Origin of the sequence: Cellulomonas sp. PS-H5 (genome assembly GCF_019265565.1) — a bacterium.
Taxonomy (GTDB): domain Bacteria; phylum Actinomycetota; class Actinomycetes; order Actinomycetales; family Cellulomonadaceae; genus Cellulomonas.
On sequence record NZ_JAHVCI010000012.1, the window covers coordinates 1 to 84,278 of the forward strand.

At 75.0% G+C, this 84,278-nt stretch carries 81 protein-coding genes; 26 read left to right on the forward strand and 55 right to left on the reverse strand.

Annotation, left to right across the window (positions count from 1 at the left end; translation table 11 throughout):
• Positions 1 to 167: 167 nt before the first annotated feature.
• Positions 168 to 1,286, reverse strand: coding sequence for a zf-HC2 domain-containing protein (locus tag J5O08_RS07015; RefSeq protein ID WP_218706176.1), 1,119 nt, complete (start codon positions 1,284 to 1,286; stop codon positions 168 to 170).
• Complete coding sequence (gene sigE, locus J5O08_RS07020) at positions 1,283 to 1,891, reverse strand: RNA polymerase sigma factor SigE (RefSeq protein WP_217615015.1); 609 nt, start codon at positions 1,889 to 1,891, stop codon at positions 1,283 to 1,285. Before sigE ends, J5O08_RS07015 begins: the two co-directional genes overlap by 4 nt.
• Positions 1,892 to 2,191: 300 nt before the next feature.
• Here sigE and J5O08_RS07025 point away from each other — a divergent pair, with 300 nt between their 5' ends.
• Positions 2,192 to 2,824 (forward strand): O-methyltransferase, encoded by a 633-nt coding sequence (locus J5O08_RS07025; protein ID WP_147795860.1) that lies wholly within the window; start codon positions 2,192 to 2,194, stop codon positions 2,822 to 2,824.
• 84 nt (positions 2,825 to 2,908) lie between these two features.
• On the opposite strand, the gene J5O08_RS07030 is transcribed toward J5O08_RS07025, so the two are convergent.
• The 6 genes from J5O08_RS07030 to dapE all read right to left on the reverse strand — a co-directional run bounded on the left by J5O08_RS07030 (position 2,909) and on the right by dapE (position 9,156).
• Entirely contained in the window at positions 2,909 to 4,522 is a 1,614-nt protein-coding gene (locus tag J5O08_RS07030; protein ID WP_308281446.1) for a leucyl aminopeptidase family protein, read from the reverse strand.
• Positions 4,523 to 4,544: 22 nt separating this feature from the next.
• Positions 4,545 to 4,712, reverse strand: coding sequence for a DUF3117 domain-containing protein (locus tag J5O08_RS07035; RefSeq protein ID WP_082812748.1), 168 nt, complete (start codon positions 4,710 to 4,712; stop codon positions 4,545 to 4,547).
• Positions 4,713 to 4,929: 217 nt separating this feature from the next.
• Positions 4,930 to 6,186, reverse strand: coding sequence for a hypothetical protein (locus tag J5O08_RS07040; RefSeq protein ID WP_218706177.1), 1,257 nt, complete (start codon positions 6,184 to 6,186; stop codon positions 4,930 to 4,932).
• A complete protein-coding gene (folP, locus tag J5O08_RS07045) occupies positions 6,183 to 7,127 on the reverse strand; it encodes a dihydropteroate synthase (protein ID WP_218706178.1) in 945 nt (314 codons plus the stop codon). Before folP ends, J5O08_RS07040 begins: the two co-directional genes overlap by 4 nt.
• Entirely contained in the window at positions 7,117 to 7,968 is an 852-nt protein-coding gene (locus tag J5O08_RS07050) for a TIGR00730 family Rossman fold protein (protein WP_218706180.1), read from the reverse strand. Before J5O08_RS07050 ends, folP begins: the two co-directional genes overlap by 11 nt.
• A gap of 81 nt (positions 7,969 to 8,049) precedes the next feature.
• On the reverse strand, positions 8,050 to 9,156 hold the full coding sequence (gene dapE / locus J5O08_RS07055; RefSeq protein ID WP_218706181.1) for a succinyl-diaminopimelate desuccinylase: 1,107 nt from the start codon (positions 9,154 to 9,156) through the stop codon (positions 8,050 to 8,052).
• A 59-nt stretch (positions 9,157 to 9,215) separates the two neighbouring features.
• On the opposite strand from dapE, the gene dapD reads away from it, so the two are divergent.
• A complete protein-coding gene (gene dapD / locus J5O08_RS07060) occupies positions 9,216 to 10,166 on the forward strand; it encodes a 2,3,4,5-tetrahydropyridine-2,6-dicarboxylate N-succinyltransferase (RefSeq protein WP_218706182.1) in 951 nt (316 codons plus the stop codon).
• 4 nt (positions 10,167 to 10,170) lie between these two features.
• Positions 10,171 to 11,094 (forward strand): hypothetical protein, encoded by a 924-nt coding sequence (locus tag J5O08_RS07065; protein WP_218706183.1) that lies wholly within the window; start codon positions 10,171 to 10,173, stop codon positions 11,092 to 11,094.
• A 174-nt stretch (positions 11,095 to 11,268) separates the two neighbouring features.
• Here the strand turns inward: J5O08_RS07065 and J5O08_RS21585 are convergent, their stop codons facing one another.
• The 5 genes from J5O08_RS21585 to fdxA all read right to left on the reverse strand — a co-directional run bounded on the left by J5O08_RS21585 (position 11,269) and on the right by fdxA (position 16,027).
• Positions 11,269 to 12,300: a methyl-accepting chemotaxis protein gene (locus J5O08_RS21585; protein WP_218706184.1), complete on the reverse strand. Its 1,032-nt coding sequence runs from the start codon at positions 12,298 to 12,300 to the stop codon at positions 11,269 to 11,271.
• Positions 12,297 to 12,839 (reverse strand): PAS domain-containing protein, encoded by a 543-nt coding sequence (locus J5O08_RS07075; RefSeq protein ID WP_308281447.1) that lies wholly within the window; start codon positions 12,837 to 12,839, stop codon positions 12,297 to 12,299. The genes J5O08_RS21585 and J5O08_RS07075 overlap by 4 nt, the downstream gene beginning before the upstream one ends.
• Positions 12,840 to 13,001: 162 nt before the next feature.
• Positions 13,002 to 14,300 (reverse strand): citrate synthase, encoded by a 1,299-nt coding sequence (locus J5O08_RS07080; RefSeq protein ID WP_147795852.1) that lies wholly within the window; start codon positions 14,298 to 14,300, stop codon positions 13,002 to 13,004.
• Between the two features lie 238 nt (positions 14,301 to 14,538).
• Entirely contained in the window at positions 14,539 to 15,696 is a 1,158-nt protein-coding gene (gene dapC / locus J5O08_RS07085; RefSeq protein ID WP_218706186.1) for a succinyldiaminopimelate transaminase, read from the reverse strand.
• Between the two features lie 4 nt (positions 15,697 to 15,700).
• The gene (fdxA, locus tag J5O08_RS07090; RefSeq protein ID WP_147795850.1) at positions 15,701 to 16,027 is read right to left on the reverse strand and encodes a ferredoxin; all 327 of its coding nucleotides are present in this window, start codon (positions 16,025 to 16,027) and stop codon (positions 15,701 to 15,703) included.
• Between the two features lie 126 nt (positions 16,028 to 16,153).
• Between fdxA and J5O08_RS07095 the strand changes: the two genes are divergently transcribed.
• Positions 16,154 to 16,435, forward strand: a complete 282-nt coding sequence (locus tag J5O08_RS07095; RefSeq protein ID WP_255589437.1) for a hypothetical protein — start codon at positions 16,154 to 16,156, stop codon at positions 16,433 to 16,435.
• Positions 16,436 to 16,466: 31 nt separating this feature from the next.
• Here J5O08_RS07095 and J5O08_RS07100 read toward each other — a convergent pair whose 3' ends face one another.
• The 7 genes from J5O08_RS07100 to J5O08_RS07130 form a co-directional block, all read right to left on the reverse strand.
• A complete protein-coding gene (locus J5O08_RS07100) occupies positions 16,467 to 18,254 on the reverse strand; it encodes a VanW family protein (protein WP_218706187.1) in 1,788 nt (595 codons plus the stop codon).
• Between the two features lie 191 nt (positions 18,255 to 18,445).
• Positions 18,446 to 18,997 carry a flavin reductase family protein gene (locus tag J5O08_RS07105; protein ID WP_308281449.1) on the reverse strand — a complete coding sequence of 184 codons (552 nt, stop codon included), beginning with the start codon at positions 18,995 to 18,997 and terminating at the stop codon, positions 18,446 to 18,448.
• On the reverse strand, positions 18,994 to 19,380 hold the full coding sequence (locus J5O08_RS07110; protein WP_218706188.1) for a hypothetical protein: 387 nt from the start codon (positions 19,378 to 19,380) through the stop codon (positions 18,994 to 18,996). Before J5O08_RS07110 ends, J5O08_RS07105 begins: the two co-directional genes overlap by 4 nt.
• Before the next feature lie 24 nt (positions 19,381 to 19,404).
• A complete protein-coding gene (locus J5O08_RS07115) occupies positions 19,405 to 20,079 on the reverse strand; it encodes a PIG-L family deacetylase (RefSeq protein ID WP_218706189.1) in 675 nt (224 codons plus the stop codon).
• Complete coding sequence (locus tag J5O08_RS07120) at positions 20,076 to 20,570, reverse strand: PIG-L deacetylase family protein (protein WP_218706190.1); 495 nt, start codon at positions 20,568 to 20,570, stop codon at positions 20,076 to 20,078. The genes J5O08_RS07115 and J5O08_RS07120 overlap by 4 nt, the downstream gene beginning before the upstream one ends.
• 11 nt (positions 20,571 to 20,581) lie before the next feature.
• Positions 20,582 to 22,519, reverse strand: coding sequence for a translational GTPase TypA (gene typA, locus J5O08_RS07125; protein WP_218706191.1), 1,938 nt, complete (start codon positions 22,517 to 22,519; stop codon positions 20,582 to 20,584).
• A 139-nt stretch (positions 22,520 to 22,658) separates the two neighbouring features.
• Positions 22,659 to 24,584, reverse strand: a complete 1,926-nt coding sequence (locus J5O08_RS07130) for an ABC transporter ATP-binding protein (protein ID WP_218706192.1) — start codon at positions 24,582 to 24,584, stop codon at positions 22,659 to 22,661.
• A 93-nt stretch (positions 24,585 to 24,677) separates the two neighbouring features.
• Between J5O08_RS07130 and J5O08_RS07135 the strand changes: the two genes are divergently transcribed.
• Positions 24,678 to 25,292 (forward strand): PH domain-containing protein, encoded by a 615-nt coding sequence (locus J5O08_RS07135; protein WP_218706193.1) that lies wholly within the window; start codon positions 24,678 to 24,680, stop codon positions 25,290 to 25,292.
• A gap of 4 nt (positions 25,293 to 25,296) precedes the next feature.
• Here J5O08_RS07135 and J5O08_RS07140 read toward each other — a convergent pair whose 3' ends face one another.
• The 5 genes from J5O08_RS07140 to J5O08_RS07160 form a co-directional block, all read right to left on the reverse strand.
• Positions 25,297 to 26,367: an ABC transporter permease gene (locus J5O08_RS07140; protein WP_147795843.1), complete on the reverse strand. Its 1,071-nt coding sequence runs from the start codon at positions 26,365 to 26,367 to the stop codon at positions 25,297 to 25,299.
• Positions 26,364 to 27,980: an ABC transporter permease gene (locus tag J5O08_RS07145; protein WP_217614997.1), complete on the reverse strand. Its 1,617-nt coding sequence runs from the start codon at positions 27,978 to 27,980 to the stop codon at positions 26,364 to 26,366. The genes J5O08_RS07140 and J5O08_RS07145 overlap by 4 nt, the downstream gene beginning before the upstream one ends.
• Before the next feature lie 207 nt (positions 27,981 to 28,187).
• On the reverse strand, positions 28,188 to 30,038 hold the full coding sequence (locus J5O08_RS07150) for an ABC transporter family substrate-binding protein (protein WP_217614996.1): 1,851 nt from the start codon (positions 30,036 to 30,038) through the stop codon (positions 28,188 to 28,190).
• A gap of 489 nt (positions 30,039 to 30,527) precedes the next feature.
• Positions 30,528 to 30,944, reverse strand: coding sequence for a VOC family protein (locus J5O08_RS07155; RefSeq protein WP_218706195.1), 417 nt, complete (start codon positions 30,942 to 30,944; stop codon positions 30,528 to 30,530).
• 106 nt (positions 30,945 to 31,050) lie between these two features.
• Positions 31,051 to 31,572, reverse strand: coding sequence for a CGNR zinc finger domain-containing protein (locus tag J5O08_RS07160; RefSeq protein WP_218706196.1), 522 nt, complete (start codon positions 31,570 to 31,572; stop codon positions 31,051 to 31,053).
• Between the two features lie 118 nt (positions 31,573 to 31,690).
• Between J5O08_RS07160 and J5O08_RS07165 the strand changes: the two genes are divergently transcribed.
• The 4 genes from J5O08_RS07165 (at position 31,691) to J5O08_RS07180 (ending at position 35,036) form a co-directional block, all read left to right on the forward strand.
• Entirely contained in the window at positions 31,691 to 32,359 is a 669-nt protein-coding gene (locus J5O08_RS07165; protein ID WP_218706197.1) for a hemerythrin domain-containing protein, read from the forward strand.
• Between the two features lie 99 nt (positions 32,360 to 32,458).
• Entirely contained in the window at positions 32,459 to 34,051 is a 1,593-nt protein-coding gene (locus J5O08_RS07170; protein ID WP_255589438.1) for an APC family permease, read from the forward strand.
• Positions 34,048 to 34,491 carry a Tfp pilus assembly protein FimT/FimU gene (locus J5O08_RS07175; RefSeq protein WP_218706198.1) on the forward strand — a complete coding sequence of 148 codons (444 nt, stop codon included), beginning with the start codon at positions 34,048 to 34,050 and terminating at the stop codon, positions 34,489 to 34,491. The genes J5O08_RS07170 and J5O08_RS07175 overlap by 4 nt, the downstream gene beginning before the upstream one ends.
• Before the next feature lie 101 nt (positions 34,492 to 34,592).
• A complete protein-coding gene (locus J5O08_RS07180) occupies positions 34,593 to 35,036 on the forward strand; it encodes an iron chaperone (protein WP_217614991.1) in 444 nt (147 codons plus the stop codon).
• 19 nt (positions 35,037 to 35,055) lie between these two features.
• On the opposite strand, the gene J5O08_RS07185 is transcribed toward J5O08_RS07180, so the two are convergent.
• Both J5O08_RS07185 and J5O08_RS07190 read right to left on the reverse strand, forming a co-directional pair.
• The gene (locus J5O08_RS07185; RefSeq protein ID WP_218706199.1) at positions 35,056 to 36,303 is read right to left on the reverse strand and encodes an ATP-binding protein; all 1,248 of its coding nucleotides are present in this window, start codon (positions 36,301 to 36,303) and stop codon (positions 35,056 to 35,058) included.
• A 117-nt stretch (positions 36,304 to 36,420) separates the two neighbouring features.
• The gene (locus J5O08_RS07190) at positions 36,421 to 36,924 is read right to left on the reverse strand and encodes a MarR family winged helix-turn-helix transcriptional regulator (protein ID WP_218706200.1); all 504 of its coding nucleotides are present in this window, start codon (positions 36,922 to 36,924) and stop codon (positions 36,421 to 36,423) included.
• Between the two features lie 109 nt (positions 36,925 to 37,033).
• On the opposite strand from J5O08_RS07190, the gene J5O08_RS07195 reads away from it, so the two are divergent.
• Positions 37,034 to 37,825 (forward strand): SDR family NAD(P)-dependent oxidoreductase, encoded by a 792-nt coding sequence (locus J5O08_RS07195; protein ID WP_218706201.1) that lies wholly within the window; start codon positions 37,034 to 37,036, stop codon positions 37,823 to 37,825.
• Positions 37,826 to 37,834: 9 nt separating this feature from the next.
• Here the strand turns inward: J5O08_RS07195 and J5O08_RS07200 are convergent, their stop codons facing one another.
• The 6 genes from J5O08_RS07200 to J5O08_RS07225 form a co-directional block, all read right to left on the reverse strand.
• Positions 37,835 to 38,968 (reverse strand): class I SAM-dependent methyltransferase, encoded by a 1,134-nt coding sequence (locus tag J5O08_RS07200; RefSeq protein ID WP_218706202.1) that lies wholly within the window; start codon positions 38,966 to 38,968, stop codon positions 37,835 to 37,837.
• Positions 38,965 to 39,384, reverse strand: a complete 420-nt coding sequence (locus J5O08_RS07205) for a type II toxin-antitoxin system VapC family toxin (protein WP_218706203.1) — start codon at positions 39,382 to 39,384, stop codon at positions 38,965 to 38,967. The genes J5O08_RS07200 and J5O08_RS07205 overlap by 4 nt, the downstream gene beginning before the upstream one ends.
• Positions 39,381 to 39,614 (reverse strand): Arc family DNA-binding protein, encoded by a 234-nt coding sequence (locus J5O08_RS07210; RefSeq protein ID WP_218706204.1) that lies wholly within the window; start codon positions 39,612 to 39,614, stop codon positions 39,381 to 39,383. The genes J5O08_RS07205 and J5O08_RS07210 overlap by 4 nt, the downstream gene beginning before the upstream one ends.
• A gap of 75 nt (positions 39,615 to 39,689) precedes the next feature.
• Positions 39,690 to 40,775: a redox-regulated ATPase YchF gene (gene ychF / locus J5O08_RS07215; RefSeq protein ID WP_147795830.1), complete on the reverse strand. Its 1,086-nt coding sequence runs from the start codon at positions 40,773 to 40,775 to the stop codon at positions 39,690 to 39,692.
• Between the two features lie 39 nt (positions 40,776 to 40,814).
• Positions 40,815 to 42,380 (reverse strand): hypothetical protein, encoded by a 1,566-nt coding sequence (locus J5O08_RS07220; protein WP_218706205.1) that lies wholly within the window; start codon positions 42,378 to 42,380, stop codon positions 40,815 to 40,817.
• Complete coding sequence (locus J5O08_RS07225) at positions 42,356 to 43,123, reverse strand: ABC transporter ATP-binding protein (protein ID WP_218706206.1); 768 nt, start codon at positions 43,121 to 43,123, stop codon at positions 42,356 to 42,358. Before J5O08_RS07225 ends, J5O08_RS07220 begins: the two co-directional genes overlap by 25 nt.
• Positions 43,124 to 43,174: 51 nt before the next feature.
• Here J5O08_RS07225 and J5O08_RS07230 point away from each other — a divergent pair, with 51 nt between their 5' ends.
• On the forward strand, positions 43,175 to 44,560 hold the full coding sequence (locus J5O08_RS07230; protein WP_218706208.1) for a DNA recombination protein RmuC: 1,386 nt from the start codon (positions 43,175 to 43,177) through the stop codon (positions 44,558 to 44,560).
• 59 nt (positions 44,561 to 44,619) lie between these two features.
• Here the strand turns inward: J5O08_RS07230 and J5O08_RS07235 are convergent, their stop codons facing one another.
• Positions 44,620 to 45,660, reverse strand: a complete 1,041-nt coding sequence (locus J5O08_RS07235) for a 4-hydroxy-3-methylbut-2-enyl diphosphate reductase (RefSeq protein WP_308281451.1) — start codon at positions 45,658 to 45,660, stop codon at positions 44,620 to 44,622.
• 72 nt (positions 45,661 to 45,732) lie between these two features.
• On the opposite strand from J5O08_RS07235, the gene xseA reads away from it, so the two are divergent.
• Positions 45,733 to 47,073, forward strand: a complete 1,341-nt coding sequence (xseA, locus tag J5O08_RS07240) for an exodeoxyribonuclease VII large subunit (protein WP_218706209.1) — start codon at positions 45,733 to 45,735, stop codon at positions 47,071 to 47,073.
• A gap of 52 nt (positions 47,074 to 47,125) precedes the next feature.
• On the opposite strand, the gene J5O08_RS07245 is transcribed toward xseA, so the two are convergent.
• Positions 47,126 to 47,890 carry an SDR family oxidoreductase gene (locus tag J5O08_RS07245; RefSeq protein WP_218706210.1) on the reverse strand — a complete coding sequence of 255 codons (765 nt, stop codon included), beginning with the start codon at positions 47,888 to 47,890 and terminating at the stop codon, positions 47,126 to 47,128.
• Positions 47,891 to 47,990: 100 nt separating this feature from the next.
• On the opposite strand from J5O08_RS07245, the gene J5O08_RS07250 reads away from it, so the two are divergent.
• The 3 genes from J5O08_RS07250 (at position 47,991) to J5O08_RS07260 (ending at position 50,186) form a co-directional block, all read left to right on the forward strand.
• Entirely contained in the window at positions 47,991 to 48,842 is an 852-nt protein-coding gene (locus J5O08_RS07250) for a helix-turn-helix transcriptional regulator (RefSeq protein WP_218706211.1), read from the forward strand.
• Positions 48,843 to 48,892: 50 nt separating this feature from the next.
• Complete coding sequence (locus J5O08_RS07255) at positions 48,893 to 49,144, forward strand: exodeoxyribonuclease VII small subunit (protein ID WP_374225943.1); 252 nt, start codon at positions 48,893 to 48,895, stop codon at positions 49,142 to 49,144.
• 103 nt (positions 49,145 to 49,247) lie between these two features.
• Positions 49,248 to 50,186, forward strand: a complete 939-nt coding sequence (locus J5O08_RS07260) for a carbohydrate kinase (RefSeq protein ID WP_218706213.1) — start codon at positions 49,248 to 49,250, stop codon at positions 50,184 to 50,186.
• A gap of 102 nt (positions 50,187 to 50,288) precedes the next feature.
• Here J5O08_RS07260 and J5O08_RS07265 read toward each other — a convergent pair whose 3' ends face one another.
• Genes J5O08_RS07265 through J5O08_RS07280 form a run of 4 tightly spaced genes read right to left on the reverse strand, consistent with a single transcriptional unit; the run spans position 50,289 to position 54,731 of the window.
• The gene (locus J5O08_RS07265; RefSeq protein ID WP_218706214.1) at positions 50,289 to 51,581 is read right to left on the reverse strand and encodes an ABC transporter ATP-binding protein; all 1,293 of its coding nucleotides are present in this window, start codon (positions 51,579 to 51,581) and stop codon (positions 50,289 to 50,291) included.
• 26 nt (positions 51,582 to 51,607) lie between these two features.
• Positions 51,608 to 52,456, reverse strand: a complete 849-nt coding sequence (locus J5O08_RS07270) for a carbohydrate ABC transporter permease (protein WP_147795819.1) — start codon at positions 52,454 to 52,456, stop codon at positions 51,608 to 51,610.
• Complete coding sequence (locus tag J5O08_RS07275; RefSeq protein WP_147797136.1) at positions 52,456 to 53,409, reverse strand: carbohydrate ABC transporter permease; 954 nt, start codon at positions 53,407 to 53,409, stop codon at positions 52,456 to 52,458. Before J5O08_RS07275 ends, J5O08_RS07270 begins: the two co-directional genes overlap by 1 nt.
• Before the next feature lie 29 nt (positions 53,410 to 53,438).
• Positions 53,439 to 54,731 carry an extracellular solute-binding protein gene (locus J5O08_RS07280; protein ID WP_218706239.1) on the reverse strand — a complete coding sequence of 431 codons (1,293 nt, stop codon included), beginning with the start codon at positions 54,729 to 54,731 and terminating at the stop codon, positions 53,439 to 53,441.
• Between the two features lie 209 nt (positions 54,732 to 54,940).
• Here J5O08_RS07280 and J5O08_RS07285 point away from each other — a divergent pair, with 209 nt between their 5' ends.
• Together J5O08_RS07285 and J5O08_RS07290 are read left to right on the forward strand one after the other, a co-directional pair.
• Positions 54,941 to 55,606, forward strand: a complete 666-nt coding sequence (locus tag J5O08_RS07285) for a carbonic anhydrase (RefSeq protein ID WP_147795818.1) — start codon at positions 54,941 to 54,943, stop codon at positions 55,604 to 55,606.
• Positions 55,607 to 55,802: 196 nt separating this feature from the next.
• Positions 55,803 to 57,215, forward strand: a complete 1,413-nt coding sequence (locus J5O08_RS07290; protein WP_218706215.1) for an aspartate ammonia-lyase — start codon at positions 55,803 to 55,805, stop codon at positions 57,213 to 57,215.
• Between the two features lie 61 nt (positions 57,216 to 57,276).
• Here J5O08_RS07290 and J5O08_RS07295 read toward each other — a convergent pair whose 3' ends face one another.
• On the reverse strand, positions 57,277 to 59,409 hold the full coding sequence (locus J5O08_RS07295; RefSeq protein ID WP_218706216.1) for a methyl-accepting chemotaxis protein: 2,133 nt from the start codon (positions 59,407 to 59,409) through the stop codon (positions 57,277 to 57,279).
• Between the two features lie 198 nt (positions 59,410 to 59,607).
• Positions 59,608 to 60,093 carry a MarR family transcriptional regulator gene (locus tag J5O08_RS20855; RefSeq protein WP_218706217.1) on the reverse strand — a complete coding sequence of 162 codons (486 nt, stop codon included), beginning with the start codon at positions 60,091 to 60,093 and terminating at the stop codon, positions 59,608 to 59,610.
• A 74-nt stretch (positions 60,094 to 60,167) separates the two neighbouring features.
• On the opposite strand from J5O08_RS20855, the gene J5O08_RS07305 reads away from it, so the two are divergent.
• A complete protein-coding gene (locus J5O08_RS07305; protein ID WP_218706218.1) occupies positions 60,168 to 61,319 on the forward strand; it encodes an FUSC family protein in 1,152 nt (383 codons plus the stop codon).
• Positions 61,320 to 61,411: 92 nt separating this feature from the next.
• Here the strand turns inward: J5O08_RS07305 and J5O08_RS07310 are convergent, their stop codons facing one another.
• Entirely contained in the window at positions 61,412 to 62,758 is a 1,347-nt protein-coding gene (locus J5O08_RS07310; RefSeq protein ID WP_374225944.1) for a PhoH family protein, read from the reverse strand.
• 291 nt (positions 62,759 to 63,049) lie between these two features.
• Positions 63,050 to 63,811 (reverse strand): isoprenyl transferase, encoded by a 762-nt coding sequence (locus J5O08_RS07315; protein WP_217614971.1) that lies wholly within the window; start codon positions 63,809 to 63,811, stop codon positions 63,050 to 63,052.
• Positions 63,812 to 64,020: 209 nt separating this feature from the next.
• Here J5O08_RS07315 and J5O08_RS07320 point away from each other — a divergent pair, with 209 nt between their 5' ends.
• A complete protein-coding gene (locus J5O08_RS07320) occupies positions 64,021 to 64,692 on the forward strand; it encodes a hemolysin III family protein (protein WP_308160935.1) in 672 nt (223 codons plus the stop codon).
• A 95-nt stretch (positions 64,693 to 64,787) separates the two neighbouring features.
• Complete coding sequence (locus tag J5O08_RS07325; RefSeq protein WP_217615020.1) at positions 64,788 to 65,531, forward strand: GTP pyrophosphokinase family protein; 744 nt, start codon at positions 64,788 to 64,790, stop codon at positions 65,529 to 65,531.
• Between the two features lie 127 nt (positions 65,532 to 65,658).
• On the opposite strand, the gene J5O08_RS07330 is transcribed toward J5O08_RS07325, so the two are convergent.
• Genes J5O08_RS07330 through mca form a run of 3 tightly spaced genes read right to left on the reverse strand, consistent with a single transcriptional unit; the run spans position 65,659 to position 67,678 of the window.
• Positions 65,659 to 66,483, reverse strand: coding sequence for a carbon-nitrogen hydrolase family protein (locus J5O08_RS07330; protein ID WP_218706219.1), 825 nt, complete (start codon positions 66,481 to 66,483; stop codon positions 65,659 to 65,661).
• Positions 66,480 to 66,824 carry a hypothetical protein gene (locus tag J5O08_RS07335; RefSeq protein WP_308281454.1) on the reverse strand — a complete coding sequence of 115 codons (345 nt, stop codon included), beginning with the start codon at positions 66,822 to 66,824 and terminating at the stop codon, positions 66,480 to 66,482. Before J5O08_RS07335 ends, J5O08_RS07330 begins: the two co-directional genes overlap by 4 nt.
• A complete protein-coding gene (mca, locus tag J5O08_RS07340; protein ID WP_147797133.1) occupies positions 66,821 to 67,678 on the reverse strand; it encodes a mycothiol conjugate amidase Mca in 858 nt (285 codons plus the stop codon). Before mca ends, J5O08_RS07335 begins: the two co-directional genes overlap by 4 nt.
• Positions 67,679 to 67,811: 133 nt before the next feature.
• Between mca and J5O08_RS07345 the strand changes: the two genes are divergently transcribed.
• Together J5O08_RS07345 and greA are read left to right on the forward strand one after the other, a co-directional pair.
• Positions 67,812 to 68,216 carry a DUF4307 domain-containing protein gene (locus J5O08_RS07345; RefSeq protein ID WP_308281455.1) on the forward strand — a complete coding sequence of 135 codons (405 nt, stop codon included), beginning with the start codon at positions 67,812 to 67,814 and terminating at the stop codon, positions 68,214 to 68,216.
• 225 nt (positions 68,217 to 68,441) lie between these two features.
• Complete coding sequence (gene greA / locus J5O08_RS07350) at positions 68,442 to 68,930, forward strand: transcription elongation factor GreA (RefSeq protein ID WP_217614967.1); 489 nt, start codon at positions 68,442 to 68,444, stop codon at positions 68,928 to 68,930.
• Between the two features lie 78 nt (positions 68,931 to 69,008).
• Here greA and J5O08_RS07355 read toward each other — a convergent pair whose 3' ends face one another.
• The 4 genes from J5O08_RS07355 to J5O08_RS07370 form a co-directional block, all read right to left on the reverse strand.
• On the reverse strand, positions 69,009 to 69,227 hold the full coding sequence (locus J5O08_RS07355) for a hypothetical protein (RefSeq protein WP_218706243.1): 219 nt from the start codon (positions 69,225 to 69,227) through the stop codon (positions 69,009 to 69,011).
• A 190-nt stretch (positions 69,228 to 69,417) separates the two neighbouring features.
• Positions 69,418 to 70,623: a threonine ammonia-lyase gene (ilvA, locus tag J5O08_RS07360; RefSeq protein ID WP_218706221.1), complete on the reverse strand. Its 1,206-nt coding sequence runs from the start codon at positions 70,621 to 70,623 to the stop codon at positions 69,418 to 69,420.
• Positions 70,624 to 70,634: 11 nt separating this feature from the next.
• A complete protein-coding gene (locus J5O08_RS07365; protein WP_218706223.1) occupies positions 70,635 to 71,984 on the reverse strand; it encodes an AI-2E family transporter in 1,350 nt (449 codons plus the stop codon).
• Positions 71,981 to 73,210 (reverse strand): cystathionine gamma-synthase, encoded by a 1,230-nt coding sequence (locus tag J5O08_RS07370; protein ID WP_217615018.1) that lies wholly within the window; start codon positions 73,208 to 73,210, stop codon positions 71,981 to 71,983. The genes J5O08_RS07365 and J5O08_RS07370 overlap by 4 nt, the downstream gene beginning before the upstream one ends.
• Positions 73,211 to 73,336: 126 nt before the next feature.
• Here J5O08_RS07370 and msrA point away from each other — a divergent pair, with 126 nt between their 5' ends.
• The 3 genes from msrA to J5O08_RS07385 all read left to right on the forward strand — a co-directional run bounded on the left by msrA (position 73,337) and on the right by J5O08_RS07385 (position 75,493).
• Positions 73,337 to 74,005 (forward strand): peptide-methionine (S)-S-oxide reductase MsrA, encoded by a 669-nt coding sequence (gene msrA, locus J5O08_RS07375; RefSeq protein ID WP_218706225.1) that lies wholly within the window; start codon positions 73,337 to 73,339, stop codon positions 74,003 to 74,005.
• Positions 74,006 to 74,188: 183 nt separating this feature from the next.
• Positions 74,189 to 74,914, forward strand: a complete 726-nt coding sequence (locus J5O08_RS07380; protein ID WP_255589439.1) for a HEAT repeat domain-containing protein — start codon at positions 74,189 to 74,191, stop codon at positions 74,912 to 74,914.
• Between the two features lie 168 nt (positions 74,915 to 75,082).
• Entirely contained in the window at positions 75,083 to 75,493 is a 411-nt protein-coding gene (locus J5O08_RS07385) for a VOC family protein (RefSeq protein ID WP_218706226.1), read from the forward strand.
• A 188-nt stretch (positions 75,494 to 75,681) separates the two neighbouring features.
• On the opposite strand, the gene deoD is transcribed toward J5O08_RS07385, so the two are convergent.
• On the reverse strand, positions 75,682 to 76,398 hold the full coding sequence (gene deoD, locus J5O08_RS07390; protein ID WP_218706227.1) for a purine-nucleoside phosphorylase: 717 nt from the start codon (positions 76,396 to 76,398) through the stop codon (positions 75,682 to 75,684).
• Positions 76,399 to 76,511: 113 nt separating this feature from the next.
• Complete coding sequence (locus J5O08_RS07395) at positions 76,512 to 76,916, reverse strand: FKBP-type peptidyl-prolyl cis-trans isomerase (RefSeq protein WP_147795800.1); 405 nt, start codon at positions 76,914 to 76,916, stop codon at positions 76,512 to 76,514.
• A gap of 125 nt (positions 76,917 to 77,041) precedes the next feature.
• On the opposite strand from J5O08_RS07395, the gene J5O08_RS07400 reads away from it, so the two are divergent.
• Positions 77,042 to 78,310 (forward strand): FAD-binding protein, encoded by a 1,269-nt coding sequence (locus J5O08_RS07400; protein ID WP_218706228.1) that lies wholly within the window; start codon positions 77,042 to 77,044, stop codon positions 78,308 to 78,310.
• 187 nt (positions 78,311 to 78,497) lie between these two features.
• Here J5O08_RS07400 and J5O08_RS07405 read toward each other — a convergent pair whose 3' ends face one another.
• The 3 genes from J5O08_RS07405 to J5O08_RS07415 all read right to left on the reverse strand — a co-directional run bounded on the left by J5O08_RS07405 (position 78,498) and on the right by J5O08_RS07415 (position 84,163).
• Positions 78,498 to 80,891: a carbon starvation CstA family protein gene (locus J5O08_RS07405; protein WP_218706229.1), complete on the reverse strand. Its 2,394-nt coding sequence runs from the start codon at positions 80,889 to 80,891 to the stop codon at positions 78,498 to 78,500.
• A 193-nt stretch (positions 80,892 to 81,084) separates the two neighbouring features.
• Positions 81,085 to 82,491, reverse strand: coding sequence for a cystathionine beta-synthase (locus J5O08_RS07410; RefSeq protein ID WP_218706230.1), 1,407 nt, complete (start codon positions 82,489 to 82,491; stop codon positions 81,085 to 81,087).
• Between the two features lie 61 nt (positions 82,492 to 82,552).
• Complete coding sequence (locus J5O08_RS07415; RefSeq protein ID WP_218706231.1) at positions 82,553 to 84,163, reverse strand: UxaA family hydrolase; 1,611 nt, start codon at positions 84,161 to 84,163, stop codon at positions 82,553 to 82,555.
• Between the last annotated feature and the right edge of the window lie 115 nt (positions 84,164 to 84,278).

The following is an 84,278-nucleotide window of genomic DNA, read 5'->3' on the forward strand; positions in this document are numbered from 1 at the left end:
CCAGGCGGGCGGCGGCGCCCAGCCCCGCGGGGCGGACGGCGGCGGCGCGAACGGGTCGACCGGCGCGGGCCCGGGGCGCTCGTCGGCAGCCCCGGGGCGCTCGCCCGTCCCGCGCTGCCCGGCGGTCCCGTCCCCCGCCCCGTCCCCGGCGCGCTCGTCGGGTCCGGTCACGGCAGGTGCACCGCGGCGGCGAACGTGTCCCACCCGCGGGTCAGGCGGGCGCTGAGCCCCGCGTCGAACTGGCCCTCGGGGAACTGCGCGACCACGGCGGCGGCGCCGCCCGGCCCGGTGCGGGACGACACGACCTCGACCACGGTGTCCCCCGACTGCCAGGCGGCGTGCCACGGCTCGGCGGACAGCAGGTAGACGGTGCGGCCCTCGACGTCGACGGGCTCGGCGGCGGTGAGCGCCGACACGTCGAGCCGGCCGTGCTGCTCGGTGACCACGACGTCCCCGGTCGGCCCGGACAGGTCGACCTCGAGGGTGCTGCCCTCGTCGCGCAGGTGCACGGCGGTCACGGCCCAGCCGTCGGGGACCTGCTCGGGGCAGGTCCAGCCCTCGGCCCGCATCCAGTCCAGGTAGTCCTGCGTCGACGCGCCCGCGGCGGGGCCGGACGTGGAACCGCCCCCGGCGCCGGCGACGACCGGGACGGCGACGGTGCTCGCGTCGCCGAGCAGCTGCAGGGCCTCGGCGGACTCCGTGACCGGGGCGACCGTCGGGCGGTCGCCCAGGAGGAACAGCCCGACGGCGACGACGCCGAGGCCGGTGATCGAGCCGACGGCGGCGCGCAGGCCGCGGCGGGTGGCGGCGGCGGTGGCACCCGGCGCGCTCCCGACGACGGGCCGGTCACCGAGCAGGCGTCGCGAGCCCAGGACGGAGCCGCCCAGGACCGAGCGCGAGCCCAGGACGCCCTCGCCGAACGGGCCGCGGCCGAGCAGCCCCCCGATGCCGGAGCCGGCCGTGGGAGGCGCTCCCGTGAAGGCCGCGGCGCTGCGCACGGCCGACGGCGGGACGAACGGGTCCATCGGGCGCGCCGCGGCGCGGGCCCCCGCGTCCACGCCCGTGGGCACGGGCGCGCCGCCCAGCGCGAGCAGCCGGGCCGTCAGGTCGCCGGCGGGGCGGACGTCGTCGCAGTCGGAGAGCACCCGCCGGGCGGCCCGCGCCGCGGCGAGGTCGGCCGCGCACCGCGGGCACCCGGCGACGTGCGCCAGCGCCCGCTCCGCGGCGGCGGGCCCGAGCTGGCCGTCGACGAGGGCGCTGACCCGGTCGCCGAGGTGCCCGTTCACCGGGCACCCGCCGGGGCCGTCACCTCGGACGAGCGGTCGCCCGCGGGCTCCTGGGCCGCGGCGGCGCGCACGGAGGCCGGCGCGCGGTGCTCGAGCGCCACGCGCAGCCGCGCCCGCGCCCGGTGGATGCGCGAGCGCACGGTGCCGAGCTTGATGCCCAGCGTCACCGCGATCTCCTCGTAGGACAGCCCCTCGATGTCGCACAGCACGACGGCGGCGCGGTACTCGGGGGGCAGCTCGTCGAGGGCGCGCTGGATGTCGACGTCGAGGTTGTCGTGCTCGAAGGCGCGCTCGGGCCCGGCGTCGGTGGCCGGGTAGCGGTCGCCGTCCTCGCCCATCGCGTCCATGCGGATGCGCTGGCGGCGGCGGGCCCCGTCGAGGAACAGGTTGGTCGTGATCCGGTGCAGCCAGCCCTCGAACGTGCCGGGGGTGTACGTGGACAGCGACCGGAAGACGCGGACGAACACCTCCTGCGTGAGGTCCTCGGCGTCGTGCCGGTTGCCGGTCAGCCGGTAGGCGAGGCGGTACACGCGCGCGGAGTGCTCCCGGACGATCGCCTCCCAGGTCGGGGGCTGCCAGTCCGGATCGGGCAACGAGGTCGCCATCCACGTCCTTCTTGCGTCGGGGGCCGCGGGTGCGGCACGAGGTCCCAGGGACCCAGTGTCCCAGGACGCGGGGCCGGGTGCGAACCCGGTCCACCCCTGTCCTCGCACAACGCGCACACGTCCCGCCCGGTTCCCGCGCGAGCGGGTGACGTCGGCGAGCCCGCCCGGCCGCCCGGGGCGCCGCGCCGCCGCGGCCCCCACCGCGCACTAGGCTGGCCAGCGCCCGCGCACGTCCGCGCACCGGCCGCCGCGCGAGCCGCGCACGACTCCCCCGCACGACCCGGAGACCAGGAGGACACCATCGCCACCGACAAGGCCGCGAGCTGGGTCTACGCCGAGGGCTTCGTCCCCGAGGACGACACCCTGCTGCGCGCGCGGGACCGCGCCGGCGAGCTCGGCTGCACGCCGGTGCAGCCCGGCACCGGCGCCGCGCTCACCGTGCTCGCCGCGGCCTCGCGGGCACGGGCGGTGGTCGAGGTCGGCACGGGCGCCGGCGTCAGCGGGCTGCACCTGCTCCGCGGGATGCCGTCCGACGGCGTGCTCACCACCATCGACGTCGAGGTGGAGCACCAGCGCGCGGCCAAGCAGGCGTTCGCCGAGGAGGGCGTCCGCGCCGCACGCACCCGCACGATCTCGGGCCGCGCGCTCGACGTGCTGCCGCGGCTGACCGACGGCGCGTACGACCTGGTGTTCGTGGACGCCGACATCGAGAGCTACCCCGCCTACGTCGAGCGCGCCGTGCGGCTGCTCCGGCCCGGCGGGGTCCTGGCGGTCGACGACGCGCTGTGGCACGACCGGGTCGCCGACCCCGCGCGCCGGGACGAGGCGACGACGCTGGTGCGCGAGACCGGGCGGCTGGTCCGCGAGGACGACCGGCTCATGCCGGCGATGCTCCCGGTGGGCGACGGCCTGCTCGTGGCCGTCCGCCGCTGACGCCACCGGCCCGGGCTCCCGGCCCCTGGACGACGACGGCCGCCGACCCCACGGGGTCGGCGGCCGTCCGCGTCTCGTGCCGGGTCAGCGCAGCGCCGCGAGCCAGCGCAGCAGCAGGCGCGCGCCGAACCCGGTCGCGCCCTCGGTGACCTCGTGCTTGTCGGCCGTCGACCGCGCCGGCCCCGCGATGTCGAGGTGCGCCCAGGTCCGGGCGCCCACGAACTCGCGCAGGAACAGCGCCGCCGTGATCGAGCCGCCGCCGTACTTCGCGTCCTGCGGGACGTGCCGCAGGTCGGCGACGGTGGAGCGCACGGCGTCGGCGTAGTCCTCGACGAGCGGCATCGGCCAGACCGGCTCGCCCGACTCGGCCCCGGCCGCCTCGAGCGCGGCGGTCAGCCGCGCGTCGGTCGCGTACAGGGCGCCGTGCTGCTTGCCGAGGCCCAGGCTCGCCGCGCCGGTGAGCGTCGCGACGTCCACGAGCACGTCCGGGTCGAGCGTCGCGTCGGCCCAGGCCAGCGCGTCGCCGAGCACCAGGCGGCCCTCGGCGTCGGTGTTCGCGATCTCGACCGTGCGCCCGCCCCACATCCGCAGGACGTCGCCCGGCCGGTACGAGGCGGCCCCGAAGTGGTTCTCCGCGAGCGGCAGCACAGCGGTGACCCGGTGCGGCAGCTCGGCGGCGGCCGCGCCGAGCACGGTCGCCAGCGCCACCGCGGCGCCGGCCATGTCGGTCTTCATCGGCACCATCGCCTCGCGCGGCTTGATGGACAGGCCGCCCGTGTCGTAGGTGATGCCCTTGCCGACCACGACGACGTGCTGCGCGCGGCGCGCGGGGCCGCCCGCCGGCCTGGCCGGGTCGTAGGTGACGGTCACCAGCCGCGGGGTCGACGCCGAGCCGCGGCCGACGGCGAGGATGCCGCCGAAGCCCTGGGCCTCGAGCTCGCGCGGGCCGAGGACCTCGACCCGCAGGCCGGCGGCGCGCGCCAGCTCGGACGCCCGGTCGGCGACCCAGGCCGGGTCCTTGGTGCTCGACGGGGTGTTGGCGAGGTCGCGCACGAGCCAGGTGGCCGTCGCGCCGCGCACGGCCTCGTCGAGCGCGGCCTGCACGCGGACGCCCTCGCGGCCGACGACGACGAGCTCCTCCGCCGGCGCCTCCTTCGGGGACGCGGGCGCGCCGATCCGCTGCACGCGGTAGGCGGCGAGCAGGTAGCCCTCCGCGAACGCGCGCACGGCCGGGGGGCCGTCGGCGCCGGGCTCGGTGGCGACGGTGGTCAGCACCCGGCGCAGGCCGCGGGTGGCGCGGGCCAGCGCGGCCCCGGCACGCCGGAGCTCGTCCGGGGTGCCGTCGCCGACGCCGACCAGCACCAGCCGCCGGGGCAGGCCCGCCCAGGGCAGGTCGCCCGTGGCGCTGCCGACGGGGCGCGGGAGCAGCAGCGTCCACGCCTCGCCGGCGGTGCCGGTCAGCCCGGCCCGCTCCGCGAGCTCGGCCAGGTCGATGCCGTACCGCGCCGCCGCGTCGGCGGCGCCGCGGCGCGGCTGGAGGTCGGTGTCGTCCGGCGCCGCCGGGGCGACCGGGACGGCCACCGCGTCGACGCCGGCCTCGAGCAGCAGCCCCGAGGTCGCCAGCGAGCCGGCCGCGAGGCCGACCGCCGGGACCGCGCGGCCGATGCGCACGGCGGGAGGGGTCAGGGAGCGAGCCACGTCGGAAGGGGGTCCCGCGCGGTCAGGAGACGACGGAGGTCAGGGCCTCGCCCAGCTCCTGCGCCTCGGTCGCGTTGAGCTCGACGACGAGTCGGCCACCGCCCTCGAGCGGGACCCGCATGACGATGCCGCGGCCCTCCTTGGTCACCTCGAGCGGACCGTCACCAGTCCTCGGCTTCATCGCGGCCATGCGGGGCTCTCCTTCGCGTCGTCAGCTGGGCGTCCGGGCGCCCGGTCCCTCCGCGTCCGCGGGGGGCGGGACGGGCAGGAGCGGGCCTCCGGCTCCCGGATGTCCAGGCCTCAGTCTAGTTCACCGGGGCGACAAGGCGGGGCCGTCCACGCGCGGCGGGTGCGCCAACCCCCTCGTCAGGCCCCTGTGGCGGCCGCCGGGCGCGGTCCGCCGGCCGTCACGGCGGCCAGCCGGCCGGCGGCACGAACCGCCAGATGTGCCACACCCAGACCACCTGGAGCACGAGCATGAGCACCACCACCGCGCCGGTCCACGCCCACCGCGCCGCCCGCGGGCGGGTGACGAGCCCCGCGGTCGCGGCGCCGAGCGGGAACGCCAGCAGCAGGAACCGCGCCAGGCTGCTGCCCGGCTCCACGGCGGCGGCGAGGTAGAGCAGGTAGGCCGCCGACCAGGCGTGCAGCTCGCGACCCAGCCGCCACGCCGAGGGCGTGACGAGGCACGCGACCACGAACACCCCGGCGGCGAGCACCACCAGCGGCCACGCGTCGCCGAACCAGAACGCCGGCACGTAGGACCAGCCCGCGAACGGCGCGGTGGTGGCCGCGCCGCGCCAGGCCTCCTGGGTCTGCAGGTAGGCGTCGGGCACGCCCGTGACCCAGCCGCAGATCGCGAGCCACGCGAACCCGGACACCACCGCGGCGAGCCCGACCGCGCCGATCCCGGCCAGGTCCCGGCCGCGCGGGCGCTCGCCGGCGGCACGCCACTCCCGCCAGCGCACCAGCGCGTGCACGGCGACGACCACCGCCATCGGCAGCGCGACCGCGCGGGTGAACCCGAGCGCGAGCACCGCGGCGCACGCCCAGCCGTACCGCCGGGTGACGACCGCCAGCAGCGACACGGCGACCAGCAGCAGCGCGAGCGACTCCGTGTACCCGACCTGCAGCACGACGGACGTGGGGAACACGCTGACCAGCAGCACCGTCGCGAGCGGCAGCCCCGGTCGCGCGGCCACGGCGCGCGGCGCCCCGCGGACGACCACGCGGTGCACGAGCAGCACGGCGCCGGCGCCGGCCAGCAGCGACACGGTGGGCGCGACCACGGCCCAGGAGCCCCCCGTGACCGTCATCAGCGCGCGCACCAGGAGCGGGTAGAGCGGGAAGAACGCCCACGCGTTCTGCTGCACCACGCCGTCGGCCCCGACGGGCAGCTGCGCCGGGTAGCCGCCCTCCGCGATCGTCCGGTACCAGGTCGCGTCCCACATGAGGCCCGTGTAGTCGGCGTACCCCGGGGACGCGCCGGTCCAGCCGCTGGCCACCTGCCGGGTGGCGACGACCAGCAGGACGACGGCCGAGAAGGCGCGGGCCGCCGCGTACACGGCGAGCGCCTGCGCCCACCACGGCCAGGTGCGGGGGTCGAGGGCGCGGCGCGCCGGGGCGGCGTCCTGGGCGGCGGCGCTCCCCTGCCCCGCCGTCACGCGAGGCCCCGCATGGCCCGCGCCGGGGGCGCGTCGCCGCGGAGGGCCGCCACCATGTCGACCGTCCGCCGGGTCGCCCGGACGTCGTGCGCGCGGAACACCCGGGCGCCGAGCCACGCCGCGAGCGACGTCGCCGCGAGCGTGCCCTCGAGCCGGTCCGCGGGGGGCAGGTCCAGCGTCTCCCCCACGAAGTCCTTGCGGGACAGGGCGACGAGCACCGGGTGCCCGAGCGCGGTGAGCGCGGCGGTGCGCCGGACCAGGTGCAGCGAGTGCCAGGTGCTCTTGCCGAAGTCGTGCGTCGGGTCCACCAGCACGCTCGCGGGGTGGACGCCGAGGTCGACCGCCCGCGCGGCCGCCGCCCGCAGCGTCGCCAGCACGTCGAGCAGCACCCCGTCCCGCGGGTCGGCGTCGGCGGGCGCGTCGTCCGGCAGCGGGTAGGACACCCGCAGCGGGTCGGTCCGCGGCGGCAGCCCGCCGGTGTGCGAGCAGACCACGCCCAGCCCGCGCTCGGCGGCGACCTCGACCAGCGCCGGGTCGTGCCCGGCCCAGGTGTCGTTGAGCAGGTCGGCGCCCGCGTCCGCGGCGGCGCGCGCGACCTCGGCCCGCCACGTGTCGACGCTGACCAGCAGGTCCGGGTGCCGGCGGCGCACGCGCTCGACGAGCGGGACGACCCGGGCGATCTCCTCGGCCACGTCGACGGCCGGCCCCCGGCCCGCGCGGACGCCGCCCAGGTCGACCAGGTCGGCGCCCTCCTCCTCGGCGCGCGCGACCGCCGCGTCGGCGCCGGCGTCGTCGTACCGGGCGGCGGCGTAGAACGAGTCGGGGGTGCGGTTCACCACCGCCATGACGACCGGGCGGCCGGGGCCGAACCAGCGGCCGCGCAGCAGCAGCGGCGCGCCCGGCGCCGGGACGCCCGCGGGCTCGGCGGGCTCAGCGCCCACCCGCGGCGTCCTCCGCCTCGTCCGCCACCTCCGCCTCGGCCTCCTCCTGCGCGCGCTCGGCCTCGGCGGCCGCCGCGCGCTCGGCGGCGCGCAGCTCCGCCCCGCGGTCGCGCACGATCCGCACGGCCTCCCGCGGGTCGTCCACCAGCCGGATCAGCTCCAGGTCGGCCTCGCGGATCATGCCGCGCTCCAGCACCGGGCCGCGCAGCCAGTCGAGCAGCCCCTGCCAGTAGTCGGTGCCGACCAGGACGATCGGGAACTCCGTGACCTTGTGCGTCTGCACCAGGGTCAGCGCCTCGAACAGCTCGTCGAACGTGCCGAAGCCGCCCGGCAGCACGATGAAGCCCTCGGCGTACTTCACGAACATCGTCTTGCGGGCGAAGAAGTACCGGAAGTTGACCCCGAGGTCGACCCACGGGTTCATGCCCTGCTCGAACGGCAGCTCGATGCCGAGGCCGACCGACAGGCCGCCCGCCTCGGACGCGCCCTTGTTCGCGGCCGACATGATGCCGGGGCCGCCGCCGGTGATGACCGCGTAGCCGGCCTCGGCCAGCAGCCGGCCGACCTCCTCGCCGAGCGCGAAGTCCGGGTGCTCGGGCAGCGTCCGGGCGGAGCCGAACACGCTGACCGCGGGGCCCAGCTCGGCGAGCGCGCCGAAGCCCTCCACGAACTCGCTCTGGATCCGCATCACGCGCCACGGGTCGCCGTGCAGCCAGTCGGCGCCGTCGCCGCCGGACAGCAGCCGCTGGTCGGACGTGGTGGTGGGGATCTGCCCGCGTCGCAGCAGCACGGGGCCCTTGCGGTACCCCGAACCCGGCACGGGAACGCCGTCGTCGCTCATGGCCCCGACTCTACGGTCCGCGGCGGTGCACGCACCGGCGCCCCCGGCGGCGCCCGGGTGAACCCCGCGTGACGGGTCGGGTCAGGCCGTCAGCCAGGCCCGGAGCGCGTCGTGGCACAGGTCGAGCTGCGCGACCGGGAGCCGCTCGTCGTCCTTGTGCGCCAGCAGCGGGTCGCCCGGGCCGAAGTTCACCGCGGGCACGCCGAGCGCGGAGAACCGCGCGACGTCCGTCCAGCCGTACTTGGGGGCGGGCGCGCCGCCGGTGACGCCCAGCACCGCGGCGGCGAACTCGGCCGCGGCGGGGTCGTCCAGCCCGGGGCGGGCGCCGGCGGCCGAGTCGGTGACGACGACCTCGTAGCCGTCGAAGAGATCGCGCACGTGCGCCTCCGCCTCCTCGACGGAGCGGGACGGGACGAACCGGTAGTTCACCGTGACCACGCAGCGGTCCGGCACGACGTTGGTCGCGACGCCGCCGCTGATGAGCACCGCGTTGAGCCCCTCGCGGTACACCAGGCCGTCGACCTCGACGGACGCGGGCTCGTACGCCGCGAGCGCCGCGATGACCGGGGCGGCCCCGTGGATCGCGTTGACACCGGTCCAGGCCCGCGCGGAGTGCGCCGCCACGCCCGGCACCCGGACCTCGGCGCGCAGCGTGCCGTTGCAGCCGCCCTCCAGGCCCGCGTCCGTCGGCTCGCAGAGCACGGCGAAGTCGGCCGCCAGCCAGTCCGGGTGCTCGCGGGCGATCCGGCCCAGGCCGTTGAGCGAGGCCTCGACCTCCTCGTGGTCGTAGAACACCCAGGTGACGTCGCGGGTCGGCTCGGTCAGCGCGGCCGCGAGCGCCAGCTGGACGGCGACGCCGCCCTTCATGTCGACCGTGCCGCGGCCCCAGAGCACCGCGTCGGCGCCCGCGCCCTCGAGCCGGGTCGGCAGGTTGGCGGGGTCCGTGGTGACGGGCACGGTGTCGATGTGCCCGGCGACCACGACCCGGGACGCCCGGCCGAGGTGCGTGCGCGCGACCACCGCGTCCCCGTCGCGCAGCACCTCGAGGTGCGGGTACCCGCGCAGCGCGGCCTCGACCGCGTCGGCCAGCGCCGCCTCGGCGCCGCTCACGGAGGCGAGGTCGCAGACCGCGGCGGTGAGCGTCGTGAGGTCGGCGGTCAGGTCCAGCGGGGTGGTGGTCGTCGTCACGCCCGCGACCCTACCCGCGGACGACCACCCCCTCGCCGACGGCCCCTAGGCTGGACGCCATGACCGACCGCACCGCCTGGGCATGGGGCCTGGCCACCGTCACCGACTCCGCCACGCTGGACGCCTGGTACCCGCAGCCCGCGCTGGGCGACGTGCCCGCCGCCGCGGAGTGCCCCGAGGAGCTCGCGGCCCTGGTGACGACGGACCCGGCGCGCGGCGTGCGCACCGAGACGGTCCTCACGGTCGTCGACCTGGACGCCGAGCCCGTCGACACCGCCGACGCGTACCTGCGGCTGCACCTGCTGTCCCACCGGCTCGCGGCGCCGAACACGCTCAACCTGGACGGCATCTTCGGCGTGCTGCCGAACGTCGTGTGGACCGACCACGGCCCGTGCGCGGTCGACGGCTTCGAGCTGACCCGCGCCCGGCTGCGCGCCGCCACGGGCCGCCCCGTCACCGTGCTCGGGGTCGACAAGTTCCCGCGCATGGTCGACTACGTCCTCCCCGAGGGCGTGCGGATCGCGGACGCCGACCGGGTCCGGCTCGGCGCGCACCTCGCGTCCGGCACCACGGTCATGCACGAGGGCTTCGTGAACTTCAACGCGGGCACGCTCGGCACGTCGATGGTCGAGGGCCGCATCTCGCAGGGCGTCGTCGTCGGCGAGGGCAGCGACATCGGCGGCGGCGCGTCCATCATGGGGACGCTCTCGGGCGGCGGCCGCGAGCGGGTGTCGATCGGCGAGCGCTCCCTGCTCGGCGCGAACGCCGGCCTCGGCGTCTCGCTCGGCGACGACTGCGTCGTCGAGGCGGGCCTGTACCTGACCGCCGGCACCAAGGTGACCCTGGTCGGCCAGGCCGGCGAGGACGGCGCCCCGCGCGTCGTCAAGGCGCGCGAGCTGTCCGGCTCCGACGGCGTGCTGTTCCGGCGCAACTCGCTCACCGGCGGCGTCGAGGCGGTCGCCCGCACCGGCACGGGCATCACGCTCAACGCCGCGCTGCACGCGAACTGACGCCGTGTCCCGCCGCCGCAGCAGCACGGCCTCGCGGCTCGGCTGCGCGGCGCTGGCCGCGGTCGCGCTGCTGGCCGGGGCGGTCGGCGCCGTCGTGTGGGCGCTCGGTGGCACGTCGCCCGCACCCGCGTCACGGCGGTGCACCGCGACCGTCGACGGCACGGCGTGGGGGCTGTCCGCGGACCAGGCCGACAACGCCGCCCTGATCGCCGCGACCGCCGCGCAGCGCGGGCTCCCCGCGCGCGCCGCGACCATCGGGCTCGCGACCGCGCTCCAGGAGTCCCGGCTGATCAACATCGACTACGGCGACCGGGACTCGATCGGGCTGTTCCAGCAGCGCCCCTCGCAGGGCTGGGGCACCGTCGAGCAGATCATGGACCCGGTGTACTCGACCGGGAAGTTCTACGACGGCCTGGTCGACGTGCCCGGGTACACCGAGCTGCCCGTGACCGAGGCCGCCCAGGCGGTGCAGCGTTCGGGGTTCCCGGACGCCTACGCCCAGCACGAGGGCCGGTCCCGCGCGTGGGCCTCCGCGCTGACCGGCTGGACGCCCGCGGCGCTCGACTGCGACCTCGACCCCGCGGCCGGGCCGGGCAGCGTCGACGCCGTGGCCGCGCGGGCGCAGCGGGACTTCGGCGGGGCGGTGTCCGCGGCCCTCGACGGCGCGGCCGACGGGTCGGCGGGGCCGGTCGTGCTGCTCGACGTCGCCGGGCTGACCGCCGCGACCGGCGGCGACCCGGCGCGCGCGTCCTGGGCGGTCGCGCAGTGGGCGGTGGCCGTGGCGGAGCCGCTGGCGCTCGACGCGGTCGAGGTCGGCGACGCCCGGTGGGACCGCGGCGGCGAGGGCTGGACCGCGGGCGGCGCGGCAGCCGACGCGGCCGCCGTCCCGGAGGGCACGGTCGCGCTGACCCTGGCCCCGGCGCCCTGAGGGCCGGCCCGCCCTCGCGCTCTCGCTCCCCTCTCGCTCCCCTCTCGCCGAGATAGGACCTGCCCGCCGAGATAGGACCCTGGACGGTCCTATCTCGGCGCGGAGGTCCTATCTCGGCGGGCGGTGCGGGCGCGGGGTGCGCGGGGTGGGCGGGCGCGGGGTGGGCGGGGCGGGTCAGCGCAGGGACGCGAAGGCCGTGATCTCCTCGCGGAGGCGCTCCGCGAGCTCCGCCAGGCCCTCCACGTCGGCGCCCGCGGCCGAGCCGCCGCCCGCGGCGGCCGCGACCGCGTCGACCTGGCCGGACATGCCCGCGACGATCTCGTCGATCCGGCCGATCGCGCGCCCGGCCTGCTCGGCCACGGCCTGCGCCTCGGCCACCTGCCGCGCGATGTCGTCGGACCGTCCCGCGGAGTCGTCGGCGAGCGCCCGGACCTCCTCGGCCACGACGGCGAACCCGCGCCCGGCCTCCCCCGCCCGCGCGGCCTCGATCGTCGCGTTGAGCGCGAGCAGCCGGGTCCGGCTGGCGATCGCCTTGACCAGCCCGGCGGCCTCGTCGATCTGCCCGGAGGTGTCGGCGAGCTCGCGGACGGTCGCGCGGGAGTCCTGCGCGGCCGCCGTGGCCTGCTCGGCCGCCGCCGCCAGCGCCGCGGCCGAGGTCGCGAGCCGCTGCGCGCTCCCGGCGACCCGCTCCGCGACCGCGACCATCCGCTCGGCGAGGTCGGCCCGCTCGGCCTGGTCCCGGGCGGTGCGGGACGCGGCGCTCTCCAGCCCGGAGCGCGCCCCGTCGATCCGCGCGGCGCCCTCCCGGAACGCCCCCGGCATGCCCCGGCGCAGGAACCGGCGGTGGAACCGGCCCTCGCCCGCGGCGGTCAGCGACGCCTGGGACTCGCGGACGTAGGCGTCGACGAGGTCCGCGAGCCGGTTGAGCGACGCCCGGGCGCGCTGCACGTCGGGGTCGTCCCCGAGCGCGGGCAGCCGCCCCTCGAGGTCGCCGGCCGCGATCCGCTCGCAGAACGCGGCGATCGCCGCCAGCGCGACGGTCGTGCCGTCGTCGGGCGCGGCACCCGTCCCGGCGCTCCGGGGCGACCGGGACCACCGCCGCCCCCGGGTCGCGGTCGCCGGCGGCACCTCCGGACGCACCCGCGCGCCCGGTGCGGCCGGTGCGCCCGGCGCGCCCGGCAGCGCCCTCGTCGTCGTCGCGCTCACGCGGCACCCCCGTCGGCGTCGTCCCGGCCGGCCAGCGACCACACCCACTCGTCGTACGTGACCCCGGCCTCGGCAAGGGCGGCGTCCAGCGCGGCGGCGCCGGCGGCGAGCGCGGCGGGCGTCCCCGTCTCGGCGTCCTCCGCGGCCCGGATCCGGGCGTACAGGTCGCCGACAGTGCGCTGCGTGGCCGGCGGCACCCACCGGCGGTTCGAGTGGTAACCGACCACCCGCCCGCCGGGGCCGCGCGACGCGGTGACGTGCGCCAGCACCCAGTAGTGCCCGCCGTCCGCCGCCAGGTTCAGCACGTACGCGAACAGCTCCTGGCCCGTGGGGATGACGTCCCACATGAGCCGGAACACCGCGCGCGGCATCGCCGGGTGCCGGATGAGGCTGTGCGGGGCGCCGACGATCTCGTCCTCGGCGTACCCGCTCACGCGCACGAACACGTCGTTCGCGTAGGTGACGACCCCCTTGGGGTCGGTCTTGGAGACGATGATCTCCTCGGGCCCGAAGGCCCGCTCGACACCGGTCGGCCGCACCCCGCGTCGCCCCCGCACGGGTCCTGGCCGCCGGCCGCTGCCGCGACGGTGCGCGGCCTCAGTGGGCGACATGCCCCCCGGATCGGCCCGGCTCGTCGGGTTCTGACCGGTTCGTCCGGCTCGATCCGGGGGAAGCGCTCGCCCGTCCGGGCGGTGCTCCGGTCAGCGCTCCTCGACCGGGACGAAGGTCCGCTCCGGGGAGCCCGAGTACACCTGGCGCGGCCGGCCGATCTTGGTCTGCGGGTCGGTCATCATCTCCCGCCACTGCGCGATCCAGCCGGGCATCCGGCCGAGCGCGAACAGCGGCGTGAACATCCGCTCGTCGAAGCCCATGGCCTTGTAGATCAGGCCCGTGTAGAAGTCGACGTTCGGGTAGAGCTTGCGCGAGATGAAGTAGTCGTCGGACAGCGCGATCTCCTCGAGGGTGCGTGCGATGTCCAGCAGCTCGTTGTCCTTGCCCAGCGCGGCGAGGACGGCGTCGGCGCTCTCCTTCACGATGGCGGCGCGCGGGTCGTAGTTCTTGTAGACCCGGTGCCCGAAGCCCATGAGCCGGACGCCCTGCTCCTTGTTCTTCACCCGGCGCATGAACTCGGTGGCGTCGCCGCCGTTCGCCTGGATCTCCGCGAGCATCTTGAGCACGGCCTCGTTGGCGCCGCCGTGCAGCGGGCCGGACAGGGCGTTGATGCCCGCCGCGACCGAGGCGTACAGGTTCGCGTGGCTCGACCCGACGATGCGGACCGTCGAGGTCGAGCAGTTCTGCTCGTGGTCGGCGTGCAGGATGAGCAGCTTGTCGAGCGCGCGCACCACCGTGGGGTCGACGTCGTACTGCTGGTACGGGACGGCGAACGTCATCCGCAGGAAGTCCTCGATGTACCCGCGCGAGTAGTCCGGGTACAGCAGCGGCTCGCCGCGGGAGGTGCGGTGCAGGTACGAGGTGATCGTCCGGGTCTTCGCGAGGATGAGCACGGTCGCGAGCTCGACGGTCGCCGGGTCGAACGGGTCGAGCGACTCGGGGTAGAACGTCGGCAGCGCGTTGATCGCCGACGACATCACGGCCATCGGGTGCGCGCCGGACGGGAACGTGCCCATGAACGTCCGGAAGTTCTCGTGGACGAACGTGTGCCGGTTGATCCGCTCGACGAACGCCTCGAGCTGGTCCGTGGTCGGCAGCTCGCCGTTGATGAGCAGGTACGCGACCTCGAGGAACGACGACCGCTCCGCGAGCTGGTCGATCGGGTAGCCGCGGTAGCGCAGGATGCCGGCGTCGCCGTCGATGTAGGTGATCTGCGACTCGCAGGACGCGGTGTTCATGAAGCCGGGGTCGACGGTGACGAGGCCGGTCTCGCGCAGCAGCGACGACACGACGACGCCGTCGTTGCCCTCGGTCGCGCGCACCACCGGCAGGTCGTGCGGGGTGCCGTCGACGACCAGCTGGACAGGCTCGGTGGTGACGTCGGACATGGCGCTCCTCCTCGGGCGGTGTGCGGGGCTTCGGACCTCGGTCCGGTCCGCGAGGTCGTGCAGGTCAGGTTGCCGGCGGCCGCTGCGGTGCGGGCGCGCGCCACGGGGGTGGCTCGGCCTGCGTCGAGGCTACGTGCCGTCCGCGGGCGGAACCATCCCGGGAGCAGCGCGAGGCGCTGTGACGAGGGTCACACGGCCGGTCGCAGGGCGGGCACCGCCCGCACCTCGCCGCGCGCCCTCAGCGGGCCGCGACCGCCGCCAGCCGCTCGACCGCCGCCGCGATCCGCTCGTCCGTCCCCGTCAGCGCCACCCGCACGTGCCGCGGGGCGCCGTAGAACGAGCCGGGCGCGACCAGGATGCCGTGCTCCGCCAGCCGGCCGACGGTGGCCCAGCAGTCGTCGTCGCCCCCGGCCGGCCGCGCCCACAGGTACAGGCCCGCCGCGGACCGGTCGACGACGAGGCCCGCGCCCACGAGGGCGCCGAGCAGCGCCGAGCGCCGGGCGCGGTACCGCTCGCGCTGCTCGGCCACGTGCGCGTCGTCGCCGAGCGCGACGGTCATCGCCGCCTGCACCGGGGCCGGCACGATCATGCCGACGTGCTTGCGGGTGGCGAGCAGGTCGGCGACCAGCGCCGGGTCGCCCGCGGCGAACGCCGCGCGGTAGCCCGCCAGGTTCGACTGCTTGGACAGCGAGTACAGCGCCAGCAGACCCGACACGTCGCCGCCGGTGACCCGCGGGTCCAGCACGCTCGGCACGCCCGCGGTCGCCCAGGGCTCGTCCCAGGCCAGCTCGGCGTAGCACTCGTCCGACGCCACGACGACGGGCCGGCCGGTGCGCGCGGCCGCGGCGCGGGCGGCCTCGACCACCGCGCGCAGCTCGTCCACGCCCAGCACCCGGCCGTCCGGGTTGCCCGGCGAGTTCAGCCAGACCAGGCGCACCCGGTCGCCGTCCGGCCCCGCGAGCAGCGCCGCCGGGTCGTCGGTCGCGACCGGCTCCGCGCCGGCCAGGCGCGCGCCCACGTCGTACGTCGGGTAGGCCGCGGACGGGTGCACGACGAGGTCGCCCTCGCCGAGGCGCAGCAGCGCGGGCAGCAGCGCGACGAGCTCCTTGGAGCCGACGGTCGGCAGCACGCCCGCCGGGTCCAGCCCCGGGACGCCGCGACGGCGCGCGTACCAGGCGACGACGGCGTCGCGCAGCGCGGGGGTGCCCCAGGTCTGCGGGTAGCCCGGCGCGTCGGACGCGTCCGCCAGCGCGCGCCGCACCACCTCGGGCGTCGGGTCCACCGGCGTGCCCACGGACAGGTCGACGATGCCGTCCGGGTGCGCGCGCGCCCGGTCGCCGTACGCCGTCAGGGTGTCCCAGGGGAAGTCCGGCAGCGCGCCGGTGTGCAGGCCCACGCGCCTACTCGCCGTGCACCTGGAGCGGCAGCGTCGCGATGACGGGGTGGTCCTTCTCGATGACGCCCATCTTGGCCGCGCCGCCGGGCGAGCCCAGGTCGTCGAAGAACTCGACGTTGGCCTTGTAGTACTCGCTCCACTGCTCGGGGACGTCGTCCTCGTAGTAGATGGCCTCGACGGGGCAGACCGGCTCGCAGGCGCCGCAGTCGACGCACTCGTCGGGGTGGATGTACAGCGAGCGCTTGCCCTCGTAGATGCAGTCGACCGGGCACTCCTCGATGCACGCCTTGTCCTTGACGTCCACGCAGGGCTGGGCGATCACATACGTCACGGTGTCCTCCACACGCCCCGGCCTCGGCGGTCGGGCGCGGTCCGGGTCGGCTCGGGCTGGCTGCTCCTAGTATCGCTCACCTGCGCACGACCGGCGCAGCAGGGCACGAGGAGACGGGGACCACACGTGAGCGGCGACGACGCGAGCCCCGGCACGGGTCCCGGCACGGGCACCTCGGCCGACGCCCCCTGGCGCGCCTGGCGGGCCGGCCAGCGGGTGGTCGTCCGCCGCCGGCTGCCCGCCGGGGAGCCGCAGCCCTACACCGACGTGCTCGGCGACCTGGTGGCGGTGGACGACGACGGCGTCACCGTCCGGACGCGCCGCGCGGGGGACGTCCGGGTGCCGGGTGCGGAGATCGCGCTGGGCAAGGTCGTGCCGCCCGCGCCGGAGCGGCGCCCGCGGCGCTGAGCGGGGCATCCCGCCTGCGCGGCGGCGCGGCTCAGCCCGCCGGTGCGGCCGTGGCCGGGTCCGGCCCGCACACCACCTTGTTCTGCGCCTTGTACGTCCACGTCGACGGCTCGACCGCCACGACCTCGCCGTTGAGCTTGATCGTCCGGGTGTTCGTGATCCGGAAGCCCGGGTTGCCCGCGGACTGCGGCGAGCACGTCGCCGACTGCGAGTAGACCGTGGTCGGCTGGACGACGTTCGTCTTGGGGCCGGCCTCGGAGGTCACCTCGAAGTACGGGGTGCTCCAGATCTTCACCCACGTCTTGCCGTCCGCGACGTACGCCTGGACGAGCGCGCCGTAGGGTGTCGTGTTCTTCCACCGCATGTCGAGCGTGCCGGTGAATAGCGTCGCCTCGCGGCCGGCCGGGTACCGGGTGAACCACTCGGAGTGCGGCTTGTGCTCCACGTCCTCCATGCCGGCGAAGTACGCCGCGTTGTACGTGGTCGTGGACAGCTGCGAGAGCCCGCCGCCCCACGCGTCCGTGTGCTCCCCGCTGACGATCGCGCCCGCGGTGGTGAACCCGTGGGCGGCGTCGATCGGGCCGAGCGCGTCGGTGAGGCTGAACGTCTCCCCCGGCCGGATCAGCGTGCCGGAGATCGCGGCCGCGCCGGCGGCGATGTTCTGGGTGCGCCGGGGCTCGGACGTCAGCGGGGTGGAGAACTCCGAGACGACCGTGGTCACGCCGAGGGCCTGCAGCGCCTCGGTGGTCTGCGCCGGGTCGGACTCGACGAGCTCGACCGGGGCGTTCCGCTGGTCCGCCTGGGTCGCCGCCGCCACGGCCGTCGCCAGCGCCGCGGGGTCCAGCGTGGTGCCGGGGGTGCCCGGCACGATCACCGGGGCGCCGTCCTGGAACTCGAACCGCGCGTCCGAGGCGGTGGTGAGCAGGTCCGTCGAGCGGGCGAGCACCGCCTCGGACAGGGCGGCGCCGTCCATCTGGAGCACCAGCTCGTCGTCCTGCGGCACCATCGACGCTGTCGCCGCGAGCACGTCGACGGGCAGCTCGACGGTCTGCCCCGCGACCTGGACCGCGACGGGGGCCGCCACGACCCGCGACGCCACCTCCTGCAGGGCCGCGTCGGTCGCCTCCTGGGTGATCGTGGGGGCGACCACCTCGGTGGCGAGCTCGAGCGGGCGGGCCGCGGTCAGCCAGGTGTCGACCAGCGTGCTGCGCACGGCGTCGTCGTCCAGGGCCCAGCCGTCCTCGGCGGCGACCGCGTGCGCCTCGCCGTCCGCGAACGCGATCGAGCCGTCGACGGGCGCGAGGGTGAGCGAGCCCGACAGCTGCTCGACCGCGGCGTCCAGCGCCCCCTCGTCGACGACCGTCACCGGCGCCTCGGCTCCGCCGCCCACGACGTGCCGCCACAGCCGCTGGGGGCGCAGGTCCGCGCCCGTGAGCCGGTCCACGGTGGCCGCGGCGTCGAACGTCAGGCCCGCGGTGGCCGGGTCGACGGTGCCGGACATGTCCTGCGCGCTCACCGGCACCGGCTGGGTCGCGAGGTCGCCGAGCTCGTCGGTCAGGGCCTGCTCGGCCCGCGCCGCGGTCATGCCGCCGATCTCGACGCCCGCGACGGTCGTGCCGCGCGGGACGCGGTCGGCCAGGGCGAAGGACGCGCCGACGTAGGCGCCCGCGAGCACCACGACGATCCCGCCGACGACCAGCGTCGGGCGCAGCCAGCGCCGCGGACGCTCGGGCTCGAACTCGTCGAGCGGGGACCACGACTCGGTGGGACCCTCGCCGTCCACGACGGGCTCGGTGCCCTCCGCGCTGCCCTTCGCCATCCAGCTCCCCCTCGCGAGTGCGCGACGCCGGGTACGAGGGCGCCGCGACCGCCGATTCTACGGCCGCCACCCGTGGCCGGCCCGTGACGTGGGCCCGGTTTGGCCGGGTTCCGAGGTCACGACTTCGCAACGGTGCCCGACGGGTCCACGCCCGACCGCCCCGAGGGCGCGCGCCGGGGCCGGCGCGCCGGTCAGCGCAGCCCGCGCACCCGGCGGCGCAGGTGCACCAGCGAGCCCGCCGCGGGGTCGCCCTCGCGCGACTCGAGCACGTGCGCCAGCACCACGTCGTGGTCCCCCGCCGGCACGATCTGCGCGGTCCGGCACTCGAACCACGCGGCCGCGCCCTGCACCCAGGCGGCGCCCGATCGCGGCGCCGCGACGTGCGGCACCCGCGCCAGCTGCCCCACGGCGGGGCGCCCGGGCGAGGCGAGCCAGTCGGCGACCGGCGCCTGGTCGTCCGCGAGCACGCTCACCGCCCATGTGTCGACCTCGTCGAGCGCGTCGCGCAGCCGCGCGTCCTGGTGCACGCAGAGCAGCAGCATCGGCGGCTCGAGCGAGACCGACGTCAGCGCCGAGGCCGTCATCGCGTGGTCGGTGCCCTTCCAGCGCACGGACACGACCACGACGCCCGCGGGCAGCCGGCCCATCGCGGCGCGGAAGGCGTCCGTGGCCGCGGCGTCGGCGGCCGTGGCGCCCGCGGCGCCGCCCGACCCGTCGCCGTAGAGCGGGTCGACCTCGGTCACGGGGTGCTCGGCCCGCGGCGCAGCGGCACGTCCGCGAACCAGCGGCGCGGCGCCAGGGCCACCGCCAGCGCGACCACGAGCGCCCCGAGCGCCCAGGTCCAGCCGAGCGCGGCGTCCCCGCCCGGCACCAGCACGTCGCCGCCCGGCCCGAACCCGGACAGCACCTGGACGCTGCCGAACAGCCCCACCAGCAGCCCGACCGACGCCACCCAGCCGCCCCAGGCGCGCACCGTCACCGACGCGGCCAGCACGAGCAGCAGGCAGACGACGACGCCCCAGGGCCGCACCGACCGGTGCATGACGGTGCCGACGGCGCCCACGAGGACGCCGAGCAGCAGGGCGCCGAGGGCGCGGAGGACCATCCGGGGCGTCAGGGGCTGCACGCGCGCCAGGCTACCCCGCGCGGCTCAGGGCAGCGGGAGCGGGGCGGCCGGGGCGCGGCCCGGGGCCCAGGCGTACGACTCCCGGGGCAGGACCGGGGCGAGCACGAGGTTCGACAGGGCGTAGCAGGCCACGGCGTCCGGGTGGTCGAGCGGCGTGACCGCCTGGACCTGGGTGGCGTGCGCGCGCAGCGCGGCGAGCACGCGGTCCCGGACGGGAAGCACGTCGACGACGAGGTCCCCGGGCGCGTCGGTCGCGACCGACGGCAGCGGGCCCGCCGGGTCGGGCGGCTCGAGCGGGCCCTCGCGGGTCGCCCGGCGGTCGTCCGCGGCGGCGGACAGGACGGCCCGGGCGGTCGGGTCGGCGGCGAGGGCGGCGTACCCCGCGCGCAGGGCGGCCGCGGGGGCCACGGCCCACGCGACGGCGGGCGCCCAGCCGTCGGCGCGCGTGGCCGAGGTGTCGCTCGAGGCCGCCCCGTCTCCCGCGGCCAGCTCAACCGCGCGCATCGTGATCGCGTGCGCGCGCACGTGGTCCGGGTGCCCGTACCCGCCGCCCGGCTCGTAGGTCACGACCAGGTCCGGCCGTCGTTCCCGCAGCAGCCCGGCCAGCCGCCCCGCGGCGACGTCGAGCGGCACGCCCACGAGCGCGCCGTCGGGCACCTCCCCCGCGGCCCCGGCGCGCCCGGTCCCGACCCAGCTCATCCCGGAGTCCTCGTACCGCGCACCCGGCACCCCCTGCGCCGAGCGGGCAGACGACGTCCCCTCGACGGACGCGGAGGGGACGTCGTCTGCCCGCTCGGCGGGGTCGGCCCCCCGCGCCCCCCCCCCCCCCCCGCCGCGGGGGGGGGGGCTCGGCCCCCCCCCCCCTCGGCGGGGTCGGCGAGGTCAGCGAGGTCGGCCGGGAGCGGGAGAGCGTCGAGGAAGTGCTGGGTCGCGCCCAGGGACGCGACCGCCGCGGCCAGCTCGCGCTCGCGGTGCCGCGCCAGCGCCTCGCCGTCGCCCTCCAGGGCCGCCCACCGCGCGCCGATCACCTCGCCGCGCTCGCCGCGGGTGCACGTGACGACGGTGGCCGGGAGCCCGGCCGCGGCCCAGGTGGCCAGCAGCGCGCCCGTCGACAGCGTCTCGTCGTCCGGGTGCGCGTGCACCGCGAGCACGCCACCCGTGCGGGTCGGCGTGCTCGCGGTGTCGGACATGCGCGCGGGTGTCAGGCGCGCTTGGTGCGGGCCACGGCCCGGGCGCGCTCCGTCTGGTCCAGGATCACCTTGCGGATGCGGACGACCTCGGGGGTCACCTCGACGCACTCGTCCTCGCGGGCGAACTCCAGCGACTCCTCGAGGGTCAGGTGCCGCGGCGGCACCAAGTTCTCGAAGTTGTCGGCCGTGGAGGAGCGCATGTTGGTGAGCTTCTTCTCCTTGGTGATGTTGACGTCCATGTCCTCGGCGCGGGAGTTCTCGCCGACGATCATGCCCTCGTAGACCTCCTGCGTCGGGTCGACGAAGAACGACCCGCGCTCCTGCAGGTTGATCATCGCGAACGGCGTCACGGCGCCGGCGCGGTCGGCGACCAGCGAGCCGGCGACCCGGGTCTCGATGGGGCCGGCCCAGGGCTCGTAGCCCTCGGCGATCGACGACGCGATGCCGGTGCCGCGGGTGTCGGTGAGGAACCGGGTGCGGAAGCCGATGAGGCCGCGCGACGGGACCAGGAACTCCATGCGGACCCAGCCGGTGCCGTGGTTCGACATCGTCTCCATGCGGCCCTTGCGCTGCGCGAGCAGCTGCGTGACGGCGCCCAGGTACTCCTCGGGCACGTCGATCGTCATGCGCTCGACCGGCTCGTGCACCTTGCCGTCGATCTTCTTGGTGACGACCTGGGGCTTGCCGACGGTGAGCTCGAAGCCCTCGCGACGCATCTGCTCGACGAGGATCGCCAGGGCGAGCTCGCCGCGGCCCTGGACCTCCCAGGCGTCGGGGCGGTCGGTCGGGACGACGCGGAGCGACACGTTGCCGATGAGCTCCGAGTCGAGGCGGTCCTTGACCTGGCGGGCGGTGACCTTGTGGCCCTTGCCGCCCTTGCCGGCCAGCGGCGAGGTGTTGATACCGATGGTCATCGAGATCGCCGGGTCGTCGACCGTGATGAGCGGCAGCGGCCGCGGGTCGTCGGGGTCGGTCAGGGTCTCGCCGATGGTGATGTCGGCGATGCCCGCGACCGCGACGATGTCGCCGGGGCCGGCCTTCTCGGTGGGGACGCGGTCGAGCGCCTTGGTCTCGAGCAGCTCGGTGATGCGGACGTTCTGCATCGTGCCGTCGTGCCGCGCCCAGGCCACGGTCTGGCCCTTGGTGAGCTCGCCGTTGAAGATGCGGAGCAGCGCGAGCCGGCCGAGGAACGGCGAGGCGTCGAGGTTGGTGACGTGCGCCTGCAGCGGCGCGCCCTCGGTGTACGTCGGCGCCGGGATCTTCTCGAGGATCGTCTGGAACAGCGGCTCCAGGTTCTCGGAGTCCGGCAGGCCGCCGTCGGCGGGCTGGGTCAGCGAGGCGCGGCCGGCCTTGGCGGCGGCGTACACGACCGGGACGTCGAGGATCGCGTCGAGGTCCAGGTCCTCGACCTCGTCGTGCAGGTCGGACGCCAGGCCCAGCAGCAGGTCGGTCGCCTCGGCGACGACCTCGGTGATCCGGGAGTCCGGGCGGTCGACCTTGTTGACGACCAGGATGACCGGGAGCTTCGCGGCCAGCGCCTTGCGCAGCACGAACCGGGTCTGGGGCAGCGGGCCCTCGGACGCGTCGACGAGCAGCACGACGCCGTCGACCATCGACAGGCCGCGCTCGACCTCGCCGCCGAAGTCGGCGTGGCCCGGGGTGTCGATCACGTTGATCGTGATGCCACCCGGCTCGCCCACCGCGGCCGCCGCGGGGCCGGCGTACCGGACCGCGGTGTTCTTCGCGAGGATGGTGATGCCCTTCTCGCGCTCGAGGTCGCCCGAGTCCATCGCGCGCTCGTCCACGTGGGCGTGCGCACCGAAGGCGCCGGACTGGTGGAGCATCGCGTCGACCAGCGTGGTCTTGCCGTGGTCGACGTGCGCGACGATCGCGACGTTGCGCAGGTCGCCGCGCACGCGCGTGCCCGTGGGCGAGGTGGGCACAGTCATGTCAGGACTCGTTTCCGCGAGGAAGTGGGGAGATGAGGGGCGCGACGACGTCGAGCGCCGATCGATTGTACGCGCACGCGCGCCCCGGCACGAGGAGGGGTCGTGCCGGGGCGCGCGTGGGTGGTGCTGCCAGGAGGGGTCAGACCCCGTCGGAACCCCCGCGCGGGCGGATGTTGCCCTCGTACCGGCCCGCGTTGGTGACCTGCTCGTCCTCGAACGCCTGGACGCGCTGCCCGTCGGCCACCGCGTGCTCGGCCGCCGTGGTGCCGGCCGGCGCGGCCGCGGCCAGCAGCCGGTCCCGCTCCTCGCGGCGCAGCTTCTGCTCCGCCGGGTTCGGCACAGGGACGGCGGCGAGCAGGCGCCGGGTGTAGTCCTGCTGCGGCGAGCGGAGGATCTGCTCGCGCGGGCCGACCTCGACCAGGTCGCCCTTGCTCATCACGGCGATCCGGTTCGACAGGATCTCGACGACCGCGAGGTCGTGGCTGATGAACAGGCAGGCGAACCCGTACTCGCGCTGCAGCTCCTGGAACAGCTCCAGCACGCGCGCCTGCACCGACACGTCGAGTGCGGAGGTCGGCTCGTCGGCGATGAGCAGCTTGGGCGACAGGGCCAGGGCGCGGGCGATGCCGACGCGCTGGCGCTGGCCGCCGGACAGCTCGTGCGGGTAGCGGTTCCGCATGGCGCGGGGCAGGTGCACCCGGTCCAGCAGGGACTCGACCCGGCGGTCCAGGTCGGCGCCCGAGGCGATCTTGTGCAGCTTGAGCGGCTCGCCGATGGACTCGCCGATCGGCAGGCGCGGGTTCAGCGAGGAGCCCGGGTCCTGGAACACGATCGAGACGTCCTGGCGGACGGCGCGCAGGTCCTTCGGCTTGATGCCGGCCAGCTCGACGCCGTTGACGGAGAGCGAGCCGCCGGCCACCGGGAGCAGGCCGACCGCGGCGCGGCCGACGGTGGTCTTGCCGGAGCCGGACTCGCCGACCAGGCCGACGACCTCGCCCTTGCCGATGGTCAGGTCGATGCCGTTGATGGCGCGGAACGCGGGGACGCGACCGCGGCCCGGGTACTCGATGACCAGGCCCTTGGCCTCGAGCGCGAAGCCCGGGGCGGCGGCGGGCGCGGCGGTGCCGAACGGGTCGACGCCCGCGCGCTCGGTGACCTGCACGGTGCCCTCGGCCTCGGCGACCGGGTGCTCGCCGTGCAGGCCCTGGGCGGCGTACGTCTCGGAGCCGAGGTGCGGGACGGCGTCGAGCAGCTGGCGGGTGTACTCGTGCTGCGGGCGGTTGAACACCTCGTCCGCCGAGCCCGACTCCACGACGCGGCCGTTCTTCATCACCATGACGCGGTCGGACAGGTCCGCGACCACGCCCATGTCGTGGGTGATGAGGATGATGCCGGCGTCGACGCGGTGCCGCAGGTCGCGCATCAGCTTGAGGATCTCGGCCTGGACGGTGACGTCGAGGGCCGTGGTCGGCTCGTCCGCGATGAGCAGCTTCGGCTCGCAGGCGAGCGCCTGGGCGATCATCGCGCGCTGGCGCTGGCCGCCGGAGAGCTGGTGCGGGTACTTGTCGACCGACTCCTCCGGGTTCGGCAGGTCGACCAGGCGCAGCAGCTCGATCGCGCGCTCGCGCGCCTGCTTCGGGGTCATGTCGAAGTGCACGCGCAGGGTCTCGATGATCTGGAACCCGACGGTGTACACCGGGTTCAGCGCCGTCATCGGCTCCTGGAAGATGACGGCGACCTCGTTGCCGCGCACCCTGCTGAGCTGCTTGTGGTTCAGCCCGAGCAGCTCGCGGCCCGCGAGCTTCGCCGAGCCGGACGAGCGGCCGTTCGGGGGCAGCAGGCCGATCAGCGACATCGACGACTGAGTCTTGCCGGAGCCGGACTCGCCGACGATCGCGAGGACCTCGCCCGGGCGGACGTCGTAGCTGACGTCCTGGGCGGCCGGGAACCACTCGCCGTCGACGAAGAACTCGACCGTGAGGTCGCGGACCTCGAGGATCGGCGCCTTGGCGCCGGGGGCCGGGGTGCCCGGGCCGCCGGGGGCGGTGGCGAAGTCAGTGGACACGGTTCACGAGATCCTTCCGTGGGACGACCCGATGTGGGCGGGCCGCGCGACGTCGAGAGGGGCGGTCGTCCGCTGGTCTGGGACGATGGCCGCATGGTCTCGGCGGACGTGGTGGAGTACAGACCGGCCTTCGGCCGGGTTCTGGCGGTGGTCGTGGCGGTCCTGGGCCTCGGTGGCCTCGTGACCGGGCTGGTGGCCGACGCAGAGGCCACGTGGCCCTACGTGGCACCGGTGGTGCTGGTCGTGCTCTGGGTCTGGGCGGCCTACTGGCGCCCGGCCGTGCTGGTCAGCCCCGCGGGCGTCGAGCTCCGGAACGTCACCCGGACGATCGAGCTGCCCTGGCCGACGATCCAGCGGGTCGACACCCGCTACGCGCTCACGCTGCACACCGCCTACGGCGACTACGCCGCGTGGGCGGCGCCGGCGCCGAGCCGGGCCCGGGTGGCCACCGCCGGCAAGGACGACGTGGCGAACCTCCCCGGCTCGACCTACGGCCCCGGCGGCACGGTGCGCCCCGGCGACCTCGCGTCGAGCGCCTCCGGCCAGGCGGCCATCATCGTGCGGGCCCGCTGGGAGGAGCTGCGCGACGCGGGCGTCCTGGACGACCCCCGCCTCGAGCGCGCGACCCCGCGGGTCCGCTGGCACGCCGGCACGCTGGCCGCGATCGCCGTGCTGATCGCGGCCAGCGTGCTGACCGTGGCGCTCTGACACGTCAGGCCCGCGCCGCGGCCCGCGCCTGGGACTTGGCCTTGCGCGCGTCCGCACGGGCCAGGGCCCGCCTGGTCGGGATGCGCCGCTGCCGCGGGTCGAAGGCGTCCCGCAGGCCGTCACCGATGAAGTTCACGCACAGCGCGATCGTCACGATGAACAGGCCGGGCCACCAGAACAGCCAGGGCCGCGTGGCGAACGCGGTCTGGTACTCGTTGATCAGCTGGCCCAGGGAGACCTCGGGGCTGTTGATGCCGAAGCCCAGGTAGGACAGCGCGGTCTCCAGCAGGATCGCCGAGGCCATGAGCAGCGTCGCGTTGACGATGATCACGCCGACGGCGTTCGGCAGGATGTGCTTGAACATGATCCGGCCGTTCGACGCGCCGGCCACGCGGGCCGCGTCCACGAACTCCCGCTCGCGCAGGGTGAGGAACTGGCCGCGCACGAGTCGCGCCATGTTCGTCCACGACACCAGCGACAGGGCGATGGCCAGCGACCAGGGGTTCGCGCCGCCGACCAGCACGCCGAGGATGGCGCCGATCATGATGACCGGGATCGTGATGATCATGTCGGTGAACCGCATGAGCAGGTCGTCCAGGCGGCCGCGGAAGAACCCGGCCGCGGCGCCGACCAGCACGCCGATCGTGGTCGACAGCAGGCCGATGACGACCATGACCGTCAGCGACTGCTGCGTGCCGCGCATGACCAGGGCGAAGCCGTCGTGGCCGATGTTGTCCTGGCCGAACGGGTGGTCGCCGAACTGGAACGAGCCGTTCTCGAAGCCCATCGTCGGGGCGCCGCCGGCGTTCACGATGTCGCTGGTCTCGCGGTAGCCGTACTTCCACCAGCCGGGGATCGGGCCCCAGCCGATGGACGTGGTCACCAGGATGACGACGCCGAGCAGGACGATCGCGGAGATCATCGCGCCGCGGTGCCGGAGGAACCGCCGCAGGACGATGCGGCCCTGCGAGAGGCCCTCGACCTCCTTGAGCTCGATCGCGTTCTCGGTGTTCTCGACCGCGGCCTTCGGGTCGGTGATGCCCTCGTTCGGCTCGAGGGGAGGAGTGATGCTCATGAGTTCACCCGGATCCGGGGGTCGAGCGCCGCGTACACGAAGTCGACGACGATGTTGGCGAGGACGAGGAGCGTGCCGGTCACGAGGAAGTACCCCATGATCGGGTCCGCGTCCTTGGCGCCGAGGGACTTGATGAACAGCGCGCCCATGCCGCTCCACGAGAAGATGCGCTCGGTGATGATCGCGCCGCCGAACAGGGCCGCGATGTCGAGCGGCACGACGGTGGCGAGCGGGATCAGCGCGTTGCGGAAGGCGTGCCGCGTGGTGACGACCCGCTCGGACAGGCCCTTGGCCCGCGCCGTGCGGATGTAGTCCTGGTTCATCACCTCGAGCAGGCTCGCCCGGGAGTACCGGGTGTAGCTCGCGAACGAGATGAGGATCAGGGCGATCGTCGGCAGGATCAGGTGCGTGAACTTGTCGAGCGACTCCACCCAGAAGTCGCCGGACAGGCCCGGCGTCTGCGACCCGATGGTCGCGATCGGCCGGCCGTTGATCTGCGAGGCGTTCGAGTACGGGTACCAGACCGCCATGACGCGGTCGACGAACAGCAGCACGCCGACGCCGATCGCGGTGACCGCGGCGGCACGCATCGAGACGACGCGGTCGTAGCCGCCGAACAGGTAGCCGACCACAAGGCCCACCGCGAGGGCGGCGACGGCGAGCAGCGCCATCAGGCCCCAGCTCGCGTTCACGAACGCGTACTGCAGCGGGTAGTAGAGCGCGGCGCCGATCGCGGCGGTGGTGAGGGACGCGTACAGCGCGCGGCGGTTCTGCAGGCCGGCGGTGAGCGCCACGATGCCGAACGCGATGCCCACGCCGAGGGCGAGGACGCCCACCAGGCCGAGGCTCGGGTTCAGCAGCCAGCCCGTGTTCGAGATGAACAGCAGCGCGGCGGCCGTCGCGACGACCGCGGCACCGAACGACACCCAGCGGGTGCGCGTCGTGCCGCCGATGATCGACGACCACAGCACGCCGGAGATCACGGACAGCAGGGCGATCCACAGCGGCGGGACGTGCGGGTTCGCCAGGAAGTCGTTGAAGCCGATGGCGCCCCAGAGCTTGAGGAGCACGGCGACCCAGAAGGACGGCAGCGAGTACAGGACGAACGACATGAACGTCACGCTGTAGTCGAAGCGCGTGTACTGGCGCAGGGCCGACACGATGCCGACGAGGACGCCGAGGCCGATCGCGAGGAACGTCGACGCGGCGACGAGCTGGACCGTGCTCGGGATCGCGGAGCTCAGCAGGGCGGACACCGGCTGCCCCGTGACCCAGCTGGAGCCGAGGTCACCGGTGAGCAGCGAGCCCAGCCACTTGAAGTACCGGATCACCGGCGGGGTGTTCAGGTCCAGCGCCTGGATCCGTGCCGCGATCAGCGCCTCCTTGTTGGGGGCGGTGCTGGTCCGCAGCTCCTCGAGGGGGTCGAGGGAGTACGCGAGGAGCATGTAGACGATGAACGTCGCTCCGAGCAGCACGATCGCGGACGACACGAGGCGTCGCCCGAGGAACGTCAGGGTGGGCGCCGCGTTCCTGAACCAGGAACGGCGGGCCGTGACCGGTGCGTCGGGCGCGGAGCGCGCGCCGGAGGCACGGGTCGTCACAGAGGTGGCCATGGGGTCCTTGCCTCACGGGAAGGGGGGTACTCGCAAAGCGCAAGTGTAGGCACTCCCGGTAGGGGTGCTGCGCCTCGGGCCGGGGTCGGCCGTGAGTGCCGCTACGGCTGTGGTACTAGGGGGCACGGCAACGGGGGTACCGCGGTGGCCGCGGTACCCCCGTGCCGGCGTCGCTCCTCGCGGAGCGTCAGTGCTGCGTCGGCAGCGTCACTCGGTCTCGGTCGCGCTCGGCGCGTCGAGGGAGTCGGACGCGCTGATCTCCCAGTCCCAGTAGTTCCAGAAGATGGTCGGCGAGAGCGCGATGGTCGAGACGCCCTGGAGGACGTCACGGTGCGCGACCACACCGGGGAACTGGAAGATGTTGACGCCGAAGGCGTCCGCGTTCAGCTGCTTCTCGATGTCGATCGTCAGCTGGGTCTCGACGTCGGCGTCCGTGTTCGTGGACATCTGGCCGTACAGCTCGTCGATGGCCGGGTTCGAGTAGCCACCGAAGTTGTTGACGCCGTCGGTGATGTAGTTCGCCTCGGAGTTCAGGGCGAACGTGTTGGTCGACTGCCACCCGAAGAGCGAGGCGTCGTAGGTGCCGCCACCGAGCAGCGAGGACCAGTTGTCGTCACCGTTGTCGATGACGTTGAAGCCGGCCTGCGACGCGGACTGCGCGATGAGCTGGTACTCGTTCGCACGGCGCACGTTGGACTTGCCGTAGAGGAAGCGCACGTCCACCGGGGTGGTCACGCCGGCCTCGGCGAGCAGGGCCTTGGCGCCCTCGATGTCGACGTCCGTCCAGAGCGAGGAGTCGTTGTTCGCGACGACCTCGTCGTAGTTCGGGGAGCCCGGGACCACGGTGAAGGAGTCACGCGTGGTGGCGTCCTCCTGCAGCGGCTGGATGAGCTTCTCGATGATCTCCTGGCGCGGGATCGTCTTGAGGAACGCCTGGCGGACCTTGAGCGCCTTGTCGGCGTCGCCGCCGTAGGCCGCCGGGTCGAACGGGCCGCCGTTGTTGAACGTCAGGTCGACGTGCTCGTACGTGCCCTCCTGCTCGGTCGAGTAGGAGACGCCGTCGATGCCCTCGAGGGTGGCCAGCACGTCCACGGAGGACTGCGGGGCGATCAGGTCGACCTCACCGTTCTGGAGCGCGGTGACCGCGGCCAGCGGGTCCTCGGTGTAGCGGATCGTGATCGAGTCCACCTTGGGCTCCGGGCCCCAGGTGTAGTCGGGGTTCTTCGTCAGCGTGACGTACTGGTTCTCGACGTAGTCCGAGATGATGTACGCGCCGTACGAGAGGTAGAGACGCTCGTCGTCCGGCAGCGACGTGAAGTTGAACCCGTTGTTCCAGGTCTCCGAGATCGGGGCCAGGGCCGCCGCGTCGTTGTTCTTGAACGCGTCGATCAGGGCGTTCTTCGCCTCGGTCGGGTCGTCGATGCCGAGCGCGATCTCCGCCACGGCGTGCGCCGCGATCGGGGACGGCTGGCTCATCGAGACCTCCCAGTCCGAGCGGGGCTCGGTGTAGTGGAAGGTGACCGACTTGTTGTCGTCGCTGATCTCCGGGAACTCGGTGATCAGGTTCATCGCCGGGGAGGACGAGTCGAAGTAGACCGAGCCCTCCGGCGCGGTGACCGAGCCGTCGTCGCCGGACTCCACGTCGTCACCGGAGGCGGTGTCGAACATGTCGTTCTGCGCGCCCCACCAGAGGATCATGTCGGCCGCGTCGACGGGCTCGCCGTCGGACCACGTGACGCCGTCGTTGATCGTGTACTTGACGACCAGCGGGTCCTCGGACTCGACCTCGTACGTCCCGAAGTCCTCGTTCTTCGCGAGGTTCAGGTCGCCGTCGTAGTAGTTGAAGAACGAGGTCATCAGGTAGATGACGTTCGCGTTCGCGGTCGCGTTGCCGTTCGACGTGAGGTTGTTCGTCGAGAACATCGGCTGGTTCCAGCTGACGTTGACCGACGTCGTCTCGTCGATCTCGCTCTGCGGAGCGGGGCTCGAGCACGCCGTGAGCACGAGGGCCCCCGCCGCCACCGCAGCCGCCGCGGCGCTGATTCGCCTGATCTTCAATGTTCCTCCTGTGAAGGTGGCGCCCGCCCGTCCTCGCGCCGCGTGGGCCGACCTGGCGAGGTCGTCCCGAGCGCGGCAGACGTGCGGTCCCGCCGTGGATGGGGCAACGCTAGTGACCCCAGTCAGGACAAATCGGACACATCCCCCCGCAGCGGGCGATCGTTACCGGATCGATACTGAGCAGTAGTGTCCAGCATTCAAGACGGAACACGCCGGTAACCTCGCGGAAACATGCGTGTCGGAGCGCCCGTCCTCGACGGGCGCCCTCGGCAGGGGCCTCCGGCTCAGCGCGGAACCACGGCCCTGTGCTATGGGGGCGGCCTGCCGACCGCCGGTCCCCCGCGCGACGACCTCGTCGTCCCCGCGCGCGGTGTGACGAGGATCGCACGCCGCGCCGGTTCCGGCACCTCGACGCCGGCCGGGCGCGACGGGGCCGCCCGGCCCGGGCGGGCGGGGCGGCCCCGTGGGCGGCCCGGCGGCCGCGGGACCTCAGACCGCGGCGGCGACGCGCACCGCCTCGACGTTGAGGATGTTCCCGTCCGGGTCGGCGAACCACACGGACCGCATCGGCCCGTCGGTCAGCACGCCGTCGGACCAGGAGCCGGACGGCAGCTCGAACGTCTGGAACTCGATCCCGCCGGAGCGCAGCGCCGCGACCTCCTGCTCGAAGGCCTCGTCGGCGACCTGGAACGTGACGGCCGTCGCCTGGTTGGTGCCGGCGTAGGACGACGGGTAGACGAGCATCCCGCCGGACTTCGTGCCGTAGACGACGCCGGTCATCTCCTCGGCGTCGCTGAACCCCGGCAGCTCCAGCTTCCGGAAGCCCAGGGTCTGCTCGTAGAACTGGCGCGCACGGCCCAGGTCCCGCACGGCGAGGCAGGGCATCGCGGGGTGGTCGGACAGCATCGTCGCCTCCAGCGCGGGTCGGCCGACGGTCGACCGACCGGCGCCGCGAGCGTACGGCGACTGGGTCGCAGCGGGGTCGCAGCGCGAGTGCCGGGCGCCGGTGGGGTCAGCCCCGCGCGCGGCGGCGGTAGGCGCGCGCCTTCATCACGTCGCCGCACTCGTCCATCGAGCACCAGCGGCCCGACCGGTTGCGGGACGCGTCGTGGTAGACCCACTGGCAGTCCGGGTTCGCGCAGGCCTTGAGCCGGGCCCACTCCCCCGTCGCGACCGACCGGTGCAGCGCGGCGAGCACCCCGCCGACCAGCACCGCGTCCGGGTCCGCGCCGGGCGCGGGCGCGAGGGCGAGCCCGCCGCCGGACGCCGGGTCGCCGGGCGCGACCACGAGCGGGTACCGCGCCGCGAGCGCGCCCAGCGCCGTCGCGTCGCCCCCGCCGAGGTAGCCGCGCAGGACGTCGCGGGCCTCGACCAGCGCCCGCGGCCCCGCCCCGCGGAGCCGGTCGACGCCGTGGAACCGGTCGTCGGTGTTGAGCAGCGCGCGCAGGCCCTCCGTCGCGGTGGGCGCCACGCCGGGCGCGGTCCCGCGCACGACCCAGGCGTCGAGCGGGTCGGACCCCTTGACGGCGGACATGCCCCTGAGGATAGTCGTCACCGCCGTTCGGCAATAGCCGGTGACGCCCGCAGGGGCGGCGTCACCGGCGCCGGGCGCCACCTCCCCGGACCAGCCACCGAGCGAGAGCGAGCCGACGATGACCGCGACCACCGACCGTCCCGGGTGCGACACCTCCGACCTGCTGCACATCCACGCGCTGTTCCGCCGGGCGTTCGGCGACGCACCGGGCCTGGTCCGCGGCGTCCCGGACGGCGACGTCGCCCGGATGCGCGTCGTCGCCGCGCACGTCCGCGAGGTGGCGACGGGGCTGCACCACCACCACGAGGGCGAGGACCTCCTGCTGTGGGACCGCCTCGAGCAGCGCTCCCCCGCCTGCGCGCTGCACGTCGGCCTGATGCGCGCGCAGCACGCGGACGTCGCCGGGCTGCTGCGCGACCTGGACGCCGCGCTGCCCGCCTGGGAGGCGGGGGCGGCCGCCGGCGCGCGCGACGAGGTGGCCCGGGTGCTGGACGAGCTGCAGGCGCTGCTCGTGCTGCACCTCGGCCAGGAGGAGGACCGCATCCTCCCGACGGCGTCGAGCGTGCTCAGCCAGCGGGAGTGGGACCAGCTGCACGAGCACGGCATGGCCTCGGTCCCGCGCAGCCGGATGCTCCTCCAGCTCGGCTGGATCCTGGACGCCGTGCCGGAGCCCGAACGGGCCGGCTGGCTCCGCACCAACCTGCCCGCCCCCGCCCGGCTGCTGTGGCGCACGGTCGGGCGGCGGCGGTTCGCGGCGCACCGCGCGCAGGTCTACGGCGTGCGGTGACGAGTCCGCCGCGGTAACCCCGGCCGGGTGAGGACGGCCGCTCCGGCGGCTCCCTAGCGTGAGGTCCGTCGCCGGAGACGGCGCGGAGAGGGGGGCACCATGTCCGCGGAGACCGCACGCACCACCGGCGAGCCCGCGCCGCGGCACCGGGCGGCGACGGCCCCGGACGCCGGCGTCGCCGTCGACGGCACCCCCGCCACGAACGGCACCCCGGCCGGCGACGGCCGCGCGGGCGACGCCCCCGAGCCGCCGCCCGCCGACGCGGTGCCGGCCCGCACCCCGGTGCCGGCGGCCCAGTGGATCTCCTGGGTCGCGCTCGCGATGATGACCACCAGCTCGGTGGCCAGCCTGCGCGCGGCGCCGACGATGGCGATCTACGGGCTCGCGGCCGTGTTCCTCTACGTCGTGCCGGCCATCGTGTTCCTGCTGCCGACCTCGCTGGTGTCCGCCGAGCTCGCGTCCGGGTGGAAGGGCGGCGTCTACAACTGGGTCTCCGAGGGCATCTCGAAGCCGGCCGGCTTCCTCGCCGTCTGGTGCCAGTTCGCGATGACGATCTTCTACTACCCGACGCTCCTCGGGTTCGTCGCGAGCACGCTGGCGTACGTCATCAACCCCGACCTCGCGACGAGCGGCGTGTGGACCGCCGCGGTCATCGTCGTCGTCTACTGGAGCGGCGTGTGGGTGTCGTCCCGCGGCACCAAGGCGATCGCGGGGCTCGCGTCCGGCGGCCTCATCATCGGCACCCTGATCCCCGGGATGCTGCTCGTGACCCTCGGCGTCGTGTTCCTCGGGCAGGGCAACCCGTCGGCCGCGCCGATGGACGCCGAGCACCTGCTGCCCGCCTGGGCCGGCCTGTCGAGCCTCGTGCTGATCGTGAACAACTTCCTGTCCTACTCGGGCATGGAGATGAACGCGGTGCACGTGTCCTCGCTGCGCAACCCCGGGCGCGAGTTCCCGCGGTCGATGTTCCTCGCGATGGGGATGGTGCTGCTCATCTTCATCCTGCCCGCGCTGGCCATCTCCTGGTTCGTCCCCGCGGAGGAGCTGTCGCTCACCGCCGGGATCATGCAGGCCTTCGACGCGGTGTTCGCCCAGTTCGGCTGGCAGTGGCTCACGCCGGTCATCGGGGTCATGCTCGTGACGGCGTCGGTCGCCGGGATGCTCACCTGGCTCGCCGGGCCGTCGAAGGGCCTGCTGCTGATCTCCCGGCAGGAGGGCTACCTCCCGCCGTTCCTGCAGCGGCTGAACAAGAACGGCGTGCAGCAGAACATCCTGGTCACCCAGGGCGCGATCACCACCCTCATCGCCCTCGGGTACGCGCTGATCCCCTCGGTGTCGAGCGCGTACTGGGTGTTCTCGGTGATCACCACGCAGGTCTACCTGATCATGTACCTGCTCATGTTCGTGGCCGCGGTGCGGCTGCGGCGGCTGCACGCGGACCACCCGCGGGGGTACCGGGCCCCGATCATCCGCACGCTGTGCGGCGTCGGGTTCGTCGCCTCGGCCGCGGCGCTGCTCGTCGGCTTCGTCCCGCCGTCCCAGCTCGGCACCGGCAGCCCGTGGGTCTACGTCCTCGTCGTCGGCGGCGGCGCCCTCGGCCTCGGCCTGCTCGTGCCGTTCCTGTTCTACCGGCTCCGCAAGCCCTCGTGGCGGCTCGCGGAGGCGCAGCAGCCGGAGGTGAGCGCGCCATGACCGTGCCCGTCGAGACCTCGACCCGCCGCGAGCGCGGCTGGGTCTACGGGGTGAGCATCGCGGTCCTCGCGGTGCTGGTGCTCATCGCCGTGCTGTCGTTCCGCTCCGCCCGGCAGGAGGCCGAGGCGCAGGAGAAGGCCCAGGAGCTGGTCGACGCCATGGCCGCCGCCGGCGCCGAGCACCTGCCGTCCGCCGACCGGGTCGCCGCCGTGCTCGGCACCGACGGCGGGGTCGCGTGCAGCGACCCGGCGTCCGCGCTGGGCCAGGCCGCGATCTTCGCCGGCCTCTCCAACGGCGCGACCGGCCCGGGCTACCGGCCGACCATCGCGGAGAGCCGGGCCGTGCGGGCCGAGCTGCTGATCGTGGGGGTCTACTGCCCGGAGCACCTGGAGGACGTGCAGGCGATCGTCGACGACCTGGACCTCGCCGAGTCCGACTGAGCCGCCGCGCGGACCCGTCAGGATCGGAGAAGCACCGCGCCGACCCCCGCTCCTACGGTGGGCTCACGCACCGCACCCCCGCCGAGCAGGAGGCACCGAGCATGGCCGAGACCCGCGAGTCCACCGCGAACTTCACTGCCGAGGAGCGCGCCGCGATGCAGGAGCGCGCCGCCGAGGTCCGCACCGCCCGCAAGCGCGGCAAGGCCGGCGGCGACCCGGAGGCCGAGCTGCTCGCGAAGATCGCCGAGCTCCCCGACGACGACCGGGCGATGGCCGAGCGGATCCACGCGATCGTGCGGGAGGTCGCCCCTGGGCTCACGCCGCGCACCTGGTACGGGATGCCGGCCTACGGCGCGACCAAGGCCGTGCTGTTCTTCCAGCCCGCGTCGAAGTTCAAGGCCCGGTACGCGACGCTCGGGTTCAACGACGACGCCCGGCTCGACGACGGCGGGATGTGGCCGACCGCGTACGCGCTGACCCGGGTCGGGGACGCCGAGGAGGCGGCGATCCGGGAGCTCGTGCGGCGGGCCGCCGGGGAGGGGTGAGCGCGGTCGGTCGTGCCGCTCACGCCCCGAGGAGCGCGAGCGGCACGACCGCAACCCCGTCGCGGCGACGGTAGGCCGTCGTCCCCGTGGTCACGACGACGAGGTCGGCGACCAGGTCGGGCAGCCGCTCGCGCAGCCACAGCAGGTGCCGCACGTCGACGTCCGTCACGGCCGGCGCGAGCTTCACCTCGACGCCGACCACCCTCCCGTCGTCGCCCTGCACGACCAGGTCGACCTCGTGGTCGCCCGACCCGGTCCGCAGGTGGTGCACCGTCGCCTCGGCCGCCTGCGCGGCGACCCGCACCCCGAGCGTGACGAGCGACTCGAACAGCGGGCCAGTCATGTGCACACCCGCCGGGCCGAGCAGCGAGTCCGCCGAGAGGCCGAGGAGCCGGGCCGCCAGGGCGGGGTCGGCCAGCTGGTGCTTGGGCGCCTGCTGCAGGCGCGAGATCGGGTTGTTCGCCGGGATCCAGCCCGGCACCGGGTCCAGCAGCCACAGCCGGGTGAGGTGGTCGCGGTAGGCGATCGTGGTCGTCTTGGCGGGCTGGGTGCCGTCGCCCCCGGTCGTCGCGTCGAGCAGGCGCGAGTACGCGGTGGTGGTGGAGGAGGCCGCGCCGTACGCGGCCAGCCAGCGCCGGAGGGTCTCCGGACGACGCACCGAGAAGCCGAGGTCGGGCAGGTCACGGTCGACGACGCGCTGGAGGTAGGCGTCGAGCAGACCGCGGCGCACGCGCGGCGCGCTCGTCCTGACCCCGGGCAGGCCGCTCTCGACGATCGCCTCGGCGTAGTCGCGGAGAGAGGTCGTCGACTCGCCCGCGACGGTCGCGCCCCCGGCCAGCAGGGCCGCGAGGGACACGGTCGGCTCCACCACGCCCCGCTCGTGGAGCGCCATCGGCCGCATCCGCAGCGAGAGGATGCGGCCGGCACCGCTGTGCGTGCCGGCGCCGTCGACCGGGGTCGCGGAGCCCGTGAGGAGGAACCGGCCCGGCGGCGCGCCGGCGTCCACCTGGCGGCGCACCGCGTCCCACACCTGCGGGATCCGCTGCCACTCGTCGAGGAGCACGCCCCCGGGCGGGGGCGTGGACAGCGTGGGGTCGGCCGCGGCCACCTGCCGCTGGGCCGGGTCGTCGAGGAACCAGGCGGTCGTCGCGCGCCGGAGCGCGGTGGCGGTCTTCCCCACGCCCTTGGGGCCGTCGAGGGCGATCGCGGCCGCGTGCGGGAGAAGCGCGGACAGCTCGGCGTCGACGGTCCTGGTGAGGTACTCCACGGTCCGCACGCTACCGCTCGCGGCCGCCCTACGCTACCTCTGACAGGCTCTATACGCTACCTTTAGCACCCCCTCTACGCTACCTTCTGCAGGCGCTTCGGCGGTCCGCCTCGCCGCTCACCGCTCACCCGCCGCAGGCGGCCGCCAGCCGCCCTCCTCACGCACCCCCCGCGCGATCCGCCGGCTGATCTCCCGCAGCTGCCGCGCCTGCGCCGCCGTGAGCCGGTCGAGCACCAACCGGCGCACCGTCGCGACGTGCCCGGGCGTCGCCGCCGCGACCGCCCCCCGCCCGGCGTCGGTCAGCAGCGCGAGCGTGTAGCGCCCGTCGGCGGGGTCCGGCTCCCGGCGCAGCCACCCGCGCGCCTCCAGCCGGGCCGCCGCGCGGGACAGCCGGGACAGCGTGCTGTTCGCGTAGTCCGCGAGCACGCTCATCCGCAGCGTCCCGTCGTCCGCCCGGCTCAGCGCGTAGAGCACCCCGTACTCGAAGTGGGCGATCCCGGCGTCGCGCTGCAGCTGCGCGTCGAGCGCGGGCGGGAGCCACTCGAGGACGGTAGCGAGCGACGACCAGGTCGCGAGGTCGTCGCCCTCGAGCTCGGTGGGAGGCTGCGCGGAATCCGTCATGCGAGCCAGCCTAGCCGCGACTGACTTGCTCAAGAAAGTGATCGCCGCCTACCGTGACTTTCCTGAGCAAGTGCTCGCCGCACCGCGCGGCGGCACGGGGAGGACCACCATGGATCTGCAGCTGACCGGCACCCGCGCGTTCGTCAGCGGGTCGACGCAGGGCATCGGCCACGCGATCGCCGGGGCCCTGCTGCGTGAGGGCGCCGAGGTCGTCGTCAACGGGCGCGACGAGGACCGGCTGCAGGACGCGGTCGCCCGGCTGCGTGCCGCCGTCCCGGGGGCCGCGGTGTCCGGGATCGCCGCCGACCTCGCGGACGCCGACCAGGTGGAGCGGCTGCTCGACCGCCTCGGCGACGTCGACGTGCTCGTGAACAACGCGGGCGTGTTCGACGTCGCGCCGTTCGACCGGGCCACCGACGCCGACTGGCAGCGCTACCTGGACGTCAACCTGATGAGCGGCGTGCGCCTCACCCGTCGGCTGCTCCCGCCGATGCTCGCCCGCGGCCGGGGCCGGGTGCTGTTCGTCAGCAGCGAGTCGGGGGTGGACGTCCCGGCCGACACGGTGCCCTACGGCGTGACGAAGGCCGGGGCGCTGGCGCTGGCCAACGGCCTCGCCAAGACCACTCGCGGCACCGGGGTCACGGTCAACACGATCCTCGGCGGGCCGACCTACTCCGACGGGGTCGCACGCACGGTCGAGCAGATCGCGCGGGCCCAGGGGGTGCCCGCCGCCGACCTCAAGGACACGCTCGCCGCCGCCCGGACGACGTCGCTCCTGCAGCGGTTCCTCGAGCCCGAGGAGATCGCGCGGCTGGCGGTCTACCTGGCGAGCCCGCTGTCGTCGGCGACGAACGGCGCCGCGGTGCGGGCCGACGGCGGGGTGCTGACGACGCTGCTGTGACGCAGCCGGTCAGGCCCGGCGGGACGCGGTGATCGTGAACTTCGGGTTCCGCGCCACCTGCCGGGTCGGGCCGACCGCCGCCTGCAGCGCGGGCCGGTAGCCGAGCCCGGAGTTCCACACGCACCACAGCTCGCCGCCCGGGCGCAGCACCCGTGCCGCCTCGGCGAACAGCCCGCGCGCGACGCCGTCGTGCACCGCGGCACCGACGTGGAACGGCGGGTTGAGCAGGACGAGGTCGGCGCTCGCGTCGGGGATCCCGGCCGCGCCCCGGGCGCGCTGCACGCGCACGCGGTCCGCCAGCCCGTTCGCCTCGACGGTCGCCCGGGCCGACGCGACCGCGGCCGCGGACTCGTCGGTCGCCACCACCTCGATGTCCGGACGGGCGGCGGCCAGCGCGGACGCCAGCACCCCGGTGCCGCAGCCCAGGTCCACCGCGGCGCGGGCGCCCGGCACGGCGTCGGCCAGGTGCTCGACCAGGAACCGGGTGCTGATGTCCACGCGGGCGCCGGCGAACGCGGCGCCGTGCGCGCGGACGGTCAGACCGAGGTCGTCGTGCCGCGCGGTGGCGGGCCAGGCGGGGCCTCCCCCGTCGACGGCGCGAGGTCCGGCAGCGTGCAGGACGCGGGCCTTCTGCCGGCCGCGGCTGGCGCGCACCTCCGCGAAGTGGCGCGCGAGGACGTCGTTCATGGCCCGGGAAATGTGCTTCTCGCGGCCGCCGGCGACCAGGGCCACCGACGGGTCCGCGTGCCGGGCGACCAGGGCGGCGATCTCGTCCAGCGCGTCGAGCGACCGCGGCAGCAGGAGCAGCACCACCCGGGCACCGGACACCAGCTCGGGTGCGAGGTCCGCGAGCGACCGGAACGCGTCGGCGCCGCCCAGCCGGGCCGCGTTCTCCGCCAGCGCGAGCTCGCCGGTCAGCCGGTCGGTGTGCGCGCGGACGCCGGTCAGCCCGAACCGGTGGACCGCGCCGAGGGTCACCGCGCCGTACCGGTCGCCGACCACGACGACCGAGCCGGGCGCGGCGCCGTCCAGCACCGGCGCGGCCTCGTCCAGGACCAGCCGGTCGGCGGCGTCGACCGCGACCAGGTCCGGCGCGGGGATCTCGGGGTCGCAGCGCAGGGCGGCGAGCAGGTCCTCCGTCACGCGGCCCACGGGTCGACGACGTCGACCCCGGTCCCGTCGAAGTCCTTGACGTTCCGTGTCGCGCACGTGGCCCCGTGCACGCGGCAGATGGCCGCGATCTGCGCGTCCGCGGAGTGGATCGGCCGCCCCGCCCGCTCGCGCGCGGCGAGCACGTCCGCGTACTGCTCGGCCGCCGCGACGTCGAACGGGAGGATCGCCCGGGTCGCGCGGTAGGGCTCGACGGCCAGGTGGATCCGCTCGGCGAGGGCGGACCGGCGCTGTCCGCCAGGCAGCCGGCGCACGCCCGCCAGGAGCTCCGCGAGCGTCACAGCCGTGATCGCGACCTCGCCGGTCAGGTCCTCGAGCCACGTCACCACGCGCGGCGCGGGCTCCGGCCGGAAGACCTCCGAGATGACGTTGGTGTCGAGCACGATCACTCGAAGTCCACCGCCCGTGCGTCGTCGGTGCGCTCCGGCACGACGAGGTCGTCAGCGCCACCCGCCTGACGCGCCGCACGGAGCAGGGCCACGCCGATGTGGGGCCGGCGGGCGGCCTGCGTGAGGATGTCCCGCGCCTCGGCCTCCATGGACCGGCCGTGCTCCTTCGCCTGGGCGGCGAGCTGCTGCTTGACGGACTCGTCGAGCCCGCGGACGACGATGGTGGACATGCTGGCTACTCCTCCCGCGGCGAGTGCTAGCTGTGATGCTAGCAGTCGGGTGTGCGCGGGCGGGGTGCAGGCCGCTCACACGTTGAAGCGGAACTCCACCACGTCGCCGTCGGCCATCACGTAGTCCTTGCCCTCGATGCGCGCCTTGCCCGCGGACCGGGCGGCTGCGACGGAGCCGGCCTCGACCAGGTCGTCGAACGAGATGACCTCGGCCTTGATGAACCCCTTCTGGAAGTCCGTGTGGATGACCCCGGCGGCCTGCGGCGCGGTCCACCCCTGGTGGATCGTCCAGGCCCTCGACTCTTTCGGGCCGGCGGTGAGGTAGGTCTGCAGGCCGAGGGTGTGGAACCCGACGCGGGCGAGCTGGTCGAGGCCGGCCTCGTCCTGGCCGTTGTCCGCCAGCATCTCCTTGGCCTCGTCCGGCTCGAGCTCGACCAGGTCGGACTCGAACTTCGCGTCGAGGAAGATCGCGTCGGCGGGCGCGACGAAGGCACGCAGCTCGTCCTGCATCGCGGTGTCGGCCAGGCCGGCGTCGTCCGTGTTGAACACGTAGATGAACGGCTTGGCCGTCATGAGCTGCAGCGAGGCCAGGTCGGCCAGGTCGAGCCCGGCGGCCTTCGCGCCCTGGAACAGCGTCTGCCCGGACTCGAGCACGGCCTGGGCGGCCTGCGCGGCGGCGAGCTCGGCGGGGTCCGCCTTCTTGATGCGGACCTCCTTCTCCAGGCGCGGGACGACCTTCTCGAGCGTCTGCAGGTCGGCGAGGACCAGCTCGGTGTTGATCGTCTCGATGTCGTCCTTGGGCGACACGCGGCCGTCGACGTGCACGACGTCGGGGTCGGCGAACGCGCGGGTCACCTGGCAGATGGCCTCGGCCTCGCGGATGTTGGCGAGGAACTTGTTGCCGAGCCCCTCGCCCTCGCTCGCGCCCTTGACGATGCCGGCGATGTCGACGAACGACACCGTGGCCGGGAGGATCTTCTCGCTGCCGAAGATCTCCGCGAGCTTCTCCAGCCGCGGGTCGGGCAGCGGCACGACGCCGACGTTGGGCTCGATCGTGGCGAACGGGTAGTTCGCCGCGAGGACCTGCGCGCGGGTGAGCGCGTTGAACAGGGTGCTCTTGCCGACGTTGGGCAGGCCGACGATGCCGATGGTGAGTGCCACGGGCGACCATCCTAGGGGGCGGGCGCCCCGGGCGGGTCCTCAGGCGAACGAGCGGATGGTCTGCAGCAGCTCCGGCGCCCGCCGGTCGTACAGGCCGCCGCCGACCCGCACGCCCACGACCAGCGCCGCGGCGCCCGAGCCGAGGCCGACGACCAGGGTCAGCACCTGGAGCAGCCCGTGGCCCGTGACCACCGCGGCGATGCCGAGCCCGACGGTCGGCAGGCACACGGCGAGCAGCAGCAGCATCCCCAGCGACTGGGTGAGCATGACCGCCAGCGAGGAGCCCTGCGGCGTCGAGAACGGGTTGTCGCCGGGCTTCGGCACCGGGTAGACGACCCGGGCCGAGTAGATCGACGACGCCCCGACGCCGACGGCCAGCACCCCGAGCGACATGCCGAGCACCGGGGCCGTGGCGTCCCACCGCCCGGACACGCCGAGCACGAGCACGTCGGTCGCCAGCACCACCACGCCGCCGACGACCATGCCCGCGATCGCGCGGCCGCCCCGGTCCACCCGGCCGTCCACGGGCGCGGCGACGTGCGTCCAGAACGCGGTGTCGTCGTAGGAGATGTCCGCGGACAGCGACCAGCCCATGACGAACGCCACGACCACGCCCGCTCCGAGCACGATCCCGCCGCCCCGCCCCATGAACCACAGGAGCAGGACCATCACCGGCACCACGGCGACGGCGGCGGCGTACCGCGGGTCGCGGAGCCAGTACGTGAGGCTCCGGGCGGCGACCGCGCCGGTCGGGGTCGCGGGGAACCGGGCGAAGAACCCGAGGCCCTCGCTGCGCGCGACGTGGCCCGCGCCGCCGGGCGACCGCACCAGGGCGGCCGACAGCGCGCGGTCCCAGACGCCGACGAGCACCGCGAGGGTCGCCCCCGCGACGGCGACCTTGCCCAGCGCCGCGAGCCAGGCGCCCGCCTGCACGTCGGCGGCGAGCGCCCAGGGCGCCCCGAGCGGGGTCCAGCCGACCACGACGCCGACGGTGGGCAGCGCGTCCGCGACCGCGGACAGCCCGGCCGTCGCACCGAGCAGGATCGGGCCGATCAGCATGAGCGGGACGATCGCCAGCACCGCGGCCACCTCGCGGAACCGCCGGCCGCCGACGAGCGGGGCGAGCATCGTCGTGATCGCGCGGGAGCCGACCACGCAGACGGCCACGCCGAGCGCTCCGCCGACGACACCGGCGACCACCGCGCCCGGGTCCCGCCACCAGGCCAGCGCGGACGCGCCGCCGAGCACCAGGGTCGCGGCGCCGGGGACGCCGACCAGGCCGGCGAGCGTGAGGCCCGTCAGCAGGTGCCGCCGGCGGATCGCGAACAGCTGGAACCGCTCGGGGTCCAGGGTGCTGTCCACGCCGAACGCGACCAGCGGCAGCAGCCACCACCCGGCGACGAGCAGCGCGCCGCCGAGCACGACGACCGTGCGGGTCAGCTCGGCGTCGTCGTGCGCGCCGAGCGCCACGAGGCCCACCACCGCGAGGCCCAGCAGGAACAGCGCGTAGAGGACCGACAGCAGGAGCGCGACGACCTTCCACACGCTGCGCCGCAGACCGTTGCGCAGCAGCGTCAGCTTCAGTCGGACGAGGTGCGCAACCACGCGAGCGCCCCCTCCGTGCGGCGGCCGCCGACCAGCTCGACGAACCGGTCCTCCAGCGACGCGTCCCCGCGGACCTCGTCGACGGTGCCCTGCGCGAGCACGTGGCCCCCGGAGATGACGGCGACGTGGTCGCACATGCGCTGCACCAGGTCCATCACGTGCGAGGAGACGACGACGGTGCCGCCGCCCGCGGCGTAGGCGGCCAGGATGTCCCGGATGTTGGCGGCGGACACCGGGTCGACCGCCTCGAACGGCTCGTCGAGGACCAGGACCCGCGGGGCGTGCACGAGCGCGCAGGCCAGGCCGATCTTCTTGGTCATGCCGGCCGAGTAGTCGACGACCAGGGTGTCCGCGTCCGCGGTGAGGTCGAAGGTGCGCAGCAGGTCCGCGGTGCGGTCGCGGACGGTGTCCCGGTCCAGCCCGCGGAGCAGGCCCGCGTAGGTCACCAGCTGGGCGCCGGTCAGCCGGTCGAACAGCCGCACCCCGTCGGGCAGCACGCCGAGCCCGGCCTTGACCGCCGGCGGGTCCGCCCACAGGTCCTGCCCGCGCACGAGCACGCTGCCGAAGTCCGGGCGGAGCAGGCCGGTCGCCATCGACAGCGTGGTGGTCTTGCCTGCGCCGTTCGGGCCGACGAGGCCGTAGAACGACCCGGCCGGGACCTCGAGGTCGACGCCCGCCACGGCGATCTTCGTGCCGAACCTCTTCCACACCCCGCGGATGGACAAAGCGGACATCGGCTCCATCGATCCAGCATAGGGGCGGGCGTGTCGGTGGCGCCTGGCAATCTGCAGGTCATGGACACCGGACTCGTGCTCGCCCTCGCCGGAGCCCTCCTCGCGGGGCTCGCCCTCGGCTGGCTCCTGGCCGCCGGCCGCTCCGGCGCGCGGCTGCGCCGGGCCGAGGTGGAGGCGGCGCGCTGGCGCACGGCCGCGGAGCTCGGCGGCGGGACCGTCGACGCCGACCGGCAGGCCGAGCGGTTCCGCGCGCTCGCCGCCGACGCGCTGGCGCAGAGCAGCGAGCAGTTCCTCGCGCTCGCGCACCAGAGCCTCGCGGCGCGGCACCAGGAGCAGTCCGGGGACCTCGCGCAGCGCGAGCAGGCGGTGCGCTCGATGGTCGACCCGCTGGCGCGGACGCTCGACGCGGTGCGGGCCGAGCTGCGCACCGCGGAGCAGACCCGCGCGCAGCACGACGCCGCGCTGGGCGAGCAGGTCCGGCAGATGCGCGAGGAGGCCGGGCGGCTACGCGAGCAGACGGCCCAGCTCGTCACGTCGCTGCGCGCGTCCCAGGTCCGCGGGCGGTGGGGCGAGGTGCAGCTGCGCCGGGTGGTCGAGGCCGCCGGGATGCTGCCGCACGTCGACTTCGCCGAGCAGGACCAGGTCCGCACCGACGACGGCCTGCTGCGACCGGACATGGTCGTGCACCTCGCGGGCGGCAAGCGCGTGGTGGTCGACGCGAAGGTGCCGTTCCTCGGGTTCCTGGAGGCCGTCGAGGCGACCGACCCGGCGGAGCGCGAGCGCCGGCTCGCCGCGCACGCCCGGCACCTGCGCGCGCACGTCGACCAGCTCGCGGCCAAGCGGTACTGGGACCAGTTCAGCCCGTCGCCCGAGTTCGTCGTGATGTTCGTGCCGGCCGAGGCGTTCCTGCACGCGGCGATCGACGTCGACCCGGCGATCGTGGAGCGCGCGTTCGAGAAGGACGTCGTGATCGCGACCCCGATGACGCTGCTCGCGCTGCTGCGCACCGTGGCCTACGCCTGGCGGCAGGACGCGCTGGCGAGCAACGCCCAGGCGGTGCTGGACCTCGGCAAGGAGCTGCACGGCCGGATCGCGACGCTCGGCGGGCACCTGTCCAAGGTCGGCCGGGCGATCGACTCGGCGGCGACCGCCTACAACCAGTCGGTCGCGTCGCTGGAGTCGCGGGTGCTGGTGAGCGCCCGGAAGTTCGCCGACCTGCGCGTGGTGGACGCCGGCCTGGAGACGCCGCCCTCGGTGGAGCGGCGTCTGTCCGTGGTGACCGCGCCGGAGCTGGTGGCCTGGGAGACGCAGCAGGTGGTGGGGCTGGGGTCCGACGCGCCCGCGGCGCCCGGGACGGGGCGGCGGGCGGCCGACGCGCTCGGGGCGCTCGACGACGCGGTGCTCGGCGACGTGCGGCCGCCGGAGGCGGGCCCGGGCGCGGTCTGAGGGCCGGGCGGGGGCCTCGGCCGGATCGCGGGCCTGACGGCCGGACCGGCGGGCCCGGGTCAGACGGGGCGGACGGCCAGGTCGGGGCGGTCGCCGCGGCGCGGGCGCGGGTCGTCCCCGCCGGCCGCGCGCAGGTCCGCGCGCAGCTCCCGCGGCAGCGAGAACATGAGGTCCTCGGTGGCGGTCCGCACCTCCTCGACGTCGCCGAACCCGTGCGCCGCGAGCAGGTCCAGCACGTCCCGGACCAGGATCTCCGGCACGGACGCCCCTGAGGTCACCCCGACCGTCCGGGCGCCCGCCAGCCACGCCGGGTCGACCTGCGCGGCGGTGTCCACCCGGTACGACGCGCGGGCACCGTATTCGAGCGCGACCTCGACCAGCCGCACCGAGTTCGACGAGTTCGCCGAGCCGACGGTGATCACCACGTCGCACTCCGGCGCGAGCTTCTTGACCGCGACCTGCCGGTTCTGGGTGGCGTAGCAGATGTCGTCGCTCGGCGGGTCCTGCAGCAGCGGGAACCGCTCGCGCAGCCGCCGGACGGTCTCCATCGTCTCGTCCACCGACAGCGTGGTCTGCGAGATCCACACGACCCGGCTCTCGTCGCGGACCACCACGTCGGCCACGGCGTCCGGGGAGTCGACCACCTGGACGTGCGCGGGCGCCTCGCCCTGGGTGCCCTCGACCTCCTCGTGCCCGGTGTGCCCGATCAGCAGGATGTCGAGGTCCGCCGCGGCGAACCGCACCGCCTCCTTGTGCACCTTGGTGACCAGGGGGCAGGTCGCGTCGATCGTCCGCAGCGACCGGGCCTCCGCCGCCGCGCGCACCGCCGGGGACACCCCGTGCGCCGAGAACACCACGCGGGCGCCCTCGGGCACCTCGTCGGTCTCGTCGACGAAGACCGCGCCGCGGGCCGCGAGGGTGTCCACGACGTGCCGGTTGTGCACGATCTCCTTGCGCACGTACACCGGGGCGCCGTAGTGCTCGAGGGCCTGCTCGACGGCGACGACCGCGCGGTCCACGCCGGCGCAGTACCCGCGCGGGGCGGCCAGCAGCACGCGACGGCCCGCGGTCGCGGGGCCGGGCTCGGTGCCGAGGGTCACGCGCCCATCGTAGGTCGCCCGGGCGGCGCGGGCGGGTCGGCCGGTGTCGGGAGCGCGTGGCAGGGTGGGCCCGTGCAGCAGCAGTCCTCCCCCACGACGCCCCGCGCGGACGCCCCCGGTGCCTCGGCACCCGGCGCGCCCGCCGAGCTGCCCGCCCGCGCGAACGAGACGACCGCCGAGCGCCCCTGGCCCGTGCGGCTGCTCTCGGTGAAGATCGCCGACTACGTCGCGAAGATGTCGCCGCTGTGGGTCGAGGGCCAGGTCGTCCAGCTCAACCGGCGCCCGGGCGCGAACATCGCGTTCCTCACGCTGCGCGACACGGACACCGACATGTCGCTGCCCGTGTCGATGCCCGCGGGCGTGCTGTCCGGCGCCGCGACCCCGCTCGCCGAGGGCGCGCACGTCGTGGTGCACGCGCGCCCGACGTTCTGGACCAAGCGCGGCACGCTGCAGCTCAACGCGGACGAGGTGCGTGCGGTCGGCGTGGGCGAGCTGCTCGCCCGGATCGAGCACCTCAAGCGGGTGCTCGCCGCGGAGGGCCTGTTCGACCCCGAGCGCCGGGTGCCGCTGCCGTTCCTGCCGCGGGTCGTCGGCCTGGTGTGCGGGCGGGAGTCGAAGGCGGAGCACGACGTGGTGGTGAACGCCCGCGCGCGCTGGCCCCAGGTCGAGTTCGTCATCCGCGAGGTCGCGGTGCAGGGCGTCGGCGCGGTGCCGCAGGTCAGCCGGGCGATCGCCGAGCTGGACGCGGACCCCCGGGTCGAGGTGATCGTCGTCGCGCGCGGCGGCGGCTCGGTCGAGGACCTGCTGCCGTTCAGCAACGAGGCGATGGTGCGCGCCGCCGCGGCCTGCCGGACCCCGCTGGTATCCGCTATCGGCCACGAGACCGACACCCCGCTGCTGGACCTGGTCGCCGACTACCGCGCGTCCACCCCGACCGACGCCGCGAAGCGGATCGTGCCGGACGTCGGCGAGGAGCGGGCCCGCGTCACGCAGGCCCGCGCCCGGATCCGGTCGGCGGTCGAGCACCGCGTGGCCCGCGAGGCCGCCGGCCTGGAGCAGGTGCGCAGCCGCCCGGTGCTCGCCCGGCCGCACACGATGGTCGACACCCGCGAGGCCGAGGTGCTGCGCGCCCGCGACCACGCCCGGCGGAGCCTCGACCACGCGCTCGCCGGCGCGGTGACGTCGACCCGGGCGCTCGCCGCGCAGGTCCGCGCGCTGTCCCCCGCGGCGACGCTCGACCGCGGGTACGCCGTGGTGCAGACGTCCGACGGGCGCGTCGTGCGGGAGGCGACCGAGGTCGCCGCGAAGGACTCGCTGCGGATCCGGGTGTCCCGCGGGGAGCTCATGGCGACGGTGCTGGCGGTCGCGCCCGGGCGGAAGCGGCCCGCGGCGGCGGACGACGGGGACGCCTGACCGCTCCCGCTGTCCGCCACCCCGCGCGCCGTGGGGGCCGGCGGTCGCCCGGCTACTTCCCGTGCGGGTCCCGCGCGTTGAGCGCCGCGACCACCTGCGGGTAGTCCCCGCGGGCCTCGCCGTACCGGAGGAACTTCACGCGCTCGACCTGGATCTCCGTGGCGTCGGGCTGCGCCTCGAGCAGGGCCATGACCTCGGCGACGAAGTCGTCGAGCGGCATCGCGTCCGCGTTCTCCCGGTGCCCCGGCATGAGGTCGGTCTGCACCGACGGCGGCTCGAGCTCGACGACGCGGACGCTCGTGCCGGCCAGCTGCAGCCGGATCGACTCGCTGAGCATGTGGATGAACGCCTTGCTGGCGTTGTACGTCGGCGTGACCTGCAGCGGGGCGAACGCCAGCCCGGAGGACACGGTGAGGATCGTGGCGTCCGGGCGGGTCTGCAGGTGCTCGACGAACGCGGCGATCAGCCGGATCGGCCCGAGCACGTTGGTGGTGACGGTCTGCTCGGCGGTGGCGAGGAAGCCCGCCGGGTCGGTCCAGTCCTCGACGCGCATGATGCCGGCCATCGGGACCAGCACGTTCACCTCGGGGTGCTCCGCGATGACGCGCTTCGCGACCTCGGCCACGTCCTCGGCGTCGGCGGTGTCGATCCGGTAGGCGTGGATGCCGGGGTGCTCGGCGGTGACGCGGTCGAGCAGCTCGGTGCGCCGCCCGCCCACGATCACCTCGTTCCCCCGCTCGTGCAGGGCGACGGCGAGGGCCAGGCCGATGCCGCTCGTCGCGCCGGGGATGAAGACGGTGTTACCGGTGATTCGCATGCTCCGAGTCTTCGGCGGCTCGCGCGGCCCCGCCAGAGAGCGGTTGTCGGGGGACCGCCGATCCCTGGCTGCGCACCGGCGCCCCGCCGATACTGCTCGGGTGGATCGCGACGCGCTGGCCGACTTCCTGCTCCGGCACCGGGAGGCGCTGCGCCCGGACGACGTCGGGCTGCCCCCGGGCGCGCGGCGCCGGGCGCCGGGCCTGCGCCGCGAGGAGGTCGCGCAGCTCGCCGTCATGTCGACGGACTACTACACCCGGCTCGAGCAGCGCCGCGGCCCGCAGCCCAGCACCCAGATGCTCGGCTCACTCGCCCGCGCGCTGCGGCTGACGCCCGACGAGCGGGACTACCTGTACCGGGTCGCGGGGCACAGCGCCCCGGACCGCGCGGCCCGCGAGGACTACGTCGCCCCGGGGCTGCTCCGGGTGCTCGACCGGATCACCGACAGCCCGGCGCTGATCCTGGACGGGCTCGGCCGGACCCTGGTGCAGAACGACCTGGCGCGCGCGCTGTTCGGCCCCGTCGAGCAGCTGACCGGGTGGGAGCGCAGCGCGATCTACCGCTGGTTCGCACACCCGGAGACGGAGCGCCTCATGTACCCGGCCGAGGACCGGGACCGGCAGAGCCGGGCGCAGGTCGCCTCGCTGCGCGCGACGCTCGGGGCGGAGGGGCCGCGCTCCCGGGCCGCCGAGCTGGTGCGCGCGCTGTCCGCCCGGAGCCCGGAGTTCGTCGCGATCTGGGAGGCGCACGAGGTGTCCCGCCGGTTCGAGGACCACAAGACGCTGGTGCACCCGCGGGTCGGGCCGATCGAGGTCGACTGCCAGGCGCTGTTCACCGAGGACGGGTCGCAGACGCTGCTGGTGCTCACGGCGGCGCCGCGCAGCGAGGCCGAGGGGCGGCTGCGGCTGCTCGCCGTGCTCGGCACGCAGGAGTTCGCGGCGCGCGAGGGCTGAGCGGCCCCGGGTGGGCGCGAGGGTCGGCGGTCGTTGGTTAGATGGTGCCCGTGAGCGACACCTCCTCCGCCTCCGACTCCCCCGGCGCCCCCGGCGTCGCCGACCTGTCCTACGAGCAGGCGCGCGACGAGCTCGTCGCCGTCGTCTCCCGGCTGGAGGCCGGTGGCGCGACGCTCGAGGAGTCGCTCGCGCTCTGGGAGCGCGGCGAGGCCCTGGCGGCCCGCTGCCAGCAGTGGCTGGACGGCGCGCGCGCCCGGCTGGACGCCGCCCGCGCGGCCGACGGCGAGGACGCCGGCTCCTGACGGGGCGGGCGCACCCGCGCCCCGTGCAACCCCGTCCGACCCCGCTCCACCCCGCACGACCCCACCCCCGACCCGGCACCGCCGCCGGACGCGAAGGAGCCCCATGACCGAGCAGCCCGCCGCCCGTGCCCTCGTCGTCGGGGAGGCCCTCGTCGACGTCGTGCTCCGCCCGGGCGCCGAGCCCGCCGAGCACCCCGGCGGCAGCCCCGCGAACGTCGCGATCGGCCTCGGCCGGCTGGGCCGGCGCGTCGACCTGCTGACCTGGCTCGCCGACGACGCGCACGGCGACCTGGTCCGGGAGCACCTGGCCGGCTCGGACGTGCACGTGCTCGCCGGCGACCGCGGCCCCGAGCACACCCCCGTGGCCCGCGCGCACCTCGACGCCGAGGGCGCCGCGACCTACGAGTTCGACCTCACCTGGGACCTCCCGACGCGCTGGGACGAGGGCGACGACACCCCCGCCGTCGTGCACACCGGCTCGATCGCCACGGTGATCGCGCCGGGCGGCGAGGCGGTCGCCCGCCTGCTGGCCGACCGCCGGGACACGTCGACGATCACCTACGACCCCAACCTGCGCCCCGCGCTCATGGGCTCCCCCGAGGACACGCTGCCGGTCGTCGAGCGGCTCGTCGCGCTGGCCGACGTCGTCAAGGTCTCCGACGAGGACCTGGCCTGGCTGCACCCGGGGGTCGCGCCGGCCGAGATCGCCCGGGACTGGCTGGGCCGCGGCCCGGCGCTGGTCGTCGTGACGCTGGGCGGCGAGGGCGCGCTGGCGATCACGGCGGGCGGCGACGAGGTGCTGGTCGAGGCGCCCCGGGTCGAGGTGGCCGACACGGTCGGCGCGGGCGACTCGTTCATGGGCGCGCTGGTCGACGGCCTGTGGTCCGCGGACCTGCTGGGCGCCGACCGGCGCGAGGCGCTGCACGCGATCGACCGGCCGACGGTCGAGCGCGTCCTGGTCCGCTGCGCCCAGGTCGCCGCGATCACGGTCTCCCGCTCGGGCGCCAACCCCCCGACGTCCGTGGAGCTCGGCGAGGCGTAGGCCCACCGCCGAGGTCGAGGGTTCCGCCCCGGAGAGGGCACGGAAACCCTCGACCTCGGCGGAAACCCTCGACCTCGACGGGGCAGATCGCGGGGGTGCGGGTCAGCTCGCCTGGCGGTGGCGGCCCGCGGCCTCGCCGTTCGACTGCTTCTCGGCGTCGCGGTGCGCGCGCTCCAGGGCCGCGCGGCGGTCCTCCTCGGTCTCGCCGTCGATGCGGCGGGCCGCCTCCTCGTCGTAGGTGAGGTTCTCTCCCGACTCCGGGTCGAAGATCAGCAGCCGCCTCGGGTCGAACCACAGGTCGGCGCTGCTGCCGTCGCGGACCCGGCTCTCGGAGCCGAGCGCGACGATCATCTGGGTGCGCATCCCCTCGCCGTCGAGGTCGCGGTCGAGCTCCTCGAGCTTCTGCGCGACGTCGGCGTGCGTCTCGAACGGGATGTAGGCGTACAGCTCCGCACCCAGCCACTCGACGACGTCCACCTCGGCCGAGAACGTGGCGCCCTTGGCGCGCTTGTCCTCGTCCAGGACGCGGGCGTCCTCGACGTGCTCCGGCCGCAGGCCGACGATGACCAGCTCCCGGCCGTCGAGCTTGCCCCGCGCCGACTCCGGGATCGGCACGTCGCCGAACGGCAGCCGCAGCGAGTCGCCGTGCACCTCGCCGGGCAGGAAGTTCATCGGCGGGGAGCCGATGAACCCGGCCACGAACAGGTTGACGGGCTGCTCGTAGAGCGCCCGCGGGCTCGCCACCTGCTGCAGCTCGCCCTTGCGGAGGACCGCCACCCGGTCGCCGAGCGTCATGGCCTCGGTCTGGTCGTGCGTCACGTACACCGTGGTGGTGCCGAGCCGGCGCTGCATGCGGGCGATCTCGGTCCGCATCTGGCCGCGCAGCTTGGCGTCCAGGTTGGACAGCGGCTCGTCGAACAGGAACGCGCGCGCGTCCCGGACGATCGCGCGCCCCATCGCGACGCGCTGCCGCTGGCCGCCGGACAGGTTCGCCGGCTTGCGGTCGAGGTGCTCGCGCAGCTCCAGGGTGTCCGCCGCGTACTCGACGTTGTCCTTGATCTGCTCCTCGGTGTACTTGCCCTTCTGCAGCCGCAGCGGGAACGCGATGTTCTCGTACACGGTGAGGTGCGGGTACAGCGCGTAGTTCTGGAACACCATCGCGAGGTGCCGGTCGCGCGGGGCCTTCTCGTTGACGACCTCGTCGCCGATCCTCAGCTCGCCGGAGGTGATGTCCTCGAGGCCGACGATCATGCGCAGCAGCGTCGACTTCCCGCAGCCGGACGGCCCGACGAGGATGACGAACTCGCCGTCCTTGATGTCGAGGCTCACGCCGTTCACGGCCGGGTAGCCGTCGCCGTACTTCTTGACGATGTCGGTGAGGGTGATGGATGCCATGGGGTACTCCTTCCGCGGCGAGGGCCTCAGCCCTTGACCGCGCCCTGGGTCAGCCCGGACACGATCTGGCGCTGGAACAGCAGCACCAGGACGACGACGGGGATGGTCACGACGACGGCGGCGGCGGAGATCGCGCCGGTGGGGTCCTCGAACTGCGAGGCCCCGGAGAAGAACGCCAGCGCGGCGGGCACGGGCCGGGCCGCCTCGGTCGAGGTCAGCGAGATGCCGTACACGAAGTCGTTCCACGCGATGAAGAACGCGATCAGCGCGGTGGTGAACACGCCCGGCGCCGCGAGCGGCACGATCGCCTTGCGGAACGCCTGCCACGTGGTCGCGCCGTCGACCTGCGCGGCCTGCTCGAGCTCCCACGGGATCTGCCGGAAGAACGCGGTCAGGGTCCAGATCGAGATCGGCAGGGTCAGCGACAGGTACGGGATGATCAGGCCGGGCCAGGTGTCGTACAGGCCGATGTTCCGCCACAGGTTGAACAGCGGCGTGACGATCGAGATCACCGGGAAGATCGACACCCCGAGCGCGGTGGTGAGGATCAGCTTGCGGCCCGGGAAGTCGAGCCGGGCGATCGCGTACGCCGCGAGCGTGGCCAGCACCGACGAGATCGCCGTGGCGATCAGCGAGATGCCGATCGAGTTCCGCAGCGACGACAGGAACAGCTCCTGCGCCGAGCCGTCGGGCCCGAGGATCTGCTCGTAGTTGGTCCAGGACCAGGTCGTCGGCAGGAAGTTGCCGGTGCTGAGGTCGCTCGGCAGCTTGAACGAGGTCGCGATGATCGACGCGACCGGGAACAGCGCCCAGACGAGGACGACGACGGTGATGGCCGCCCAGGCCACCTTCTGCTTGCCGGACAGGGTCCCCATCACTTCTCCCCTCGGGCACCGGCGAGGTCGACCTTGAAGATCTTGATCGCGATGAAGCAGATGATGATCACGCAGATGAACAGCAGCACCGAGATCGCGGAGCCGAGGCCGATCTCCAGCCGCCCGATGGACGTCCGGTAGGCCAGCAGCGACAGGACCGTGGTGCCGTTGGCGCCGTTCGTCATGATGAACACGTTGTCGAAGATGCGGAACGCGTCGAGCGCCCGGAACAGGACGGCGACCATGATCGCGGCCTTCATGTTCGGCAGGACGACGCGCTTCATCCGCTGCCACCAGGTGGCGCCGTCGACCTGCGCGGCCTCCTCGAGGTCGCCCGGCACCTGCGCCAGGCCCGCGAGCAGCAGCAGCGAGATGAACGGCGTGGTCTTCCAGACCTCGGACGCGATGATGACGAACAGGCTGGTGCCGGTGCCGGCGAACCAGTTGAGGTCCTCGCTGATCCCGGGCACCCAGTCGAACCAGCTGTTCACGTACCCCGAGCTGATGTCGAACGCGTAGAACCACGCGAACGCGGACACGACCGTGATGATCCCGTACGGCACGAGGATCGCGGTGCGCAGCAGGCCCCGGAGCCGGAGGACGGCCCGGTGCATGACGAGCGCCAGGGCGAAGCCGAGCACCAGCTCGATCGCGACGGTGATCACCATGATCAGCGTCGTCACCCCGAGCGACTGCCAGAACACCGGGTCGCCCAGCACCACGCCGTAGTTGCCGAGCCCGACGAACGCCCGGTCGTCCGGCGCGGTGAGCCGGTACCGGAACAGCGAGTCGTAGACGGCCTGCAGGATCGGGTAGGCGGTGACGGCCAGCATCACCACGAACGCCGGGCCGGCCAGCCACCAGCCCAGCCGGGCCTCGGCCCGGGCGCGGTCGCTCTTGCGGGGCTTCGACGCCTTTCCGGGGCCCGCGCCGCGGGTGGCCTTCGCCGCCACCCCCGCCGCGGCGCCCGTGATCTCGGTACTCACAGGAGTCGCTCCCCTCGCAGCACGGCGGTGATGAAGTCCGTGGACTCCTGCGGCGTCCGGTCGGGGTCGACCGAGGCCGGCGGGTGCCAGGTCTCCTGGAGACCCTGGGAGACCTCGTTGTAGTACGGGGTCTGGGGGCGCGGGGCCGCCTGCTCCAGCGACTGGCGGATGACGTCCGCCATCGGGAACGTCTCCTGCACCTTCGGGTCGTCGTAGGCCACGGTCGACGCCGGCGGGTTGCCGTCGGTGACGAAGTACGCCGCCTGGTTCTCCGGCTGCACGATGCACGCGGCGGCCTCGTAGGCCTCGTCGACGTGCTCGCTGAACGCGCCGACGCCGAGGTTGATCCCGCCGTACGGCGGCGCGGCGTCGGTGCCCTCGGTCACCTGCGGGTAGACCGCCCAGCCCACGTCGTCGAGGAACGACTGGTCCAGCGCACCGTCCTCCACCGAGGCCTGCATGGCCGGCCAGACGAACGGCCAGTTGACCATGAACGACCCGCTCTCCCCCTGGAACTGGGTGAGCGAGGCGTTCTCGTCCTGGGTCGGCAACCCGGGCCCGCCGAGGCGGTCCTTGCCGATCTCCCCGATGATCCGGGCGGCCTCGCGACCGGCGTCGGTCTCGAGGCCCAGCTGCACGTCCTCGGCGGGCGCCTCGGGGTTCTCCACGATCTGCCCGCCGGCCGACTCGACCAGGGCGTTGATCCACACGGTGTACGCCTCGGCCTTGATGCCCTGCACGCCGAGCGTCTTGTCCTGGTCGCGCGCGGCGTCCATGATCTGGTCCCAGGTCACCGGCGTGGTCGCGGGGTCCAGCCCCGCCGCCTCGGCGACCGACTTCTTGTACCAGAGCAGCTGCGTGTTGGCCCAGAACGGGACGGTCACGAGCTCGTCGCCCCACGAGGCGCCCTGGAGCGCGCCCTCCGCGACGTCCTGGCTGACCTGCTCCGCGATGTCCTCCGGCACCGGCGCCAGGAAGCCGGCGTTCGCCAGCTCCGGGATGAACGGCGGGTCGAGGCTCATCAGGTCGATCGACGAGTCGGACGCCGCGAGCCGCCGAGCCAGCTGCTCGCGCTGGGAGCTGGCGTCGCGGGGCAGCACCGACACCTCGATGCGGTAGGCCCCGCCGGCCTCCTCCGTGCACTGCTGGGCCAGCGTCGCCTGGCCCCCCGCGTCCGGGTTCGTGTACCAGGTGAGCACCGGGGTGGAGTCCGCCGGCGCGCACGCCGCCAGCCCCGCCCCCAGCGCGAGCACCGACACCCCGGCGATCGCCCTCGACCGTCTTCGCACGCGCACCGCTCTCCCTCACTCGGCGTCGCGGCGCTCCCACCTGGGGCTCCGCGACGTCTCCACGCTTCCCTCCCCATGGCTACACCGGCGGGTCGCGGCCTGCCACCGGAGCAGGGTCCAGCCGGGCGGTTCCACCCCGGGCGGGCGGGACGCGGGCGGCCCGCGGACACCGCTCCTCGCCCCGCGCCGCGTGGTGCGACCATGTCCGCATGGCACACCCCACTACCCCCGCCGAGGCCTGGGCCGCGCTGCGCGACGGCAACGACCGGTTCGTCCGCGGCGCCATGGAGCACCCGTCCCAGGGCATCGACCGCCGCGCCGAGGTCAGCACCGGCCAGGCCCCGTTCGCCGTCGTGTTCGGCTGCTCGGACAGCCGCGTCGCGGCCGAGATCATCTTCGACCAGGGGCTCGGCGACGTGTTCGTCGTCCGGACCGCCGGCCACGTCCTCGACACGACGGTGATCGGCTCCATCGAGTACGGCGTCGAGGTCCTCGGCGCCTCGCTGGTCGTCGTGCTGGGCCACGACTCGTGCGGCGCGGTGGCGGCGGCCACGGCGGCGCTCACCACCGGCGAGCTGCAGCGCGGATTCGTGCGCGCCGTGGTGGACCGGGTGATCCCGTCGATCGTGTCGCTGGCGCACGGCGCCGACGCCGAGGGACGCCCGCGCGACCTGTCGTCGGTCGACCCGGCCGAGCTCGGCCACGAGCACGTGCGGCACACCGTCGACATGCTGCGCTCGTACTCGGTCACGCTGGCCGAGGGCATCGACGCCGGCCGCGTCGCGGTCGTGGGCGTGGAGTACGCGCTGGCGGACGGCCACGCGCGCCTGACGTCCGCGATCGGCGACATCGGCGACGTCCCGGTCCCGGCCTGACGCCTGCCCGCTCCCCCGCGCTCGCCGTTCTCCGGCGAGATGGCAACTCTCGGCTGTGCGGCACGCCGCGCGCACAGCCGAGAGTTGCCATCTCGGCGAGAGGGGGCGCGCGGGGAGGTGTGACGTGCGCCACCCCGCGCCCCTCGCGCGGGGCGCGGGCGGGACCGAGGTCCCTGGCGGTGGCAGGATCGGCCGCATGAGCCTGCACGCCGACGACGACGTCCAGTACCGCATCGAGCACGACACGATGGGCGAGGTCCGCGTCCCCGCGGACGCCCTCTACCGCGCGCAGACCCAGCGCGCGGTGGAGAACTTCCCGATCAGCGGGACCGGCCTGGAGCGCGGCCACGTCGCCGCGCTGGCCCGGGTCAAGAAGGCCGCCGCCCTGGCCAACGCCGAGCTCGGCATCCTCGACGCCGCCGTGGCGCGCGCGATCGCCGACGCGGCGGACGAGGTCGCCGACGGCCGGCACGACGCGCACTTCCCGGTCGACGTCTACCAGACCGGCTCCGGCACCTCCTCGAACATGAACATGAACGAGGTGCTGGCGACCCTCGCGTCCCGGTCCCTCGGCGCCGACGTCCACCCGAACGACCACGTCAACGCCTCGCAGTCCTCGAACGACGTGTTCCCGACCTCGGTGCACGTCGCCGCCACCGACGGTGCCGTCAACGACCTGGTCCCCGCGCTGGAGCACCTCGCCGCCTCGCTGGAGCGGCTCGCCGAGAAGCACGCCGGCGACGTGAAGGCCGGCCGCACGCACCTGATGGACGCGACCCCGGTGACGTTCGGCCAGGAGTTCGGCGGCTACGCGGCCGCCGTGCGCCGCGGGGTCGAGCGGGTGCAGGCGGCGCTCCCCCGGGTGGCGGAGGTCCCGCTCGGCGGCACGGCGGTGGGCACCGGCATCAACACCCCGGCCGGCTTCCCGCAGCGGGTCATCGCCCTGCTCGCCGAGGAGACCGGGCTGCCGCTGACCGAGGCGCGCGACCACTTCGAGGCGCAGGGGGCTCGGGACGGGCTGGTCGAGCTGTCGGGCGCGCTGAAGACCATCGCGGTCAGCCTGACCAAGATCTGCAACGACCTGCGCTGGATGGGCTCCGGGCCGAACACCGGCCTGGGCGAGATCCGCATCCCCGACCTGCAGCCGGGCTCGTCGATCATGCCGGGCAAGGTGAACCCGGTCATCCCGGAGGCCGTGCTCATGGTCGCCGCGCGCGTGGTCGGCAACGACGCCACCGTGGCGTGGGCCGGCGCGAGCGGCTCCTTCGAGCTCAACGTGCAGATCCCGGTCATGGGCCAGGCGGTCCTGGAGTCGGAGCGGCTGCTCGCGGCCGCGTGCCGCGTGCTCGCCGACCGCACCGTCGACGGCATCGAGGTCGTCACCGAGCGTGGCGCCGCGTACGCCGGGTCGTCCCCGTCGATCGTCACCCCGCTGAACCGGGTGATCGGCTACGAGGCGGCGGCGAAGATCGCCAAGCACGCGGTGGCGCAGGGCATCACGGTCCGCGAGGCCGTGGTGGACCTCGGCTACGTGGCGCGCGGCGAGGTCACCGAGGCGCAGCTCGACGCGGCGCTCGACCTGCTGAGCATGACCCGCCCGAAGGCCTGACCCCCGCGCGCGACGGCGCCGCCGGTCCGGGGCAGGGGGTCCCGGGCCGACGGCGCCTCGCCTAGCGTGCCAGGTCGAACTGTGCGGCGGGCCGGTTCAGCGTGAATTCCTCCGCGCCCCGCGCGAGCTCGGCGGCGACGTCACCCAGGGTGATGACGGCCTGCCGCACCTCGGCGGCCCCGTCGAACGCCTGCCCGGCCGCCTGGGCGACGTCCGCGGCGCTGCCGGCGATGTCCGTCGTGCTCTCGGCGGCGACCACGAGGTTGCGCTCGATCTCGGACGTCGTGGCGGTCTGCTCCTCGACCACGGCGGACACCGCGCCCTGCAGCCCGTCGACCGTCGCGACGGCGCGGGAGATCCGGGACACCGACTCCTGCACGTCGGCGGCGTCCCGGGTGACGGCCTCGAGCACCGGCGCGATCGTGCCGATCGCGCTCGAGGTCTGCTGCGCCAGGTCCTTGACCTCGCCGGCGACGACGGCGAACCCGGCGCCGGCGCTGCCCGCGCGGGCCGCCTCGATGCTGGCGTTCAGCGCGAGCAGGTGGGTCTGGCCGGCGATCGTCGTCACGGTGTCCAGGACGGCCGCGATCTGGCCGGTCGACGCCGCGAGCCGGTCCGCCGCCGAGGCGGCCTCGGCGGTCACGCCCACGGCCTGCGCCGCCTCGCCGGAGGCCGCGCTCACGTCCTGCGCGACCGACTCGATGGACGCGCGCATCTCCGTCATCGCCGCGGTCACCGTCTGCACCTCGGTGCTCACGACCGAGGCGGAGCCGGCGGCGACCTCGGCGCGGGACACGGTGCGGCCCGCGGCCTCCTCCAGCGTGCCCGACGAGCCGTCGAGCCGGCCGGCGGTGCCGCGCACGGCCTCGGCGCCCTCGCGCATCCGGGTGAGCGCGGCGCGCATCGCGTCGATGGCCTCCCCGAGCGCGGCGCCCATGACGCCGATCTCGTCCCGGCCCTCGCCGCGCACGGCGACGGACAGGTCGCGGTCGGCGACCCGGCGCAGCGCGGTGGTGAGCCGCCCGACGCGGGCGACGATCCGGCCGGAGATCCACACGACCAGCGCGACCGCGACCGCGGCGACGACCAGGCCGGCGACCAGCAGGGTGACCATGAGGGTGCTGGCGCCCGACTCCAGCTCCGCGGACACCGCGCGCAGGTCGGCGTCGAAGCCCCACGCGGCGACGGTCCAGCCCCACGGGGCGTACCGCGCGAGCTGCACGGTGGCGGCACCGGCGTCCCCGAGGTCGACGCGCTCGGTGGCGGTCTCCCCCTCGCCGAGCTCCGCGGCGGCCTCGACCAGGCGCGGCGCGTACGCCTCGCCGTCGGCGTCCACCGAGCCCGCGGCGTCGCCCGCCTGGGCGCCCGGCGGCGGGACGACCCACTGCCCGTTCGCGTCCGCGACGGTCAGGTAGCCCTCCTCGCCGACGGCCACCTCGGCCAGCGCGGCGCGCAGCGGGGCGTCGACCTCGGTCTGCGGGACGCCGACGAACAGGCCGCCGACCACCTCGTCGCCCGCCAGCAGCGGGGCGTAGGCCGTGACGAACGGCTGGCCGACCACGGTTGCCGTGCCGTAGTACGGCTGCCCGGACAGCAGCGACGCGACGACCGCGTTGGGCTTGCCGTCGGCGCCGGTCGCGCCGATCGCGGTGCCGATGACGCGCGCGCCGTCGGCGTTGGTCACGCTCGTCGCGACGCGCAGCATGTCGCCCTCGGCGTTCACCCGCTGGAAGACGGTGACGGGCGCGTCGAGCAGGGTGGTGATCTCGTCGACCACCGGGACCGGGGTCGCCGGGTCGGTGGTGCGGCCGAGCCACGTCCCGCCGACCTGCAGCCGGGGCAGGTCGACCTCCTCCGTGGCGCCGGTCGTCTGGTCCGTGACGGTCCAGTGCTCCGAGCCGTCGAACGTCAGGGCGCCCGCCTGCGCGAACGTCTCCTGGGCGACCCGGAGGCTCGAGGCCATCCGGTCGGTGACGGTCGCGACCTGGGTCTCGACCATCGTCACCGCCTGCTGGGTGGTCTGGGTCATCGAGTCGCGCATCAGGCGGTCGACGTCGTCGCCCGCCTGGGAGGCCAGGCCGGTCACCTGCCAGCCGCCGACGGCGGTGAGCAGGGCGGCGGTGACGGCGACGGCGCCGGCTCCGGTCGCGACGAGCTGAGCGCGCAGGGAGGTGCGCAGTCGGGGCAGGGGCACGGTGGTCTCCTGGGCCGAGGGGCGGGGGGCTCCGGGCGGCCTGGTGGGCCGTCCGGGGTTCCCCGACCCATCGGGGGGACCTTGGTCCCTTGTGAGCGGTCACAGGGATGGAAACGCGGTGTTTTGCCCGACTTCACCCGGCGACCGCGTGCGCGATCGCTCCTGACCTGCTCGGACGCTCCCGCGTCCCGACCTCGCTCAGGCGCCGCCCTCGACCCGGACGAGCACGCGGGACAGCAGGGCCGCGAGCGCCGCGGCCTCACCGGCGTCCAGCCCGCCGAGCGCGTCGGCCTCCCGGGCGAGGTGCTCCGGCATCAGCCGGTCGACCGCGGCGCGCCCCTCCTCGGTCAGCTCCAGGAGCACGCCCCGGCGGTCCCGGTGCGGGATCGCCCGGGCGACCAGGCCCGCGCGGACCAGCGTGTCCGCCCGCTTGGTGATCGCGGCCGGCGACGCGGCGGTGATCGTGGACACCTCGGCCGCCCGCAGCGCGCGCCCCGCCCGGCGCAGCGCGCAGAGGACGTCGAACTCGCCCCGCGTCAGGTCCGCCTCCGCCAGCGCGGCCTCCGCCCGGGCGTCCAGCAGCGCGGCGATCCGGGTGATCCGCCCGGCGACGGCGATCGGCGCGACGTCGAGCCCCGGCGCCTCGCGCTCCCAGTCCGCGCGCAGGCGGTCCACGCTGTCCACGCCAGCCACCCTACCGAGCGTGAGTTGCTTCACGAATCATTTACCGGTGAACGATTCGGTGGCAGGATCGCCGGGTGCACCGCCTGTCCCTCGCCGCCGCCCTCCTGCACCCGTCCCAGCTCCGCGCCGCCCTCCGGCCGCACCGGGGCGGCCCGGGCACCCGGGACTCCCTCGGCGGCGCCCTGCGGTGCGGCGCGAGCGTCGCGCTGGCGTTCCTGCTGGTGGCCGCGATCGGACGCCACGACCTGGCCGGCTACGCCTCGCTCGGCGCGCTCGCGTCGCTCTACGGGCGGTCCAGCGGGTACGCCTGGCGGCTGCGGCTCATGGCGCTCGTCGGCGGCGCACTCACCGCGGCAGTGGTGGCGATGTCGGCCCTGGCGGCCGCGGGCGCCCCGGTGGCCGCAGAGCTGGCCGTCCTGACGCTGCTCGCCGCGGGCGCCACGGCCGGGGCGGTCGCGCTGCGCACCGGACCGCCCGGGGCGACCATCCTGGTGTTCGCCGCCGGGGCCGGCACGGCCGCGGCCGCCGGCGCGGGCGACGTCCTGGCGCGGGGTCTCGCGGTCGCGGGCGGCGCGCTCGTCGCCTGCCTGGTGTGCAACGCCGGCTGGGTGCTCGACCGGGGCCGCGGGCTCCCGACCGAGCCCGCGCCGCGGGTGCGCGACGTCGTGCGCGCCGGAACGGCCGGCGGCGCGGCGCTCTCCCCCACCGTCTCGGTCGCGGTGGCCGCCGCGCTCGCCGGGTCCGTCGCGGCCGCCGCCGGCTGGGGCCACCCGGCCTGGGCCGTCATGGGCGCCGCCGCGGTCCTGCAGGGCGCGCACGTCCGGCACATGGGCGTCCGGGCGCTGCAGCGCGCCGCCGGCACGGCCGCGGGCGTCGCGATCGCGCTGCCGCTGCTCGGCGCGGACCTGCCGTTCTGGGCCGTCGCGGCGCTCGTCGTGGCGCTGCAGACCGCCACCGAGCTGGTCGTCGCCCGGCACTACGGCGTCGCGATGCTCACGATCACCCCGATGGCGCTGCTGATGACGTCGCTGGGCGCGCCGCTGGACCCGGCCCGACTGGCCCTCGACCGCGCCCTGGACACCGCGGCGGGCGCGGTGGTGGGCCTCGTGGTGGCGGTCCTGGCGGCCCGCCCGGAGCACGCGGCCCCGCCCCACGCGACCGCCCCCGCTTCCGCTCCCGCCACCTCGCCCACCCCCTCCCCCGCCACCTCGCCGAGCGGGCAGTAGACGTCCCTTCCGGGGCCTGGGAGGCGACATCTTCTGCCCGCTCGGCGACGCGTGGCCGGGCTGCGGGCGTCACGGTCGGGCGGCCGCCGCCGTCAGAGCTCGATGCCCTCCAGCATCTCCGTGACCAGGGCCGCGACCGGCGACCGCTCCGAGCGGGTCAGGGTCACGTGCGCGAACAGCGGGTGCCCCTTGAGCGCCTCGATCACCGCCGCGACGCCGTCGTGCCGGCCGACCCGCAGGTTGTCCCGCTGCGCCACGTCGTGCGTGAGCACCACCCGGGAGCTCTGCCCGATCCGGGAGAGCACCGTGAGCAGCACGTTCCGCTCGAGCGACTGCGCCTCGTCGACGATCACGAACGCGTCGTGCAGCGACCGCCCGCGGATGTGCGTGAGCGGCAGCACCTCGAGAAGCTCACGGTCGATGATCTCCTCGACCACCTCGCGGCTGACCACCGCGCTCAGGGTGTCGAACACCGCCTGCGCCCAGGGGTTCATCTTCTCGGCCTCGCTGCCCGGCAGGTAACCGAGCTCCTGGCCGCCGACCGCGTACAGCGGCCGGAACACCATGACCTTGCGGTGCTGCCGGCGCTCCAGCACGGCCTCCAGCCCGGCGCACAGCGCGAGCGCCGACTTGCCGGTGCCGGCCCGGCCGCCCAGCGAGACGATGCCGACCTGCTCGTCGAGCAGCAGGTCGATCGCGATGCGCTGCTCCGCGCTGCGGCCGTGCAGGCCGAACACGTCCTGGTCGCCGCGCACCACCTGCACGTGCTTGTCGGCGGTCACCCGGCCGAGGGCCGAGCCGCGCGGGCTGTGCATCACGAGGCCGGTGTGCGTCAGCAGCGTCGGGGAGTCGGGCAGGTCGGCCAGCGGGAGCGACTCGTGCTCCCACAGGTCGGCCATCTGCTGCTCGGTCAGGTCGAGCGCGTCCATGCCGGTCCACCCGGAGTCGACGGCGAGCTCGTGCCGGTACTCCTCGGCGCGCAGCCCGATCGCCGACGCCTTGATCCGCATCGGGAGGTCCTTGGACACGACCGTGACGTCGTGGCCCTCCGCCGCGAGGTTGGCCGCGCACGCGAGGATCCGGGTGTCGTTGTCGCCCAGCCGGAACCCGGCCGGCAGCACCTCGGGGTTCGTGTGGTTGAGCTCGACCCGCAGCGTGCCGCCCTGCTCGCCGAGCGGGATCGGCGTGTCCAGCCCGCCGTGCGCGACCCGCAGGTCGTCGAGCAGCCGCAGGGCGGCGCGGGCGAAGTAGCCGAGCTCGGCGTGGTGCCGCTTGGCCTCGAGCTCGGTGATCACGACGACGGGGAGGACCACGTCGTGCTCGGCGAACCGCGTGATCGCGCGCGGGTCCGACAGGAGGACGGAGGTGTCGAGGACGTGCGTCCGGCGCCCCTCCGGCTGGTCGGTCGAGGCGGTGGCGGTTCCCAGCTTGCTGACCACGGCAGGCTCCCTCCGGCGCTGCTCAGCGCCGAGTCGGACCCCTCGCGCCGGACCCGCGGGTCCTGCGGCGCTCGGTGACGGGACGAGGGCGGCCGGCCACGGAGGGCCAGGACCGGCCCTCCCCCCGGAGCGGATGCTCCATGGGCTGGCCTCCCGGGGGCGGCGGGTGCCGCCCGTTGCTCCGGACGCTACGCCGCGCCTCCGACACGTCGGCGCGCACGACACGCCGCTGGTGTGATCCGCAACACGATGTTCACCCGGGGGTCGCCGGGCCGTCGCCGCGACCCCGGCTCACTGGCCGTGCCGGCGCTCCCGGGCGGCGTAGTCGCGGACCGCGCGCAGGAAGTCGACCCGCCGGAAGTCCGGCCAGTAGACCTCGCAGAAGTAGTACTCCGAGTGCACCGACTGCCAGAGCATGAACCCGCCGAGCCGCTGCTCCCCCGACGTGCGGATCACGAGGTCCGGGTCGGGCTGGCCCTTCGTGTACAGGTGGTCCGCGATGTGCTCGACGTCGAACGTCGCGGCGATGTCGTCGAGCGTCGCGCCCTCGGCCGCGCGCTCGCTGAGGTAGGACCGCACCGCGTCCGCGATCTCCTTGCGGCCGCCGTAGCCGATCGCCACGTTGACGTGCAGGCCGCGGACGTCGGCGGTGGCGGACTCCGCGTCCCGCAGCGTCGCGCGGGTGTGCTCGGGGAGCAGGTCCAGCGAGCCCACCGCCTGCAGCCGCCAGCGCCGGGTGGCGGCGAGCTCGCGCACGGCGTCCTCGATGATGCCGAGCAGCGCGTCCAGCTCCTCGGGGTCGCGGCTGAGGTTGTCCGTCGACAGCATCCACAGCGTGACGACCTCGACCCCGACCTCCTCGCCCCAGGCGAGCAGGTCCGCGATCCGGTCCGCGCCGCGCCGGTGGCCCGTCGCGGTCGACTCGCCGAGCTGCCGCGCCCACCGCCGGTTGCCGTCCAGGATCACGCCGACGTGCCGCGGGACCCGGTCGCGGGGCAGCGAGGCGGCGAGGCGGCGCTCGTACAGCCCGTAGAGCGGGTGGGGCAGGCGCACGCGCGGATCTCCTCGTCTGGGCGGCTGGGCGTGCTCACGCTACCGCTCGCCAGGACCCCGGGACGGCCGGTGGCGCGAGGTCCGAGGGGGAGGATTCGTGCAGGCCCCGGCCGCGCGCCGGCGCACTACCTACGCAGCCGTAACCTACGCACTCGTAGGTTAGGCTCGTCCGCGTCGCCCCCCGAGCCCGCCGACAGGGAGGACCCGCCGTGAAGGTCGCCGAGACCGCCGAGCAGATCGCCGACGCCGTCAAGCCCCGGCTCCGGGGCTGGATCCACGCCGGGATGTTCCCGCTCGTCACCGCGGCCTCGATCGTGCTCGTCGTGCTCGCGCCCACCGCGCCGCTGACGATCGCGTGCGCCGTGTTCGGGCTCGCCGCCATGCTGCTGTTCGGCACGAGCGCGGTCTACCACCGCGGCACCTGGTCCCCGCGGGTCGCCGGGATCCTGCGCCGGATGGACCACACGAACATCTTCCTGGTCATCGCCGGCACCTACACCCCGCTGGCCGTGGCCCTGCTGCCCGCCTCGACCGCCCGGACGCTGCTGATCATTGTGTGGTCCGGCGCGCTGGTCGGGTTGCTCGCGCGGGTGTTCTGGCTCGGCGCGCCGCGCTGGGTCTACGTGCCGGTGTACATCGCGCTCGGCTGGGTGGCGGTGTGGTTCCTGCCCGCGTTCTGGCGCGCCCCGACGGGCGGACCCGAGGTCGTCTGGCTCGTCGCCGGCGGCGGCCTCGCCTACACGCTCGGTGCGGTGGTCTACGGCCTCAAGCGGCCGAACCCGAGCCCGCGCTGGTTCGGGTTCCACGAGATCTTCCACGCGCTGACCGTCGTCGGCTTCACCTGCCACTACGTCGCGGCCGCGCTGGCGGTCCTGCGCTGACCCCCGCTTGGGGGAACTACGGTGGAGGCATGACCGGCACCGTGCACCGCGTCCCCGACCCGTCGGCCCGGGAGCAGGCCGTCGCCCCGGTGGCGATGCCCGACCCCACGGAGCTGCGCGCGCTCATGCGCGACATGCGCCGCCTCGCGCTGACCTACAAGTTCGGCATCGACGAGGTCATGACCAAGATCGCGATCCTGCGCGACGAGTTCCGGCACATGGCGAACTACAACCCGGTCGAGCACGTCGGCAGCCGCCTCAAGTCGTTCGAGTCGATCGTGACCAAGTGCCGGCGCAAGGGCATCCCGCTGACCCCCGACGCCGTCCGGGCGCAGATGTTCGACATCGCCGGCGTGCGGGTGACCTGCTCGTTCGTGTCGGACATCTACCGGGTCCGGGACATGCTCGTCGGGCAGGCCGACCTCACGCTGCTCGAGGAGCGCGACTACATCGCGCACCCCAAGGGCAACGGGTACCAGTCCCTGCACCTCATCGTGCAGGTGCCCGTCTACCTGTCCGACCGCGTGGAGCAGGTCGTCGTCGAGATCCAGCTCCGGACCATCGCCATGGACTTCTGGGCGAGCCTCGAGCACAAGATCTACTACAAGTACGACCGGCAGGTGCCGCGGCACCTCACCGACTCGCTCAAGCTCGCGGCGGACGTCGCGGCTCAGCTCGACGCGTCGATGGAGCGGATCCACGACGAGGTCCGCGCGCTCGCCGGGGGCGACGACGCGGTCGAGCACGCCGAGGCGGTGCTCACGCCGGAGGAGCTGCTGCGGACGTTCTGGCCGTCCCCGGACACCGACGTCGACCCGGAGGGCCGCCCGCGCGGCTGAACCCGGAACCGGCCACGGCGCCGGCGTCTTCGTGGGTCGCGTGCGCCGAGGTCGGTGGTCCGCGCCGAGATCGGTGCGAGGAACCACCGACCTCGGCCAGGAGCACCGACGTCGGCGGACCGACGCGTCAGACCGCCGGGACCACGCGGTAGCGGCGGTTCGCCAGCGACGGGTTCGACTCCCGCACGCCGCGCAGCGCCTCGGGGTCCAGGTCGACGGTGCGCAGCTCCGGCTCCTCGCCGAGCTCCAGCCCGACGACGCCGTCCGGCCCGACCACCAGCGACCGCCCGGTGACGCCCCGGCCCGCCTGGCCGACCGCCACGACGACCGCCGTGTTCTCGATGGCCCGCGCCGTCGCCAGCGTGCGCCAGTGCTCGGCCTTGAGCGGTCCGGCGGCCCACGCGGCCGGGACGACCAGCACCTCGGCCCCGGCGTCGACCACACGGCGCGCGGACTCGGGGAACCGCAGGTCGTAGCAGGTCAGCACGCCGAGTCGCACGCCCGCGACGTCGAGCGTCAGCGGCGGCGCGTCGGCCGGGCCCGGCTCGAGGCGCTCGGACTCGCGGTGCCCGAACGCGTCGTACAGGTGCACCTTGCGGTACACCCCCGCCAGCGCGCCGTCGGCGGCGACCGCGACCACCGCGTTCACCGCGCGCTCGGGGTCCGCGCCCGGCAGGGTCGTGCCCGCGAGGACCGCCACGCCGTCCGCGGCGGCGCGCTCGCGCAGCAGGGACACGAACGGGCCGTCCAGCGGCTCCACGTGCTCCGGGCCGGTCCCCCGCGGGTCGAAGCCCGAGGCGTACTCGGGCAGCACCAGCACGTCGGCCCGCGCTCGGCGCGCGGTGTCGAACGCCCGGCGGACCACCTCCCGGTTGGCGTCGTGGTCGTCGCTCACCCGGAGCTGGCCGACCGTGACGCGCACCGCCGGGCGGACCGGCGGCGGGGTGCTCACGCGCGCCCCCGCGGCGGGCTCGCGGCCGGGCCGTCGGGGCGCTCGGGGCCGTCGGCCGCGGGGGTGTCGCCGCCCGCCGCGGGCGCGCCCGTCTCCTCGGCCTCGCGCAGCCGCCGGGCGTTCCGGTCCACGACCCGCAGGTGCCGGACCATCGAGAACGCCAGCAGGATGACCGCCGCCGCGGCCGCGAACGTCACGAGGAACCCGAGCAGCCCGGGCGACGTCTGGTCCTCCGGCGGGATCTCGATGCTCGACGGCGAGGGCGAGGGGCTCACCGCCGCGGCGACCGACCCCCAGCCCTGCAGCAGGGTCCCGTGCGCGACCGCCAGCAGCCCGGTCACGCGATCGCCTCCCGGACGCCGGCGAACAGGTCGTCCTCCGGCAGCGTGGTCGGCACCCGCGACTCCGCGAGCTCGAACTCCTCGGTCGGCCAGACCTCGAGCTCCAGGTCCCGCGGCATCGCGAAGAAGAAGCCCTCGGGGTCGATCTGGGTCGCGTGCGCGCGCAGCGCCCCGTCCCGCGCGTCGAAGTGCTCGTGCACGTCGACCAGCGTCGTGACCTCGCGCTCCGGGATCTCCCGGGCGGCCCGGGACTCGACCCACTCGCCGAACGGCGACTCCAGGCCGCGCTCGACCAGCGCCTCGTGCGCCGCGCGGATCCGGGCCATCGAGAAGCCGTGGTTGTAGTAGAGCTTCAGCGGCTCCCACGGCTCGCCGGCGCCGCGGTACCGCTCGGGGTCGCCGGCCGCGTGGAACGCCTCGAACGCCACCCGGTGGCACATGATGTGGTCCGGGTGCGGGTAGCCGCCCGTCGGGTCGTACGTCGTGATGACGTGCGGCCGGAACTCGCGCACCAGCTCGACCAGCGGGCGGGCCGCCTCCTCCAGCGGCTGCAGCGCGAAGCAGCCCTCGGGCAGCGGCGGCAGCGGGTCGCCCTCGGGCAGCCCCGAGTCGACGAAGCCCAGCCAGTGCTGCCGCACCCCGAGCGCGGCGGCCGCCGCGGCCATCTCGACGCGGCGCACGGCGCGCATCCCCTCGATCCCGCCCTCGACCGGCGGGTGGTGCGGGTTCAGCACGTCGCCGCGCTCCCCGCCGGTGCAGGTGACGACGAGGACGTCCACGCCCTCCGCGGCGTACCGGGCGGTCGTCGCCGCCCCCTTGCTCGACTCGTCGTCCGGGTGGGCGTGCACCGCCATCAGGCGCAGCTGCTCGGTCACGGTGTGGTGTCGTCCTCTCCTCGTCGCCGGTACGGCACCCGGCGCGAGACAATGGTCGCACCCCGACGACTCCGCGCGGCCCGCGCGCGACCCGTTCCCCCAGGAGATGACCGTGACGGCGACCCCGACCCCCGCCCCCGAGCTCCCCGCCGGGCGCTACGGGAAGACCGCCGGACCCGGGCGCCGCCGGGCCGGGCGCCTCGCGATGGTCGCGCTCGGCGTCCTGGCCGTGGCCGTCGCCGCCTGGCTCGCGCTCGCCCAGGACGGGCTCAGCTGGAAGGTGGTCGGCTTCAAGGTCGACGGGCCGACCAGCACGCAGCTCACGTTCGACGTCACGAAGGACGCCGAGTCCACCGTCTCCTGCCGGGTGCAGGCGCTGTCGGAGTCCTACGCGGAGGTCGGCGTGCAGACCGTCGAGGTCGGCCCGGCGGGCACCGCCACGCAGCGCGTGACGACGACGATCCCGACGACCGAGCTGGCCGTGTCGGCGGTCGTGGAGTCCTGCTCCGCTGCGTGATCGCGCGGCACGACACGGTGGACCCCGGCCACGCCGGACACCGCCAGTTGCTATGCTTGCCGATTCATACGCCGCCCCCGGTCCGACGTCGCCCGATGTCGCCGCAGGCCGACGCGACCGCGAGGGAGACGGCATCCCCGTTCATCGCTCGGGTCCGCGCACGCCTGGCCGGGGTCACCGACGGCGCGTCCTGACCGGGCGCGCGACACGCAGGAAGGAGTGGACGTGACCGACACGACGCAGGCCGCCACCTGGCTGACGCAGGAGGCCTACGACCGCCTCAAGGCTGAGCTCGAGCACCTCGAGGGCCCGGGACGCGCCGAGGTCACCGAGCGGATCGCCGCCGCGCGTGACGAGGGCGACCTCAAGGAGAACGGCGGCTACCACGCCGCCCGCGAGGAGCAGGCCAAGCAGGAGGCCCGCATCCGCGAGCTCAAGGAGAAGCTCCGCAACGTCCAGATCGGCACCCCGCCGGACGACGGCGTGGTGGAGCCCGGCATGGTCGTGACCGCCGTGGTCGCCGGGGACGCCATGACGTTCCTGCTCGGCTCGCGCGAGATCGCCGGCAGCGCCGACATCGAGGTGTTCTCCCCGACGTCCCCGCTCGGCGCGTCCATCAACGGCCGCAAGGTCGGCGAGAAGGTGACCTACACCGCGCCCAACGGCCGCGACATCCCGGTCGAGATCACGGACGCGAAGCCCTTCACCGGCTGACGCACCGCCCGCGACGCGACGAGGGCCCCGACCGGCGATCCGGTCGGGGCCCTCGTGCGTCCGGGGCCGGCCGGGGCGTCAGACCACGCACTCGCAGACGAGGTTGTACTCGACGACCTGCTCGCCGTCCTCCGGCCGCGCGAACGCCTCGGCCTCCGCGCGGGACGCGAACCGCCGGCCCACGAGCCGGCCGTTGGCGAGCAGCACGCCGACCTCGATCTGCGTGCGCGGGTCGACCCAGCCGTCGGCCGGGTCCGTCGTCGCCGGGGTGGTGGTCGTGGCCGTCGTGCTCGTCACCGTGGTCCCTCTCGTCCGTCGGGCCGCGCCGGCCCGCACTCCCCCTAACACGCGACGGCAGCGTTCCATGCCCTCGACGCCAGCCCACGAGCGAGCAGTCGACGCGTCGAGCGAGCAGTGCGCGACTGCTCGCTCGACGCGTCGGCTACCCCCTCGATGCGCCGGCCCGGCCCGCTGCGCCCGCCGCGCCTCAGTGCTCCGCGAGGCGGAAGCCGCCGTCGCGGAGGTGCTGCAGGACCCTTGCGCAGTGCTCCGGGCCCTTCGTCTCGACCTGGACCTCGATCTCGACCTCGTCGATCTCCAGGTCCACCCCGGTCCGCACGTGCGAGACGTGCATGACGTTGCCGCCGGTCGTCGCGAGCTCGCGCAGCAGCGCCGCCAGCGCACCCGGGGTGTCGTGCACCCGCACCCGCAGCTGCAGGTACCGGCCGGACACCGCGAGGCCGTGCCGGACGACCCGGAGCAGCACCAGCGGGTCGATGTTGCCCCCGGACAGCAGCACGACGACGGGGCCCTCGAGGTCGCCCGGCGGCGCCGCCATGACGGCCGCGACGCCCGCGGCGCCCGACGGCTCGACCAGGAGCTTCGCCCGCTCGGCGGTCAGCAGCAGCGCGCGGGACAGGTCCTCCTCGGACACCGTGCGCACCTCGCAGCCGTGCCGCTGCAGGAGGGCGAACGGCACCGCGCCGGGCGTGCCGACCGCGATGCCGTCGGCCATGGTGTGCAGCTCGGGCGCCGCGACCGGCTCGCCCGCCACCAGCGACGCCGGGTACGCGGCCGCCCGCGCGGCCTGCACGCCGATCACGCGGACGTGCGGCGCCACCTCGGCCACGACCGCCTGGATGCCAGCCGCCAGCCCGCCGCCGCCGAGCGGCACGACGATCGTCCGGACGTCCGGGACCTGCTCGAGGATCTCCAGCGCCAGCGTGCCCTGCCCGGCGACGATGTCCTCGTGGTCGAACGGGTGGATCAGCACCCGGCCGGTGCGGTCCGCCTCGGCGCGCGCCGCGACGAGCGCCTCGTCCACGCTGCGGCCGTGCGGCCGGACCTCCGCGCCGTACTCCTTGGTCGCCGCGACCTTCGGCAGCGCCGCGTCGACCGGCATGTAGACCACCGCGTCGATGCCGAGCAGCTGCGCCGCCAGGGCGACGCCCTGCGCGTGGTTGCCGGCGCTCGCCGCGACGACGCCGCGGGCCTGCTCCTCCGGCGACAGCCGCGCCATCCGCACGTACGCGCCGCGGATCTTGAACGAGCCGGCGCGCTGCAGGTTCTCGCACTTGAGCAGCACCGGCGTCCCGGCGATCTGGGACAGGGCCCTGGAGGTCTCCACCGGGGTGCGGGTCGCCACGCCCTGGAGCAGGCGCGCGGCGGCGCGGGCGTCGTCGAGGAAGGTCACCGGTGCATCATTCACGATCCCGCGGTCTGCTCGTCCGGGCCGCGCCGCGCGCCCCCGGCCCCGCGCGCGCCGCCAAGCTCCAGCCCTGCCGCCGCGTCGTCGCCGCCGGGGCGCACCCGCCCGCGCCCGCCGAGGCGCCGGCGCCCGAACGCACCGGGCGGCCGCAGCGTGACGTGGTCGTCGGTGCCGAGCTCGGGGAACTTGTCGTGCCCGTGCAGGTACAGCAGCACCGTGTTGAGCACCGCCGCGATCGGCACCGCGAACAGCGCGCCCACGATGCCGGCCGCCAGCGAGCCCGCCGCGACGACGAGCAGCACGGCGACCGGGTGCAGGGACACGGCGTGGCCCATGAGGAACGGCTGCAGCACGTGCCCCTCGATCTGCTGCACCAGCAGCACCACGCCGAGCATGAGCAGTGCGACGACCGGGCCCTGCGCGACGAGCGCGACCAGCACCGCCACGGCGCCGGTCGCGATGGCGCCGACGATCGGGATGAACGAGCCGACGAACACCAGCGTCGCGAGCGGCACCGCCAGCGGGACCCCGAGGACCGCGGCGCCGATGCCGATGCCGGTCGCGTCCACGAACGCCACGAGGATCTGCGTCCGGGTGTACCCGGAGAGCGTGACGATGCCGCGGCGGCCGGCCTGGTGCACGCGCTCGCGCACCGAGATCGGCAGCAGGCCGACCAGCCAGGTCCAGATGGTCCGGCCGTCGAGCAGGAAGAAGAACGTGCAGAACAGCGCGATCAGCGCCCCGGCGGCGACGTGGCCGACCGTCGTGGTGACCGACAGCGCGCCGGACACCAGCGTGCTGGCGTTCTCGCTGATCTGGTCGCGGCCCTGCTGCACGAGGTCGTCGAGCTGGTCGGTGCTCAGCCCGAGCGGGCCGTCCGACAGCCACTGCAGCGCCTCGTCGACGCCCTGGGACGCCTGGTCGTAGAGGTCGCCGAAGCCGCTGGCGATCGACCGCCCGGCCAGCACGACCAGCCCGGTGACCACCGCGAGCAGCAGCAGCACCGACGTGATCGCCGCGAGCCCGCGCGGGAACCGCAGGCGCGCGCTCAGGAACCGCGCGACCGGGGCGAGCAGCACCGTCAGCAGCAGCGCGATCGCCACCGACACGACGATGACCTTGAAGAAGCCGACGACCCAGAGACCCGCGGCGGTGGCCGCGGCGATCAGCAGGAACCGCCAGGACCAGGCCGCCGCGGCGCGCACCGACGGCGCCACCGACTGCTCGGCCGACCAGCCCGCGGGCGTGTCGCCGGACGCGAGGTCGCCCTCGTGCAGGACCGGGGCCGGCGCGGCGGGGTCGCCGGTGCGGGCGCGGCCCCGGCCGCCCCGGCGCGGGGTCGTCATGCCAGCGCCTGGGCCAGGTCCGCGAGCAGGTCCGCCTCGTCCTCGATGCCGACGGACAGCCGGACCAGGTCGTCCGGGACCTCCAGGTCCGTGCCGACGACCGAGCCGTGGGTCATGCGCGCGGGCAGCTCGATCAGCGACTCGACGCCGCCCAGCGACTCGGCCAGCGTGAAGACCTTCGTGCGGGCGCAGATGCGGTCGGCGCGCTCGGCGCTGCCCGCGCGGAACGACACCATGCCGCCGAAGCCCGACATCTGCCGGGCGGCGACCTCGTGGCCCGCGTGGCTGTCGAGGCCGGGGTAGATGACCTGCGGGACGTCGTCGCGCGCCTCGAGGAACGCGGCGACCGCGGCGGCGTTCGCGCAGTGCCGGTCCATCCGCACGGCGAGCGTCTTGAGGCCGCGCAGCGTCAGCCACGAGTCGAACGGACCGGCGACCGCGCCCGAGGCGTTCTGGTGGAACGCGACGGCGTCCGCGAGCGCCGTCGTGCCCGTCGGCCCGTCCAGCCCGACCGGTAGCTGCGCGCCGTCCGCGACGACCAGCGCGCCGCCGACCACGTCGGAGTGCCCGCCGATGTACTTGGTGGTCGAGTGCACGACCACGTCCGCGCCCAGCGCGATCGGCTGCTGCAGGTACGGGGTCGCGAACGTGTTGTCGACGACGAGCACCGCGCCGGCCGCGGCGGCGTGGGCCGCCAGCGCCGCGACGTCCGCGACGCCCAGCAGCGGGTTGGTCGGCGTCTCGAGCCAGATGACCTTGGTCTGCCCGGGGCGGATCGCCGCGAGCACCGCCTCGGCGTCGGACAGGTCGACCGCCGTGTGCTCGACGCCCCACGGACCGAAGACCCGGGCGATCAGGCGGTAGGTGCCGCCGTACGCGTCGTTCGCCATCACGACGTGGTCGCCGGGGCGCAGCACCGCCCGCAGCAGCGTGTCCTCCGCGGCCAGGCCGGACGAGAACGCGAAGCCCGCGCCGCCGCCCTCCGCCGACCGCAGGGCTTCCTCCAGCGCCGCGCGGGTCGGGTTGCCGGAGCGCGAGTACTCGTAGCCGCCGCGCAGGCCGCCGACGCCGTCCTGCTTGTACGTCGACACCTGGTAGATCGGCGTCACCACGGCGCCCGTCGCGGCGTCCGGGTCCTGGCCCGCGTGGATCGCGCGCGTCGCGAACCCGGCCGACGACCAGTCGCCGTGGTCCGTGTGCTGGTCGAGGTCGCCCGTGGCGGCCAGGGTCGGGGTGCTGTCGTTCGCGTCCGTCACGTGCCCAGGCTAGGCCCCCGCGGCGGCCGGTCGCGCGCGGGAACACCCGGGCCCGCGCGCGGGTTGAGCGTGTCGGACCCGTGGAAGGGAGTCACCATGAACTGGCTGTTCGGATCCGCCCTCAAGTCGACGATGGTCGAGCCGGAGCGCGCGCTGAAGGGGCACGAGGGCTACACCTACTCCGTGCCCGCCACCCACACGGTGCTCGGCACGCCGCTGCAGGGCCCGTGGCCCGAGGGGACCCGGACGATCGTGCTCGGCATGGGCTGCTTCTGGGGCGCCGAGCGCATCTTCTGGCAGCTGCCGGGCGTCGTCAGCACCTCCGTCGGCTACCAGGGCGGCTACTCGCCGTACCCGACGTACGAGGAGACGTGCACCGGCCTGACCGGGCACGCCGAGGTGGTCCAGGTCGCCTACGACCCGGCCCTCGTCTCGGACGCCGACGTCCTCCGGACGTTCTGGGAGTCGCACGACCCGACGCAGGGGTTCCGGCAGGGCAACGACCGCGGCACGCAGTACCGGTCGACCGTCTACACGACGACGCCGGAGCAGGCCGCCGCCGCGGAGGAGACCCGCGCCGCGTACCAGCAGCGGCTGACCCAGGCCGGCTACGGGGAGATCACGACCGAGATCCGCACCGCGGACGAGGCCGGCCCGTACTACTACGCCGAGGACTACCACCAGCAGTACCTGGACAAGAACCCGAACGGGTACTGCGGCATCGGCGGCACGGGCGTCTCGTGCCCGCGTCCGCTCGACGCCTGACGGCGCACGCCCGGACGGCCCGGTCCCCTCTTGCGGGGGGCCGGGCCGTCCTGCGTCCGGGCGCCGCTCCCCTGCTCTCCACTCGCCGAGATAGGACTCGCGCGCCGAGATCGGGCCCTGGACAGCCCGATCTCGGCCGAACGGCCCTATCTCGGCGCAGGTGGCGGGGCTAGCGTGCCGGGTATGAGCGTGCGGGAGCGGCACCGGGAGGACCTGCGGGGGGTGCTCGGGGACCCCGCCGCCGTGCGCGCGCACCTCGCCGCCGGGTCCGGGCTGCCCGGGCTGCGGGCGAACCTCGAGCTCCTGGGCGCGTTCGCCGACGTCGCGCCGGCCGATCTCGTCCTGGCGCTCGCCGAGGACCCCGACGACTACCTGCGCTGCTGCGGGACGGACGGCGTCGGCCGGCTCGTCCTGGAGGCCCCCGCAGCCGACCGCGCGCCCCTGACCGCCCTGCTGCGCGGCCGCGCGGCCGAGGGGTCCTGGCGGGTCCGCGAGTCCGCGGCGATGGCGCTCCAGCGGATCGGCGACGCCGAGCCCGGCACCCTGCGCGCGCTCGTCGCCGACTGGGTCGCGGACCCCGACCCGCTGGTCCGCCGGGCCGCCGTCGCCGGGGTGTGCGAGCCGCGCCTGCTCCGCGACCCGGCGACCGCCGCGGCCGCGCTCGACGCGTGCGACGCCGCCACCGCCTCGATCGCGGCGCTCCCGGCCGGCGACCGCCGCGACCCCGGCGTCCGGACGCTGCGCCAGGCGCTCGGGTACGCGTGGAGCGTCGCGGTCGCGGGCGACCCCGCTGGGGGGCTGCCGCGGTTCGCCGCGCTCCGGCGCACCGACGACCCCGACGTGGCGTGGGTCGTGCGCGAGAACGAGAAGAAGACCCGCCTGCGCCGCCTCCTGGACCCGATCGGCTGACCCGGACCCTGAGCAGCCGAGCCACGCTCTGTGGGAGCCTCGGCCGGTGATCGTCGACGCCGGCTGCTCCGCTGCCCCGACCCTGAGGCCTCGCCCGCGGCTCGACGGCGTGCCGTGCCCGCTGGGCGCGCCGGCGGTCCGCGAGCCCGCGCGCGCCGTGGGGGCCGCATGACCCGCGGGGCGGTGCACCACGTCGAGCTGTGGTTCGCCGACCTCCCGCGCGCCGAGCGTTCCTGGGGCTGGCTGCTCGGCGCGCTCGGCTACGCCCGCACCCGCGAGTGGGCCGACGGCTGCGCCTGGTCGTCCGGCGGGGCACCCGGCAGCACGGACGTCGTGCTGGAGTCGGGACCGGACGTCGCCGACGCCTCGCACGAGCGGCGCCGGCCCGGCGTGAACCACCTGGCGTTCCACGCCGGCACCCGTGCGGAGGTCGACGCCCTCGTGCGCGACGCGCCGGCGCACGGCTGGACGCTGCTGTTCGCCGACCGGCACCCGCACGCCGGCGGTCCCGACCACTACGCCGCCTACCTGGAGGACGGCGAGGGCCTGGAGGTCGAGCTGGTCGCGGCCCCGGCCTGACCCCGTCCCGTGTCCCGGCGCCGGCGCCATGTGCCGCGCGATGGCCGCTCGACGCCCGATCTCTGACCGTCGAGAGGGCATCCGACGCGTCGAGTGCCTATCCAGCGGATAGGCACACGACCCCTGGGGGATGCACACGGGGCCAGGGGCCCCCCGCCCGGGCGGGGCCGCGCCGAGCGGGCCCGCCGTCAGGCCGCGGTGGCGAACGCGCGGAGCGCCATCTGCACCGCGTGGTCGAACAGCTGCTCGCGCTCGTCGGCGGTGAGCTCGTTCGGCTGGAACGTGAAGTCCGAGATCGACAGCAGCGCCAGCGCCTTCGCGCGCTCCCGGTCCGCGACGGCGTACAGGCCGGCGGCCTCCATCTCGACGGCGAGCGTGCCGTGGTCGATCAGCGCCTGCGTGCGCTCCGGCCGGTCCGAGTAGAACGAGTCCGAGGTGAACACCGCGCCGGCCTGCGCGCGGGCCCCGGGGATCTCGGCCGCGGCGGCGAACGCGGCGGCGGCCAGGCCGAAGTCCGGCACGTGCGAGTAGTGCACGCCGGAGATGCGGTGCTCGCTGACCCCCGAGTCGGTGTGCGCGGCGGTCGCGACGACGACGTCGCCCAGCTCCAGCGAGCGCGCCATGCCGCCCGCGGTGCCGATCCGGATGATGCGCTGCACGCCGTAGAACCGGAACAGCTCGGTCGCGTAGATCGAGATCGACGGCACGCCCATGCCGGACGCCATCACGGACACCGGGCGGCCCTGCCAGGTGCCGGTGTAGCCGAGGATGCCGCGGACCTCGGTGACCAGGCGCGCGTCGTCGAGCACGGTCTCCGCGATCCGGGTCGCCCGGCGCGGGTCGCCCGGCATGAGGACGTCGGGGGCGAAGTCGCCGGGCTGGGCGGAGATGTGCGGGGTGGGCATGGCGGGCTCCTCGGGGGTCGTGGCGGGCGGTGCGGGGGCGGACGCGCGGCCGCCGCCCGGCCCGGGTGTCCGGGCGAGGGCGGCGGCCGAGGTGGTGCGGGGGTGGTGCGGCGTCAGTGCGTGCCGACGATGTCGACGACGAACACCAGGGTGTCGCCGCCGCGGATGCCGGCCTGCGGCACGCCGCGGTCGCCGTAGCCGAGGTGCGACGGGATCGACAGCAGGACGCGCGAGCCGACGGGCTGGCCGACCAGGCCCTCGTCCCAGCCGCCGATGACGGCGCCGACGCCGATCGGGAACGAGATCGACGAGCCGCGGTCGTACGAGTTGTCGAAGACGTTCCCGCCCCAGGTCTGGCCGAGGTAGTGGACCTCGAGGTCGTCGCCGGCCTCGACGAGCGCGCCGTCGCCGGGCGACAGCACGACGACCTCGAGCTCGGCGGGGGCGTCGCCCTCCGGGAACGTCAGGGTCGGCTTCTCACCGAACGAACCGGTGGCCTCGGGCAGCGTGGCGGGCATGACGTCTCCTCGATCGGGTGCGGCGTACTCCCCCATCCTGCACGGTGCGCTCCCCGGCTCGCGAACGCGCCCGGGTTACGGTCGTGCCCGGCGGGCGAGGGGCGCCCGCCGGGACGGGAGCACCGATGACGCTGACCACCTGGGCCGGGAACCTCACCTACGCCGCCGCGCGCGTGCACGAGCCGCGCACGGTCGAGGAGGTGCAGGAGGTGGTCGCGGCCGCGCGGCACGTGCGGGCCCTGGGCACCCGGCACTGCTTCAACGACGTCGCGGACACCCCGCACGACCTGGTGCGCCTCGACGGGCTGGACCCGGCGGTCGAGGTCGACGCCGCGGCGCGCACCGTGACGGTGTCCGCCGGTACCCGGTACGGCGCGCTGGCCCGCGAGCTGCACCCACGGGGCTGGGCGCTGCACAACCTCGCGTCGCTGCCGCACATCTCCGTCGCCGGCGCGGTCGCCACCGCGACGCACGGGTCGGGCGACCGGTCCCGGAACCTCGCCGCCGCGGTCGCCGGCCTGGACCTCGTGACCGCCGACGGCTCGCTGCGGCACCTCGCCCGCGGCGACGCCGACTTCCCGGGCGCGGTCGTCGCGCTGGGCGCCCTGGGGGTCGTCGTCCGCGTGACCCTCGACGTCGAGCCCACCTACGACGTCGCCCAGGAGGTGCACAACGACCTGCCGTGGGACGCCGCGCTGGAGCACCTGGACGAGATCACCGGGTCCGCCGACTCGGTGAGCCTGTTCACCGACTGGTCCGCCGCCGGCGTCCGGCAGGTCTGGCGGAAGACCCGTGTCGCCCCGGGGGCGTCGTACGAGCCGCGGGCCGACCTGTTCGGCGCCCGCCCGGCACCCGGGCCGCTGCACCCGCTGCCCGGCATCGACCCGGTGAACTGCACCCAGCAGCTCGGCGTCCCGGGGCCGTGGCACGAGCGGCTGCCGCACTTCCGGCTCGAGTTCACGCCGAGCAACGGCGACGAGCTGCAGTCCGAGTACCTGGTCCCCCGCGCGCACGCGGTGGCGGCCATCGAGGCGATGCGGGGGCTCGGCGACCTGGTCGCGCCGCTGCTGCAGGTCGCCGAGATCCGGACGATCGCCGGCGACGACCTGTGGCTGAGCACCGCGGAGGGCGGCGACCGGGTCGGCCTGCACTTCACCTGGCTGCCGCGGCAGGCCGAGGTCGAGGCGGTGCTCCCGCGCATCGAGGCTACGCTGGCGCCGTTCGGCGCCCGGCCGCACTGGGGCAAGCTGTTCGACTCGGTCGGCGCGCCCGGCTCGGACCCGCGGGACCTCTACCCGCGCCTGGACGACTTCCGCGCCCTGGTGGCCCGGACGGACCCGGAGGGCACGTTCCGCAACGCGTTCGTCGACCGGCACGTGCTCGGCGCGGCCTGACCGCCCCCGAGGTGGGCACGGGTGGAGCGTTCTGCCGGGACACGCCGCGCGTGTCGGGCAGGACGCTCCACCCGGTTCCGGTCCGGGGGTCGCCGTCAGCAGCAGCCCGGGCCTGTGCCCCGGTCGGACGTGCGCAGCACCTCGCGGACGTACCAGCGCAGGGCGAGGACCGCCCGCCTCACCGCGCTCACGACCGACCCCCGCCGTGCCCGTGCCCGCCGTGCCCGTGCCCGCCGTGCCCGTGCCCGCCGGAGCCGTGCCCACCGCCGACCGGCTCGACCCGGCCCTCCTCGACCATCCGCGCGTACTCGGCCTCGACCTTCCGCTCCAGCGGCGACGCGAACAGCTGCCCCGGCGCGTAGAGCCGTGACGGCTCGGCCCGGTCCTCGGACGTCCCGATCCCGCCGGGCGTCCGCAGCGCGCGCACGACGGTGACGACCGCCGCCACGAAGAGCGTCGCCACCAGCACGACGAACAGGATCGACAGCGTCCCCTGGATCGCGGTGTTCCGGACCACGGCCCGCGCGTCCGCGAGCGCCCCGGGGTCGTCGATGCCGTCGGCGATCAGCTGCTGGTACTGCCGGTGCTGCGCCCAGTACCCGATGGCCGGGACGCTGGAGAAGATCTTCTGGTACGACGCCGTGAACGTGACGACGGTGTCCCACGCGAGCGGCACCAGCGGGATCCACGCCCACCGGACGTAGCCCTTGCGGACCACCATCACCGTGACCACGAGCAGCGCGACCGCGGCGATGAGCTGGTTCGCGATGCCGAACAGCGGGTAGAGCGTGCGGATGCCGCCGAGCGGGTCGGTCACGCCCATGAGCAGCAGCGAGCCCCAGGCCGCCACGACGACCGCCGTGGAGATCCAGCCGCCGACCAGCCAGGACGGGTCGCGGAACCGTGGCACCCAGTTCCCGATCGCGTCGGACAGCTGGAACCGGGCGACCCTCGTGACCGCGTCGACGGCCGACAGGATGAACAGCGCCTCGAACATGATCGCGAAGTGGTACCAGAACGACATCATCCCGGTGCCGCCGACCACCTGGTGCAGGATGTTCGCCATCCCGACGGCGAGGGTCGGCGCCCCGCCGGTGCGGGACACCACGGACGGCTCGCCGACGTCCTCGGCCACCTTGTCCAGGGCCTCGGCGCCGGTCAGCGACACCGGGTTCCCGGCGGCGTCCTCGGAGTCCCAGCGGATCTCGACCGGGTCGCCCGCCGCGTCGGTGACGCCCAGGTCGGCGATCGCGGCCTCGGCGCCGATGGACGTGCCCTCCGTCATCACGGCGGGCGCGTTCATCGAGAAGTAGACGCCCTGGTTCAGGGACACCGCGGCGGCGAGCGCCATGATCGCGACGAACGACTCCATGAGCATGCCGCCGTAGCCGATCATCCGGACCTGCGACTCCTTCTGCACCATCTTGGGCGTGGTGCCGGAGGCGACCATCGCGTGCATCCCGGACAGGGCACCGCACGCGATGGTGATGAACAGGAACGGGAACAGCGCGCCCGCGAACACCGGGCCCTCGCCGTTCGAGGCGAACTCCGTGACGGCGGGCATCTGCGCGATCGGCCGCACCAGCACGATGCCGACCGCCAGCACGAGGATCGTCCCGACCTTCATGAACGTCGACAGGTAGTCGCGGGGCGTCAGCAGCAGCCACACCGGCAGGACCGCAGCGAAGAAGCCGTAGATCACGACCGCCCAGGTCAGCGTCACCGGCGACAGGTGCAGGTGCTCGCCCCAGGACGACTCGGCGACCCAGCGGCCGCCGACGATCGCCGCGATCAGCAGCACGAACCCGATGACCGACACCTCGGTGACCGCGCCGGGCCGGACGAACCGCAGGTACAGGCCCATGAGCAGCGCGATCGGGATGGTGCAGCCGACGGAGAAGACGCCCCACGGGCTCTCGGCCAGCGCGTTCACGCACACCATCGCGAGCACGGCCAGCACGATCATCAGCATCACGAACACGACCACCATCGCGACCGTGCCGCCGAACCGCCCGATCTCGTCGCGGGCCATCTGCCCGAGCGACCGGCCGCCGCGCCGGGTGGAGAAGAACAGCACGAGCATGTCCTGCACGCCGCCCGCGACGACCACGCCGAGGATGATCCAGAGCGTGCCGGGGAGGTAGCCCATCTGCGCCGCGAGCACCGGGCCGACGAGCGGTCCCGCGCCGGCGATGGCCGCGAAGTGGTGCCCGTAGAGCACGCGCCGGTCGGTGGGGTCGAAGTCGCGGCCGTTGTCGACCCGCTCGGCCGGGGTCGCCCGGGTGTCGTCCGGCCGCATGATCCGGCGCTGCACGTACAGCGCGTAGAACCGGTAGGCGATCGCGTAGGTCGCGACCGCCGTCACCACGAACCAGATGGTGTTGACCTGCTCGCCGCGGACGACCGCGAGCATCGTCCAGCCGACGGCTCCCGCCAGCGAGATCGCGATCCAGACGACGATCCGCAGCGGTGTCCAGCGTTGCCGCGGCACGACGCCGACCGGCGTCCCGTCCTGCGCCCGGACGACCTGCGCCCGTTCCTCGTCGGTGTAGTCCTGCTCCTCGACGGTCGCCTGCGCCATGCCGAGCTCCTTCGCTCACGTGCCGTGCACGCGGGCGCGCTCGACCGCACGAGGGCGCGACGACGCGCCCCGGCGGCTGGGATCGAGGCGCCCCCTGTGCCTCGCCGTCAACCTAACGGGCGACGGGAAGCGCCTGCCACCCGAACCTGCGGGGCGGGCGGTCCGGGCGCCGCACGTGCCGCCGCGGACGGTCTCAGCGCGCCAGGAACGCCAGCAGGTCGTGCCGGGTGAGGACGCCGACGGGCTGCCCGTCGTCGACCACCATGAGCGCGTCGTGCTTCTGCAGCGCCTCGCGCGCCGACTCGACCGACTCCCCCGACCCGATGAGCGGCAGCGCGGCCGCCATGTGCCGGTCGACCCGGTCGGACAGCGACGCCGTCCCGGAGAACACCGCGTCCAGCAGCTCGCGCTCGGACACCGACCCGGCGACCTCGCCGATCTTCACCGGAGGCTCCGCGCCGACGACCGGCATCTGCGAGACGCCGTACTCCTGGAGGATCTCGATGGCGTCGCGGACGGTCTCGTTGGGGTGCGTGTGCACGAGGGCCGGCACGCTGCCGTCCTTGGTGCGCAGCACGTCGGTGACCGTCGCGCCCGCCTCGGTGTCGAGGAACCCGTAGGACCGCATCCACCGGTCGTTGAAGATCTTCGACAGGTAGCCCTTGCCGCTGTCCGGCAGCAGCACCACGATGATCGCCCGCGCGGCCGCGGCCGGGTCCTCGTCCTCGAGCCGGCGGGCCAGCCGCAGCGCGCCCTCGACGGCCATGCCGCAGGACCCGCCGACCAGGAGCGCCTCCTCGCGGGCGAGGCGCCGGGTCATCGCGAACGAGTCGGCGTCGGACACGGCGATGATCTCGTCCGGGACCGCCGGGTCGTAGGCGGCGGGCCAGAAGTCCTCGCCCACGCCCTCGACCAGGTACGGCCGCCCGTCGCCGCCCGAGTACACCGAGCCGAGCGGGTCGATGCCGACGACCCGCACCGGGCCGCCGTCGGCCTCCGCGCGGTCGGCGGACGCGTCGTGCAGGTAGCGGCCGGTGCCGGTGATGGTGCCGCCGGTGCCGACGCCCGCGACGAAGTGCGTGACCCGGCCGTCGGTGTCGGCCCAGATCTCCGGGCCGGTGGAGGCGTAGTGGCTCGCGGGCCCGTTGACGTTGGCGTACTGGTTCGGCTTCCAGGCGCCCTCGATCTCCGTCACCAGCCGGTCGGACACCGAGTAGTACGAGTCCGGGTGGTCGGGCGGCACCGCGGTGGGCGTCACGACGACCTCGGCGCCGTACGCGCGCAGCACGTCGCGCTTGTCCTCCGACACCTTGTCCGGGCAGACGAACACGCAGCGGTAGCCCTTGCGCTGCGCCACCAGGGCCAGGCCGACGCCGGTGTTGCCGCTGGTCGGCTCGACGATGGTGCCGCCCGGACGCAGCTCGCCCGAGGCCTCGGCCGCCTCGATCATCCGCAGCGCGATCCGGTCCTTGGCGGAGCCGCCGGGGTTGAAGTACTCGACCTTGGCCAGGATCGTCGCCGACAGGCCCTCGGTGACGGCGTTGAGCCGGACCAGCGGGGTGCCGCCGACGAGCTCGGAGATGTGCTGCGCGTACTTCACGGGTCTCCCAGGGGGCGAAGGGCGGGGCGGGCGACGGCCCCGGGGGACCCCAGCCTAGGTCTCAGGTGACCGTGCCGATGTGCCAGGGGATGAACTCCTCCACGCCGATGCCGAGCTCCTCGCTCGCGGTCGGCTCCCCGGAGGCGACCGCGAGGATCCGGTCGAACAGCTCCCGGCCGACCTCCGCGACCGTGCGCGTGCCCTCGGCGATCGGCCCGGCGTCGAGATCCATGTCCTCGGTCATGCGCTCGTACACCGCCGTGTTGGTGGCCACCTTGATCGACGGCGTCGGGCGGCAGCCGAACACCGAGCCGCGGCCGGTGGTGAACACGACGACGTTCGCGCCGCCCGCCACCAGCCCGGTCACCGACACCGGGTCGTAGCCGGGCGTGTCCATGAACACGAAGCCCCGGTGCGGCGCCATCGGCTCGGCGTACTCGTAGACCGCCGCGAGGTCCGCCTGGCCGCCCTTCGCGACCGCGCCGAGCGACTTCTCCAGGATGGTGGTCAGGCCACCGGCCTTGTTGCCCGGCGACGGGTTGTTGTCGAGCGACCCCTGCCCCGCGGCCGCGTACTCCTGCCACCACGCGATCCGGTCGAGCAGGCGCGTCGCCACCCCGGCGTCCACCGCGCGCCGCGTCAGCAGGTGCTCCGCGCCGAACACCTCGGGGGTCTCGGCGAGCGCCGAGGTCCCGCCGTACGCGACGAGCCGGTCGCTGGCCCAGCCGAGCGCCGGGTTCGCCGTGATCCCCGAGTACCCGTCGGACCCGCCGCAGTTGAGCCCCAGCACGAGCTCCCGGACGTCGACCTCCTCGCGCCGGCACCGGTCGAGCTCCGGCAGCATCTCCCGGACCGCCTCGACGCCGGCCCGCACGGTCGCGCGCACGCCCCCGGTATCCTGGATCGTCAGGCTCCGCACGACCGTGCCGTCGGGGATCGTCGCGAGCAGGCCCGCACCTGCGGGCTCCGGTGCCGGCGCGCCGACCGACGGCATGCCGAGGAACGCCCCGGCCCCGTCGCGCGCGGACAGCTGCTCAGGCTGGAGCATCTCGCAGCCGAGGCCCAGCACGAGCACGGCGCCGATGTTGGGGTGGGCCGCGTAGCCGCGCAGGGTCCGCAGCAGCAGCCGCCCGCCCTCGCTCTCCGGCACCATCCCGCAGCCCGACTGGTGGGTCAGCGGGAGCACGCCGTCGACGTGCGGGAACGCGGCCAGCGCGCTCGCCGGGAACGCGTCGGCGATCATGCGGGCGGTCGACGCCGAGCAGTTCACGCTCGTGAGGATCGCCAGGTAGTTGCGCGTGCCGACCCGACCGTCCGACCGGCGGTAGCCGCGGAACGTGGGGCGCGGGCCGTCCGGGACGGGCAGCACGGTGCGCGTGCCGCCCAGCTCGTGCTGCCGCTCCCCCGCCTCGTACCCGAGGTTGTGCGCGTGCACGTGCGCGCCCGGGGCGATGTCGGCGGTGGCGACGCCGATCACCTGACCGTACTTGCGGACCCGCGCGCCGGCCGCGGCGGCGCGCAGCGCGACCTTGTGGCCGCGCGGCACCCGGTCGCGCACCCGGACGCCCGGGCCCGCGGCGGGCGCGGCGTGCTCCCCCGGGGCGAGGTCGCGGGTCGCGACCGCGACGTCGTCGCCCTCGCGGAGCACCAGCAGGTCGGGTCGGGTGGTCATCGGGCGGGCCTTCCGTCGGTCGGTCGGGGGTCGTGCGCGGCCGGGGTCGCGCGGCGGGGCGAGGGGTGCGCGGCGGCGCGGGAGGGCTCGGCCGGGGCGGTGCCGCGACGGCGCG

Coding starts and splice junctions, on each gene's coding strand:
- sigE (WP_217615015.1), bottom strand. CDS start 1,891: ATGGCGACCTCGTTGCCCGATCCGGACTGGCAGCCCCCGACCTGGGAG.
- J5O08_RS07035 (WP_082812748.1), bottom strand. CDS start 4,712: ATGGCCGCGATGAAGCCGAGGACTGGTGACGGTCCGCTCGAGGTGACC.
- J5O08_RS07050 (WP_218706180.1), bottom strand. CDS start 7,968: ATGAGCGACGACGGCGTTCCCGTGCCGGGTTCGGGGTACCGCAAGGGC.
- dapD (WP_218706182.1), top strand. CDS start 9,216: ATGACCGACCGCACCGCCTGGGCATGGGGCCTGGCCACCGTCACCGAC.
- J5O08_RS07080 (WP_147795852.1), bottom strand. CDS start 14,300: ATGTCCGACGTCACCACCGAGCCTGTCCAGCTGGTCGTCGACGGCACC.
- J5O08_RS07100 (WP_218706187.1), bottom strand. CDS start 18,254: ATGGCGAAGGGCAGCGCGGAGGGCACCGAGCCCGTCGTGGACGGCGAG.
- J5O08_RS07115 (WP_218706189.1), bottom strand. CDS start 20,079: ATGAGCTGGGTCGGGACCGGGCGCGCCGGGGCCGCGGGGGAGGTGCCC.
- J5O08_RS07120 (WP_218706190.1), bottom strand. CDS start 20,570: ATGTCCGACACCGCGAGCACGCCGACCCGCACGGGTGGCGTGCTCGCG.
- typA (WP_218706191.1), bottom strand. CDS start 22,519: ATGACTGTGCCCACCTCGCCCACGGGCACGCGCGTGCGCGGCGACCTG.
- J5O08_RS07135 (WP_218706193.1), top strand. CDS start 24,678: ATGGTCTCGGCGGACGTGGTGGAGTACAGACCGGCCTTCGGCCGGGTT.
- J5O08_RS07140 (WP_147795843.1), bottom strand. CDS start 26,367: ATGAGCATCACTCCTCCCCTCGAGCCGAACGAGGGCATCACCGACCCG.
- J5O08_RS07145 (WP_217614997.1), bottom strand. CDS start 27,980: ATGGCCACCTCTGTGACGACCCGTGCCTCCGGCGCGCGCTCCGCGCCC.
- J5O08_RS07155 (WP_218706195.1), bottom strand. CDS start 30,944: ATGCTGTCCGACCACCCCGCGATGCCCTGCCTCGCCGTGCGGGACCTG.
- J5O08_RS07160 (WP_218706196.1), bottom strand. CDS start 31,572: ATGTCCGCCGTCAAGGGGTCCGACCCGCTCGACGCCTGGGTCGTGCGC.
- J5O08_RS07165 (WP_218706197.1), top strand. CDS start 31,691: ATGACCGCGACCACCGACCGTCCCGGGTGCGACACCTCCGACCTGCTG.
- J5O08_RS07170 (WP_255589438.1), top strand. CDS start 32,459: ATGTCCGCGGAGACCGCACGCACCACCGGCGAGCCCGCGCCGCGGCAC.
- J5O08_RS07175 (WP_218706198.1), top strand. CDS start 34,048: ATGACCGTGCCCGTCGAGACCTCGACCCGCCGCGAGCGCGGCTGGGTC.
- J5O08_RS07180 (WP_217614991.1), top strand. CDS start 34,593: ATGGCCGAGACCCGCGAGTCCACCGCGAACTTCACTGCCGAGGAGCGC.
- J5O08_RS07190 (WP_218706200.1), bottom strand. CDS start 36,924: ATGACGGATTCCGCGCAGCCTCCCACCGAGCTCGAGGGCGACGACCTC.
- J5O08_RS07195 (WP_218706201.1), top strand. CDS start 37,034: ATGGATCTGCAGCTGACCGGCACCCGCGCGTTCGTCAGCGGGTCGACG.
- J5O08_RS07210 (WP_218706204.1), bottom strand. CDS start 39,614: ATGTCCACCATCGTCGTCCGCGGGCTCGACGAGTCCGTCAAGCAGCAG.
- J5O08_RS07225 (WP_218706206.1), bottom strand. CDS start 43,123: ATGGAGCCGATGTCCGCTTTGTCCATCCGCGGGGTGTGGAAGAGGTTC.
- J5O08_RS07230 (WP_218706208.1), top strand. CDS start 43,175: ATGGACACCGGACTCGTGCTCGCCCTCGCCGGAGCCCTCCTCGCGGGG.
- J5O08_RS07245 (WP_218706210.1), bottom strand. CDS start 47,890: ATGCGAATCACCGGTAACACCGTCTTCATCCCCGGCGCGACGAGCGGC.
- J5O08_RS07260 (WP_218706213.1), top strand. CDS start 49,248: ATGACCGAGCAGCCCGCCGCCCGTGCCCTCGTCGTCGGGGAGGCCCTC.
- J5O08_RS07265 (WP_218706214.1), bottom strand. CDS start 51,581: ATGGCATCCATCACCCTCACCGACATCGTCAAGAAGTACGGCGACGGC.
- J5O08_RS07270 (WP_147795819.1), bottom strand. CDS start 52,456: ATGGGGACCCTGTCCGGCAAGCAGAAGGTGGCCTGGGCGGCCATCACC.
- J5O08_RS07285 (WP_147795818.1), top strand. CDS start 54,941: ATGGCACACCCCACTACCCCCGCCGAGGCCTGGGCCGCGCTGCGCGAC.
- J5O08_RS07290 (WP_218706215.1), top strand. CDS start 55,803: ATGAGCCTGCACGCCGACGACGACGTCCAGTACCGCATCGAGCACGAC.
- J5O08_RS07325 (WP_217615020.1), top strand. CDS start 64,788: ATGCCCGACCCCACGGAGCTGCGCGCGCTCATGCGCGACATGCGCCGC.
- mca (WP_147797133.1), bottom strand. CDS start 67,678: ATGGCGGTGCACGCCCACCCGGACGACGAGTCGAGCAAGGGGGCGGCG.
- J5O08_RS07365 (WP_218706223.1), bottom strand. CDS start 71,984: ATGACGACCCCGCGCCGGGGCGGCCGGGGCCGCGCCCGCACCGGCGAC.
- msrA (WP_218706225.1), top strand. CDS start 73,337: ATGAACTGGCTGTTCGGATCCGCCCTCAAGTCGACGATGGTCGAGCCG.
- J5O08_RS07380 (WP_255589439.1), top strand. CDS start 74,189: ATGAGCGTGCGGGAGCGGCACCGGGAGGACCTGCGGGGGGTGCTCGGG.
- J5O08_RS07385 (WP_218706226.1), top strand. CDS start 75,083: ATGACCCGCGGGGCGGTGCACCACGTCGAGCTGTGGTTCGCCGACCTC.
- deoD (WP_218706227.1), bottom strand. CDS start 76,398: ATGCCCACCCCGCACATCTCCGCCCAGCCCGGCGACTTCGCCCCCGAC.
- J5O08_RS07395 (WP_147795800.1), bottom strand. CDS start 76,916: ATGCCCGCCACGCTGCCCGAGGCCACCGGTTCGTTCGGTGAGAAGCCG.
- J5O08_RS07400 (WP_218706228.1), top strand. CDS start 77,042: ATGACGCTGACCACCTGGGCCGGGAACCTCACCTACGCCGCCGCGCGC.
- J5O08_RS07405 (WP_218706229.1), bottom strand. CDS start 80,891: ATGGCGCAGGCGACCGTCGAGGAGCAGGACTACACCGACGAGGAACGG.
- J5O08_RS07415 (WP_218706231.1), bottom strand. CDS start 84,163: ATGACCACCCGACCCGACCTGCTGGTGCTCCGCGAGGGCGACGACGTC.